Consider the following 115,343-nt stretch of genomic DNA (forward strand, 5'->3'; position numbering starts at 1 on the left):
CCACCCAAGATCAAGGTGAGCAAGGGTCACATTTATGTCGGCATGCCCAACAATATTCCCGGAGTGCGATGTGTGACGGTGACCGTGCTTGCCTTTAATGGAGCGGAGCTGTGCAGCCAGTCGAGAGAGTGTGCACCGTATAAGTTCGATCTACCGGTCCTTGACGGGGCAAAGAATCTGAGAGTGCGGATAGACTATATAAACAACGGCCTATCGGCAACGGCATATCCGCTTTAAGGGACAACAGGCAGCAGGACTTCTCCCACTGCCTGTTATTTTTCAATCGAGCTCAACAGCTATGAGTTCATACACACCCAGCTTGGGCAGCGTAAACTCAGCCCATTCGCCATGACGAGTAATGGGCAAGTCCAGTCCTGCACGCAGTGCCTTTGCATTCTTGACGGACCGGCATCTGAGACGAATGGATATGTCGGACATTGGGATTATCTGTGTAATCGGCCTCTGCATATCTCCTGTGTTGTTGACCAGATGGATGAGAATTTTGTCTTTTTGAGCATTCCAGCGCGGCTCGATCTCCACTGTAGAAGGACAGTCCGTCTCAATCATCATTGGGTCGACGTGCGCCCATCGTATAATATCTGCGATCAGATTCTCATAGTCCGGCAGTTTGAACTTGTTATAGAAGTTACCCACCAGCGACGGTATATACACTGTCTGCCCCATGCCATATGAGCCGACAATAAGCGCAGGGTTGTCGGATTCTCCCTTGAGAGGTGTATATAGCGCCCCAACTTCATTCATGAACACGGACGGCACAAATGCATCTTTAGATGCTGCGCATTTCAGGCTGTATGTAGGTCTGGCAGTCAGTTGGTTGATCGTGAATTTTTCGGTGGCTGGATGAGTCTGCTTTATGCGGACATACTCCTCCATGGATACCGGTTTCATCATGCCTTTGATGCATTCTACACCCAATAGACCGAACAGAGGGTTTGCTTTTCTGGGCTGGCCGGTCTCATCGTATGCTCCAGTCTCGAACTCTGCCACGACCGATCCACCGTTTTGCACGAACTGCTTAATGAACTCTATCTGTCCGTCCGATAAACATGCCGAGTTGGGCAAGATCAGCACTCGATATGCCGAGAGCCTCTCAGGCGAGATGTCCTTGTCCAATACCACATCGAATGGAATATGCGACCTCGTCATAGCCAGGAAATAACCCAGATATGACCCATCGAGTGCCGTCTCGCATATGCTCTTTCGCTTATTCCAGTCAACGCTCTCTTCGCCCGAACCCATATCCACCAACAGGTTTTCTTCTCTGCCGGAACCGGCTTCTCCATAGAACCCGGCGAGCCTGGATACGTAGTATGTGCTCGTCTGTGATGAGCTGAGCAGCGCAATATCCGCACATGAATGCGTGTTTGTGTAATGCTCTTCATGCCCGGCAAGAAAACTCTGCATCTCATTGATCGGTTCAATCGCGGCCTCACGGCTGTGTTCCAGCGCATAATTGACGATGGCAAACCAAGGATTGGCTCCACATGCAACGGTCTGCGCAATAGCCAGTTCGGCTTCAATTTTCGAGAGTGGGATATAGTGCCAGGAGCCGAGCATGTGATGACTGAAAACGACCGCCGGTTTATCTCCCGCAGTCATATATTTGGCCGTAGCCGCCCATGGCAGCAGCATCTGCTCATGAGGTCCGGGATGGAAAAATGCCTCAGCGCCATTAAAGTCTTCATAGTCGCCGACACTGTCGATGCTGCGCGCGAACCTCCATGTCCCGGCCTGCCAACAGCCTGCATTCAGAAAGACGACTCCTTCCGGGTTTACCGACCTTACAGCCTTTCTGCAGTCTTCAAGGAACCTTGCGAGCGAGCGCGAGCGGAACTCGACAAAGTGTATCCAGTCCAGGTCGGACCAGTCCTCCCGGGTTGGAATATCGGTCTTGTATTCGGATGCGAATTGCCGACGGCAGCTCTCGCAGTAGCAGCATCCGGGGAAAAATATGGGACCATCGAGGAAGACGCCATCTATGCCGGTAGCCATGGCTTCACGAATCATCTCAAATGCCCAGTCTCTCCAGGCGCCGTTTACGCAGAAAGTTGAGCCACTGCCATATAGAGGAAACTGTCTGCCGTATGATGCGCCGTCGGCTGTTTTCTGTTCCCAATCGGGGTGAGCATCCGCAAAATCATATGCGAACCAGTGCATATTCAGATACGCGATCAGGTTAATTCCGTATTTTTTTGCAAATGGCAGATACTCTCGGACAAAGTCAAAATCGCCGAGTGGTGGGTATTTTTCAAACTTGGGAGAATTGAATGTTGTCTGATATCCGAGACCGGGAGCCATGCCCGGTGTGCCGACAATCCACTCGCAGTTGATATGCCATTCATTCCGCCTGCTGCGAGCCAGTGCATCGAGATCTGTATTTTTGATCCGGCTCAAATCATCACCGAAATAATCCAGGCGCATCATGCGGACCGGCCGCTGATGCCATTTTAACTCATTAACCACAGTAATTCCTCCTGCTGGGTTTGAAAACAAGCATAACAGAGCCTGGCGGCGAGCGCAACCGAAAAACGTTCATATAATTCCTAAATGTACACTGTACCCATGCCGAATCCATTGCCAACATACTCCGGCTGCAGTAATATATAACTCGCTGGCCACTATATTGAAAGGGGTTGCGTTCGGATGCAAGACGACGATTTCAAACTGACTTCACTTTCGCATGGAGCGGGCTGCGCGTGTAAACTTGCCCCTCTGCAGTTGTCGCAAATACTGAAACAGATGCCGCTGGTCAGTGATCCGAATGTGCTGGTGGATGTGGGCACATCGGACGATGCCGCAGTTTATAAGATATCGGACGATATTGCAGCGGTCCTAACTCTGGACTTTTTTACGCCCATTGTCGACGACCCGTATGAGTTCGGCAGGATCGCCGCCACCAATGCCATATCGGATATATACGCCATGGGCGGCAGGCCAGTTGTTGCTCTCAACATTGTTGCGTATCCCGGCCGCACACGCGCTCTGGACAAGCTGGAGCTTATCTTGAAGGGTGGTGCTGACCAGGCGACAAAGGCGGGTGTGAGTATAGTCGGTGGTCACTCCGTCGATGACCCCGAGCCGAAGTATGGCCTTTGCGTTATGGGGCTGATACACCCTAATGAGATAATGACCAACAAGGGCGCGAAAGCCGGAGACAAACTTATCTTGACCAAGCCGATAGGTGTTGGGATCATTACTACCGCGATCAAGCATAATGCAGTCTCGGACGAGGTGATAGCGCGCGGCATAGATGTAATGACCACGTTCAACGGCCCTGCGTCTGAAGTCGCCAGGCGCATCGGCTGCCATGCTTGTACTGATGTCACCGGGTTCAGCCTACTGGGTCACCTTCACGAGATGACTGAGGCGAGCTGTGTTGGCGCAAAGCTGTATTATAGCAAGATGCCGTTGATCGAGGGTATCCAGGGTCTGCTGGATGAGGATATGGTGCCCGGCGGGACCTATAGAAACCTCGACTTTTTGGATCACTGCTCCTGCCTTGAGTGGGGTAATAATATTGATGAGCGCAAGCAGCTCACTCTGGCCGACCCTCAGACATCTGGCGGGCTGTTGATAAGCGTTTCGCCCGATAAGGCTGATGACATGCTCGGAGCATTGCATGCAGCCGATGTTTCGGATGCGGCCATTATTGGCGAAATCATACCTGATTCCGGCTGTAAGATTCATATCGTCGAATAAACGATGGAGGACTCAGCGTATGAAGGCACGCGTGATAGAAGAGGAGTGCATTGGAGACGGATCGTGCGCGGACACCTGTCCTGAGGTCTTTGAGATGCGCGATGATGGAGTCGCTCATGTCATAGCCGATCCTGTCCCACCCGAAGCGGAGGAAAAATGCCGCCAGGCGTGTGAAGACTGTCCTGTGGACGCTATTGTAGTTGAAGAATAAGGACAGAGTTTGGTGCTGCTCATGTCATAATGGGCAGCACCAAAGTGTAGGTATAATTGTTTAGCTTCTGATCTCGCCGAGCAGCTCTTTGACTTTCTCTTCCATCTGCTCTCTGGTCTTGGCTTCCAGGTTGAGCCTGATCAGAGGTTCGGTATTGGATGGTCTCACGTTGAACCACCACTCGTCAAACTCGGCTTTATATCCGTCGATCTCAGTCACCCGCTTTGCCACCGGACCATATTTGGCCTTGAGATTGGCAAGCACTGCTGGGATGTCTTTTACTTCCGAATTGATCTCTCCGCTGTGATAATATTTTCTGAGCGGGCTTACTATTTCTGACATCGGCTTGCCCTCTTCCAGCAGTAGTTTAAGCATATTGAGCATCGCCAGGTCACCGTTATCGGTGGTGTAGAAATCGCTGAAATAGTAGTGGCTTGACAGTTCTCCGGCAAAGTATCCGCCCTCTTCGCGCATCTGCTTCTTGATGAGACCATGGCCGACTCTGCACTCGGTCGCCTTACCTCCGGCTTTTTCTATCTCTTCGGGCACTATCCAACTCGACCTGAGGTCATACAAGATCTCTGCGCCGGGCTTTTTCTTAAGCATCTCACGTGCGATAAGCGCTGTGACAAAGTCGCCTGATATAATCTGGCCTTTCTCGTCAACAAACGCCACGCGGTCGCCGTCCCCGTCAAATGCGATTCCAATGTCGGCTTTTTCATCCACCACGCGGTCGCGCAGCGCAAGCAGCGTCTCAGTCTTGAGAGGGTTAGCTTCATGGTTGGGGAAGCTCCCGTCCAGTCTCCAGTAGAGTCGAATAGGGTCGCTGCCGACCTTCTTCATGATCTCGGGCAATATATAGCCGCCCATGCCGTTTGCGCAGTCGATTACCAGTTTGAGGTCGCCGAAACTGCGGATGCCGGTGTTTTCCAGCACGGCTTCCGTATATTCATTCAGGACATTTTCCTGGGCAAGGATGGTTCCTTTTTTTGCAGGCTCGGTAAAGTTGCCTTCGCATGCCAGCTTCCAAAGGTCTTCATTGCTTATGATTGCTATGCTTGGCACGGCTCCCTTGCCGGTCATTTTATAGCCGTTATATTCAGCTGGGTTATGCGATGCGGTGCACATAACTCCCGCGTCCGCATTCAGGTGATTGACCGCGAAATAATACATCGGTGTGGAAGTAAGCCCCACCGGCACAACGTCCGCTCCCTGGTCGATCAGTCCTCTGATTGTAGCGGACTCGAATGTTTCGGCAGACTCACGCATATCATGGCCTATCACGACCCTCTTGCAACGCAGAGCCGAAACAAAAGCTCTGGCAATGCGATATGCGTCTTCATCATCTATCTCCTGAGGGTAAAGTCCTCTGATGTCATATGCTTTGAAAATACCTTTCTTTATATCCTTGTGTCCAAACGTCATCTGCAGACCTCCTTGAAAAGCCAAAAGATTATACCATGCCGGCGGCTATTGTAATTAATCACATTGAATGCTAGTCTAGTTATTGACCAAATACCAAGAGGGGTTTAGTGATGAAATCTGTTCTTTTTGTATGGGGCGGATGGGCTGGCCATGAGCCGAAACAGTGTGTGGATGTCATTGCACCCATTATGGAAGCAGAAGGGTTGCATGCAGAGGTCTCCGATTCATTGGATTCGTTTCTGGATAGTGACAAGCTGCGCTCATTCAGCCTGATTGTCCCGGTTTGGACCATGGGTTCCTTGACCCGTGAGCAGGAAACTGGTCTATTGAGTGCAGTCAAGAGCGGAGTCGGCATTGCAGGCTGGCATGGCGGCATGGGCGATTCTTTCAGGAACAGTGCCGCCTATCAGTTCATGGTCGGCGGCCAGTGGGTAGCGCACCCTGGAAATACTATAGATTACACAGTCAATATTACAAACCACCGAGACCCCGTCACGGCAGGCATTCCCGACTTCAATATGCATTCAGAGCAGTATTACATGCATGTCGATCCTTGTAATGTAGTTCTCGCGACAACAACATTTTCCGGCAAGCAGGGTGATGTTCCCTGGATCAAGGGATGTGTAATGCCAGTTGTCTGGAAGAGGATGTATGGTGATGGTAGAGTTTTCTATAGTTCACTCGGGCATATCGCATCCGATTTCGATCTTCCACAGGTAAGAGATATCCAAAAGCGCGGCATGCTTTGGGCAGCGAACGAGACTTCATAGGAGATAGAGCTTATATGCAAAACCCAACAAAAATCGGCCTCATCGGCTGTGGAAATATCAGCGGCATATACTTTACCAACGGTAAGGCGCTTGAGGCGATAGATATAGCTGCATGCGCCGACCTTGCCATAGAGCGAGCTTCGGCAAAGGCTGAGGAGTTCGGCTGCACTGCCATGACAGTCGATCAGATCCTAGCTGATCCTGAGATAGAGATAATACTCAACCTGACGATTCCCAAGGCTCATGCCGATGTTGCGGTTGCCGCGCTTGAGGCCGGCAAGTCTGTATATGGCGAAAAGCCTCTGGCGATAACCCGTGAAGATGGCAAAAAAATACTCGCGCTCGCAAAAGAGAAAGAGCTGCACGTGGGTTGTGCTCCCGACACGTTTATGGGCGGAGGAATCCAGACATGTATAAAACTGATAAATGACGGTGCAATAGGTACTCCCGTTGCCGCTACTGCATTTATGACGACTCATGGCCCCGAGAGATGGCATCCCGACCCGGAGTTTTTCTATAAGACCGGTGGCGGACCTATGTTCGACATGGGACCGTATTATCTCACCGCTCTGATTGCCATGCTGGGAGGTGTGGACCGTGTGACGGGCTCGACGCAGATATCTTTTCCTGAGAGGACAATCACAAGCGAGCCGAAAAAAGGCACCAAGATCAAGGTCGATGTGCCCACTCATATCGCGGGGCTTATGGATTTCGAGTGCGGCGCAGTCGGCACGATCATGACCAGCTTTGACGTTTGGGCAGCCGAGCTTCCGCGAATAGAGATATACGGTTCGGAGGGGACTCTGAGCGTGCCCGATCCCAACAAATTCGGCGGTCCTGTGAGGTTGTTCAAACCCGGTGACGACTGGACAGAGGTTCCGCTCACTCATGGTTATGCCGAAAACAGCAGAGGCATCGGTCTGGCGGATATGGCCGGGGCAATTCGTTCGGGCGAAGCGCACAGGGCAAGCGGAGAGATGGCCTATCATGTTTTGGATATAATGCATGCGTTTAATGACAGCTCCAAGTTGGGCAAGCATATCAAGCTGGAGAGCAGATGCGCCAAGCCCAAACCTCTGCCCATAGACCTCTGATTGATAGAGTTCAGTTATCTGAAATTTTGGCTCAGCAGGAGCTTCGCCCTCCCAATATGAGCTTTCCGGGAGGGCGAGGTTCCCACCGAGCCATATTTGCTCTCGTAAAACTGAACTGTATACTCTGATATGATATACTTGACGAGTAATAATAAGGATGTTCGGAGAAGTAAATGCTCAATCTTACCGCAAAAGATATAATGACGCGAGATGTCGTCACGGTTCATAAAGGCTCTTCCATAGAAGAGGCTCTTCGTCTGATGGCCTGCAACAACATCAGCGGCCTGCCTGTAGTTGACGCCGACGGTGATCTTCAAGGGATCATTACCGAGAGCGATCTGCTGCTCAAAGGCCAGATATCTCTGCCAGATGCCGTTGCGCACAAAAACAGCCTGTTTGCGCCGCATCCCGATGGAGTGGAAGAGGCGTATCGACGTTCGCAGGCCAGGCTGGTCGAGGATGCCATGACAAAAAGGGTCCTGACTTTCCTGGAGGACTCGATAGTCAGCGATATCGCGCGTGAGATGATCGAGCATGCAGTAAACAGGGTGCCGATATTGCGAGGCCGCAGGGTAGTCGGCATAATAAGCAGAAAAGATATCATCCAGGCGCTGGCTAAAGCGTCGAACGGCTTTGACGAGTGTCCCGGCAAATCGCACAAAGGTCAGCTTATAGAGTTATGAGCGGCGAAGTAAAAACCGTCCTTGCAATCGACCCCGGCAGCATGAAATGTGGTGCGGCGGTTGTCGCCTGTAAGGACGGTTCAGCGCCCGATGTTGTCCATCACGCTGTAATTGAGACTGACCGGCTGGGCGAGTCCGTAGCCGATCTGGAGAAGCGTTTTCACCCGGATTTAATAGTTATCGGCAACGGCACGACATCATCGCAGGCCGTGTGCGTGGTCGATATGGTAAGTGATCTGCCAGTTGAGTTGGTAGACGAGAAGTTCACCTCAGAGCTTGCGCGCAAGATATATTTTAAGGACAACCCTCCTCGTGGGCTGCGCAGGCTGATCCCGATCTCACTTCAGACCCCTGCTCGTCCCTATGACGATTATGTAGCAATAATTCTTGCCGAAAGGTACTTTCGATCAGAGGGTAAAAAATAGCCCTTGCGGGTAAAGCAGTTCGCGGATATAATCCGGGTATCCAAGAGCGTTATTCACTAGGAACGTGAATAACGCTGGTTAGTATCGGCTGGGGGAGAGACTCAATGCAGACCGATTATTATCAGTTGCTTGGAGTAAACCGGCAAGTGACGCATGATGGACTCAAGCGCGCATTTCGCGCCCGCCTCCTCGACGTCCATCCAGATGTCAACCATGCCGACTGCAATGCATCGGATGTCACCCGCCAGGTAATTGAAGCATATCACGTATTAGCCGATCCTCTCAGCAGGTGCCGATACGATATGACCTTTATAAAGCCTCCGCCGCCGATTGTCGCGCTCGACGGAGTAATTGTTTCCCGGTTTGCAATGTCATTTTTGTGCACATTCAAGAAGCTCATTGCGGGCGTAATGCTCATTATCGGAGCCATGGTGCTTATGTGGGCAATCGTGCGGGACAAGCCTCCGGTATTTCGTGCAAAGCTCATAGACCAGCACATCAGCGCACCTGCGCGACCGTTCAAGGATGTAATCGAGCCTCAATCGCCCGATTATCTTGAATGGTATGGCGCACGCGAATACAGATTATTTCCCGCAAACAGGTGGGCAGCAGCCAAGGTAGTTGAGACATATTCAAAAGCAGCACGAATAGCAGCAAGCGATGGTGACAAGCAGTCCCTGGCATTTTACCGCAACTCCCTCATACAGATCCGCAGCGATGGTTTTTAGTCCTCAGGCAAAGGAATTGCAGTACGGCTCGTGGAATCCATAATCGTGAGTCAGCAAATGTTCGATTTTCTTATAAAAAACGCCACCGTGCTCGATGGCTCTGGGGGCGAGCGCTTTACCGCCGATATAGCCGTCAAGGATGGCAAGATAGCGGCGATGGGCGACATTTCCGATAGTGCCGCGCGTACGATTGATGCCGCTGGCCTGTGTGTTTCTCCTGGTTTCATAGACATCCACTCACATACGGATTCCATTCTGTTTGTCGACGGGTTTGCCGAAAGTAAAATCACTCAGGGTGTCACGACCGAGCTGTGCGGCAACTGTGGTTTTTCGGCTGCTCCATGTCTGGACGAGTCCGGGCGCGCCGAGTTGGAGAGCTGGCGCAGGAAGAATGGAATCGAGGATGACTGGCACAGCCTGGGCGAGATGCTTTCGGCTCTGGAGAAGAGGCCGATTGCTGTCAATTTCGCGACGCTTGCCGGTCATGCCAATCTTCGGTCTGCGGTAGTTGGTCTGGTGGAGCGTGAGGCTTCTCCGTATGAGATCGAGCGGATGCGCATGTTACTGCGCGCAGCGATGGAGCAGGGCGCTTTCGGCCTTTCCAGCGGTCTGATCTATCCTCCGAGCTGCTATGCCGACACATCCGAGCTTACAGAGCTTGCGAAAGTCATCGCTGATTTCGGCGGTTTTTACTCGACTCACATGCGTGATGAGGGCGACGACCTGATTGAGGCAGTCGAGGAAGCCATTTCAGTCGGCAGGGGCAGCGGTGTCGGTGTGCAGATATCCCATCACAAGGCGTGTGGGCGTCCCAATTGGGGGCGGGTCAAGACCACGCTTGCCATGATAGATGAGTGCAGGCAGTCCGGGATGGATATCAGCGTGGACCAGTATCCGTATATAGCTTCGGCCACGTCCCTGTCGGCGATGCTCCCGCAGTGGGCATTTGACGGTGGTGACGATGCTCTACTGGATCGCATTCGCAACAGACGCAGAGAACTGCTGGAATTTCTGAGCAGCAACACCAGTGGCGAGTGCAACAAAGACGAGTGGAAGAACGTATTGATAAGCAGTGTGTGCAGTGAGAACAACCGCGCATGCGAGGGGATGAGCATAGAAGACATAGCCATGCGCAGGGGATCGCGGCCTGAAGAAGTTGTGCTTGACCTGCTGGCCCAGGAGCATCTGGGTGTCTCCATGGTGCATTTTTCTCAGTGTGAGGAAGATGTTGAAACGGTGATGCGCTCCGGCTTTGCCATGGTGGGCAGTGATGCGTCCGCACGAAGAATTTCAGGCAGGCTCTCACAGGGTAAGCCTCACCCACGGGCGTTCGGCACATTTTCAAGAATACTGGGTCGATATGTGCGTGAGCGCGGCGTAATAGGTTTGGAGACTGCCGTGCAAAAGATGACTTCGGCTCCGGCGAGGAAGATGGGGCTTATGGATCGCGGCCTGCTCAAGGATGGCAACTGGGCGGACATGGTTGTTTTTGACCCCAATGAGATATCGGATGCGGCCACATACGAAAATCCACATCAGATATCCAGGGGCATAAGGTTCGTGTTCGTAAACGGCAGGCCGGCAGTGGAAGATGGCGTCATGACAGGCGAGATGGCAGGGCAGGTTCTGCGGTTTCCCGGCGCGGTGAAGTAGATGGAAACGAGTAGACAGTTACAATGAAAATTATCAAGAACCCCGAGCTTAAGGGGATTCTCACACTCTGCCTTATAATAATTCTCCTGGGCGCATTTATGGCTGGGATATCCGGCAAGCTGGAACAGTGGTTCGGGATCACGCTGTTCTCTGGTCCGCGCCTGCAGGACAAGATAGTGTTTGTATCCGGCCGCGACGGCTCGGACATATATGTGATGGACACAGACGGCTCCAATCGCAAAGCCCTCACCGATGGCGCGAAAGTCCTCTCATATCCGGCCATATCTGCAACGGGCAATCGAATTGCATTTGTCGCCATGGTCGGCAATGAGAAGCAGGTTGTTTGTGTCGGAGCCAGGGGCGGGGAATTGGATCTGTTGACCAGCGCCACAGGTCCCAAAAAGGAACCCCGCTATACCCCCGACGGCAAGCAGCTCTCATTCATAGCCAGCGGCAGGGTATATGCAGCTGACCTGAACGGTGACAAACCCGAGTGTGTGCTGCCGACCGATGCGGAGATACATGCCGCAATGTCGTCCACAACGGAGAGCCGTGAGATTCCTGCATATTACTCATATGCCTGGGCACCCGACAGCGAGAGCATCGCCGGCGTTACAAAGGATGCCGCGGACAATGACACACTGGTGTATGTTCCCCATCACGATCATGCCGGTGAGGACGCACATAAAGGCGTATGCCCGCAGCGCCAGGTATTGGCTGCTGGTCAGGTAACAGGATATTCCTGGGCAGCCGAAAAGCCGTTGCTTACCGCATCGGTGAAAATCGGGAAGAAGAACATACTGCTTATATTCGATCTGGAGCGTAATCAGGGCGGCACGGTTTGGAGTTCGGAAAAACAGGAGTTGGGCTTTCCCGCTATATCCGCCGACGAAACCGAGGTTATAGTTCCATTGAAATCCACCACCAAGACGGCTTCCAGCGGCTTGCTCAAAATAGATTTGAGATCGGGTCAGGCAGGAATTATCGCCAATGGGATATTCGAGCGCCCTGCCTTTTCACCGGACGACGGCACAATTCTGGCGACCATGGTCAGTGACAACGGCGAGAAACGGGATATTGTTTTGATAGACCCGACAAGCGGTGAACTCACCCAGTTGACGCACGACGGCAGGAGTTCCAATGCAATATGGACTCCCATGTCTGCAGAGTAGGCAAACCAAGCGGCGATGCTCAGTATATTAAGCCGTCAATATAGTATAGGCGCATTGTGATATGCCCTGTATTACAGATTTTCAAGGGAGAAAGAGATTATGAAGAAAATATTTTTCGCAATATTAATGATTTGCATTTTGAGCAGTCCTGTCCTGGCCAATAGGATATTGCTGGTTCCGAGCGGCGAAACGCTCACCACCGGTCAGTTTCGCGCCGAGGCAGCCGTAAGTCCCGGCAATGATGAAGGCAGTTATATGTGGCTTGCCGCGGGTCTGATGCAGGTAGAACTCAGCGTGCTCCGCCATGAAAACCCTGGTGGCGAGAAAGACAACGAGTATGGCGCTCAGTGGAGCTTCCTTCCCGAGACGACATTTAATCCCGCGGTGGCATTTGGGGTGCAGGACATAGCCGACGAGTCAGGCGATGGCATCACCGGCTATTTGGTTGCCACAAAGCACTTGCCCATAAGGCTGGCATTGCCGATCATTAATGATTTTTCGGTAACGGCGGGTCTTGCCGCAGGGGGTATTGAGGGTCCGTTTTTCGGCCTTGAGGCTCATCTGCCGTTGAATTTTTTCATTCAGGGTGAATATGACAGCCAGAATTTCAATGCCGCACTCGGCTGGCAGCCGATCAGCATGTTCAGATTGAAAGCCTATACTATCAAGGATGAAGCATATTTCGGGGCTGAGCTTCTGCCTTTGAATTTTTAATTGCATTACTCGTGAGGTATCATATATGGATTTTAACCCAAACGCACACTATGTGATAGGTGTCGATCTCGGCGGCACAAATGTCCGGGCAGCAGTGATGGACCGCGATGGAGCCATTGTCGGCGAGGGCAGGACGGACTCTAAGGCGATGGAGGGTCTGAACGCCACAGTCGGTCAGATCGTGATTGCTATCAGGCAGGCTGTGGAGGACTCACCCGCGCAGTTCTCCGATATTGCGGGAGTAGGGATGGGCGTTCCGGGCACGGTGAAGAGTGAGGAAGGCCTTGTGCTCTGGTCGCCGAATTTTCTCGGCTGGGACGGCGTCCAACTGGCGGCTCCGATAGTCGAACAGATCGGCATGAGCGTGCTTTTGGGCAATGATGCGAACGTCGCAGCTCTGGGCGAATGTGTTTTCGGGGCAGGCAAAGGCTCGAAGTGCATGGTAATGTTCACGCTCGGTACGGGCATCGGCAGCGGCCTTATTATAGACGGCAAGATTTGGACAGGCGTCAACGAAAGCGGTCCCGAGATGGGCCATCAGATAGTGCTAGCGAATGGTCCCAGGTGCAGTTGTGGGCGCTACGGCTGTCTGGAATCGCTTGCTCAGCGCGACGCCATAATCGACCGCGCGGCGCGTAAAGCTCATATGGGCAGGCACACGAGCCTGCTGGAAAAGTCGAATCACGATCTGCGATATATCACTCCCGCAATGATTGCCGAAGCCGCCTCTGAAGGCGATGCCGTTTCAGTCGAGACCCTACAGGAAACCGGCTATTACATCGGCATAGGTGTTGCGAATGCAATCAATATGCTCAATCCCGATAAGGTAGTGATCGGCGGCGGAGTCGCACAGGCTGGAGACTTGCTCTTCGATCCGATCAGGACGAGTGTGGAAGTCAATGCACTCTATCAACAGCTTCAAGCATGCGAGGTGGTTCCAGCCCAACTCGGTGACAATGCCGGTGTGCTGGGAGGAGCGGCATTGATTTTGCAGAGGGCTGTATGACCAGTTTGGCCGTAGAACCTTATATAATCCCTTCAGCCGATATGGGCAGGGAAAACCCGCTGCCGGTGTTTCGTAATCCCGTTCAGGATATATCGATAGACTTCGAGGCAAATAATGTTCCCCTCGAAGACCGCCCCGGCATGGGCAGCCAAAACGGTTTCAGGGCGCTGCCATATAAAATGCAAGATGGCTACAACAGGCAGCGAATATCGAGATCGTTTTCGTCACTGGTTTTGGAGAACGAGTATCTGAAGGTGACTGTGCTTCCCGAGGTCGGAGGCAAGGTCGCTTCGATTGTCTACAAGCCGCTTCAAAGAGAAATTTTGTTTCACAACCCGGTCTTCCAGCCCGCCAATCTCGCTATCAGGAACGCATGGACCGCGGGCGGCATCGAGTGGAACGTATCACATCTGGGTCACACATTTCTTACTAGTTCTCCCGTTCATGCAGCAAAGCTGACCGGTCCGAACGGAGAGCCTGTAATAAGGCTTTATGCATGGGAGCGCGTCAAGTGTTTCCCGTATTATATTGATCTGCACCTGCCGGACGACTCTCGATTTCTCTATGCGCACATAAATCTGACAAACCCGCATGACCATGCAATGCCGATGTATTGGTGGACCAACATAGGCGCGCCGGAATATCCCGGTGGTCGTGTATTGTCGCCCGGCGACACGGCTTACAAGGGCTGCACTATGCGGGACTGCCCGGTCATTGACGGTGTGGACCAAAGCTACGCGACCAACGTCAATGTGTCCTATGATCTTTTTTTCAGAATCCCCGAGGGCTGCAGACGGTGGGTTGCTCTGGTGGACAAGGACGGCAGGGGCATGGTGCATACTTCTACCGATATGCTCAAGAGCCGGAAACAGTTCGCTTGGGGGATGAGTTCGGGAGGCAGACGCTGGAACGAGTATCTATCCATGCCCGGACTGCATTATCTGGAGATACAAGCCGGTCTGTGCCCCACACAGATGCACACAGTTCCGATGCCCGCCGGAGCGCAGTGGTGCTGGACCGAAGCAATAGGCTATATGGAGATGGACGCCGACACGGCGCATTCCACCGATTGGCAGCATGCGTACAATGAGGCCGAGCGTATACTTGGCGAGATGCTTGCGCGCGAATCGGTGGACGAATTTCATGCTAATGCAAAAGAGACGGCTTCACATGCGCCCGACGAAGTTCTCTCCCGAGGTTCCGGCTGGGGCGCTCTGGAATGCAGAAGAGCATCTCTCTGTTCACAGGAGTGTGTGATTACCTGCGCCACACCTTTCTCATATGACGAGATATCGAATGAGCAAGAGCCGTGGCTTTCTTTATTGGAGAATGGCCATTTTCCAATAATCGATCCCGTCTGTGAACCTGGCTCTTACATGATTCAGGACTCCTGGCGCGAACTTCTTGAACGCAGTCTTGAAAGGGATGATGCTGACAACTGGCTTGCGTGGTATCACCTGGGAGTGATGAAAATGGAGGCCGGTGACGACCAGGGAGCCGAGCAGGCGTGGGAGAAGTCCAATAAACTGTCTCAAAATGCATGGTCTCTGCGCAATCTGGCTGTGCTCGCCGGTCGCCGTGGCGAGGCTCAGAAGGCTATCGGGCTGCTCGAATCCGCATGGCATGCCGGTCCCAAGATTCCAGCACTTGCCATCGAATTGGGAAATTCTCTGGTTGGGGCTGATCGGTGGGATGATCTGGAGAGTATGCTTGTCAATTTGCCGGATGATGTAAAGGAGCATGAACGGATTCGACTGCTGCGTGCAAGAGCCGCTGTCAGGTCGAACAGGCTGGATTTGGCTGAGCAACTGCTTGACTGGGAATTTGCCACCATAAAAGAAGGTGAGGTTTCTCTGACAGACATATGGTTTGAAGTGCAGGCAAGGAAACTGGCTCAGAATGCTGGTGTGGAGGTTACGGATGACCTGATCGAGCGGGTGAGGCGCGATCGTGTTCCACCGACACTGATTGATTTTCGGCCATCCGATGGTGACGAAAAATATATCCCACCACAATCTGCTGCAGAGAAAAAGTAAGTTGCCGGTCAAATTTTCTCTATCGCAACACTCCGAGCGCTAATTTGCCGCCATATACCACCATATGCTATAATTCGAGCGAGTGTGTATATAAGTTTGGAGGTGCGGTCTACCTAAATGGATACCAGCGATTTCAGAAACGGCTTGTCGATTATCCTCGACAATGACATATTCACGATTGTGGAGTTTCAGCATGTCAAACCCGGCAAAGGCGGTGCATTTGTGCGCAGCAAGCTCAAGAATGTGCGCACAGGTGCCGTGATCGAGAAGACCTGGCGTGCCGGTGAAAAGATGGATCAGGCGATCTTGGAGCGCTATCCAATGCAGTTCAGCTATGAGCAGGACGGCGAATATTTTTTTATGGACACCGAATCATATGAGATAAGCCCCGTGCCCAAGGAGAAGATAGGCGACGGCGTGAAATATCTCAAAGAGGGTCTTGAAGTCACTGCACTCTCGCATCAGGGTGAACTGATCAATGTCGAACTTCCCTTTACTATAGAGGCGGAAATAATCGAGACCGAGCCTGGTGAGAAGGGCAACACAGCTTCGGGCGGCAGCAAGCCCGCCACCATCGAGTCAGGCGCAGTCGTGCAAGTTCCGTTCTTTATCAACATCGGCGACAAGATAAAGGTCGACACTCGCACAAACGACTATCTTGAGCGAGTCAAAGACTAGGGCAGCGTATTATTGTAGTGTCGTCAAGTTTCCTGGCCGAAGGAGGCTCTGCAATTGGCACTTAAATCACACACCAAGAGCTGGATAGTTGCTTTTCTGGACAATATCAGTTCTTTGGGTTTGAAGCTGGGAATACCGGTTGCGACAGTGGCTGTCGCTTATCTGCTGTGGGTAATATTCGGTCCGCGTTTTGCCCATATGGACAAGCTTTCTGCGGCAGACAGCGATTATCTGATAAACAGTGCGGTCATGGCATGCAAGGGACTCACAATCGCGAGTATTGCGATAGTTGCCTCGGTGATGATCCGTCTGTTTTATGATGAGATAGTCGGTCAGACACTCTCTGTGCTGGGTCTGTTGCTGTATTTCGGCACACCCGAGGCTCTTGCTCGTTTTGTTCATGTGCAAAATGCGCGTGCTGCGTCGTTGGCCCTTGCGATTGTAAACGAGTTCTGCATTGTCGGCGCAATATGTGTGTTGCCTGGGCTGGTGCTTGTAGTCAGAGACGGCATACTGCGCATCTGGCGCGGCATATCCGTCAGGCGTGTATTGGAATCGCGCTGGGGAGATGAGAGAGAGCGCGAGAAGAAAAAGAAGCCGAAGATATACGGCAACTGCTGGGACATGGCCTATTGCCGTGATTTTGTGAGGCGGGTATGTCCAGCCTTTAAGAAGAAGCGGCCATGTTGGCGGATTAAGGTCGGCTGTTATTGCGACGAGCACACAATCCTGATGGCAATGGCCAGTCAGGGCGACGGCAACGAGAGTTACGAAGGCATACTGCACAGTCTGGGTATTGACGGGCAGAGTAAGCAGCCCAAGGTGAGCGCAAAAGTCAAGCGGATCAGGTGCCGTAGGTGCGGGATTTATGCCGAGCATCAGAGGCAGAAATATCGCCTGCTGAGCCCGATGGTCTTTCCTGCCATGATATTTGCTGTCTATCTGTTATACGGCCATATAGCACGCTATGTGTCGGTTGCATTGGAGAAGACCGATCAGTTCATTGGTTTTCTTTCATATAAATCAGTTGCAAGCGCGTCATATGCATCCGACAGTCATGTGCTGACCAATATAGCAGTGGTCTGGCTGACTATAATCCTCATCAGCTATACGCTGCGGACTCTTGAATATCTGATTTTTGATTTGCAGGTCTAATTATTATGGATGTAAAAAAGATCGAAGAACTCATAAAAGTGCTGGAGAGTTCGCGCACACAGGAGCTGTCGGTGCGCAAGGGCGCTTTCAGCGTACACATCGTCAAGGGCAGTGCTGCCAAACCTGCCGCATCTCGGAAAAAGATGCCCAAAGCGGCTCATTCGCAGACTGTGACACCGGAACCGGATAGCGCTTCATATATACTCGCGCCAATGGTCGGGATATTTCACAGCGTCGACGGAATCACCAAGACCGGCTCGAAAGTCGAGTCGGGCCAGGTAGTTGGTGCGATAGAGTCCATGAAACTGCTTAATGACGTGGTCTCGGATATCTCCGGCACGGTAGTTGAGGTCATGGTCGAGGAAGGCACACCCGTCGAATACGGCCAGCCGCTTTGCAAAGTAGAAGCAGCGTAGCTAATTTAGTATTGAGTATTTTGTATTGATTATTGTTCTTGTTGCAAAATACTAGACTTGCTACTTCTCCTGGAGGAGAATGTTGGGGTAAGGGCACAAACTAAGGATCAAGGAAATGAAGATCAACAATCGCGGGAACTGGACTCTCATAGGTATGCTTGCGGCCGTGGCTATAATTTGCGTTGTGGCTGCAATGATGTTTACGGGCGACAATATGTCCACTGTCAAGAAAGACAGCCCGCTGCTGGATAAGAGCAGTAATAAGCAGACGGTATATGGCAAAGCGCTTGACACTGCCAAGGGTGAAGACTGCCGCCAGCGCTTAAACCAGGTCAGGACGGCCATTGAAAACCAAAAGGCGGTAAGCACGACCGAGGGTAACCCGAAGTCTCTGAATGAGTTGGGTCTTGGGGCGGGCTATCTCAGGTGTCCGGTCAGCAATCAGGCATATGTCTATGACCCTGCGACCGGCGCTGTTCACTGTCCCTATCCGGCGCATGCTAATTTTTGATTGTGTATTTTATATTTGATATTTGAACGCACCAGCAATTCAGAATTTATAATTCCCGAGGGGGGTTAGCTTGTTTAAGAAGATATTAATCGCCAACCGCGGCGAGATAGCCATAAGAATAATACGGGCGTGCAAAGAGATGAAGATTGCCACTGTCGCCATCTACTCCGAGGCAGACAAAGACTCGCTGCATGTTCGCATGGCGGATGAAGCGATCTGTGTTGGTCCACCAGCCAACAAAGAGAGCTATCTGAACATGCCCAACATCATCTCTGCTGCGACCATAACCGGTGCGGAGGCGATCCATCCTGGTTACGCTTATTTTTCCGAGCAGGCGAGTTTCGCCGAGGCATGCGAGGCGTGCAATCTCAAGTTCATAGGTCCGAAAGCGAGCGCTATCGAGCTTATGGGTGACAAAGCCCGCGCCAAGGAGACTGCGGCCAAGGCCGGAGTCCCGGTCATTCCGGGCAGCAAAGGCACCATTCAGAGCGAGCAGGACGCATTCAAGACTGCCCGTAAGATGGGTTATCCGGTCAGGCTCAAGGCTACCGCGGGCGGCGGCGGACGTGGGATCCGCGTGGTCCACAGTGAGGACGAACTCGCAAGCCAGCTCAGAGTGGCGATTGCTGAGGCCGAGTCGGCATTCGGCAACGGCGAGATGTATATCGAGAAAGAGATCGAGGACCCGCGCCATGTCGAGATTCAGATCATAGGTGACGAACACGGTCATTATGTCTATCTCGGCGAGCGCGAGTGTTCCATTCAGCGCCGGAATCAGAAGCTCCTTGAGGAGGCGCCTTCGGTGGCGGTGACCCCTGCAATCCGCAGCAAGATGGGCGATGCGGCTGTCAAACTGGCCAAGGCTGTTGGTTATGCAAATGCGGGCACGGTCGAGTTCCTGCTGGACAAGAACGGCGATTTCTATTTCATGGAGATGAACACCCGTGTTCAGGTCGAGCATCCGGTGACTGAGTTTGTGACTGGTATGGACATCGTCAAGGAGCAGATCAGGGTTGCTTCCGGCGAAAAGCTCGATGTAAGCCAGAAGGATATCAAGATCAACGGCCACTCCATCGAATGCCGCATCATTGCCGAGGACCCGTCAAACAACTTCGCTCCGTCTGTGGGCACGATCCGCCACCTCGCGGTGCCTGGAGGCATCGGTGTGCGGGTCGATACACATATATACGGCGGCTACGAGATTCCGCCGTATTATGACGCCATGCTTGCCAAGCTGATAGTCTGGGGCAAGGATCGCGATGAAGCCATAGCGCGAATGATGCGCTGCCTGTCTGAATATGAGATAGAGGGGGTCAAGACCAACATTTCGTATCAGATGGAGATTCTGTCCAACGCATATTTCCGAAAAGGAGAGCTTTCGACTAGCTTCATTCCGAGAAGGATGAATGTAGCATAGGTAAACACGGAGGCTTGATATGAATTATTCCTGTATCAAAAGTTGTCCTCAGTGCAAATGCTCTTTAGAACAAGGCTTCGCAGCGAAAGCCGCTGGTCTTTCATTCGTTGCGCCAGAAAAGTTTGAGCATTACATCTTTCTTGATGAGGATATTTCTAAAGCGGGACTCAAGAAATTTTTACCGTCCAACGCGGAATATTATCGTTCATTCCTATGTCGATCTTGCAAGCTCTATATCATCGACTATAGCAGAACTTATTCTCGGAGTGATGCAGAAGATCTTGTTCAGAAATTACAGGAGCCTTAGTCTTTCAGCTATCAAAGGGAGTGAATGACATTCTATAATTATGAAAAAGACCAGACGAGCGGCGAGGGAACTCGCCCTTAATATTTTATATCAAGCCGGTTCCTGCGGTGTGCCATTTGATGAGGCACTTGAGACAGCCAAGGAGTTTGTTGACCTGACCGGACTCAGGGCGAAGAATGCCGAGAAAGCGGATGATGTGCGAGCATATGCCGACCTGCTTGCCAGGGGTGTCTATGAGCACCAGGCTGAGCTAGACTCGCATATCTCAAGATTGGCACAGGACTGGCCGGTGGACCGTCAGCCTGCTGTGGACCGCAACATACTTCGCATGGCAATTTTTGAGATAGACCATGTAGATTCGGTTCCTCCGATTGTGGCGGTGGATGAGGCAGTAGAGATGGCAAAGAAGTTCTCTACGGCTGAGTCGGGCAAGTTCGTAAACGGCGTATTGGCGGCGTATCTGAAAGAGAAGGCCGCCGGGGAGGAAGAGATTGGCTAAGATTCTTGACGGCAGCGCAACTGCAAAAGAGATTCGCACAGAGCTTGCCGGGCGTGTCGAGAAGCTCAAGAGCGAAAAGGACATCACTCCCAGGCTGTCTGTGATCCTTGTCGGCAATGACCCTGCTTCGGTCACATACACCCGCATGAAGAAGAAAGCATGCGAGGCCACAGGCATGATTTCAGACCTGATCGAGCTTCCCGCCGAGAGCACTCAGCAGCAGGTAAAAGACATCATAAAAAAACTAAATGATGATCCTTCCGTGCACGGGATCATGGTTCAACACCCTGTCCCGTCCCATCTTGATGAGTTGGACATTCTTGCGACTGTATCGGTTGATAAGGATGTGGACGGGATCAGCGCGTTGAGCCTCGGTAGACTGGTTCTGGGCACTGCCGACTTTGTGTCATGCACTCCTTTGGGAATCGTCACACTGCTCGAGCGATATGGCATTGAGATCAAGGGCAAGGAAGCTGTTGTCGTGGGACGAAGTATTATACTCGGCAAGCCGGTTGCATTAGCCCTGATTGAGAGGCATGCTACGGTGACAATCTGCCACTCCCGGACGCAGAACCTTGCGGATGTAGTCGGCAGGGCTGATATCTTGGTTGCTGCGATAGGCAAGCCTGAGTTTATTAAGGGCAGTTGGATCAAAGAAGGTGCGGTAGTGGTCGATGCGGGTTATAACAAGGTCGAGGGCACTTCCCACGACGTCGGAGACGTAGAATTCGATGAAGCGGCGAAGAGGGCGAGTTATATCACGCCGGTCCCCGGCGGTGTCGGTCCGATGACTATAGCCATGCTGCTTTCTCAGACCGTAAAGTCGGCGGAAAAATGCTAAAGTGCGAAGACTGTAACATAATCCTGGACGAAGGCACACACTTTTGCCCGAAGTGCGGAAAAGACCTGACTTCAACAGATGGGACGAGCCGGATGCCCAAGCTCGAAGTGGGCGCGTATCTCACATCTGCCAATCTTCATCGCATCCGAAAAGAGTGGGATGAAGCCGTAGCCGATGCCACCGAAGCTCTGCGCATCGATCAGAACAATGCGGACATTGCATCGCTTCTGGGTGTGATATACCAGGAGCGGGGCATGCTTGATGATGCGGTGATATGGTTCCAGATGGCTCTCGAGATGAACCCCAACAGCGCTTATGATCGCGCGCGGCTCAAGCAGGTGAAGGATTTGATTGCTCAGGGCGGCAAGGCAAGTGGGTCGCAGGATCGCCTCAGGACGTTTGAGAATCGAACTCGCATCTGGGCAATAGGTATGGCGGCTGTTTTTATTATCGTGCTGATACTTGCCTTGATTATCACCGGCAGACACAAGACTGATAATTATGGCTCACAGTCAAGCATCGATCCAAATGCCCAAACGGCTGCCCAAGACATAGACCAAACAAATCCGCCCATCCGCACACCGGCAAAGGCCATGACCACCAAATCAGCACGTTCCTCATCGGGCTCTTTGTCCGGTTCATCTGCCGGTTCAACCAGGACTCCAGCCGAGGTAAAGATCAATCATGATGTGTCCGCGGCAGATAGCATAGGTTCTGCCAAGGTAGATGATGTCATTGCCGATCCACGCCAGTCCATCGTGATCGTTACGTATACCATTCCCGCCGCCTCGGCAAACAAAGGCTCCATTATGATCACGTCCGCAGCCATTGCACGAGCTGCATTTGCAGCCAATGCGGAGGTCAAGACGGTCACCGCGCGCTGTGTCATCAGTCCTGGCGGGCAGTCTTCCACACAGATTGCGTTCATGGGCGACATAACCCGCCGAGCATTGGAAGCGCTGGGGGCAAATTCAACCTCCGATCAGATTGAGGCGTCCTTCACCGGTATTTGGTGGAACCCTCAAATCAAGTAATAACCGGCAAACTTCGTGTTTATGTTCTCTCCTGTCCAGGTATTATATTCCCGATATCTCAGGCCAAAGGAGGCGCTCGTCATGCCCAAAGACCCGGTATGCGGACAGTATGTATCTGCTGATACTCCATACAAGAGCGAGTATGAAGGAGAAATATATTACTTTTGCAGCGCAGTGTGCGAAGAGGAGTTCGACTGTAATTCTGAGGAGTATATTTTCATCGAGGAGCCTCGAGCTGAGCGTGCCGAAGCAGAGGACTGATTCGATCAAATGTGTGTTTGGCATGTAAAGCGGGCGGGTATAAAGGCCTTGCCTACGGGACGGTGCCGACCTGGCAAGATAGCCGTCCTCTATTGCCCCAAGCAGGTGGTATCCTGACCATGCCACCTGCTCATTTTGTATTCTCTATTCCAACTGATAATTAGGTTACGTCGGCACTCTCCTATGCGTATGGTTGACACATTAGCAATCCGGCGAGATAATTGTGTCAAATAAACCTCTACTATATTACCGGGTGGTATCATGAATGCACTTACTCTCCTTATCATCGCCATGTGCGTGTTTGCGCTTGCCTATCGCTATTACGGGGCATTTCTTGCTGCCAAGGTAGCGGTCTGTGACGCAAAGAAAAAGACCCCTGCTTATGAGTTCAGGGACGGCAAGGACTATCATCCCACGAACAAATACGTTCTGTTCGGCCATCACTTTGCTGCGATTGCCGGCGCCGGGCCCCTAATTGGTCCTGTTTTGGCTGCTCAATACGGCTATCTGCCGGGAGCGATCTGGATACTTATCGGTTCCGTATTCGCAGGCGCAGTCCAGGATTACATCATCCTGTATGCATCCGTCAGGAACAAAGGCGAGTCGATCTCGAAGATTGCGCACAAGTTCCTGGGTCCTGTGGCCGGGTGGTGCACGGCGTTTGCGGTACTGTTCATAATCATTGTGGCGCTCGCGGGTTTGGCGGGAGCGGTGGTGAATGCTCTTCAGGAGAGTTCATGGGGTGTATTCACGATTGCTTGCAGCATACCGATAGCATTTTTGATGGGTCAGTGGATGTATAAGATCAGGCCTGGCAAGGTAACTGAAGCAACGATCATTGGTGTCGTGTTACTGATCGCAGGTGTGATCGGCGGCGGATGGCTGCCCAAGAGCTTTGCGCATTGGCTCGTACTTTCTCCCGACGCCATAAAGATTGCTCTTCCCACCTATGGCTTTATAGCCGCGGTCCTGCCTGTATGGATGCTGCTTTGCCCAAGGGACTATCTGTCCACATATATGAAGCTCGGCACCATAGCCCTTCTGGCGATAGGAATCTTTTTCGTGCATCCCCAACTCGTAATGCCTGCGACCACGCATTTCGTTCATGGCGGCGGTCCGGTAGTGCCGGGTCCTGTATGGCCGTATGTATGTCTGACCATCGCCTGCGGAGCCATATCCGGTTTTCATGCTCTGATCGGTTCGGGGACTACCCCCAAGATGATAAGCAGCGAGGCGGATATCAAGCCCATAGGCTATGGCGGTATGTTGGTTGAAGGGTTTGTAGGACTGCTCGCTCTTATTGCCGCATGCACACTGTTCCAGGGCGACTACTTTGCGATCAACGCTAATGCCGCCAAATTTCCCGATTTTGCCAATCACACCGTGCAGTTGACCGAACTCACAAGAATGGTTGGTGAGAAGAGCCTTGTAGGCCGAACAGGCGGTGCAGTCACTCTTGCTGTGGGCATGGCGCGTATATTTTCCAAACTGCCGGGCATGACGAGCCTGATGTCTTACTGGTATCACTTCGCGATCATGTTCGAGGCGCTGTTCATATTGACCACAATCGATACCGGCACACGTGTAGCCCGCTTTATTGTTCAGGAGATGCTCGGCTCCGTATATAAGCCGTTCGGCAAAGGGACATGGCTGCCGGGTGTAATCTTTACCAGCTTTCTGGTCACATACGCCTGGTATTACCTGCTCAAGGGCGGCACCATCAGCACCATCTGGCCGATGTTCGGCATCGCGAACCAACTATTGAGTGTAATTGCTCTTGCGATCGGCACCACATGCATCCTGCAGCGCTCGGCCAAGCGAGTATATGCCCTCACTACGTTCATTCCGTTTGCGTATATGGCGGTTACGGTTCTGACCTCTGGCGTGCAGTATTCTATAGACATTTTGAGCGGACCCGAGGCCGATGGGGTCAAAGGAAGCCTGACGATAATTATGATGGCTCTTGCCGTGATAGTCTCGGTCGACTGCATCATAAAGTGGATTCGGATCCTCAAGTGCCCGAAGTGCCCAACAGGTTCGGATTCGGGTAGAGACCTGATGGGTCTTGCTCAGGGTATTGACATTCAGGACTAGGGATAGAATATAGTGTATGAAGTTACGCTGATATCCATTGCAAAATAAGCATTTTCCTCCCATGATGCGATTGCTGGGAGGGCGAGGCTCCAGCCGAGCCTTTATTGGGCGGTTTTTGACTAGACTGCCTGTTTGACGGGCTAGTATAATGTGGCATATATTGATAGGTTTTAACCTCAAGGAGATAGATATGCCTGATATGACCAAAGTTTCCTGGGATTTGCGCGATCTCTATCAGGGGATCGATGATCCCAAAATTGATGAAACTCTCGACAAATCTCTTGCCCGCGCGAAGCGGTTCGCCGGCACCTATCGCGGCAAGATAGACAGTGACGACCTGACCGCCAAGATTCTGTTCGAGTCGATTAAAGATTACGAGGACATGGTTCAGGAGATGGCCAAGCCGATGAACTATGCCTCGCTGGTCTTTTCGGCCGACACGAGCAATCCCGAGCATGGCGCTCTGCTCCAGCACATCCAGGAGCGCCAGACCGAGATAGCGCTGGAGTTGCTGTTCTTCGATCTGGAGCTTATGGCCGCCAAGCCCGAGATAATCGACCGACTGATGCAGGATGATATATTGGCTTGCTATCGACATTTTATATGGGCTATGCGCCTCTTCCGGGAGCACAGGCTTTCCGAGCCTGAGGAGAAGATTCTTGAAGAGAAGGCCAACACCGGTGGCCGTGCCTTCGAGCGTCTCTTCGAGGAGATGGTTTCGGACATAGCGTTCAAGGTCACGGTCAACGGTGAGGAGAAGACAATGACCGAACCAGAAGTCCTTGCCCTTTTGCGCGACCCGAACCGTGAAACTCGCAAAGCCGCTGCAGCATCTCTATCGGAGGGTCTGACCGCCAATGGCCATCTTCTGACGTTCATATTCAACACACTGGTATATGATAAAGCAGTCAACGACCGCCTCCGCCGCTACGAATATCCCGAGCAGGCGCGAAACATGTCCAACGAACTCGACGCCCAGACAGTCGAGACTGTGATCTCAACTTGTGTCGACAACTATGGTCTTGTCGCCAGATATTATAGGACCAAGCGCGAGATTTTGGGTCTCGACAAACTCATGCACTACGACCGATACGCGCCCCTCTTTGAGTCCAAGAAAGAATTTTCTTTCGATGAGGCAAAGGAAACGGTGCTCACCTCCTTTGGCAGGTTCTCGCAGACTATGGCGGAGACGGCAGAGAAATTCTTTGATAACAACTGGATAGACGCCGAGCCGCGCAAAGGCAAGCGGGGTGGGGCGTTTTGTTCTTATGTCACTGCCGACCTGCATCCATATGTGCTGCTGAGCTATCTCAACCGTCAGGACGATATTATGACCCTGGGTCATGAACTGGGTCATGGCGTTCATGCATATCTGGCTCGTCCACTGGGTTATTTGAATATGCACAGCGTGCTGCCGGTGGCTGAGCTTGCAAGCACATTCGGCGAGATGCTGGTGTTTGAAAGCATAGTCTCCAAGGCCGATCTTGAGGACAAACTCGCTTTATATGCCGAGAAGATAGAGGGCAACTTTGCGACAATCTTCCGCCAGGCAGCCATGTATCGGTTCGAGCAGGAGCTTCACAAATCGCGCCGAGAGATGGGCGAGCTGACCACGGACGAGATCAGCGATATGTGGCAGCGAAATATCCAGGCTATGTTTTTGGATTCGGTAGAGATGGGCGAGGAGCACAAAATCTGGTGGATGTATGTGAACCACTTCATAGGTTCACCGTTTTATGTCTACGCCTATTCCTTCGGCGAACTGCTGGTGCTTGCGCTCTATTCCATGTATCGCGAGCAGGGTGAGTCATTTGTTCCCAAGTTCATCTCTCTGCTTGAGGCAGGCGGTTCATGTTCACCGGAGGAACTGCTGGGACGAGTCGATATCGACATCAAGAGCCCTGAGTTCTGGCGCGGAGGCATGAATGTGATGGAGCGGCTAATAGCCGACTTCGAGGGCATATATTCTCAGTGGAAGGCAAAGCGAGCTTAATCACTGAGTTAGCCCGCATTATTCACGAGAAACGTGAATAATGCTCTCTGAGACCCGAATTATGAAGTAAGCGCATAATCCGGGTTAGTTAAGCATGCAGTTAAAGATCGTCCGGGGCAGGAATGCCCCGGACTTATCTTTCTGAAGCTTTCTACTACGGCTATGATTGGATCAGTGATGAAACAGCCTAATCCCGTTAAAGACCATAGCCATCTCATAATCGTCAGCAGCCGCAATCACATCATCATCCCTGTTCGATCCGCCCGGCTGAGCAATATATTTCACGCCGCTACGGGCGGCACGGTCTATGCTGTCTCGGAACGGAAAGTATGCATCCGAGCCCAACGAGACATCAGTTAGTCCGTCCAACCAATCGATTTTATCGCTTTTGCTGAGCCTTGCGGTATCTTCTTGCAAACCGGCTTTTAATAACTCTTCTTCGGGCAGAGTTATATCTTCAGAGAGGAACAGATCGATCACATTATTCTTTTCCGCCCGTGACAACCCTTCAGCAAATTGCAATCCCAGCACTCTCGGGTGCTGCCTCAGCCACCACATATCAGCCTTGCCGCCTGCAAGACGCGTGCAGTGTACCCTTGACTGTTGTCCTGCGCCAACGCCGATTGTCTGGCCATCTTTTGCGTAGCAGACGGAATTAGACTGAGTATATTTGAGAGTAATTAGCGCGACAATAAGGTCTCTGGCAGCTTCCGCAGTAATATCTTTTTGCCTTGTGACTACGTTTGCCAAAGCGGACTGATTGATACTGATTTCGTTGCGCTTCTGTTCAAGAACGACCCCGAATATCTCTCGCCTTTCCATTGCCGGCGGTTCATAATTTGGGTCGATTTGCAGTATCAGGTATGATCCGCCGAGCTTCTTTTTGAGAATAGGAAGCGCCTCATTATCATAACCTGGAGCAATAATGCCATTGGATACTTCGCGCCCGATCAATTTTGCAGTCGATACATCGCATATATCGCTCAAGGCAACAAAGTCGCCGAATGATGAAACTCTGTCTGCGCCTCTTGCGCGAGCATAAGCTGTGGCTAGAGGAGACAGTTCGCCCATGTCGTCTACGAAATAGGTTTTCCGTAACGCATCACTCAATGGGATTGCAACAGCCGCGCCTGCAGGGCTCACGTGCTTAAACGAAGCTGCTGCAGGCATGTTTAGGGCAGTCTTGAGTTCACGTACTAATTGCCACCCATTGAGCGCATCAAGGATATTGATATAACCTGGCTCACCGTTAATGATGTCGATTGCTGGGCTGCTTTTGGTAAAGATAAGTTGAGATGGTTTCTGGTTTGGGTTAATGCCATATCTGAGAGGAATATTGTTTTGATTCATTCATGCACCTCCGCGTAAGCCCGGCCAAAATATACGACTGGGTGATATGCCCAGGCGATCGGCATGAATGTTCTGACGCTCCCTTGCGGTTATATCCGCCATGTTCGCCAGTTGCGTCATGAGAATCATAGCCATCAAGGCGCTTTGTGTCAATAAGTTTTGAGAAGCGTATGCGCAAATTGCATATAAAAGAGCCAATGATCGTCCGGGGCATTCCTGCACCGGACGATCTTTATTTTTAGCACAACGGCTCAAGAATAGCAATAGCCTTCTTGATATCTTCAATCTGCTTATCACCGGTGATCTCGCGCTCGATTGTGATAGGACCTGTGTATCCCAGCGATTTCAGCTTAGGAATCAGGACAGGGAAGTTGACCCGTCCCTCGCCGAGAGCTTTTTCCATGCCCAGGCTGTCGGGTTCGGTCGGATATTCACCGTCTTTGGCATGAACACCCTTCACGTAGGTTCCGATGATATCCAGCGCATCAACAGGGTTGGCCTTTCCGTACAGCAGCAAGTTGGCCGGGTCGAGGTTCACCCCGACGTTGCCGGTCCCGATATCCTTCATCACGCGCAGCAATGTGATCGGTGTTTCCTGGCCAGTCTCGAAATAAAACCCGATTCCGAGTTCTTTACATCTGCGTGCGACCTTTGTCAACGCCTCGACCGTTCCCTCATATAGCGCGTCTTTGGGGTTTTCAGGTATAAAGCCTGCGTGTGTGGTTATTGACGCAATGCCGAGTCCGGCTGCAAATTCAGCGCCCGCGATCAGGTCCAAGACACGCTGGTCACGATATTCCGGCGGTGTAAGGCCGATGGTTGATGGCCCCTCGGTGAAATTCCAATGTGCGGGACCCGAATAGCCCGTCCACAGCGTTGATATCTCGACGCCATACTCTTTTCGTGCCTGATCGACTGCTTTTGCATTATCTGTGGTATACTTTTCCGGGTCCCAACACGCCATTTGAGTGCTTTGGAGTCCAAAGTTCTTGACTGTTTTAAGTTCGGCGTCCACATCCGGGCGCAGGGATGTCATTACGCCAATTTTGAGTTTGTCTGCCATTGCTGCATTCTCCATTTTCTAATTTCATGAGAGTCATGCAACACTTATATACCAAAACTCAATCTCCTTCGTTGGGAACAACCAAGCTAATGATTTAAGTAGATAATTCGGAGGAGAATATTATTGGATACATCTGTAAATGCAAGAATCGCCATGGCAATCATTCTCTTTGGCGTGGTTTGGATAATTGCATACGAGAATTTGCGAACCATCTGCCTTGTAATTCTCAGGCGCAAAGTCAACCGTTTTGCCAGAATATTATGGCTCATCGCAGCTCTGGCGGTCGTCTTTTGTGCAGTAGACGCATTTCGCATAGAGCCGAACCGGGTTCAGGTAACCCATCACACCATTCAAACAAGAAAACTTCCATCAGGGGCAAGGCTGCGAATCGTTCAGTTGTCAGACCTGCACATGTGCTGCATAGGCAAGCGTGAACGCGAGATGATACGCTTGACGGCAGGCTGCAAGCCCGACATAATAGTGATGACGGGCGATTATCTTAACATAAAAGACCCTGCCGGTTTTGCCGGGCTTACACGTATCGGCAGGCAGCTTTCAAAGATTGCTCCCACATATGCCGTTGAGGGAAATTGGGACAATTACAAGCATATCCAAGCCCTTGAAGACGGTGGGGTGAAGTCAATTACCGGATGGGATATCATTCCAATCCGAAAGGGCGGCAAGGTTGCATTAGGACACTTATGGTGGTCTATGCCGGTGTCTGCGGTCTATGTGCCGCCGAATGTCGAGCCGCTCTATAAAGTTCTGCTCTGCCACAAGCCCGATACCTTTAATCAGGCGTCAAAAAAGGGCATCGATATGATGCTCTCAGGTCACACTCACGGTGGTCAGGTCAGGCTGCCCATATTTGGAGCAATTTTGCCAGATCGTAATATGATAGGCAGATACCAGGCCGGTCTATATAGGAGAGGTAGAAGCACACTATACGTGAATCGTGGGCTGGGAATGGAATCGGTGGCGCCGCAAGTGAGGTTCTGCTGTCGACCGGAAGTCAGCGCCATTGATTTAGTATCTAGTAATTGATATTGATTATTAAGGAGATTGCATGCTTCGAGCGTTTTGGACATGGGATCCGGTATCGTGCATTAAGTACAATGCCTATTGTGAGCCGGCGGCATATCAGGACAACAAGTGGTTCTTCGATAAGAGCGTCTGGCAGAGAATGCTTCGCACTATGGCCGAGTGCGGTTTTGACTCTTTGATACTGGCAAACACTCACCCATTTCCATTCATGATAGACCTTTCTGCACAATACCCCGAGTCCGCGGTAATCGATGAGACTGGGCTTTCTCGATATCAGAACATGCACCACTGGATATTTGAAAATGCCCTGGATTATGACATCGCTCCTCACTTGTTCTTCTCTCCAGGCTGTTTGCCGGACAGCTTCACAAGCATGCATAAGCTGGAGCCGGATACCAAACAACTGCCTGATGTCGCGACAGAGTACACTCATATGTGTGTCCGCACTCTGCTGGAAAATTACCCGGAGCTTTCAGGGCTGTTTGTGTCAGTGGACAGAGCGGATGCTGGGTTCGTGCAGCAGACAGTTGTCGATGCAATAGATGCGATCAGACCCGACGCCCCGCTCTATGTGTGTGTCGATCAAGCTGCGCCTGATGCCATCCTCGACAAAATATCACGCCGGGCAGATAGGCCAATCCGCTATTCGGTCAAATATACGGCGGATCACCTGGTCGATGCTGATCCCGACACCTCGTTCGTACGATGGATCGAGGCTGCAGGGTCAGAAAATACCATTGCCGAGTTTCACATGTCCAACTTCGAGCCGTGGACAAGTTTCTCATTCGACACTGTCGAGGGTGTGCTCTCCAATTTGAACCAGATCGGCTGCGGCGGGCTTTCGGTCATGCCGCTTTCGGTCAGTGACTGGCCGCGCACATCGGACGCATACTTCAAATACCAGTTCCAACGCGATTTCGTCTGGTACAGCGTATGGGCGGGCAGCAGTGTATCGCAGCTGCTCCGTGAAGGACAGCCCAAATGGCTCCTGAGGAACAAGCGTATTATTGACGGGTTCCAGGCAGGCTCGCGCATACTCGAGCTTTTGAGCCTGTATATCGCTGGCGATAAGACTGACGCATGGCGGCCTCAATTCTGCTGTATGTTCGATCACGATACGAACAAGCCCCATCTGCTTTCAATCGAGGATATACTCCATATCGATGATGATCCTGCCTTCTCCGGCAGGCGCTGGTGGACAGAGGTGACGGGCGATAAAGTAGTCCATCCGGCGGAGTATGTGGGTTCCGGCACACCGGAGAACGCCTATGGTCCTGATGAGCTGATCGAGGAGTTGGCCGATCTCTCCGAACAGGCTGTTGCATCCGGCGAGAAGGGGATGCGCAACAATTCCGGCGAAAAAGAGCTTCCCGGTCTGACCAGAGATGCATTTTGTATGGGCAGACTGGGCGAGTTTTATGTGGAACGGCTGAAGGCGGCCCTGGCACATGCGCGCGGCGAGGACAAAGAATCCCTGGAACATATGGCGCGGGCGCTTGGGCTGTACCGTGAGATCAGGGGAGTAGACTCATTCCACAGAGGCGATATTATGATAGTCGTGGGTCGTGAGTGCGTGCAGATGAGCTGGACATCTGTGACAAAGGCTCTGGAGGCCGAATATGCGGATGCATCGCATGGCGACTACAGATCCGGCAATAATTATCCCATAGGGTGATGGCACGCTTTATTGCGGCGCAGGACGGGTGTATAATAATTTTTAGTCAGCCTGAAATTGCGGAACGAGATGATCCAAGAAGCCAAATCAAAGAAGCCTGAGTTTCCGTATGCGGTGGTTACTATTATCGCGGTCAACGTGATACTGGCCATCATATTCAGCCGCGACTTCGACAATGCTGCGCGTGACTTCGGCCTTATCCCCAATACGTTCAGAGTGGGCAGGCTGATTACGTCCTGCTTTCTGCATGATGGTCCCATCCACCTCATCATCAATATGGCTCTGCTCTACATATTCGGGGCGGATATAGAGCGTGCCATCGGCAAGCTGGAGTTTGTGCTGTTTTACATCGGGGCTTGCCTTGCGTCGTCCATCCTGCATATAGCGATTGTGCTGGCGTCTTTGGACCCATATTACGCAAGCAGAGCAGTGGTCGGCGCATCGGGAGCGATTGCAGGCGTGATGGGCCTGTATGCGGTCAGGTTCCACAGGCGAATCTTCAAACTTGATGGCATAGAGGTATCGGCGCTGTTTCTGATCATGTGCTGGCTGGTTATTCAGCTCGGGCTGGGGCTTGTGGCGCTGTATCGTGATGATCTATTCGGCCTTCGGCTAAAATATGTGGCATATTGGAGTCACCTTGGCGGTTTCACATTCGGCATAGTGACCGCCATGATCGCCAATATGGCTCTGCAGGGCGAAAGAGAGTATCTGACCAAGAAAGGAAAACAGGATTACGACCAGGGCAACATGCTCGAAGCTGCCCAGGACTATGACTCCCTGATAAAATATGACCCGGATAACGCATTTGCCCATGCCCAGCTCGGCAGGCTCTGGGCGATTATGGATGAGGAAACACAGTCTCTGCCATACTATCGAAGCGCTATTGAGCTGTATATCCATCAGGGCAAGGAAGAGGAAGCCATCACGACGGCCGCGGAGATGAAGCAGTATTGGCCGGAGGTGCACCTGGACGCTGGTTGGAGGTTCAGGCTGGCATCTTTCCAGGAGGAGAACGGACAGTATGAAAGTGCTGTCGCGGCATTTCATGAGATTGCCCATCAGGAGCCGGAGAGCGCCGAAGCTCAGATGTCGCTGCTGAAGATTGCGCACCTGCAGCTCAGCTCATTGCAAGCCCCATCTGCGTCAATAGCCACAATAAATACATTCCTGGAACGCTACCCCAAGAGCGAATGGCGCAGCTTTGCTGAAAAGACCCTCAGACAAGCAAAAGATATGGCATTCCAGAAACGGATGATTTTTCCCCGCAGCGCTGCAGAATAGACTTTTGTCAAAACGAACTGAGCGTAAAACCTAAAAAATTGAGCGTGGGGAGTTCGTTTTGGCGGCTTTTTTATGTGTTGTTTACCTCTTCCTCTCAAGAGCCGCGATTGCACGATATAAATGGACATCGATGGAGCGTTCATAGCGGGCGATGCGCTCATACGATGTGGTCGGGCGAAGGGGGTCCATCTGGCGGCACATTACACGGTTCTCCATTGCACGCGCTCGCTCCAACCTGCACAGGCAGTCGGCTATACGCTTGACCAGTTCCTCCTCCAGCGCGTCCTCCGGCTGATAATGGTCCCGCATGCACTCGTGAATCTGGCGGGAGTTGACGTAAAGCTCCTCGGCAAGCCTTTCCAGGGCATGCGGAGCCTTGGCTGTGAGGCCGTGTTTCATGGCATTGAGAGAACTGCGCTTCTTTCCCTCTTCTGTTTTGGGTCCTGTGGCCATTTTAGTCCTCCTCATCGTCCATTTGTGCGCGTTTGATAATTTCGGCAAGAGCTTCAGACGGGTCGACCTGGGGCGCGGGCATAGTGATCTGAGTCTTGATGATACCGGCTACGATCTCGGCGGCGACCTCCACCTCTGACTGGGCAAGCAGGGCCGGGAAATCGTCGATCACCTGGGCAAGGACACGAGTGCACTTGCGCGCTATCTTCTGGTGCTGGGTTGGGTTTAGCATAATTTCTCCTCCTTAAATTTATTGGCAGATGACGGTCGTTTGTCGTCAGTCGGCTTGTTATGGTGGTGGAATATGGATGACCGGCAATGCAGTTGGGAAAATGCCTTCCACAATTATAAGACAACAACTCGGAGAGGCTCTTAGAATAAGTTTAGTATGTTTTCATCAAATCCCCATATTTCGACAAGTGATTGCATTATAAACCAGAATAAATGCTAATATTTTCCAATTTGTAAGAGGTTATAGAGCATATGGTGGCTAATACGCATGTAGTGTAAACAACCTCGGCCGTAATAATAGGTCTGCCCGTATATACTTGAATCTAGTTGGATTATTGTATAGGAGGTCCTACTTTATGAGGTCTATTTGTGTATTGCTCCTGCTATTGTTCTGTGCAGTAATTCTCTCAATGACCACCATTGTTGTCCAGGCTCAAACCCAGTCGTGGGACGATAGATCGGATTTTTCGTTGGATAAAAACCCGAATGGTGTTTGGACCTACGGCTATCTGGACAAAGATGGCTGTTTTGCTCCTTACAACAGCATCTTTAATCTTGGTGACGGCATAGTCGGTTGGGCAATGAATGATGATCCAGACTTTGCGGGCAATGTTACGATAAACACATCCGCTAAAACTGTCGAGAAATTCGGCATCGTGTGGGAGCCTGGTCAGATATGCCTGCATCCGGGTCTGTTTGGTTGTAAAGTGGTGTTCAGATGGACCTCTCCAGTCTCGGGGACAATAAGTCTCAATGCTAATATCGCAGGACAATCCAAGCATGGTGCACCCGCTAATGTCGAGATCAAGTATAAGGATGAATCTGTTACTGAGGCAGTCGTAGAGGGTTTTGCCGGTGTAGGCGAATATAAGAGTGGTCGTTTCGGAGATGAACCTGAACAAGACTTTTCGTCTGCCATTTATGTAAATAAAGGCGAGACAATCGACATAGTAGTCTCTGACACTCAAATAGGTGTGGTCGGTCATATAGCAATAAACGCTGCGATAATAGTGACGGAGAAAGGATAGCCACAGATGAGACGTATAACCATACTGCTTATTGCATCTTCTTTTGCGTGGTTGATCTTTATTCAGTCTGCATTTTCCGATGTTCACTACGTTGTGCCAAACGGAAGCGGTGATGGGTCCAGCTGGACCAATGCCAGATCGTCTATACAGACGGCAATTGACAATGCCACAAGTGGCGATGAGGTCTGGGTTGCGGCGGGCACGTATGAAGAACAGCTAACATTGCAAGAGGGAGTTTGCATCTACGGTGGCTTTGCAGGCGATGAGACGAGCCGGACTCCTCGAGGCGCTTGTCCGCCGTCAGGGTCAATTTCCAATGAGACAATTATCAGCAGCAATACCGGTGGTCCCGTTGTATATTCATTGTCTGGGATCACGAATGCGACTGTGATCGATGGCTTCACCATTAAGAACAAACCAAACCTCGGGAGTGGCATAGTATGCACTTCGTCTTCTCCGATAATAAGCCACAATCGTATAGAGCGTAACAATTCGTATGGTGTATACGCATCAACCGGAAGCCCCATTATCGAATACAATGTGATAATTAACAACACAGGTGGCGGTGTTTTCTGTGGCACGTATGCCGCAGCTAGTGTAAAGAACAACATCATACGCGGCAACAAAGGGCCTGGTGTCTATTGCTGCAGTGACTCGACTGTAAGAGGCAATTTCATCTGTGGCAATGGCGGATATGGTAATGGCGGCGGCATCTATTGCAGCGGTAGTGCGACAATTGTAAACAATACAGTTGTGTCGAACTTTTCCTGCTTGGATGGCGGCGGTATATACATCTACGGTTCTCCAATACTGTCCAATAACATAGTTGCATACAACTCGTCAGGGATAATAGCCGTTTCCGGCACACCCTCACTCAGTTGCAATTGCGTCTATGGGAATGTCGCCTATGCTTACTCGGGGCTATCTGCAGGCACTGGCGACATTGATGATGATCCAGAGCTTATTGATTTCGAATATGGCAATCTCCATATATCCGGCATTTCGCCATGCATCGATGGTGGTGATGACAATGCCGGCACATCCGGCTATGACATCGATGGCGAGGCAAGGAAGACTGGCAATTATGTCGATATCGGCGCTGACGAGTACTATTCGAATGCATATTCCCAGACGGGTCCTGAGGTCATTGCCATGGTGGATGCAAACGGCAGCGACAACAATGACGGACTGTCATGGACTACTCCAAAAGCTACTATCCAGGCTGCAATCGATGTGGCGGCGCGGCAGGGCGGTGAAGTATGGGTCAAGGATGAGACATATGATGAGAACCTGACACTGTATGCCTATGTGTATCTGTATGGCGGTTTTCACAATAGTGAGACACAGCTATCTCAGCGAGACTGGCAAAGTTACACTACGACAATAGATGGATCGTATGGCAGCGATCCGGTTGTATGCGCAGACTTTGTGGGTCATATGGTCAATTGTATTGATGGGTTTTCGGTAGTAAATGGTGACAATGACCTTGGTGCGGGCATTCGATGTAAATTTGCCTCCACACGCATATCGAACAATATCATCGAATACAATGACTCTCACATCTGTGGCGGCGGAATATATTGCGGTCAGGGTTCATTTACTGATATATCCAATAATATCATACGGCACAACACTTGTGATTATGACACAGAAAAGGATCCGTTCGGCGGCGGTGGCATAGGCTGCAGACTTGCTTATCCGACCATTACGAATAACCTGATATATCAAAACACCAATGGCGGCGGTGTGTATATTTCCAGAAACGGCGTTTCAACAAGCCTTGCACCTGCGCTGACGAACAATACGATAGTCAATAATTCGGATATCTACAGCAAGGCTGGGATATATTGCTATTACTGCCCGGCATCCATCAATAATAATATTATTGCAAGCAACACCGGCTATGGCGTATATTGCGACGGTTCCGGTTCCTCGCTGCCGACGCTGTATAATAACGACTTCTACGGCAACACTACGGCTTGTTATCCCACCGGCATCTGGAATACGACTAACATTACCAGCGTCCCGGGGTTCGTCAACACTTCAGCAGGCAACTATCATCTTTCGTCCACTTCAAATTGCATCAACAACGGCTTGAATACCGCGGCGGGAATACCAAGTATAGAATTTGATGGCGGGCCACGTATAGTGCCTACTAATGGAACAGTTGACATTGGTGCAGATGAATATAGTGACTCCGTACCAACAGGAAGTATACTAGTCAATTCTGGTGATGAAACGACCAGCAGCATAAATGTTGTGCTCAGTTTGTCGGCAACCGATGGTGGAAGCGGTATAGATCAAATGCAAATCAGCAATGATGGTGTATTTGACACTGAACCTTGGGAGGCATACACAAGAACAAAACAATGGGCACTGGCAGAAGGACCAAATGGTATTCGGACAGTGTATGCAAGATTTAAGAACTATATTAGCAATATCTCAAGTACGTATTCCGACACTATTTTACTCGGTAATGGCGAGCAAGTGTATTGTGTCAGCAATTCCGGTGATAACACATCTGGTATCGGTTGGGATCATGCTCTACATAATATCCAGGATGCGATAGATACTGCGCAGTCTGGTGATGAGGTATGGGTAGATAGTGACAGCTATTGTGAATGCATTATACTCACTTCTGGTGTGAAATTGTATGGTGGTTTTTCGTATGGAGACACTTCAAAAGAAGATAGATACACACATGAATATTTGATACCGACTTATCTCTCCCCAGGTCAAGGCAGCACAATAACAGTTGAATCTGGCGCAACTAGTACGACTGTCATAGATGGATTCAGTATATCAAGGGGAATAGGTACATACAACGGAGGAGCATATTACGGCGGCGCTATATTTTGTAATCAGGCTTCTCCCACGATATCACATAATTACATCTATAATAGTGGTTCCTTTCAGGATGCATGCTATGGTGGTGGGATTTATTGCAGCTATGCGTCACCCGTGATTACAAACAATCTCATACTCAGCAATGATTCTACAATAGACGCTGTGGCGGTTTGGTGTTCAAATACAGAACTGACTTTTGTAAACAATACAGTTGCAGCCAATCGGACGAGCATGTATGGTGGTGGTTTGTACCTCGACCATTGTACAGGACTTGTGGCGAATAACATAATTAGTGATAACTTACTATCCGGCATTCATACTGTTGGCACCACATTCCCAACATTTGAAAATAACTGTGTTTCTCGAAATGGCGATTATTGGGTAGTGGCAGATAACTACACAGGTGATATGGCAGAGCCTACTGGTAATGGGAATATCTCCCTTGACCCACTGTTCGATAATTATGGTTATTACAACCTCACTGTTCTGTCTCCATGTATTGATGCTGGTGACGATACCGCAGCTGGCTCCATCCTGGTCGATATATTCTGGCAGACAAGGAAGTTTGATACAAAGCGGGGAAGCGATCTTGTAGATATGGGAGCAGTAGAATACGTTGATACAGTTCCCCCAACAGTAGCCTCAGTTCATCCAGAAGGTGTATCATCAAACTCTTGCACCTGCTCCACGTCTCAGCTATATGCAACGTGGAGTGTATATAATACGGATGCTGCTACCGAATGCCAATATGCCATAGGTGAATCGGCTTCATATCCTCCAAGCACCTATATAGTCGACTGGACTTCGGATGGAGTAACTTGCGATGAGGACCATTACAGTTATTGTGTCAGAAAGACAGGCTTGAATCTTCAGTCTGGGCATACTTATTACTTCTACATCAAAGCTATTGATGGTGCAGGAAATGAAAGCGATGTGGCTGTTGCAGAAGTTACCGTAGGATGCTCCACTCCAACCATAGAGGATGCGCTCAGGTGTGCAGATGGTGAGATTGTAAGCTGCACACTAAACAATCTGATCGTGACCGCTGGTACTTCGCAGTTCAATGCCAACGGCGAATACCACATGTATGTATATGATAGCAGTCCGGGAAGAGTAAATACTACTAAATATTATGGTCTTCGTGTTGATTTTGAAAACGGTACACCTGCATCTTGCCAGCCTGAAGATTATGTGTCGATCAAAGGCAGAATGACCACCATTGGCGGCGAGCGCGTAATGGTGATTGACCTTAGCGATCAGTATGACTATTACTATGCCGTTACGAGTGCCAGCAATCAGTTTTCTGTTGAGCGTGTTACAGATCTCTTCCATATTGCTCCCAACTCCTATCTGGTTATAAATGGAATCACGATGCCGGGAGTAACCCGTCCTGTTGGTGGTAGTGCATTAAAGGGTAAGCTCGTATCTCCATCAGACATCAATTTAGGTGGCTGGTACTATTTCGTAACGTACAAAGATACGGTAAATAAATTCCTTTATGTAGATGATACGAGTGTGAGAGGTCTTGGTCTAGATTCTGAAGGGAATTCATGCCCTACGGACGGTAACGGCCTCAATAACGGAGTATGCGCTGAAGGTATAAGAGTAGACTACAGTTGGATGGCTGATAGTTTGCCCGTCTGTGATGTGGGAAGCGGCGTAAAGATTACCGGATTGTGCGCAAGCACCGAAATTGAAACTTATGACCAAGAGAATGAAGACGTAAGGCTCGTAAGGCTGCGCCAGAATGCAGACCTCCAAGTTGGCCCAACAATCACTTCACCAACACTAAACCAGATCGTGCAATCGGCATATCCAATAATTGTGTTTACTGATCCTATCAATCTTAAAAACGAAGTAAATGGTTCTGTCCAGAGCAGTCACCAGTTCATACAACTTTCAATCGGAACGGAAGACAATCCTGATGGGACATGTCCAATACTGCAGAATTCGACTAATACAGTGCAGTGGCCGGAGACAGACGATGAGTGGATGACTCTACAAGCCGGGATAGATTACTATGCTTTTGTAAGAGTCACCAATGATGAGAATTACGAGTCCAATCCGGATTCATGGAGTCCGTGGAGTCCTCATGGGCTTAAGTTCAGAGTGGCACCGACCAGAATCATTACGCCTGTCGATGAGTCCACAATCTGGGATGTGACACCGCTGATAAGTTGGAGATATGACAGTGCTTCGGAGTCGGGTGACACATTCCAGGCTAAGGTGACATCAGAAAATGGCCAAACTCAGTATTGGAGCGGAAGCGTTACGGGTGACGATCATTTGACATGCACCACGGAGCTTTCGTCCGGCACGTATCATGCCTACCTGAAGAAGTCATCTGAGACCGAATGGGAAATACATACATTCACAGTCCATACGAACGCATCAGATGCGGGTCAGACCGAAACAGGCACTGCGGAGTATACGTATGATCGATATGGAAACCTTGAGACTATGGTCGATTGGCGTGGAACGACAACATACTATTACGATGGGTTGAACAGGCTAATTAAGACGCACCTGACATCCGCCATGCAAGAGTGGGATGGTCAGGAAGTAATCTACAAACATGGGTCAAATGGCGATAAGAGTGGTTATGACTTGAAGGGTAACCGCACCAGGATGGTTACAGTGAGTCTTTCTCCGTCATTCACTCATCCGACTAAATATGACTATACGGACCTCGGGCAGCTTGCGAAGGTAACTGACCAGCTTGACGGCGAGACGAAATATACCTATAACAATATGGGGTTGGTATCGGGCATTACATATCCGAACAACACGTATAGTGTTTATACATACGATGATGCCAGGTACTGGCTCACCAATATCACTCATATGAAATCGGACGATGTAACCATAATCGGCAGCTTCACATATGGCTATGATACGGCCAGTGTCGGTAACAATGGAACGCGGACGTCTGTTACGGAAAATATTCTGAAGCCTGACGACAGCCGCATACAGTCAGCGGTGACATATTCTTATGATGATCTGTATCGCCTCACAAGCGAGGTTCGGACCGGCAGTGAAGCTTACAGCAAGTCCTACTATTACGATCTTGCGGGCAACCGCACTTCGATGGTGGATGGCGCGACAACGACCACCTACTTCTACGATGCTGCGAATAAATTGACCTCATCAGTTACCGGTTCCAGCACGACGTTGTATAAATATGATGGCGCGGGAAACATAAGAACAGCCACGACAGATTTTACTGATGTCACCACCTATACCTGGGGATTCAGGAATATGATGACCAAGTGGGAGAAGACTGGCGAGACGACTGTTGAGTATGGATATGATGGATATGGGATGAGAGTAATAGTAGTCCCAGACGGCGGTACGGCTACACGATTCTTGCTTGATCGAAAGGAAATTGCTGAAGAGATTACCGGATCAACTTCTACAACCTACGTAGGACCAGGATTGATTAGCCAGATATCCGGTGAAACTCGAACAATCTATCATGCCGATGGTCTGGGCAGCACAAGGGCTATAACTAATGGAACTCAGACTGTAATCGAAGCTGGAGTCTATAGCGCTTATGGCAATCTGGAGGCAGAATACGGTGCTTATTCTAGTGATGGTTTTGGATTTGCAGGACAATACAGATATTATTCCGATGCCACGGGTCTATATTATATCAAGGCCAGGTACTATAACACCATTCATGGTTCGTTCACAGCACGTGACACAATTGGTGACGTTGCTGGATATAATCTGTACATATACTGTGACGGCAATCCAGCAAATAACGTTGATCCAACTGGAAATATATATATACCTTTACCTGGCTGGGGTGAAACGACGTTTGAATGGTTGCATTTTATGAAATGCATTAATAAAATCATAGAAGAGGCGACTGAAATGCATCGCACAAACGACAAGTTGGCGCATTGTTATTCTGCATGTTCAATCTTACAAAGATGCGTACCGCCAATAGGTAAATCAATAAAAGATATTCTTGCTCTAATAGGCGAAATATATAGTTGGGATAATGATATGTATGACAATATAGCCAACAGTATAGGAGCAGGCCTCGGTGCATCTGGAATGCCATGTTCTTGTGCATGTGAAATTGCAACATCCACTTTGCCCAACAACCCAGGATAAAGGAGAATTATTCCGTGTTGAATACTAAACAAATTGGTCTTCTCTTATTGTGTTTTTTTATCGGACTTACAGTTGGACTATTGCCAAGTCAGCCTGTTGCGTGGAAAACCCATGAAATGGAACGCCAGCGCCACGAAGCAGTGCTATTACTTACTATGACAGGTGTAGGACAGGCACAAGAAGATGTCCACAGGTGGCTAGGAAAACCAAACGATATCTACAGAAACAACTTGGAACTCACACTCAGCAATCCAGGAGTATTTGTTCCAACCCGCCCAGTTCAGAATTCAACTGTTTGGTTTTTTTCTAAAGATGCTTTTGTGGTTTATGTTTATATGTCTCCATCGGGAACAGTACAGACCTCTTATGTGGTGCCGCGTGAGAATTGGAGAAGCAGATGAAGTTGATAGGCTTATATGCATTGTTCACGTTAGTTTTGGTTGGCATCCTATATGAGTGTTATCTTGTTTATGGCCAATACCTTCTTTTGGAAGTGTATCCTTCAAGACAAGAAATGGCGTATAGAACAATACCAATGATTAGACCCGGCATTATGGACGATGATCTAGTAAAGCTGGCGGGGTCTCCAACTGCCAAAACAATAGGGCGTTCACGCACTTCTAAAGATGCGGCTTACATATGGGAATATCGCCAGTGGCCAAGTTGTGCTGCATATGTGTATATCGACACACATGGACTTGTGGTTGCTGTCAGATATGTGCCGACTTAATAAGGATGATAGCAAGCATACGTCTTAGCGACCGTGGTTGTGGTGTATGTTAATAAAAGTATGGAATCACCTCGGCGCATCTCTTGGACAAGACATCTGTGTAGACTGTGATGAAGCGTGTGTTGAGGCAGTCAGCATATAAGGTGAATATTATGGTCAATATTATTATGCCGTTAGTTTTGTTGGTGGCTTTCTTCGGTGTGCTGGCATTATATCTTGCTAAGTTACTCGATTTGATCAAGATGTCAGGATGCGTTCTGCTTGTAACCGTACCCATTGCCATGTTGCTATACATAGGTCTAATTTTGGGACCATTGAATGAACTTAAATGGTACGCGCCGTACATTTCAGTGAGTGGATTGCACCGTCATGATGTTGTTACGCAATTAGGAGAGCCAGACAAAGTAATGCCGGCTGGGACATCATTTTGTCCTGTTTATAAGCAGGAAGAAGTATGGTTGTATAACGACGGTCCAAGAATTGCGTCGCGTACATTTTGCATATTTATATCTAAGAAAGGTAATGTGAGCGCAGTGTTTTCTGCGCGCTATTTCAACGATAATGACCAACACATCAATTCTAGATAGACCATTGTCAGACAGGAAATTACGTATTGTCATTTTAGCTATAATAATGCTCATTATAATTATACAGTGGGCTTGGATAGCAACGCTGTCTGAATTATATGAGCTGATGTCAGGTGGTTCTGTGGGGCTTAGGGAGAAGGATGTGCGTAATAAACTTGGTGCTCCTGTGGATGTGGCGCATGATTCTGTTCCACATTTGCCGGGATTTTATCCTATTCCATCACAAAAAGCGGAACACCAAGGGAAAATCCTAATCTATAAACGCTTTCGTTATTGCGCATACATTTACATAAGCAAATCTGATCGAGTGACTGCAAATTTTATTGCGCATAGATTCTGACTATATGTTTTTCAGTTACCGGTTCCAGCACGACGTTGTATAAATATGATGGCGCGGGAAACATAAGAACAGCCACGACAGATTTTACTGATGTCACCACCTATACCTGGGGATTCAGGAATATGATGACCAAGTGGCAGAAGACTGGCGAGACAACTGTTGAGTATGGATATGATGGATATGGGATGCGAGTGAGGAAAACACCTAGTGGTGGTACACCGACTGATTATTTACTGGATGTTAGTGAAGTTGTCGAAGAGATATCGACAACAAATGTGACTTCGTACGCAAGACCATGGTTACCTATTAAGATTTCAGGGACAGCCTATATGGTTTTCTATGCTGATTGCCTTGGTAGCACACGGATTATTGCAAATGCAAACTCGATTGTTCAAATGGCGGCTGCATATGATGCATTCGGCAATCCGATTAATGGCATTGCGGAAAGTTTTGGTTTTGCGGGACAGTACCGCTATAGCTTGGATTCGATCAACATATATTACCTGAAAGCAAGATATTATAACCCAGAGGTTGGCCGATTCACAAGTAGAGACCCATTAGGTTATAGGGGTGGAATAAACCTCTATGAATATGCTGGAAACAATCCAGTTATGCGCATTGATCCAACTGGACTTGTGAAGTGGTGGGTACCTTTTGTACCGGCGTGGATAATGACCTTGATTGATTCACCGTGTTTTGCAAATGCAATTGGTACAGGGCAAGGGTGGAGAGATGGCCATAACAATAATATGGCTCATTGCACTCTGACTTGTGAATTGGCAAGGTGTCCTGGATTATCATATGGTGATTCTCAAATACTGGAAGGACTATTCGAGGAATTACAATGGCTATTTGGTCCTTTTAATAATCCGTGGTGGGATGCTGCAGCTTTTTATGATGCTGTTGGTGATGGATTAGGTAGTTATGGCGATCCTTGTAAATCATGCACGGATCTTTGCCAGCAAGCTTGGGGTGATGGGATGTTGGACTATACGCCTGCGAACTAACATGTTTGTTTAGTGAGGATCAGTAAATTGATGTTTATAGCTGCTGTAGTTATCATTTGTTGCACGATGCTGCTTATAGCAATTAGCATTGCACATGTGTTTTCTGTAGTGCGGTTGCCTAAATATTTATTGGTACTTTGCGCTACATTAGGTGTTGCCTTGTACATTATACTTGGTCCGTTACAACTCCAGAAACTCAGTGCATATGCTTCTTATTTAGGTGTTGTTGGATTAAATACTCGTGATACACGTGCGCTTCTCGGCGCCCCCAGTCATGTTATTGCTGGATTTCAAGAAACAACTTGGCCGGAACTACACCTGCAGCAGGCAGGGAAGATATGGATATATGATTCTGATTTGATGTATGGTTATTCTGTTTACGTTGTATTCAATAAAAGTAATTGCCAGGTAGACACAGTCGCATTAATACGAGAAATATGAGGAAGGGACTTGGTAGAGAAAATGCCGGTTTGGAAAATGCTAACTTCTAGTCGTTCATTGCGTTTTGCCTTTTTTGTGATTATTGTTCTTGCAATAGCTGTACAAATTATATGGTCAGCTTCATTAAGCGAGCTATACAATTTACTTTCAGGAAGTACAGTTGGTCTTAATGAAAAAGATGTGCGTTTTTATTTGGGTAAACCAACATTGATTGAGGAGCGTGGTGCAGTTTTCGTTTTCAAAGATTATCATCCAATTCCTACAGATAAGATTAATGCTGGCGAGAAAGTATTGATTTACAAAAAAATACGATATTGTGCCTATGTATATATCGACCGTAATGACCATGTCAGATGTAATTTTATTGCGCGTAGATTTTAATCATGACATTTCGGTATTTTGAGAACTTGGAAGCCATCTCACAAGTATCAAAGGACCAGTTTTTAGCAAATTTTGACATACCCAAAATGCCTTGTAAATGCTGCGAGGCAGATTCCTGGTCAATCTCGCTTTGCTAGTTTCTTAACGATTGGGCTAATCTAGTTTTGAAACAGCTTCCTTGTTCCCGAAACGGGGAGGCATAATGCCGAAGAAGAAAGCCTATCAATACAACCCGATATAACGCAATGAAATGGAAGAACTGCGATGCCGGGGTTACACCCCATCAAGATATAGCTATATAAAAAAAGAGAGGAGAATGAAATGAATCTCAGGTCATTGGTTTTTGTGCTTATTGTATCATGTGCATTTATTTTGCAGTCTGCTGGCTCTTTGTTGGCAGTGGATGAAAAGATCACTCCCACAAACAATAGGGTCATTGACAGGGAAGACAAAGAGTTCAATAACGCTATGCGGGTGTGGTATCAGCATCGTTATGAAGAAGGCGCAAATCTCCTCCAGAAGTTTGTGCAGGACTACCCGGACAGCCGCTGGGCTGCCGAAGCAGTGATGCACATCGGTTGTCTGTGCGTATATCAAAAAAAATACGATGAGGCAAAAACGATTTTCAATAACTTGCTTGCAGAGCATCCAAATGATGAGATCGGAGTCAAGTGCAATCTGCGGCTCGGTAATATTGCCGAGGCAACGGCCGATTACAGCGAAGCTGTCAATATGTATAATGCTGCTTTGCGTTGCCCAATGACTTGGGATCAATACAAATATCTTAATGAAAAACTCAAATATTCTGTTAGCGAAAAAGAGACCAGACTAATGCGGATCAATTGCGGGTCTGTGGCCCTGGCCGCATGCTTGGAAGCAATGGGTAAAGATAATGAAGCTGCAAAGGCAAAAGCTTTCGTTCCTGACCCGGAGGGTGATTCATTTTATAAGCTGCAATATGAATCGGCGTCGCTTGGAGTTGATGCCAAAGCTGTTGAGATGACAATAGACCAGCTCAAACAGGCAAAGCTGCCTGTAATAGGCCATGTAAATACAAATCACTTTATTGCCGTGCTAAGCATAAAAAATGGCATGGTTCGAGTTAAGGATTCTATAAAGGGCGAATATCTTATTTCGCTGTCTGATCTTAGTGTCAAATGGACAGGTAAGGCTCTCACATTCGATACATCGTCTGACCTACAGTCCCTTGACCTGGCAACATCACTTGAAACACTGGGAGGCTGCTGTGGTGTTCCAAGTGGCAGAGGTGGTTGTGCTACCTGTCCAGGTGGCGCAAGCCAGGGTGGTAGTAGTGATGGTGGTAGTAGCGCTTGCGGTCCTTCGGGCTGTGGTGAAATTGTCTCGAGGGGTAGACCTACCCATGATGTCTGGCTGCTTCAGCAGGTGATAAAAGTAACTGATACACCGATATGGTATAATCCGGGGCGCGGCCCATCGCCGAGCTTTACGATAAATTATGACAACGACTATTCAAGCTCGGGCATCTTCGGCAGCGGCAGCAAAAGCATATTTGATTCAAAAGTATACTTTTTGCCAAGCTCAAATGGAGTAAGCACAAAGCTTTCAGCTTCAATCACTTCTTCATCACCTGCCAATAATGGTAGTCTGAGTGTTATGTCGATCTCCGGCTTTCCGACGAGCGGAGCTGTGGTTGTGACTGACGGCACTAACGCCGAGGTAATTAAATACACCTCAACATCAGAAAACTCTTTCAACAATATCACTCGCGGTGCAAATCCTATAAGCGTTGATATGAATAGCCAAGATCAGAGTGTCTATTATTCTATAAACGATTTGCAGGTACATCGTGAAGATACAAGAGAACTGGATTATCAGTGGAATACATCCAGCCTTAAGTATGTCACCAGTTCAGGTATCTATGGCGAGCTTATAGATGTTGATATGAGACAGCCCATGGATGATACAATCATGGGCAGAATTGTTGTTATTACACTAAGGAACGGAACCAAATACTATTATCTGTCTGCCAACGAGCCGATAACCACTCAGCAGGGGCGACTACAGATCATTGAGGATCCTATCGGGCCGCCTGTGACAACCCTTGGTTCAAGTATCAGTACATCGCAGCCGATAGATGGTGGTTCGATAGCTCTGACAAGCGCATCTCAACTTGCATCCAAGGGTGCAATAATGATTACAAACAGCTCCGACGAAAGTGAGATAATCACATACACGGCAATATCCGGCAATTCGATTATGAATATTACAAGAGGCGCTCAGGGTACGAGCAAGATAGCTGCAGTTGCAACTGATCCTGTAACACGACTTCTTCGCCTGACTATGAATTACAATCAAAGCACTGGTGTAATTGAATCCATTACGGATGCCAACGGTCAAGACACTATCATAGGGACCCAAGGGCAAGACAGCAGTGAGCGAGTGACAAGCATTACACTTCCGGATGATCCTCAGAGTCCCACCCAGGCTACTTTTACATATAGTCCTGAAGGTTTTTTGATAGAAAGCACAGATGCTGCAGGCGTTACATCAAGAATTGATCCTTATGGCGTGGTACATGGCACAAACGCCAGAACAACACTATCAGACGCAATATCGGCGCAAAGCCCAAGCAGTGGGGGGAATTTACAGGTTGCATCTACCGAGGGACTTCCATACACCGGCTGGGTCAAGATCGGCGGAGTTTTCGGTGAGGTCGTGAAATATAATAGCATTGATTATCAAGCGAATACACTTAATCAAATTACGAGAATAAATCCGAGTGCACATGTTGCTGGGACATATGTTGAATATGCTATACCGTCCATCGGTGCGATCGAGACACCATCTATGAAGACATTCTTTGCATATCATACTATGGGATGGAATGACTACGGTGCTACTCCGGGCACAGAACTCTGGGCTACCTATGAACGTGGCCCTGGTGAGAGTTGGCCTGACATTTATAGTTCAGATGATAAGCCGACCTGGGGATACGCAATCAATAGTGAGCTGGAAGAATGGCTGTATCATTATCCGACTACTTATGATATCAACGCACAGGTGTGGACCGGTGGAATTGCCAAACAATACTGGTTTAATAGCTCTGGTGGAAGTAGCGGGTATAATTTTGTCGCCTCAATGACAGATGCAGAAGGAAATTCAGTTGGATACACCTATGATGAACACCAAAACAGGACTGCAACAGCCGGAACTGGAGATGGTTCTACATACGAGTTTGATGATCATAGAATAGTGTCGAAATACGACACACGGGGTAACAAGTGGGTCAATACATATGATCCCAACACGAAGGACCTCACTGAAGTCAAATGTTACGACAGCAACACTTTGAGTCTTCTCAAGTATGTGCATAAAATGGACTATTCTTATGGCCTTGTTACCAAAACGGAGATTACAGATCCTGACAATCCGACAATGACGCTGCCTCAGAGCGAGACTTCCTATTTGTTCGACAGAAAGCCCGCATATACAGATACATACATTATGCATAACACTCTTGCCACTGCACCGATCAGCACTGAGATATACCTAAATGATGTGTCAGGCTTTCCAACAAGCGGATTGGTTCGCGTCGGCACAGAAATCATTGCCTATAGCAACAAGGATGCGACCTACAATAAGCTTACTGGTCTGACACGAGCGGTTCTGAACTCGACAACATATAATGCCAGCGTTGATGACCGCGTTTCTGCATTCAACCGCCAGGCTTTTCACTATGATGAAACATATAACCAGGAAACGGAGAATCGAGGTTTCTTAACCTCGATAGAGCAGTTAACCGTTGATTCTACCGGCTCCATAGATTCAATATTTACTCGCTACAGATACGATGGGAAAGGGCGTCGGGTAAAGGTTATAGATGCTAATGACAATGAAACCGACTATGAATATGATGATCTCGACCGGGTTACCCAAGTAACCAATCCTGACAGCACGACGAAGAAAACAGAATACACATGTTGCCATAAAATATGGGAAGAAGATGAGAATGGACATCGAGTATATTATGTCTATGATGCAAAAGGACGTCTAGTAAAAGAAGTGCAGTCAGGCGCATCAACTATTCTGCTATATCCCATAGATGATACACAGACGAATGTTACTGTAAACGATGGAAGCGTTCTGTCCAGCAGTGGAGCTGTTGTGATAGATAATGAGATTGTTGAGTATTCCAGTAATGTTAACAATATCCTTACTGTAAGCCAAAGAGGTGCTCAGAACTCAATTGCTGCCAGCCATGACTCGGCAAACGCGGTCGGAAAAGTTTCTGCAGCTGTATCATATGTATACGATCCAATCATACAAAATCGAAAAACAGGGCTCATAGATCCCGAAAACCATGAGACTACATACGACTACTACGTTAATAACAAGCTCAAGAAAATCAATTATCCCGATGGTACTTGGGAGCAGTATACATATGACGGCTCAGGAAACATGATTCGTAAGCTCTCAAGTAGTGGTATTGTCATTAATTACACCTATGATTCTGATGGGAAACTGCATAAGGAATCATCTATGTGATGTCAACTGATCGGAGCAATAAATAACACTGATTGCACAGCAGGAGAAATGTTTGATGGCTCAGGCATATGGTGACAGCTTTCGGAAGCTAGTGCCTGAGCTACCTGTAATTAACTCGAAATTATAGCGTTGTCATAATTTGCTCAGCATAGATAATCATTACACAAGGTGAAAACCCTCTGTAAAAAAACTTACAGAATCTGACCTATAAAAAGCACTCTTCTTCGAGCCTGATGCCTTAGTCCTATATTTCGAAGAAGAAGCAGCCAAGAGTGCCGGTAAGACAAGCAGAGTTAAGGGCTACAAGGTCAAGCTAAAATATGTGCCGCTCCAAGAAGAAGAGAAGAAGCTCAAGCGGCAGGCTATAGTACAGATTGTTCTCAAGGCTTTCCGACGTGACAAGCGGAAGTAAACAGACTTTGAAGCTGTTTTTGGTTACTCTTTGTAGGAACGACTTTGCCGTTTTCCCAGAGTGAAATAGTCGCAGAGGTAACACCTAAATGCTTTGCAGCTTCCTTTGTATTAAGCCCCAGGAGTTTTCGGCACATCCTTATTTTCTCCTCGTTATCCAAGGCAGAACAGTCGCCAAATGGGTTATAACCAAGGAACTCAATTACATTTGGCATCACTTTTATTGTTGGGAAGAACTTGCCTTTCTCCCAATCTGATACTGAGCGATATGATACATCGAGCAGCCTTTCGACGTCTTTTAGGGTCAATCTCAAATCCAACCGCCGTTTTCTTATGTGCTCCCCAAGTGTCTTTGGATTGTGTGGATAGCACAATTGATGCGGTTTTTGAGCTTGAATGACTATATGGCAAAATGGCAACACAACCAGGGCAAAATGTGGTGAAATTGCCGGTATGTTTCAGCTAAATGTTGTTCAATAATAGCGAACACGCAAATGGTGTCAGGTGTTGGGGTTGCGCGTTCGGAGGCTTCGGCAGGGGGGTTGGCGGAGATTGGAATGATGTGCAAAATTTGCTGCTGGCCGAAGCAATGAAAACTACTTATTTACGAGTTGGTTCAATACCAAATAAACAAATTTCAGTTTTCTATTTGTTATGCGGCCAGGGATAGGTATTGTCTTTGACAAGATTGTAATTGGCATCCAGCTTGGTTTCCAAGAGAAGTATGGCAGCTATGCGGCGGGCTATGTTGGTCACTTCCAGCGCTTCTTCGGGCTTTAGAGGGCGTTTGAGCAAGCCGAACTCGCGATAGCTGAGCCATTTTTTGATGACTTGATATCCGCCGATATGATAGTCCCAGACCCTGGCGGGAATGTTTTTCCAGTATGCCTTATTGTTGAGATAGACATCAAAAGTAGACTCGCCGAAACCGCATTTATCGCAGACTCCCCTAGATTCGAGCTTGCCTTTGCCGGGCATAGTCACTCCGTCTTTGCCAGAGTGCCCCCAACCTACCGTAAGAGCCAAGTCTCCGGCGTCCGGGTTCAGAGAATCTCCACAGGACGCCGTAAGCACGGCTATACTTTGAAGCTCGGGCATGATCGAACCGGAAGTTACGCCTGGAACATCCTTTTCAGTATCCAGCAGTGCGGCAATCTTTGTGCCGAGTTCGGCTGAGGCGAAAAGCAAGTTTTTTGAGTTTGGCAGAGGTATACGCGGCCAGTCCTGACGGATGCCGTCTGCATTCTCGCTGAGATACAGAGGCGAGTAACCTATGGCAAGAACATGCATCCAAATCAAACCGGCAATTTGAACATCCGAATCGGGATTGGAGATGCCGAGGCTACTGAGATAAGTACGCGCTTGTGGCGAAAGGTTTGCAGTTGAATTTTTACATTCTGACAAAATTCCAGGAAGATCCATATTTGTGGTTGATGGGCAAGAAGAATTAGCAATAAAAACAGGGAAAGCTCCTGGATTGCGGCTAATGGTTTGCTTATCGAATAGACCAGACGATATAAATATCGGCACGCCTTCAGGTGATGATTGAACATTAGATCGGCTTATTATAAAAGTGTTGTTTCGCTTGCACTGTTCATATAGTGAAGGGCGAGGCCTGTTCCAAAGTGGAGGAATAGCTGAGTAATAGCAATATCTTGTCTCGAATGGACGGACAAGATAAGGCATAATATGTTCGCATGAAAAGCTCTCGGTGCTTAGTAGCTTTTGCCTTGCAGACTTTGCATTGAATGAGCGTGTACTTATAGTCAATTTAGTCTCATAGGCAGCGAGTGAATTCCAGTCAACACTTGGATCATAGTAGTCACGCATTCTATCAGCCAGTCGATCCTTGTCAATATCAATCAATGCACCGCCGCGACATTCCTCAAGACCAACAAAAGCAGATTTACCTGCAAAAGCAGGCATGCTTGGCCACGCTCGATAATGCGACGCCACAACCCCCGGCCTGAATGAATATCTGTTTTCGGGCTTAGGCTCGGCTAATTGGTAGTATGCATTAAGGTCTGCATTTGCAAGGCTGTCTTTGACATCTTGGCGTTTGGTAACTCCCCAAAACTGCCGAAATCGGACAGCCTGATTATTAACTTCTGCACCTTTGCGGACCATCAAACCAATAGTGGTACCTAAGCGTATGCCTTCGCGATTATACTGCGTAGAAAAAACGCTTGGGTCCGGTTTGCCATCAGGGGTCAGCTTTCCGGTCTCCCGACTATCACCGTTCATACAATCAAACCATAATGAATCAAATCCATTGAGAAAGCGCTGACGCATAACCACGTATGATGCATCACTCAGATAAGAGTAATTTGATATGTAGCAGACTATCCCTTTTCCGGTTTTCTCCGCAATTCTCCTTTCGGCCAAGCGGAAGAAACGGATATACAAGTCATCCATATTGAACTTTTTAATGCCCCACTCAGAGATCAGACCCTCCTTGTACGGCTCGACAAGACCCTGCTCCTCTTTCGGACTTGTGCCCGCAAATGCGTTATACGGCGGATTCCCCAGAATCACTAAAATTGGCTTATCACGTTTAACCTCATCAGCGGCGTCACGCTCCTGTTCGAGTTCTGGCCAAAGCAGTTGGGTCTTGGGTTCCTGTGGAGGTTCCCAACCAGTGAGGGCATTGGTGAGATATACCCCGGCACGCTCGGAACCATCTTCTTTGAGCGGTGCGGACAAGCCTTGCAAAAACAAGCCAAGCTGCATGTGCGCAATAACAAACGGCGCGGGGAGAATCTCGAAACCAAAAACACGGGTGGTAGCGGCTTTCTTTATATCGTGGCCTATCAGGGCATCATTGCGCTTACTTTTAAGAGTCTTTTCTATGCGCTTGAGGACTTCCACCAGATATGCACCTGTGCCGCAGCAGGGGTCGAGTATATAGACACTCGGATCGGCAAGGCCGTCGGCAATATCCAACTCCTCGCGGAGAACGGTATCGACTCGCTCAACCATATATTCAATGATTTCAGGAGGGGTATACCATACGCCCATTTCTTTACGGAGTTCGGGATCGAATGCCTCAAGGAACGGCTCATAGAAATATTGAACAGCATGCTCCTCCTGGAAACGATCAAAAAATACGGCACGGTCAACACGGTTAAGTGTCTCACCCGCCCAGGTCATGATGTCTTCCAATTGAAGCGGCCCGAGCTTTGACGGTGCGGATATCTGCTCAAAAAGTACCCGGATCATTGGGACATGCAGTGACCACTGAGCCATACGCCAGTCAAATCGGGCGGACGCGTTATCTTTGTTTTGTTTGCACCACAGCACCCATGCAGAAAAGAGGCCATAAAAGAGTGTCTGAACCAGGGTCGAACGGAAGAAATGCTCACCCTTTTCATCCTTGAACTGAAGACCTAGCGCCTCTTCCAACGCAGCACGAATTGACTTAAGCGCATCCATGTCTTTTGCTGATTCGATCCGCGCCTTGGCGTCACGAGCATATGAAGCAAGAAACCATGCAAGGTCTTTGGGGTCGGCAAGAGGGGCATTGCGCTGCATGACGCGCTTGAGATATTCTATGAACTGTTCGCCATACCGTTCTGCCATACTCCGCGGATGAGCTGCTTCACGCCAGAATTGCTCATGCGAATCAGCTATAGTGCAGCGCTCAAGATTTGTATGAATGCCGTTATCGCCGCGCTGAATGAGCAGGAAATCTCTGTAATTGGTAACCAACACAAGGCCATAACGCTCCACGTAATCTTTGACCTGTTTGGTCTGTGAGATATGCAGCACATCCTCTGATGTGCCCTTTACTTCGATTGCACCGCGGGAAGGAATTTGATCAAAAACAGTATCTATGTCTGAATTCTTGCGCAATTGATCGGGTGTAAAAAGTCCGCCATCCGGCAAGCCTGCACCCTGATTGCGCAAGTTTATTACACAATTGACCTTGGGTTTGAGTGTCTTGCCGATTTCGTTTGAGAGATTGGCAAGAGCGCCGTAATACGAAGTCTCTGCAACATTTGCACCAGTTGCGTGTGCTGTGTAGAGTTCTCGAATATAGGTCTCAAATGGATTCATCGACTCCCCCGGCGACAAACAAGCGCCGATGATATGTTCGACTTGGAATCAAAAAATCCCTTTGTAAAGATATGTATTCGGAAATCGCCATAGGTAAAATAGAAAAAGCCCCTCGCAACAGCAAGGGGCTTGAATAGACTATATCAGGCCACGCCGGGTTCCAGCCTGGGTTTGGTCTCTTTCTTGCACTCCACTTTTTCTTCTGAAGTGCCGTCGGATTCATGCGGCGTGGCGGCAGTGGGTGTTTGGCCTGCCGAATCCTCCGCAAGGCTGGCGCCTTCCATCAAAGCCTCGAACTCCTCGCGCTCCAGGGTCTCTTTCTCCAGAAGAACCTTTACTATCATATCCATCTTCTCGCGGTTTTCTAGGAGTATGCTGCGTGCACGTTCGTATGCCGCATCCATTATCGATCTTATTTCTTTGTCGATCTGCTGCGCAATCTCATCGCTGTAGTTGCGGTCCTCCATGACATCACGACCCAGGAACGGGTTGCCATGACGTTTGCCGACCGTGAGTGGACCGATGGTGTCGCTCATGCCGTATTCACAGACCATCGCGCGGACGGTCTCAGTGGCACGCTCAAGATCATTGTGCGCGCCGGTCGATGCTTCGTTGAAGATGATCTCCTCGGCAACACGTCCGCCAAGTAGTCCCGCGACATCGTCCAGCAGCTCACTCTTCGTGGTCAGATATTTATCCTGAGCAGGGAGCATAATGGTATAACCGAGAGCCATTCCCCTTGGCAGGATCGAGACCTTGTGCACAGGGTCGGCATTAGGCAAAAGCTCACCGACTATGGCGTGGCCGACCTCATGATAGGCAACCATTTCCTTTTCTTTGTCGCTGATCAGGCGGCTTTTGCGCTCGGGACCGGCGATTACGCGGTCTATGGAGTCTTCAAAATCGGCCATGAATATCTTGGTCTGCTCCCGTCGTGCAGCAAGCAGGGCAGCCTCATTGACCAGGTTGGCAAGGTCGGCGCCGGAAAAACCGGGCGTCCTGCGCGCAAGAGAATTGACATTCACGTCATCTGCAAGCGGCTTGCCCTTTATGTGTACATTAAGAATTGCTTCACGGCCCGTTGCATCCGGGTTGTCGACAACCACGCGGCGGTCGAACCTGCCGGGTCTGAGCAGAGCCGGGTCGAGCACGTCTGGGCGGTTTGTCGCGGCGATCATAATTACACCGGAGTTTGGATCGAAACCGTCCATCTCGACCAACAGTTGGTTAAGGGTCTGTTCACGTTCATCATGGCCTCCGCCAAGACCAGCGCCCCGCTGGCGGCCTACCGCGTCGATCTCGTCTATAAAGATCAAGCTCGGGCGATTGGCCTTTGCAGTGTCGAAGAGGTCCCTTACACGTGAAGCGCCCACGCCGACGAACATCTCAACAAAGTCTGAGCCGCTGATATGGAAGAACGGCACTCCTGCCTCGCCTGCAATTGCGCGTGCGAGCAGGGTCTTGCCGCAGCCGGGAGGTCCCAGAAGCAGGACACCTTTTGGGATCTTTGCGCCCAGAGCCTGGAATTTCTTGGCGTTTTTGAGGAACTCGACAACTTCCTCGAGTTCCTGTTTGGCTTCTTCAACTCCGGCCACGTCCTCGAAAGTGATCTTCGGGACGTTTTCATTGACCTTCTTTGCGCGGCTGCGACCGAACGACATCGCCTGATTGCCGCCCGCCTGAGCCTGTCTCATAAACAGCATCCACAACACTATAATGAAGCCCAGCGGCAATAGAGTGTATAGGAGAGACATGATGCCGTCGGATATCCACGGCCTCTCGATGCTGAACGTGACGTTGTGTTCGCGCAAATGATCCTGGAACTTGGAACGCTCCTGCGGAGCGCTCGGGTCGAGATTGGTCAGATACTTCTTTTTGTCTTTTGTCTGATAACTAAACTGATCCTTGTTAAATTTGCCCTCTTTGACTTTATCCTCGGCAACCTGTTTCCAGGCGGTCGAATAGGCGACCGTTTTTGTCGGGGCGATAGAGCGAGTCAACTGATCGCGTCCCATCAGGAACATAATTATGAGTGCAATGAATATAAATGCAGCTATGTTTTTAATATATCGGTTCACTTACCCATTTCCTCCGGTGCGCATCGATTGCACTATTCGATTATACCACTACCAATATTCGCCCGCAAATCAGCAGGTGAGCAGTGTTGACATGGGTGTGTACAGGGGAACGGCGCCGGAGCAGCCATCCCCGGCGCCGAAAACTTAGAGGAGCCTTCCATACAATCAGCCAAGACGCATAGCGAAGTCCCTGTCAGCGGAGATACAAACCACATAACGCTCAAATTGCGGCTCACTGTAATCTCCGTCAACATGGAACGCTTGGAGTTTCGGCAGCCAGACCACCATAGCCACTAAGGCCGTAGGCTCAAGGCTTTGCGTCCCTGCCTTTCGACAGGTTTGCCAGTATCGGTCTCCTCCAGCTTAACCACAATAGTTTTGCCACGTGTTCGATGCAGGTGCTACTGATTCAATTACGGGTTTTTGCAGCTAATCGAGTTTTCCGATGCCGCCCAGCAGTTTTCTCAATCGCGCAAACGGCTTTGAACTGTATGCTGAGCACTCTCCGTTTATGATAGCTTCTCTGACCGCTTCCAGGGTCGGCTCGGGCAGTTTCATCACTGTGTAACACGTGCCGACACCGTTTACGTAGTGAGTGTCGCTGGAACCGAACTTGGTTACCGACTTTAGTTTTGGACTATGTGCAAGAGTATGGTTGCACCTAATCAACCCTTCCTTGAAAACTGCTCCACACTCTATTTCCACTGCGTCGAAAGGAGCATCGAATACTCTTTCACCAACACCCGTGGAATGATATGGATGAACAGCCACCGCCAGCCCGCCGCAGTCATGGATAATATCCACTGTCTGCTTAATGCTTTGAGACATGGGCAGAGTTTCGTCTACAAACAGAGCGCCTATATGGCCATGATCGCTGCTTACCTCGACACCGGGAATGACAAGAAAATCGTCAGGTATAAGCCCTCGTCTCTTGAGATCGTATGAGCACTCAACCGTATTTCGCGAACCCTCTATATTGTTGTGGTCCATTACGCATATGGCGCTAATACCGAGCTTAACCGCTCTGAGAATTATCGCTTCCGGCTGCGATATGGAACAGTGAGAAAACAGGCTGTGAATATGGGGGTCCATCGCAATTTCATCGCGGCCTACTACAATGCGTGGTTCTCCAGCACATTTCAGCGCACCATTCACAATGTGGTCCCACATATCAAACCACCAATATTTGCATTCACGTACGGATTTGTCGGGAGTACGGTAAACCAGAGCCAACGATTGCACCTCGCAATGTATCGCTGCTAGTATACCAGCTTGCGAGTGCTGTTGTCACGGCGCAATACTCAATATATGCCTAAAGGCTCACCTATTATTCTTGCGCGCTCATCGGGAAAATGATCGCGCAGGCGCATTGGGGTGATTCGTCCCGGTTTATTCATTACGTAGTTTCGAGTATATTCATCCGGCGATGTGAGCTGAACACCGGTCAGATTATTCTTTCTGATAAATTCGGCAACCCGATCGGTTACCAGCAATGTGAAAGCAAAAGGCCATGCTATGAAGAAATCACAGCCGTCCCATATATCCCAATCCACCACGCGACTCCAGTCCGGGAAGCCCTCCCAGAAATTTGTGTTTGCTACCCTGGTCACACCAGATTCTTCTTTAGCCATGCCGCCCCATCCGGTTACCAATATCTCCCAGAACATTGGCGAGTCGTCATCAGATGAGAGTTCCGGCAGTTCGCGATCGCCATCATAATCCGAATCGGCTGCAGATGTGTCCCACCTGACAATCGCACGCCTGGCTTCAAAACCCGTAAATCTCTCCTTGGTCATCATCTCAAGTGTCTGGTTGCGAGCCAGGCAGTCGGTGAGCGTCCAGATGAAGTCGGGAATGCCGGGACACTGCAAGATGACCCTCAATTCAGAAATGCGGTTCGCCGGACCTCCAAAGGAGATATATTTGCCGCCATGAGTATGGTTGAGATAGTCGCTTTTACGCCATATGTTGCCCTTGTCCCATCTCGCAGTCCTTTTTTCGGGTGATTCCAGTATCCAGAATTTTTCAGCCATCTGTGTCTCCCAGTATAATATAGCAACAACAATAGTGGTGGTATTATTATATATTGCAGCCTGGCTGTTTGTCAACAATAATATAGATGCAAGTTCGCGGACAAAATTTGCATAGACAGGCTTTGGAGCATATAATAATCCGGTAGAACGAATGCTGCAGTGGTGAAAATGACTGATAATTTGCGAGGCAGACGACAAACCAGATACGAGCCCGAATTAGCGCAATCAGCCACCAAAATGCTGGAAGCGTCTGGGCTTACACGCGAGGAAGTTGCCAGGCGAAGCAACATTAGTCCCGAGTGGCTTCGTCAACTGCTCAATCTTGGGCGGGTGATATCCGATGACCTGCTGGCAGATTTTGCGGAAGTAGTCGGTGGTGATGTCGATGAGCTTCTTGTGGCAGCGGGCCGCAAACAGCCGCCATCCGGGGATTTGGTTAAGACTGTCGAGCTTGCCCTGCGCAGTGTTTCCGGCCTCTCAAAGGAAGACACTGATGATATTATGAAGATCGTGGTCGAGGTCTCCCGCAGAGACCGTGGTCAGCCATAATGAGGGGCGCAATGGAGATACCGTTCGGTATTCGCCTGATACCCAGACACATAGAACCTCCGCTCGACCTGAACTGGCTGGCTGAGTGGTTCGGCGTGGAGATCGAGATAAGGCCGCTGCCGAAAAACGTCGCAGGCATGTATCTGCGCACCGAGGAATACGCGCATATAATCCTCAATTCAAACGATTCCCCCGAACGCCAGAGATGGACGACCGCCCATGAGCTTGCTCACCACGTTTTATGCATAGGTCGGCAGTCACCTGAAGACGCATTTCGGATAAAGACTGATGGAGCTGATAAAGACGAAAGCCTGTGTGATCGGTTCGCATCTGAAATTCTGATGCCTGCGGCGCTGGTCAGAAGAAAAGCAGCCGAGGTAAAGCATGGGCGCTTCGACAAAAGCGCGCTGCTTGCCAATATGTTCGAGGTCAGCACCACCGCAATGCGCATCAGGCTCAGAGAACTCGGCCTGCGCATGAACTAAGCAATTTGCGGTCAGCAAATTGCACGATTGTATGTGGTTTTACTGGTGTGAAACACTATAGTGGTATGCAAGCGACCAACCGTGATTTACTTAGCGTTCATTTGGAGCTGTTCTTGATCGCGGGAACGACAATCTCCTTTATCAGCACCTGCAGCGCCGCAGCGATTGGAATTGCAAGCAGTGCTCCCACTATACCGAGCAGTGTTGCGCCGGCAAGCAGCGCGATTATGGTCATAAGGGGGCTGAGTCCGACATGTTTTTGCATGATCTTCGGAGCCAGGAAATTGTTTTCTGTCTGGGTCAGCAAAAAGAAGAAGACTATCACGGATGGAAGCTGCCAGTGCCAGTTCGGGCTGAACAGTGAAATTATAACTGCGGGCACTGCTGCGGCGACCGGTCCGACCATCGGGATGACCTCGCCAACCGCGCCCACAACGCCTATTACCGCTGCGTAAGGCACACGCAGCGCCCACATGGCCAGCGATACGGACAAGCCGATTATAATTGCCAGGGTGATCTGTCCACGCAGCCATCCGCCCATTGCCATACCCATATGGCTGAAAGTCGCGCCGATCTTTTTCGCATGTTTGGCGGGAAAGAGCGATAGGAATGAATCACGTATATTTTCTCGTGTGAGGAGGATGTAAAATGTCATTACCGCCACGGACAAAAACGCAATCACGCTGCCGAAGAACCCGAATACTGCCGGTGCGGAGCTGATTACGTAATTACCTGCAGCGTCCACCTGAGACTTTGCCTTGTCGACCAGCCCGGCGTAGTCCGGTATGTATGAGTATTGATGGTGCATATCGGCAAGCCATGTCTTTGCGCCGTCCATATATTCCGGCAGATGGTTGGAAAACCTGATGCTCTCCTTTACCAGAGGGACGGCGATAAGCCCGATGGCGGTCAACAATATCGCGAGCGCCGCAATGTACACGAGGAGTATTGCCAGGCCTCTGGGCATCTTTCGACCGCGAGGCATGCGCCGTCTTTCAAGCCATGCGACAGCCGGAGCCAGGCCGCATGCAAAGACGATGGATATAACAACCAGCACGACGATCGGCTTGAGCTTTACGATCAGCCAAAGCCCCAGTATGATTCCCAGAATTGAGATAAATGTCACTATATACCGGCCAATCGAGCTTTGCTGTGTCGGCTTGGCGAGTTGATCGGGATTCTCTTTTATCTGTTTAGCAGGCATACACTAATCTTCGACATGTCATGGCAAATTCCTTGTCGGCCCATGTAATAACAATAGCTCAGTGTGTGCGATAGTGTAGTTTTTGGGCACTTTAAGGGAGTTATAGCGTCTTATAAACGTATGCAGTTTTTCTATGATTCCTCTTGTGAGCTATACTATAGCTTGTAAATGTATTTTGATCGGAGGACGGATCGAATAATGAGAGCGGCAAGCAGCACCCGAAGCATTATATGGACATTGGCATTACTGGTCATCACCTGCGCTTTTGTCACTGCACCGGTGAGCGCGACTACTCTGGAAGAAGAGATAGACCTCGGCAAGAAGCTGGACGTCGAGATCCTCAGAGAGTATGAACAGGTCAAAGATGAAGCCTCGATCAAGGAGATCGATGAATACGGCCAGCAGTTGGTAAAAGGCAGCAGCATCAACAGACCGGAGATCAAATACACATTCAGGATATTGAAGCAGGATGATTTGAATGCATTTTCCACCCCTGGCGGATATGTATATTTTTCGAGCCATCTGTGGGATGTGCTCAGGCCGAATGAACGAAAAGGTGTCATTGCGCACGAGATAGTCCATATCGACAGGCGGCATGCCATAGACGCAGCATCCAAAGCCAACCGGCAATCTATGTGGATCGGAGCGATTTTGACGGTGCTTGGCGCGAACCGCAGTGTGGGTGATCTGATCGGCATGGCTCATAACTTCGCCGTGCTCAACTATTCGCGTGGTGATGAGAAGCAGGCTGATGAGGTAGGCGTCCAGCTGCTTCATGAGGCCGGCTATAACCCTGCGGGTCTGCTTTTGGCTATGCGCAAGATCAACAGGTTTCAGATTGAAGCGGGTGGAGAGGGCCCAAAATATCTAAGCAACCATCCCCTTACAAAAGAAAGGCTCGCCTACCTGACTGCTGATCTAGAGAAAATGGGGGTGCCGGTCCCGGCTGAAGACGTCAATGAGATACCCAACCCAAATACGATCGGCAGTGTTACTTCCGTCTCAGGCATGACCGTGCAATTCAGCTCGTCAAAGAAACTGCGCCCTGGAGACATAGTGTGGCTGATGGGTCAAGGCTGGGACTATCGTTATGAGAACCATATCGCAGTGCCGGTCGCCAGGGGTTCGGTGACGGATGCAGGCAGCTCATACTCTGCGCAAATAGCCTTGATGTCGGGTGTAAAGGCCGACAAGATCGCAGTCGGCACGGATGTATGTGCTCTTCCTGCGCCCGAAGCGGCCAGCGGAATAGCAACTATGGAGAATGGGAAAGTAATATCAAAGTCGCAGATGAAGAAGTTCGACAGACTGGTTGCGCTGCAGCAGGTGTGGAACGATACTTCGGACAAGGTGGTCAACGATAATGCGGGCTATGTGATCATCACCGATCCAAAGAATCCAACTGGTTATGTTGCCGCCACGCGCTCTGAGTATTCATATGCGCCTGTTGAGAGGGGATCGGTGCTCGTCAAGTTGAACGATCCCGATGAAAAGCGTTGGGCCGGGACAATAATCTCGATAGGTCGGGGCGGCCAGACGATAGAGGTATTGCCGGATAAGGGTTTGAACACGGATACCACGTATGAGGTCACTTATCCTGCATGGAACAGCAAAGCCAAGTATGATGATCGAGTGATCGGGACCGCGAAGCTCTCATCTGCGAGCGGCAAGATTGTGATGAAGATGAGGATGTTCATGCCGGGCAGGAGTATGGCAGACATTCAAAACGGCTTCGACGTATACGAAGAAAAAAATCGGCCTGAAACAAAGTGAATGAACTATCGTTTATCGTTAATCATTGGATAGCGATAATACGATACGATAAATTGCGGGGGAAGTCTTGGGGCGATATTTGCTTGCAGGAATGATGATAGCAGCCCTGCTGACTATGTGTGTCGGCGCGACGGCGTTCTCGATCGAGGATGAGAATAAACTCGGGGAAAAGGCGTCCAAAGAAGTCGAGAAGGAGATGCCGCCCTCCGAAAACCAGACGTGGCAGCAGGATATTGCTCAGATGGGCGCAAGGCTTGTGCCGTTCGTCGGGCGTAAACAGATCAATTACCACTTTACGATCATTCAGAACAAAGACGAAATCAATGCATTCGCTCTGCCCGGCGGATATGTCTACTTCACCGAGCGGATGTGGCAGATCATGACCCCCGATGAGCGCGGCGCCATACTCGCGCACGAAATGACCCACTGCGACCGGCGCCACGGCGTGGATATGATGCTCAAGAGCCAGCAGCGTGCTTTGTGGTTGCTGCCTGTCATAATTCTTGGAGGAGGCGCGCTTGGCAATATTGCTGTCTGGGGAAATGCAGCCATCACTCAGCGATATTCGCGGATTATGGAGCGCGAAGCCGACGAGATGGGCATCAAGATGGCCGCCAAAGCCGGATTCAACCCGACGGGCGCAGTGACATCCATGAAGAAGCTCCTTAATATCGAGAGCAACCTTAACCGATATGAGGTCTCTGCGATATTTGCCAGCCACCCGGACACCCAAAAGCGCATCGACTATTTGACCACCGAGGCAATTGCGCTTGGAGCCAAAGACAAAGATATGGAACTCAAAGCGATCGACGATCCGCGCAGGCTTGGCAATATCATTCGCCGCATGCCGGAGGTCAACACTATATATGCCCGCACGACCACTCCTCTCAACTATGGCACAGCCGTCAGCATAAAGAAGATGCTATGGGATGATGAAACACAGTCCTTGAGGCCAAAGACAGTCGCCACGGCAACAGTCCTCACACCAGGCATCCATCCAATTCTGCTGCTCAAGACAAATAAAGATGATGCTCTTGCCGAGATCATGGAGGGTGACGGAGTGTATCCGGTCGAAGACTAGGAAAGCCTCTACAAATCCATTACCATTTCTGTATCGAGCGGCTTGAAACCCAGCCGCTCATAAACTGATCTGCCCATCTCAGATGCATGAAGAGAGATACGCTTTGCGGGAGTGGTTTTTACATAATCAATAATGTGTTTCATCAGCATTGTCGCCACTCCCTTTCCGCGCCATTCGGGTATCGTATACATGTTGAGTATATAGGGATGGCGTTCGTAAGGACGAGTGTATAGTGGCGGCCTGATAAAAAAGATTAGGCCGCCGGTCCCGATGACGCGTCCTTCTTCCTCTGCTAGCCAGACCATGAACTCGCCTTTGGGCAATTTATCGGCGATATATCGGCGAGTCAAGTCCACGAAATCAGGAGACTCAGGCGCTTTTTGAAACTCTCGAACAAAAGCCATCCGCAGCGCAACAATTTGTTCTATATCATCGATATCGGCAAGGCGAATTTTGAGCATGTAATATTCTCCCATAGCCCATCCGGCACGCTGCATTATATCATTATGAGGCGATCACAACAATGGTATTTCATCGCCTGCCCAGGGCAAACGCACGAGTGTTCTTTGTGTGACTGCAAATGAACAACAAGCGACGTGTTGATCGGGCGTTATATCCGATGACGCCCGAAACAGAACTTTAGGGATTTGAAATCCCGAGATTCCGTTTCGCACGCGATCAGATATCGCGCGCGATCAAGTTGGCGACATGCACGTTCACAATTCTATTATTGATGCGTTCGCCCTGATCGCCTGCCGGTGCGACTTCTATGTATTTTCTCGAGCCGATCTTGCTGCCGCTTAAGCTTTATATAGGCGCCTTTGACCAGCTTTTGCTTTTCTGGTGAAACCCTCTCTGAATAGCATGAAAATATCGACAGCCATTGATCGAATGACAGGTCAATGAGTCCGGCTGCCGTTGAAAACCGCAGTTGGTCGCCCAAACGCCTTAGTTGGGTTTTCGTAAATATCGATCTCGTCCTTTCTCCAATGGTTTTGCCCCGCTGTGAAAACACATAACACAGGAAGTCTTTGTATCTCCGATAATCATTATCCATCAACAATGGAGCCGGTCTTTTGTGCAGGTGCACAAATACGACGCGAACGCTGGGTGCGGGTGAAAAGTCTGTGCTGCGAAAGTTGTGTATTATTGAAAGCTCAAAGCGCGGCTTGATGAGGAGCGATTTTAGCGACTCCGTGGAATAAGGCAGTCCCAAGTACTTCTTGGCTGCTTCTTTTTGCATTATAAGATAGGCATCTGTTGGCTGATGAATGCTATTTGTGATATGAGCTACAATGGCGGACGTAATATTGAACGGTATGCTGGCAAATATTTTGAACTTCCGGCTTGAAAGATCGAATGCAAGGAAGTCGCCATGGTGGATCGCGACATTATTGATGGACCTGAAGTCTTGCACAAGATTGTTATATAAGTCGGTGTCATACTCAACAGCTATCACCTGTGAGCAGACCCGGGCGAGCTGCCGGGTAATGATCCCTTTGCCAGGGCCGATTTCAACGATGATATCGGCTTGCTTGATATTTGCTAAGTTTATGAGCTCCATTACCAGCGTGCGACTGTGCAGGAAATTTTGTGAATGCGATAACTCGGGATGGTACATGTTCGCCTCCAAAATAGGTGTGTCGGAGGCGACATTCCGGGCGAAGTCAAGATGACGACCAGCCGCGCGAATGCGGGATTATATGGTGATTATAAGCGTGGTTAAGTGCCACCTCGGAATGCAGGAATGAACGCCCCGACAGGCGACCGTGCATAATGCGCACGGCAACCTGAATGAGAACCGTTTATGGTTCATATCAGATTGTTCATATCCTCTGCTTCAATCCCGTGGCTCCTTTGTTGTAGTGGCGACCGGCAGCAAGGATTTTGCGGGGTCACATTATGATATAGCCAAGCCGACAGATGTTACTAAATGACATATGATATTTTGTCCGGAGTCACTCAGTTGTCGGTCGAGCTACAGTTGAAATGTCCTCAGTCGACCTGACTACGGTGGCTGTTTCGGAGTCGGACATCTCCCTGCAGACTATTCCCGTCACGATTACATAGTCACCGGTCTCGAACTGGCTTGTGTCTTCATCTGTTCTGATCTCTATTCCCGATGCGCTGCGTTCGGATACTGATTTCGACCCGTCGGATATGACTAAATACCCTTCACCGGAGTCTGTCACCATGCCGCATACTCTGACCAGCAGACCGGTCGGGTCGAGGTATGGCAGAGTAATGAAGCTGCTGCGCATATAAAACGGTTTGATCTCACTTTGGAGAGTCGTATCCGTCAACACAGCCGAATCGATCATCTTCTCACCATAGCGCTCGCTCATCACGCCGGATACATTGACCAGTGCGCCGGGCTCAAGACTGCTGACGGTTGCGCATCTGATCCCGGATGTTCTGTTGAGTTCCTCGACATATACGCAGTTATCAAACACAGCCGAGACGACTTTTCCCTTTAATAGGATCGAACCGCTTGAGCCTTGCTTAGCCTGGCCGATTGAGTTTTCAGCAGTGTCGAGAATGATGGTAAAAGGCTCTGAAGAACCGGCGCTGCTCGTAAGCGACGCCCAATTTGTCGCTTTGATGCAGACGTAATATACGGCTCCAGCTTCGATTGGCTGTGTAGAAATCGCCGCCGATACTGATCTGCCTGCGGTCTTCCAGCCGATAACGTCACTGCAGCCCGGCTGAGTCCCAATGGCATATGAATAGTATTGTATGCCGGATTCAGGATCGGAGGCCGACCATGAACAATCGAGAGTCTGCCCGCTGGTCAGTATCTGATCGTCAATCGTGACCGCCGGTGTTGCCGGAGCGGTGGTATCACCCGATGCGCTGTCCCTGAAGCAGTAGACGCAGCCGTCATCCGAACCGATGATGACGGACCCGTCCGGTCCGAGAGCAGGTGAAGACATGATCGACTGCGAGACCTTATGCTTCCATATCTGTGTGCCGTCGGGGTCAACCGCATACATCGAGCCGTCCGCGCAGCCGAAGTATATAATGCCGTCATGAGCAATCGCCGGTGAAGATTTTACTGCACCCGACAGGCTCATATGCCAAAGCGTTGTTCCGTTTGAATCAAGAGCATAAAACACGCCCGTGCTGCCGACGATTCCCGCTCCGAAATAGATATTGCCATCTGAGTCTATGGCGGCTGATGAGTCCGGTATAAAGCCGATATATTTGCTCCACTTCTTCGTGCCGTCTGAGTTGAGTGCATAGAAAACGGAGTCGCCCGAGCCTATGTATACAACTCCGTTTGCATCCACTGCCGGTGATGAATCGATGGCGCTGCCAGTCTGATATGTCCACTTCGTAGAGCCGCTGGAGGTCAGAGCATAGACTTTGCTGTCACTACAGCCGAAGTATATGGAGCCGTCAGTCCCTATAGCGGGCGATGACCATACCGCGCCGCCAGCCGTATATTTCCATTTTACGGTCCCGTCGGCTTTGACGGCGTATATGCGGCCATCCTGACAGCCGAATATGATCGTGCCGTCGGATGCAAGGTTTGGCGATGACCAGATCATGCCGCCGGCCTGATATTTCCATCTCAACTCGCCGGTCGAGCTGATGCAGTAGAGACAGCCGTCATATGAGCCCACATAGATATTGCCGCAGGAGTCGATGGCGGGCGATGAGTCTATGCAGCCGCCTGTCTGATACGACCAGCGCAGTGTTCCCAATGAATTGAAAGCATAGAGCACACCGTCGCTGGAGCCGATATATATCGTGCCATCAGCCGCGATTGCGGCGGACGATTCGACATATCCCTGAGTCTGATGATACCAGAGTATGTTGCCGGTCAGGCTTGCGGAGACGACTGAGCAGCCGGTATTTGCCGAGTCACAGCGATATTTCGGCCATACTGTGACCCCATGTTGATATTCTATCCCGTCACTGTATCCCGGCTCGCTGGTCAGCCCGGCATTGTTTTTTGCCTTGACTGTGAAATAATACTGCATATCGGTTTGAAGGCTCAGACCCGAGACTGTCGCACCGGCTTGTGAACCGCTCGATTGCCAGCAGGCAATATCGGATGCGCCGGCAGTGGTTCCCACACAGAAGAGATACTCATATATGCCGGACTCATTGTCGGTCGATGTCCATGCCGCGTGCAGGCTGTCGGAAGAGTATGTAAAGTCTCCGTCATCAGTGACAACCGGAGTCGATGGCGCAGTCGTATCTATCGTAATGCCGTCGGATGAGCCGTTCTCGCTCTCCAGTCCTGCGCCATTCGTGGCTCGGATGGTAAAGTAGTATGCGCCGCCATTTGAGAGAGCCAAGCCGGTAAGGGTTACGGAATTTTGAGTCGTGATCATCCAGGCAACTGTGTCGCTCGAACCGGCGGACGTGCCCACACAGTAGGCATATTGTTTGATCCCGGATTCAGCATCTTGTGAGCTCCAGCTTGCATGCAGGCTGGTTGCATCCGTCGAGTATGCGCCGTCATCCGTCACGATAGGCGTCGAAGGCGCGGTATCATCGACTTGTATCGGGTCACTGACTTCCGCATCGCTCCATACTCCCACGCTGTTTTGTGCACGCGCTGCCAAATAATAAGTCGTATTCCAGTCGAACGAGCCGTTTATCACGAACTCCTGGCCTGATACTGCGGACTGCCAGTCAGGTGAAGACGGCACGTCGGGTGAGGTCAACAGAGCGTATTGAGTCTCTGATATCCCTGACTCAGGATCGGATGCGCTTATTGTCGCTTTGAGCTGAGTGGAGGTCGCGCTCGTCGTGATATTGTCTATGACAGGCTTGGTCAAGTCAGGCTTGATGCCGCCGGAGTGCCCCTCACTCATCAACCCGGCATGGTTGTATGCTCGCACGCTGGCATAATATGAGACTCCATGGCTGAGAGCGAGGCCGGTTATGGTCCGCTCTTTGGTCGTGCCGGAATCCGTCCAACCGAAAATGTCGCTTAGCCCGGCTGCTGTTCCAATGGAATATTCATATCGCTCTATTCCGGATTCCGTGTCACCTGAACCGAATACGATATGCAGTTGACCCGAAGAACTCGTCCAGTCGCCGTCATCTATTACCAGGGGTGTCGTCGGAGGCGTATAGTCGACCCTGATCCCATCCGAAGTCCCGACATCACCGACCAGTCCCACTCTGTTTGTGGCGCGAACGCTGAAGTAGTAATCGGCTCCGTTTACCAGGGCAATATCTGCGCAGGTTATCTCAGTCGCCGTGCCGACACTAGTGAACGCCACGAGGTCATCCTCGCCAGGTGCGGTCCCTATGGCATATTCATATTGCTTTATACCGGACTCGGGGTCGTCACATGCCCATGATGCGTGCAGTGTGGTTGGCAGCGTGGAGTATACTCCGTCATCAGTCACGGTTGGCGCAGGCGGCGGAGTGGTATCGCTGCCGAACGCGCTTAGAGTTCCATCATAGCTTAGGACATACAGCGTGCCCTGGTCGCCTATGGCGGGTGATGAAGTCACACCGGTACCCATAGACGCCGACCAGATCAGCGAACCCGATTCGTCCAGCGCATATACGGACCCGCCACTCGAACCGAAGTAGACATTGCCGACAGAATCTATCGCGGCAGATGAATCGACATAGCTGCCCACGTAGTATTTCCATTGTTGTGAGCCGCTCGTATTCAAACAATACAGCGAGCCGTCCCTGCTGCCGAAGATGATAGAACCATCTGATGCTATTGCGGGCGATGATACTATCGCTCCCGATGACGCAAACCTCCAGATTTGCGTGCCTGCTGGGCGGACCGCATACATGTGCCCGGCCATGGTGCCGAAATAGATTCTACCATCCGAACCGATAGCCGGAGAACTTTTAATAGCGGCGCTTGAGGCTGCTGCAAACTTCCATTTCAGTGATCCGTTTGAGTATAGCGCATAAAGATAGCCGTCTTCGCAGCCGAAATAAATTGTGCCGTCGGACGCAATTGCAGCAGAAGACGAGATCACGCCCCCTGACGTATAGCAGAACTTTTGAGTCCCGCTGGCATAAAATGCAAGGAGCTTTTTTGCGCTCCCGCCGACATAGATCGTGCCGTCAGTGCCGATAGTCGGTGAGCAATCCGATGCGCCCTGCAGACTCTTTTTCCAGACGAGTGAGCCGCTTGATGAGACGGCATACAGGTAGCCGTTACTCGACGCCACATAGACCGTGCCGTTCGAGGCAATCGCGGGGGACGAAGAGCCTGTGCTGCCGCAGTCATATGACCAGAGCACTTCCCCGCTGAAGCTGACGGCGATAAGCAGCCCGCTGGAGACGACATATATGCGGTCGTCACCCACGGCAGGGGAAGCCAACCCAGTGCCGCCGACCTGGTTTGTCCAGGTCAGGACCCCGCTTGTAGGACCTGTATATTCACTTCTTGCGCTGTGGAACTGGTCATGCCTGAAGCATGGCCATGGCGAGTCGGCCAGTTGTGCACATGTCTGTCCGCAGCAAACGAGAAGTGCTGCAATAAATGGTAATATTGTAGGAAAAGCTCTGCCGCGCATTGTCAAACCCCCTATAGCAGGCATACACAAGATCGTAAAGCTGATACCCTGCCAACCGGGCGTTCAAACATGTCACAAGCTCAACAAACAAACTGCTGAGATACAGCAAAGGCCGGGGTTTTGAACCTCGGCCCAGTAAGTAGACTAATTTGAATGTCGGAAACTATTGAGTTTTGTAGTGCCTGAGTACGTTATTGGCGACATCCGGGCGGTTTGTGGTGATCCCATTCACACCCGCGTCAATCATGCGCTTCATTTCGAGTGGATTGTCCACAGTCCAGACATAGGTCTTCAGACCTGCAGATCTTATCGCGTCGACAAGAGGCTTATCCACTGCCTTGAACCCGAGGTCCACACCGTCGAGACAATGCTCTTTGACCAGCTTTATGATGGCGGCGCTGTCATATTGCGGCTTGGAGCAGAGCCAATAAACCGGGATGGTCGGTATAATCTTCTTGAAGGCGGTTATGACATCGATATCGAAACCTATGATATGCACAATGTCCTGCTTGCCGCTGGACTTGATTGCATCACACAGGACCGGCAGCACATCCTGGCCGCACTTGATCTCAATAAAGATAATCCGGTCTTTGGGCTGAGCAGCGAGCACTTCTTCAACAAACGGGATTTTCTCACCGGCAAATTTTTTGTCCTTGTGGCTGCCGACATCCACTGTGCGCAGAACCGCGGAATCAGTGGATGGAATTGAGTAATCTTTGTCTGAGACTCTGGCTGTGTCGGCATCATGAATGACCATTGCCCTGCCATCTTTTGATCGCTGGATATCCAGCTCTATACCGTCCGCCCAATTCCAGCCGAGCTCAAATGAAGCCATAGTGTTTTCAGGCGCAGCATATGAAGCGCCTCTGTGCGCAATTATTGTAATTGGATTTGCAGACACATCAATGCCTCCCAGGCTCAAAATAAACACGACAACATATGCAGCGAATCCGCGCATAAATTGAGGTCCTTTCTTTGGGGTATAAAGTTATTACTTTTCTGAACTAATCTCAGTTGCGGTATGCCAGCGGCTTAACTGCTGCAGTCTTGCTTCGAGGTGATCGGTTCCCCTGACGCGTGAGGCATGCCCATCTGCAAAGAGAGTATTGGAGTAAGCAACACAGTTATCAGGCGTCTGGTCGCCGAGATGCCAGAGGCATAAGTCCCCGATAACTGCTTTTTTTGTCGGATATGTAATGCACTTATATGGCGCTCCCACCCGCTGCTTGCCGGAGGTGCCTGCCAGCAACGGCGAGAGTGATGTCCACGGCACCGCTACATTTGAATGGGTCCAATCTTCTTGCACGGACGCGTAGTATTCATAGCTGCTGCCGGTCGATCTCCAGACGGGCATACCTTTCTGGATGCCGTAAGCACATATGTTATTGTCCGTCACACCTGTGTCGCTGGGACAGCGGAAAACGCCCGCATTGGCGTAGACCTTCTTCCCGTTGACTTTTTCCCAGAACATTCCGCTGGTCACATAAGGTTGAAGAAGTTCCTGCAGAGTGTGGCGATTTCTAGTTTGCCAGTAATCAGGGGACCCAAAGCTTACAGCGGAGGGGAAGCGATCTCCGTAATCGTCCATGTACATGCGCAGACCCGCGCCGATCTGCCTCATGTTCGACAGACACTCAGAGATTTTCGCAGTTTCTTTCGACTTAGTTAAGACGGGAAACAGGATTGTCCCGAGGACGGCGACAACCATCATTACCACAAGCAGTTCCACAAGCGTAAAACCGCGTGCAGTTCTTTTTAATAATTCTTTGCTATTCACACTTCCCACTTGCATTGTCTAGCCTTTCGCATGCCGGTGCCCACCCGCACTGCGACAAGCATGACCTGCCTATATACGCATATTACATTACTTTTTGCCAGCAGTCAACGGGTATTACTGCCCATAGTGAAAAAAATAATTGCAATAGCGTTATAGCAGTAAGTCTGTCCTGTTCTTTATTCGCAAGTCGCAGTGTGCAGCCGCCTAACCCGCATTATTCACGAAGATCGTGAATGATGCTCTCGGAGCCCCGGATTATGCGGGAAACGCATAATCCTGACTAAGCGGGATTTTTCAAAGATCAGCGAATTACACCCATATTATCAGCAAAATGCAGGCTGTTCTTTATGTGATGTTGAGCTTGACACTGACTTAACCTATTCATATAATGGACTCAACTACTTAAATTTGAAATTCAGTTGTAAATCGAATGTCCACGCGAACTGATCCCACGAAGGCCGATAATGAGGTTGTGTTGAGTTGGAATGTGCATCTTGCCAGGCAATATCCCACGAAGCTGGCGATTCTGGCAGGACTGACCGCATTCGTGTCGATTGCCGCATATTGGTGGATCGGGGCTTTGGCGGTCGCGGCGGTGGCGGTTGTGATGATCGCAGGATTTGCGGACTTTGTCTTCCCCATAAACTACGTTCTCACGCATGAGAGCGCTTTATGCCGCACCAAGTTCAAGCAGAGTGAGATAAAGTGGGAAAATGTCCGGCACTGTTATCTCGATAATCTGGGCGTTAAGCTCAGTCCACTGGACCGGCAATCGCGCTTGGAGGCGTTCAGAGGAGTATATCTACGGTTCGCTGATAATAGAAATGACGTGATCGACGCTGTGAAGGCTTTACGGGTGAAAGATGCCGCTTGAAATAAGTTTGCCTCTCAGCGAGGAAGAACGTGACTCGCTGATTAACTCCATATCGGAAAAGATCGTCTCAAGGCGGTTGGAGGCTCCGGCTGTGCTCTTTCTGGAGACACACAAGCCGCTCTCGTTTATCGCCAGCCAGGCTGCGCTTGTGGCGATGCCTTTTCTGGGACCGCTGGTCGGAGCAAAAGGAATGGCGGATCTGAGCAGACTGCTTGCGGACCGGCATAATGTTGACCTGCTTATCGATCGCATCGAGGAGATGAGTCTGGAAGCCGGGCAGTCACAAAGTCAAGAGGTTGAAGAGTCAAAAAGTTAGAAAACAGGGTCAATAAACCAAAGAGTTGCCGATGCTGTCCACTCTTGGATAGGAAATACAATGGGCGATTACGCAAACAAAGCGGTATATGTCGTCGAAGGGTTACTCTGCTTCTTTATACTATATAAGATTTTCTCAGCGCGGCTGGGACGTGAACTGTATATAAGACGAATAGCGGGCTTATCGGCGCTGGACGAAGCCGTCGGGCGCGCGACCGAGATGGGTAAGCCGATGCTTTTCGTGCCTGGGTTGAGCGGGCTGGACATAATAGGCCTGCAGGCAATGTCGGTCCTCTCGCATGTCACAAAGCATGCGGCAAAATACGGCACGCGGGTGATTGTTCCACTTGCGGATGCAGTGCTATATACCGTTGCCGAAGAGGTGGTAAAGGATGCCTATGCTGATGCAGGCAGACCTGAGATGTTCGACATCGATGACATCAGATACCTCTCGGGACGGCAGTTTGCCTGGGCATCGGGAGTAATTGGAATAATCTACCGCGAACAGATCGCCACAGTTTTCTACTTCGGGTACTTTGCCGCCGAAGCCCTGGTTTTAACCGAAAACGGCCAGCAGGCCGGAGCGATTCAGATAGCGGGCACGACCGAGACGACACAGGTGCCGTTTTTGCTGGCTTCATGTGATTACACGATCATCGGTGACGAGTATTACGCCACAAGCGCATATCTTTCGAGGGAACCGACACTGTTGGGCAGCCTTGTGGGTCAGGACTGGGGCAAAATACTCATTATTGCGATAATAATACTTGGCTCAATCACAGCCACACTCGCTCTCACCATGCCGGGCAACGCGATTGCACACTTCCTGCAATGCCACTTCTTCAAATTCTTTGGCGGAGGGCTCTAAAATAAAAAATTCCCTGTTTGCAAGGAAGTACGAGCCGGGCTCACTAATTTCATACTTAATGGTCGGGATAATACACACCCGATCTAGACGTATACACAAGTGTTGCAATTGATAATGGATACGCAACCTATGAAGTGAAGTAAGGATTATACATGGGCGATTATGCAAATGGAGCGGTCTATATAGTCGAAGGACTGCTCACGTTCTTCATTCTGTTCAAAATACTCTCCGCTCGGCGCGGACGGGAGCTTTTTATCAGGCGAATACCGGGATTGTCTGTTCTGGATGAAGCGGTTGGGCGAGCAACTGAGATGGGACGTCCAATGCTGTATGTGCCCGGCCTATGCGGGCTGGATATAGTGGGGCTTCAATCCATGGCGGTCCTTTCGCATGTCACCAAGCATGCCGCCAAATACGGCACGCGGGTAATCGTTCCGCTTTATGACGCGGTGCTCTATACTGTTGCGGAAGAAGTCTCCAAAGATGCATATACGGCAGAAGGCAAGCCGGAACAGTTTAACCCGGACGACGTCAGATATCTCTCGGGGCGACAGTTTGCATATGCATCTGGAGTTATAGGGACGATGTATCGTGAGAAAGTCGCCACGATCTTCTATTGCGGGAGTTTTGCCGCAGAAGCCCTGGTAATGTCGGAAAACGGCCATAATGCGGGCGCAATCCAGATAGCGAGCCTGGCCGGGACCGTTCAAATCCCATTTTTCCTTGCCTCTTGTGATTACACGATATTCGGCGAAGAATATTATGCTGCAAGCGCATACCTCTCAAGAGAACCTACTCTGCTGGGTTCTCTGGTCGGCCAGGACTGGGGCAAGCTCGTTATAGTAGGCATAATCATACTCGGTGCAATCACCGTCACGGTTTCTCAAGTTGTTCCGGGCAATCCGGTGGTCGAGTTTTTGCAACACAATTTCTTTAGGTTTTTCTGCAAAGGACTATAGATAGATGCATGGCAGTTTGATGACATTTTTAACTATGCCGCGCCACGGTTGGCAATTGGTGGCATTCATTATGGGGGTGCTGGTAGTCGGCGCAATGGCACTGTGGTTTCTGACCATGGTCCCGGCACGCCACCGCAAGAACCTGGTCGCCGTGATCACGTTTATTGGCGGTCTGTACTATTCGCTGGAATTCTTGATTCCGCCTGCAGCCTGGCACCTGCACCCCACAAGAAACCCACTCACCGATATGCGGCCTCTGGTTGGACAGATAGTGCAGATCATATGGAGCTTTGCGCTGTTTCTGGGCATTTGGAACCTCTTCCAGTTGCACGGCAGAGCCGTAGGCAAAAGGGGGCCGGGTTGGTATAACAGTGCAGCTTTCTTCGTGGCGTTTTTCGGCATCCTCATTTCGGGGCTTATGAAGAACGCAAATAACCATGCCGCAGACAGCATGTTCACGATACTTTTCACCGGTTTCCTCACGTCCCTTGATGCGACAATGTTCTCGTTGATCGCGTTCTATATAGTGTCGGCGGCATTCCGCGCGTTCAGAATACGCTCCACCGAATCGGTGCTGATGATGGCGGCCGCCGCAATCATTATGCTGGCTCTGGTTCCGGTAGGCGTAGTGCTGACAAATTGGCTTCCCGATACTGGTTTTCTTTCCATCTTCAGACTGGAGAAGATCGGCTATTGGCTGCTGATATGGCCGAACATGGCTGTTCAGCGAGCGATAGCCTTTGGAGTGGCAGTCGGCGCGCTGGCGATGGGACTTAGAATATGGCTGAACCTTGAGAGAGGCAGTTACTTCGACAGGCAGTTGTAAATGAATATATTTGCGAAACTACAAAACATAGACAGACGTATTTTGTATCTGCTGGTGGCGCTAGTGATAATAATTCCGCTTGTGCGCAAACCTGCAAGACACCCCCGCACCATTTTCAAAGAGGTGCAGAGTGCTTATGACACGATCCAGGCAGTGCCGAACGATAAGCTCGTAATATTGTCCAGTTACTTCGATGCTGGCACGGTTGCCGAAAACGGCCCTCAGGTGGAGGCGATGATGCGGCATCTATTCAGGAAAGGCACCAAGTTTGCCACTGTCACCTGGGACCCGGTGGGAGCGGAGCTTGTCAGCAAAATCGGCAAGCAAGTGTCCGGGCAGATGCATAAGCAATATGGCCGTGACTGGGTCGATCTCGGTTACAACCCCGGCCCAATGTATGTGATCGTCAGCGGAATGGCCAAAGATTTCCAGAAGGTTATCAAGCAGGACAAATACGGCACAAAGCTTGCCGACATCTCTGCCACGAAAGATGTCAAAAGCGCCAAGCAGATCGGGACGGTTATCGAGGTGACTGCAAGCGGGACGGTGCCGGTTTGGATCGCATACTTCAATATGCCTAATAACATCCCTCTGGTCTATTGTCCGACGGCAGTTATGGCAGCTGAGGCATATCCATATCTTGATTCCGGGCAGCTCAACGGAATGCTCAATGGAGTGATTGGTTCGGCGCAGTATGAGACGCTGTTGGGTATGGGAAATGAGGCGACATATTCATCGGCGGCATCTTGGGCGCTGTCGACGGCTCATATATTCATTATAGTGCTCCTGATTATCGGAAATATCGGCTACTTCGCCGCAAATCGGGCACGAGGAGGTCGGCGACATGGCTAATTGGATTATTGCGCATGCAAATGCGATAACGATATGGTGCGCCGCAATATCGACTTTTGCCATCTACAGTGTGCTCTATGCTGAGAATAAATTCTACAGGTTCTTCGAGCATGTGTTCATCGGGCTTGCTTCCGGTTACAGTATGTATATTACATGGAACGAGGTCATCTACCCGAAATGGTGGAAGCTGATGGTCAATGACGGCCAGTGGTATTGGGCATTCGCTGCGGTCCTGGGAAGCATGTTCTACTTTATGTACAGCCGCAAACACGCCTGGGTAAGCCGGGTGATCTTCGGGTTGTTTATGGGGCTCGGCGCGGGAGGCGCATTCAGAGAGTTCTATCAGATCTACTTCCCGCAGATCGGCGCATCCATGAAGCCGGTTGTCGGCGGAGGCATGTCTGTTTGGGACACTCTGAATATAGTGATATTCTATGTGATACTCTTTGCCTCTATGTCATACTTCTTCTTCAGCTTCGACCACAAGAGCGCTGCGATCAAGCATACGGCCATGGCCGGCAGATGGTTTCTCATGATCGGTTTCGGCGCAATGTTTGGCGCGACGGTCATGGGCAGGATGACACTCTTTATCGGACGGTTCAACTTCTTGGTCAATGACTGGTTTCCGCAGGCAAAAAGCGACTGGTCCAGCGGAATATTCAGAGCGCTTGTCAGCCTGTTTGCTCTCGCGCTGATTGTAATGATCGTTCGAGCCATCCGCAGGCCGAAGGTCAAACACGAATAGCCCATGTCCATTTTCGCGATATCCGACCTGCATCTGTCTCTGGGCAAAGAGAAGCCTATGGACATCTTCGGCGATGCCTGGAGGGACCATGCAGCCAAGATCGCGGACAACTGGGACATGGCAGTCAGCAGTGACGATACAGTGCTGCTGGCGGGTGACCTGTCATGGGCGCTGAAGTTTGAAGAGGCGACTCCCGATATCGAGTATATTACCGCTCGGCCCGGCAGGAAAATATTGATTCGCGGAAACCATGATTACTGGTGGAGGCGCGAATCCACAAATCGCATTCAAAAGATGCTGCCCGAATCAATCACTCTGTTGCTCGGCAGAGGGATTGTGGTGGGCGATATCGGTATAACCGGCACCCGTGGATGGAGGGTGGAAGAAGGTCAGACTGGCATAGAAGCAGGCGACCAGCGTGTGATGAAACGGGAACTGGCCTACCTGGAGCGTGGGCTGAGCGAAATACCTGACAATGTATCCAAAAAGATTGTCATGCTCCATTATCCTCCGTTCGACGCAGACCTCCAACCCAATACTTTTGCACAGGTCATAAAAGATCATGGTGTGGACATAGTCATATACGGTCATATACATTCAGGCGCGTTTATAGAAGGTGATGTGGACGGGGTGGCATATCATCTTGCGGCTGTGGACCACACCGGTTTTAGACCACTGTTAATCATATGAACGGGCAATTATCGGCATGCTGCTCAACGTTGTTATCATTGACGTCGCTGCGCTCTGCCTTGCCTGTGTTCGGGAGGTGAATACACTCAGATGCCTTCGCATATCATACAGTCTCACCGTGGAGCAGGCGACCTGGCTCCTGAAAATACACTTCCCTCATTTGAGCTGGCATGGCGGATCGGCACAATTCCCGAGGCTGATGTGCGGTCCACAAGCGACGGAGTGATCGTGGCGTTTCACGACGAGAACCTTGAACGGCTTGCCCCGTCTGCAGACCCTGAAATCCGGTCAAAGAGTGTCAATGATCTTGACTGGGACGTGGTCTCAAAACTTGATGTGGGTTCATATAAAGGTGAAGAGTATAAGGGTCAGCATATTCCGCGCATAAGCGAAGTGCTGGATTGTATGCAAGGCCGCAAAGACCGCATGCTGTATATGGATGTCAAGAAGGTTCCGCTGGATAAACTCGCAGCTCTTGTGCGAGAAAGAGGCGTGGACGAACAGGTAATTTTGGCTACCCCGCACTATGACGAAATACATGAATGGAAAAGACTGCTCCCCAAGTCACAGACGCTCCTGTGGAATGGCAGAGAAGAGACCCGCCTCCGCGAGCAGATGACGGAATTGAAAAAAGCAGATTTTGCCGATATAACTCAGCTTCAGATACACGTCCATGTCCTTGACCTGAACGCATCGGAGCCATTTGATCCATCAAGTGATTTCCTGCGTGAGGTTAGACAAGAGATACAGCCCAGGGGCATTTTGTTCCAAGTGCTTGTGATAGGCTCGGATAATCCTGAAGCATACAAAAAGCTGATGGACATCGGCATAATGTCGTTTGCGACTGATAACCCGATGGTGGCATTGAAGGTTATGAGCGAGTATAATAGTAGGTAAGCACATCCGCAGCCCATCCTCGATATTGAATGTGTTCAAACACAGCCTTAGGTGTTGATTTGAAAGGATTTACTATGCGTGCTCTCAGACTCCATGGTCCTAGAGACCTTAGAATGCACGATGAACCTGTGCCGCAGCCTGGTCCGGGAGAGGTGCAGATACAGATCAAATCAGTTGGAATTTGTGCGTCCGATCTGCACTATTATCGTGATGGACGGATCGGCTCCACAGCCATTACTGCACCGATAGTAATGGGGCATGAAGCATCCGGTGTCATTACGGCGCTTGGGGCGGGAGTCGATTCGCTGAGGGTCGGTGACAGGGTCGCCATCGAACCTGCTAAGCCATGCGGCAAGTGCGTTTACTGCAAGTCAGGCCACTTCAATGTCTGTCGTGACGTTCAGTTTTTCGGGACTCCACCGGTTGACGGTTGCCTTCGCGACTATATTGCCTGGCCTGCAAAACTGGCTCTCAAGGTCCCGGACGCTCTGACTTTTGATGAGGCTGCCATGGTGGAGCCTCTCGCGGTGGGTGTTTATGCAGTTGAACTGGCCTCTCCGGTTGCCGGCAACACGATCATGATCCTTGGCAGTGGCGCCATAGGGTTATCGGTTTTGCAGGCGGCGAAGGTGGCTGGAGTCGGAAAAATAATTGTGACGGACCCTGTGCCGGAAAGACGAAAACTTGCGCTCGAGTTGGGAGCCGATGCTGCGCTCGACCCCGGCACAATTGATATAGAACAAGAGGTAGAGCGGCTGACCGATTGCCGTGGTGTGGATACAGCCTTTGAGTGCGCCGGTGTGCCGGAGACACTGATTGATGCCGGCAGGGTGGTGCACCCATTGGGGAAGGTAGTGGTAGTAGGAATACCGGACGAAGATAAATATTTTTTTGAGGCTTCCAACGCCAGGCGCAAGCAACTTTTTGTTATTTTTGTTCGGCGCAGCAACTTGACCGCTGAAAGATCAATCGAGCTGATTGCCGGTGGGAAGGTAGACGTAAAGTGCTACGGTGCACACAATTTTACACTGGAGAGCACAGCGGATGCTATGGAATCTGCAATCACAAAAGCAGATGGTATCATAAGAGCAATTGTGAAAAGTAACCGAAACGCACACAAAAATAACACGATCTAACATATCGTTGCTAAGTTTGCTATTGACAAAAAGTAAATTTGAAGCAATAATACATAATAGTGCATATAATAATGGTGGCAATTGATGAATAATACAACTGAACAGGTTATTGAAAACAAGCAGACAACTTCTGAATATGCCTATATTAGGCTTCGTAATATGATAGAATCCGGCGAACTAAAGCCGGGAATGAGATTAATACATCGCGAGCTTGCAAAAAGACTGGATACGAGCAATATACCGATAATTTTAGCAATAAGCAGATTGGAACATGATGGTTTAGTGGTATCAGTGCCGAACCATGGTGCTCAGGTGGTTGATTGGACATACGAAGAAATGGAATGTGCAATACTGATTCGTTCGCATCTTGAGCAGATGGCTGCGAAGTGCTGCGCCGAGCGAGCAAGCGAGGAACAGCGCACCAAGATTAAAGATCTGGCAAGCAAATACAAAGACTATTCAATAGCAAATAATGTTGCAGGCTGTCTGGAAACCGATGATGCTCTGCATACTCTGGTCGTAAAGTGTTCAGGTATAGATCTGCTCATTCGGATGCTCAACAATTCTCGTGTCATCACGAATACAATACGAAACATATGCTGGCTTTCCACTGATGTAAGCCGTTCTGATATTCATGATGGTCTTGTTGAAGCCATAGTTACTGGTGACCAGGAACTTGCAAAAGCAAAAGCAAAAGAGCACATCGACGACCTGCTTGCAAAGTTTGTTTCGCGATGCAAGCGTTGATATGAGTTTTCTCCTCGATCAAAACCGCTTTTAGATGTGTGATCACCCTTTACGGTTGGCACAAGGCCTATCCTCAGCCGCAGTTGGCGGTGCTTTGGATCTTGTCATGGAAATAGTTATCATATGCTCCCAGGTCCAGGAAACCATGGCCGCTTAAATTGAAGAGGATCACTGTCTGTTTAGCGGCTTCCTTTGCCCGTTTTGCTTCATTTATGGCTTCGCATATGGCATGAGCAGATTCAGGCGCTGGAATAATGCCCTCGGTCCTGGCGAAGAGCACGGCTGCCTCGAACACATCCACCTGATCGAGCGCCACGGCATCGATCAAGCCTTTGTCCTTCAGCAGGCTCACCAAGGGAGCCATGCCATGATATCTGAGTCCTCCGGCATGGATTGCGGGCGGGATAAAGTCCGCGCCCAGCGAGTGCATCTTCAGTAGAGGCGTCATTTGAGCTGTGTCGCCGAAATCATATTTGTATGGTCCCTCGGTAAGGGTGGGACATGCTTTCGGTTCGACTGCAGTCGCTCTTATGTTTTTGCCTGCGATCTTATCGGCCATAAACGGAACCACGATCCCACCGAAATTGCTCCCGCCGCCCACGCATCCGATTACGACATCGGGATATACCCCAGCCAGTTCCATCTGTTTCTTTGATTCGAGCCCGATCACGCTCTGATGCAGGACTACATGGTTCAAAACACTGCCAAGTGAATACTTCACATCATCATGCGACAGAGTATCCTCAAGTGCCTCACTGATCGCGATACCGAGGCTGCCCGGGCAGTCCGGGTCCTTGACCAGGATTTGCCTGCCGAAACCGGTGTGCTCACTCGGACTGGGATATACATCGGCACCATAAACTTGCATCAGCGACTTGCGATACGGCTTTTGCATGAAGCTGCAGCGGACCATATACACAGTGCAGCCTATTCCGAAGAAGCTGCACGCCATAGAAAGTGCGCTTCCCCATTGCCCGGCTCCCGTCTCTGTGGCGATACGTTTTGTGCCTTCGAGTTTGTTGTAGTAAGCCTGAGCAATTGCCGTGTTGAGTTTATGGCTTCCGGCTGGGCTTGCTCCTTCATATTTATAGTATATCTTTGCCGGAGTGTCGAGTGCTTCTTCAAGAAATGTCGCTCTATAAATAGGCGACGGACGCCATAGAGCCAGCTTCTCAAGCACAGGTTTTGGGATGTCGATCCATCTTTGCGCACTCATCTCCTGTTCGATCACGCCCATTGGAAATATGGGAGCCAAGTCCTCAGGTTTACAGGGCTGGTTTGTGGCGGGATGCAGCGGCGGTGGAGTCTGATCAAGGTCTGCGGCGATATTATACCACTGCGTCGGCATATCTTTTTGCGAAAGGACGAACTGACGTTGCTCCATGATGGACCTCCGGTTCCAGAAGCTGGTAGGCATTCTTAATGCAAGATATGTAACTGCCAATCTACATTATATCCTGCAAATTATCCTTAAGCAAGTGTGAATATTTGTGAATATGAGTAATCTATGCATAATATTCACTTAATGTAATAAGCACGGCAGTGATATATTGCGCCAACTGAGGATTTTCGATAAGATCGCCGATAATGGATATGGAGGTTTACCGGCATGTGGATTGCAGTTCTTTCAGGATGGATAATCGGTAGTGTGGCACTATATGTGTATCTGGTCTCGACCGCGAAAGAGCCGGAGAATGAAGAGTGTTTTGACTGTTCGCTCACCGACTGCAGCCAGTGCCCGCATAAAGCTCAGTCCAATGAGCAGCTCAAACGTGCTGCTTGATAATTACCTCATAAAAAAACGCCCGCATCCTCACACGGATTGGCGGGCGATTTGTGTTTTTATGTAATAAATATCACTTAACTACATACATAACTATTGCGCTCAACACCATAAAACTTATAGCAGCCCACTTGGTGAGTTCTTCAAGTTTTTCTTCCATTCCCGGCTTTCCATGAAATGCAGATTCGGTCTTACCACCGATCGTGCCGCTCAGACCCTCGCTTTTTGTTGCCTGAGACATTACAATAGCTATAAGCGCGACAGCGCTGATTACTTGCAGAGCGATAAATATACCTTTCAACATTATGTTGATCCACCTCGGTTTTGTGGGTCGGACAAAAAATCCTCACCTTAACATTCAAAATCATATCAGATTGGAACGCAATGGTCAAGAGGGGAAGTATTTTTGAGAACCTCTTGGGATCAAACATCGTGCGCAATGCTGCGACTGAAAATATTTGTCTGCATGACAATGAAATCCACAATACAGGCAGCATCATTAATGATGGAACTTCAACAGGAGAGCCTGGATGATTGCTGATGAACAACTAATAGCCAGAGCACGGCGAGCGGACAGATCGGCTTTTGATGAATTGGTTCGTCGCCATTTTTCAATGGTCAGGCGCATCGCTCAAGGTTTTGCATCGATTGAAGAGGATGTCAATGACCTGGTCCAGGAAACATTCATCACAGCATATGATCGACTTCACCAACTGGATTCACCAGAGAAGTTTGTCGGTTGGCTTGCTGCAATTGCGCGCAATGAATGCCGGATGTGGCTGAGAAGACGTGTTTCACAGCCAATCATACTGGGGCTTGGTGAAGGAGATGAGGCAAACCATCCATATACGTCGGCTGCGGCCAGGCAGTCGCGTGAACTGATGCGGCGAAATGCAATCCGGGAGGCCATATTCGATGCCCTTGCGGTTCTCAATGATCAGCAGCAAAGCGTAGTCAGAATGCATTACCTCGAGGGATATGACTATCGCGAGACTGCCGAACTGTTGAGTGTTCCTATATCCGTGGTGCGGGGCCGGTTGGACCGCGCCAGAAATACTCTGAGAAAGGAACTCAAGGATATGATGGTTTCAGCCAACTCATGGAAACTGCAAAAGAAAGACATGGATACGATACGGCTTGCGGCGTCGTTTGTTCGTTTGGATCCGCCAAGTCCGATAAGCGCATTTTATTTTACGGGTGAAGGTAGCATTGTCTGCACTGACGGCTGCAGACTGCTGCACTATGGTTCTTCATCTATCGATATGACGCCAAATGTGCTGATGAATGCCGATCTGGCAAGAACACTTCGAGACAAGTATGCTGACGTGAATAAAGGCACGCTTTCATTTGGGGATGGTAAGGCCGGACTTCGGCTGTCCGATGGTGATGTGATAGAGACGCAATTACTTGACGGAGAATTTCCAAACTGGCGTCTCATAATTCCTCCAGAATGGCAACTGAGGATTCGCGCAAAGTCAGGGCACTGGCTCCAAGCGCTCGATCTGCTGAAGAAACAAAGAGATGGTGGTCTTATCGAGACGGATCCGGCATGGCCAAGCAGGCTGCTGATGGTGTTGTGTCCAGAGGACAGGAGGATCGTTTTACGACAGGGACAGGATCCGGTAGATTCCCAAAGCCTCGCAAGAGAGATAAGCGTATGGTTTCCGGCGGATTATTCTGCAGGTGGACCGGATACGATAATCGCCTTCAATGCGGACTATTTGCAGGAGGCCATTGCAATTTTGGGACTTGAGACTGAGCAGATTGTGGAGCTGTATATCAACCCACCCAATCCTATGCCCGGCCCAATATTGACGAAGCCTCTCGACTCAGAAGATGTATGGGTAATGACAATGCCTATGGCCGGGACAACTCATCGCTGTCCTGTGCCTGAGAAGACTGCAAGCTAGTCCGGATTATGCGCTTACCGCATAATTCGAGTCTCCAAGAACATTATTCACGTTTCTCGTGATAGGTATGCTGAAGTAAAAAGCCGGAGGTCATTGTGCCTCCGGCTGATCAAGAAAAACTTACTGATATTTCAGCATCTATTGCCGTTTCTTTAACATGAAACCGACAAGACCGATAAGCCCGGTCGAGAGCGCCAGCATGCTGGCAGGCTCCGGCACGACCGGCGACGGCCACATCATCAAGCCAAAGTTTGCCTGGCTTGCTGTGTTATCGGTGTAGACGGAAAAGGTCGCAACTTCTCCCGGAGCCAAAGGGTCCGAGTAAAAGTATAGGCTCATCTCAGCGCCTACAACGGTATTGTCGATGGTCCATGTTGTTGAACTCTGAGTGCTGATGGGATCATATCCCCAAACGCCCAGCGAGTCCTGCATACTCGAGTCAAGAAAACTCACCTGCGAGATATCACTGGAACCGCCGGGATATGCGAATATCTTGAAGTGAAAATCACCCCAAGCTTCGCTGCCCGTGTTCTTGACCGTTACAAACGCCCAACCCTTGAATGGTGCTGCATCTGCATGTTCAGCTTCGTAGCTTGCGCCAAGACCGTTCAATTCGATTGGGTTTTCTGCACTTCCGATTGTTACATCATCAGCCAGAACGGGGCCAACACACGCGACGAGGATCAGGCACATTGCCAACAAACCAAGTATCCTCATCATAAAATCTCCTTCCATCCATAACTACGTTACTTCATTGTTGGAAGAAAACACCACATCCGTGCCGCCGTCGCCAGTTGCTAAACGCAGCGGTCACTTTTTTGCAAATTACCACATGAGTTTATGTTTGTCAATGTCATTTTTGCCTGCCTCATAAAATCCGCTAAACCCGATGATGTGGACTGTCGATACGTCAATTGGAGAGAAAAATGATAAGAGCACTTTACACAGCAGCAAGCGGCCTGGTTGCTCAGGCGAACAAGCAGGATGTAATAGCAAACAATATCGCTAACGCCCAAAGCCCGGGTTTCAAACGCGAAAAGGTGGTCTCGTCGTCGTTTGCGCAGGAGCTTGGCAGCCAAATTGCCATGGCGGTTGATCGCGAACGCCCACCTTATCCTAACTCCAAAGTCGATTCGGTGATCGTGAGCACCACTTCCGCGCGTGATAACAGTCAGGGTCCGATCCGCGAGACCGGCAATTCATTCGACTTTGCGATAGATGGACCGGGTGCATTTGAAGTGAGCACGTCAAACGGGACAATGCTCACACGCGCCGGCAACTTCCGTCTGGACTCTGAGGGCGAACTATGCACTGCCGATGGGGCGAAAGTCCTTGGCGAAAACGGCACGATCGAGATACCTGACGGCAAACTGAGTGTGGCAGCCGACGGTGAAGTGAGTGTCGATGGGATGCCTATAGACAAGATAAAGATAGTCGGCGCGCAGGAAGACCAGACAAAACTGATGCAGGGCTGCATAGAGGGCGCAAATGTGAACATAGTCCGGGAAATGGTGGACATGATCACCAATGTCCGGGCTTTTGAAGCAAATCAGAAGGTGGTCTCCGCTGTTGACGGCACACTCAATAAGCTGATAAACAGCGCTGGGCAGACATAGTTCGCAGAAACAGAAACTGATTATTTGAAACATATGGAGGCATTTGAATGATCCGAGCTTTATATACAGCCGCCACCGGAATGGCTGCTCAACAGACCAATCTGGATATCACGGCGAACAATCTGGCCAACGTCAATACGACCGGTTTCAAGAAGACCAGGGCAGATTTTCAGGATTTATTATATCAGACTATCCGGACCGCCGGTGCGTCGCAGGCACAGGGTGTGCAGGTTCCCACAGGAATTCAAGTGGGCTTGGGAACACGGCTGGCTGCCACAGAGAAAATCTTCACCCAGGGTGACTATAAGGAGACCGATAACGATCTGGACGTCATGATCGAAGGTGACGGTTTCTTCCAAGTGATGCTGCCGTCTGGTGAGACTGCATATACCAGAGACGGCTCGTTTAAGATGGACAGCGACGGTAAGCTGGTCACATCCGACGGCTATGCTGTTCAGCCCGAGATCACGATTCCTTCTGAGGCGGAAGATATCACCATCGGTGAGGACGGAACAGTCACAGTCACGGTTACCGGCCAGACGGACCCGCAGCAGATAGGCCAGATTCAGATTGCCAAGTTTTTGAACCCTGCCGGCTTAAGCAGCATAGGTAAGAACCTGTATTCTGCGACGGACGCATCAGGTGAAGCAGCAACAGCCACGCCCGGAGAGGACGGCACGGGTACACTCAGCCAGGGAATGGTGGAGGTGTCCAATGTCAGCGTCGTCGACGAGATGGTCAATATGATCGAGGCTCAGAGAGCCTATGAGGTCAATTCCAAGAGCATACAGACATCTGATGACATGCTCAGCATCGCGAACAATCTGAAGGGATAATTGCAATGAAGCGCGCGGCTATAGCCTTCCTGACAATATATATGATTTTGGGCATGTGTGCAGCGGCTGATTCCGCTGTGGCTAAAGTGATATTGCAGCCCGAGTCACAGGTGCAGCCCGCACGTTCGGTCAAGATCGGGGACATTGCGCGCATAGAGGCTCCGCAAAAACTTGCGAAGCGCATAGGCGAGATAGTCGTGGCTACAGGTCCTTTGCCGGGCAAGAGCAAGAGTATCGATGCGAAGTATATAAAGCTGAGACTCAAGTCGGCTAACCTGAAGAGTGAGGTTGATCTGGTCGGTCCAGATACTGTTGATATCGTCGGCAAATGCGTCAGGATCAGCTCTGAGGATCTAGCCGAGCAGGCGAAAGCATATGTTATGGAGCGGCTCTGCACGGATGATATTACATACGATGTCATCGTGGAGCGCGCACCGAGGCAGATCGTGATCGCCCAGGCTGAGAATGTCGAGGTCAGGCCGAGGTTGATGAGCAGCAGTCTTCGACCGGGAGCAAACACGGTTGTGCTCGAAATCATGTCAAATGGCAAGACTGCAGCCACCACAAGCGTTGCGCTTACGGTGAAGGCCGTTGCCGAGGTGCTGATAGCGACAAAGTTGATAAGTCAGGGTGAGGCGCTCATGCCATCAAATACATCCTGGGAGAAGAGAGACATAACAACAGTTCGGGATGCAGTCATACGTGACGGCGATCATGAAAGCAAGGAATGGATCGCCCGGCGCACCATTCAACTCGGCTGCGTCATTACATCGCAGTCGATCGAGCTTCCGCCGGATGTGAAGCGGGGCGATACTGTGAACCTGACCGTGAAATGCGGCAATGTGATGCTTCACACTACCGCACAGGTCAAAGAAGACGGCAGGAAGGGCGACACCATACGGGTAATGTCGGCTGTCTCGCAGGGCGAGGTTCGGGCGCAGGTTGTGGAGCCGGGTCTGGTGGAGATAGTCAGATAGTCTGCATTATTCACGAGGGGCGTGAATAATGCTCGTGGAGCCCCGGATTTATGCAGAAAGCGCATAATCCGGGAAAGAGAGGTTATTATGAGCAGATATATAACAGTTCTTGCACTTATATTGGTTTTGGGAGCGTCGGCATGCGCCGAGTCATTGTGGCAGCCGGAGTCGGCAAAATCGCAATATGCGGACAAGCGCGCATCCAAGGTTGGGGATATCGTGACCGTGCTCATCGTGGAGACAGCCACATCCAGCCAGTCGGCTTCCACTAATGCAAAAAAGGATTCATCTCTGAGCACTGACGGCGGTACTGGCACTCTGCTCAAGAACATACCTGCCATCAGCTACAGCGGCGGTGACAGTGTGAAGGCTTCCGGCAACACCACTCGGACAAGTACGTTCACCACAACTATGACTGCCACGATCACCAAAATACTGGATAACGGCAATTTTCAGATAGAGGGCAGCCGGTTTGTGCAGACGAACGCCGAGAAGGAAGAGGTAAAGCTGTCGGGAGTGATTAGGCAGCAGGACATAACAACCGACAATACGGTATCTTCCACGTGCATTGCCGATGCGAAGATTACCCATGTCGGCAGCGGCGCCATCAGCAGCAGGCAAAGAGAAGGCATTATCAGCAAGATTTTCAAGATACTTTTTTAGTCGAGAGTTGAGGGTTGAGAGTTGAGAGTCAATTTGAGACAAATCATAATATCGATGCTTCTGCTCGCCGTTGCAGCCGGTTCGGCGCAGGCACAGGTCAGGTTGAAAGATATCGCGAGCGTCGAAGGTGTGCGAGGCAACCAGCTTGTCGGATACGGCATAGTTGTCGGCCTTGAGGGCACCGGTGACAGCCAGCAGTCCAAGTTTACGATTCAGACAGTGGCAAATATGCTTGAGAGTTACGGGATAACCGTGTCAGCGGACAAGCTGAAGCTAAAGAACGTGGCGGCGGTGATGATAACAGCCGAGCTTCCCGCTTTTGCGAGGGAAGGCAGCACTATTGACGTGGTTGTGTCATCGCTGGGCGATGCGCGTTCTCTGCAGGGCGGCACACTCCTCCAGGCTCCTCTCAAGGCTGCCAATGGCGAAGTGTATGCCGTTGCCCAGGGACCCGTGTCGATTGGTGGGTTCAATGCAGGCGGAGGTGGAGACTCGGTCTCCAAAAACCATGCCACAGTCGGCAGGATTCCCAGCGGCGCGATTGTTGAAGAGGAGACAAAAACGCAGCTGACTGAGCAGGATAAGCTCAATGTAATGCTCAACCAGAATGATTTCACCACGGCTTGCCGAGCAGCCAGCGCAATAAATGACTGCATAGGCGGTCTTTATGCGGAAGCGGTGGACGGCAATGTGATATCAGTCAAGCTGCCGGTGGAGTATAGAGACAACCCCGTGCCGCTGATCGCCAAGCTGGAGTCGGTCGAGTTGACTACGGATACGTCGGCCAAGGTGATAGTAAATGAGCGCACCGGGACCATCATAATCGGCGGACAGGTTAGACTTTTGCCTGTAGCGATATCTCATGGCGCGCTGACGGTGAAGATTTCGTCCGACGTGACCGTTTCCCAGCCGAATCCTATGGCAAAGGGCAAGACTGTCGTGACCAAAAACAAGGATATCGACGTCAGTGAACCGCCGAGCCATCTGGTCGAGATCGATGGATCGAGCATAGAGGAACTGGTCAGGGCACTTAACGCTTTGAAGGTGACTCCCAGGGACCTGATAGCTATTCTTCAGGCGGTTAAAGAAGCAGGCGCTCTGCAGGCACAGTTGGAGGTCATATGATGACTGTTCAAGGCGTAGCCAGCAGTCTGCAGGAGTTATGCGGTTCTGAAACTGCATCCGCGAAGACGAGCAGTGCTCAGAGTGCTGGCAGTTCCGAGGATAAGAAACTCAGGAAAGCATGTAAGGATTTCGAGTCGATATTTCTTGGCTATATGCTCAAATCGATGCGCAAGACGGTTGAAAAGAGCGAACTGTTTGGTTCGAGCCAGGAAGAAGAGATCTATCAGGGCATGATGGACGAAGAAATTTGTAAATCTGCCGCCGAGAGCAACTCGATAGGGATCGCGGATACTCTCTATAGTCAATTGAGTTCGCAAATCAATATATCAAATAATAATGCATCACGAGGTGAGGACCATGATACTGCCAATCAACAGCGCTGACAGCGCGCTGGGCGTTCACCTGAACAAGATATACAAAACACAGTCGACCGAGGCTGCAGCAAAGGCGGGCGCATGTGATGTCGTGACGATATCACAGTTCTCGTCGCTGGTGGAACAGGCAAGGTCTGCCGCTATGAGTGGACCGGACATCAGAGCAGATATCGTCGAGCAAGCGAAAGCCGCACTTACCGAAGGAAATCTCGCTGACAGTGAGGACATAGCTTCTTCGCTGATCAACCGTGCGGTGGAAGGACAGGTGTAGATATGTCATCCGGCAAAGAACTTGGCGAAGCGTTGGCAGGCTGCCTGAAAGAGGTAAGCTCACTGCTTGGCCATGCAAATATGATAGCACTCAAACAGCGCGATGCGCTGACTGCAAATAATGCTGAGGACATAGTTCTCACATGCACAGCAAATGAAGAGATACTCCGCAGGATAAGCGAAGCGGATCGAAGGGCTGCTGCGGTGGCTGCCGAGCTTGCCGTGTCAGCAGGGCTGGACCCGGACAATTCCGATCAAAAGTCACTTGCTATGGCTGCAGGCATAACATATTGCACTGCAATAGAGGCTGAGATGCAGTCGATATCTGCTCTTGCCGGCAAGCTGAGAAGAGCAAATGAGGTAAATAACAAGCTGCTCAGAAACGGCATGGAAATAATCACCGAGTGTCTGCGGACGATTGCGGACGACCGTGGACCTGCTCCATATTCAAAAGATGCGCATTTCCAACCCTGTCAGCCGCTCACTCTCAGTCTGGACTTGCGTGTATAGGACAAGCATATGGCTAGCACTTTTTTCGGTATCAGCGTAGCTCAATCAGGCCTGACTGCGCAAAAACGCGCGATGGAGGTCTTGTCGTATAACATCGCCAATGCAAACGACCCTACCTATAAACGTCAAAAGGTCGTTATGGTGGAAGGCCAGGTTCTGGCGACATCTCAGGAGGCCTCTTCCGTCGGCAGTTCCGGGATCGGAAGCGGCACACAGACCGGCGATGTCGAACGCGTTGTGGATGCGCTGGTCGAAAACCGACTCAGAGAAACAACCACAAACAGCGCGGAATGGGACTATATGGCGAGCACTTTGAGTGGGTTGGAGTCGATAATGAACGAGCCAAGCGACTCCTCCCTGGAGACCGATCTCGACACGTTTTGGAATTCCTGGTCTACTGTCGCCAACAGCGCCGACGATACTTCCGTCAGGAGCGCACTGCTTGAAGATGCGACATCGTTGTGTGAAAGGATTCAGTACGTATACGGTCAGATGTCCGATATGGTCGACGACTTGAACCTGGAGGCGGAGGACATAGTCGATCAGATCAATCTGATGGCGAAGGAGATCGGAGCGCTGAACAACCAGATCGGCGCCATGTCATCCAATAATGAGCCGGTCAATGACCTTTTGAATACTCGTGACGCGCTGGTAAGCGAGTTGGCCGGATACGTAGATGTCACTGTCAGCGGCGAAGGCAGCGGAGACCTTGTGATATCAATCGCCGGCAGAGTGCTTGTGCAGGGTAGTGAAGTCAACACGCTTACCACCGTGACCGGGTCGAATGGGGAATCGAGCATCGTTTGGGAAGACGGACTTGATCCGGTGGCAGTAACGGGTGGTGAACTTAAGGCCGTTACAGACTTGCGAGACACTGTTATTCCTGGGTATATGTCGCAGTTGGATGACATAGCAGCCGAACTGGTTTCATCGGTCAATGCGCTGCATCAGACAGGACTCACTCTGGATGGCAGCGCAGGGGGAGATTTCTTTAAGGCCGGCACGACGGCGGCAAATATATGTCTTGACGAGAGTATTGTAGGCAAGCCGGATCTCATTGCAGCCAGTTCCAGCACAAATTTCGGTAAAAGCAATGGTAACATCGCGCAGGCAATAGCTGATCTTAAGGATGCTGAAGGTACTTCGATCAATGAGATGTATGAAACGTTGGTCGGAAATATCGGCAGCGCATCGGCGGCAGCCCAGACTCAATCGGAAGCATACGCTTTGTCACTCGAACAGCTTACAACACAACAGCAGTCTGTATCGGGTGTTTCGCTTGATGAGGAGCTTACGAACATGATCAAGTTCCAGCAGGCATACAATGCCGCTTCCAGAGTGCTTACGGTTATGAATGATATGCTTGACGTGCTGATGCAGACCGGCTAACCCGGATTATGCGCTTACCGCATAATCCGGCTCTCTGAGAGCATTATTCATTTTTCTCGTGAATAATGCGCGCTAGACATGCAATTCACTTTGGAGCTTAATCCGGAGGTAAAACTATGAGGACATCACTGAGTCAACAGATACAAAATGCTCTTATTTATACAAACGATGCCAGTCAGGCTTTGATCGAGGCTCAGAGGCAGGCCGTCAGTGGAAAGCGCATAAATAGCCCTTCCGACGACGTTCCTGGAACAAGTAAAGCAATGAGTTTGCGATCTGCTATAAGTACAACGGAACAATATGCCGATAATGTCAGCGTAAACCAACCGCTGTTGGAAACAACGGACAGTACATTGCAGTCGTTGGTGGACATTGTCCAGTCTATAAGAGATATTGCCGTTGATGCCGCAGAGACGGACATGGCAGACACTGAAAGCACATTCATATCTGAGTTGGAGAGTTCTCTGAGCCAACTGGTGGACCTGGCGAATACGAAGCATGCCGATCAATATATATTCAGCGGAACTGCCAGCGATACACAGACCATAACCCAGGCAGCTGATGGGACGTATGTGTATGACGGAAACGACGGCATCAGAACGACAAAGGTGCAGTCCTGGGTTAGTCTGCAGGTAAATATACCGGGCAGCACAGTCTTCAATTTTGACGGCAGCGCCGGAGCAGGCTCGACCGATTTGTTTACGATGGTCACTCAGCTTGAAGATGCAATAAAGTCGGGCAATGTTACCAGCATCAGTGATCAGCTGGACAATATTGATGCAAACCTGAACAACCTGCTTTCCTGTGAAGCGCAAGTCGGTTCTTGGGAAGCCAGAATTGAGAATGCATCGTCGACATTGGAGGAGACTCAGGATAGGCTTGAGACAATGTTATCGGATGTGGAAGACATAGACCTTGCGGAAGCGGTAGTCAATCTAAAGACTCAAGAAAACGTTTACCAGACGGCTCTGTCTGTCACATCACAGATTATGGATATATCTTTGGCAAGTCTAAATTACCTGTCTTAGGGAGGATGGTAACAGATGAAAGTTGATACGACCAGATTCGGAATACTTGATGTTGATGAAAGTTCCGTAATCAACATGCCGCGAGGTCCTCTGGGTTTTGAGGAGATGACCAGGTTCATTACGATCCAGCATCGTCCAGACACGGAGTTTCGATGGCTGCAGTGTGTTGATGAACCGTCACTGGCATTTGTGGTAGTCGACCCATCGGTGTTTGTGGAGAACTATGACATCGAGATATCGGATGCAGAAGCCGAAATGCTCCATCTTACTAATGAAGGGGACGCATTTGTTCTTGCGATCGTGACAATAAGCAACGGCGGCCGCATGATTACATTGAATCTTGCAGCACCGGTAGTTGTGAACTCAAAGACAATGACGGGTATGCAGGTTATCTTGCAGGACAACCGCTATTCCGTCAGACACCAGCTCACGGAAGTTGTGTCGGAGACGAAAGCTACTGTCAAGGCGGCATAGTTTTCCAGCGAGTGAAAGGATGCACTCATCATGCTTGTACTGGCAAGAAAAATCGGTCAATCGATCGTTATCAATGATAATGTTGAAGTCCTGGTAATTGAGGTGCGTGGAGACCAGGTGCGTCTGGGCATTGACGCTCCCAGGGCTATTCCTGTACACCGCAAGGAACTGCTGGAGCAGATCAAGGCGGAGAACGTACAAGCTTCCTCCATCAATCCGGAAGCTGTGTCCAAAGCCATAGGCGAATTGGATTAGCATTAGCTTCATCAGATCCAGGTGTCTGTTTCCATTTTTGCCCTACCAAAGTGCAGGGTGGTTGTTGGTGCGTACCTAAGCAATTTAGGCTGGGTAAGCTGCAAGATTGTTTGTGGTTATAGTGGTGTAAACCCATAGTGTTATACAAGCGACTTACCGTGAATTACATGCTCTGATAGTTTATGCTGCGGCAGCGTTTCCATATGTTGGTCCAAACCACCCCAACTTTTTTAAAATTCCTCAAAAAATCGCTAAACCTCTCTAATGTGCCTGTCGATACGTCATATGGATCAAACCCGATGCCGACTCAAAAAATGAGTGTCCAATCCAAGGAAGGAGCGGCCAGGCTGTGTTTGAATCACAAGACTATGGACAAGGCCTGCATAATAATACTGTATAAGCAGGCGGCACATGTTCAAGGAGGAAAATAACAGCGATGTCTATGAGAATAAATCTGAATACGACCGCCCTTACTGCGCAGCGGATGCTGTCTCAGACGGACTCCAAACTGTCAAAGAGCATAGAGCGGTTGTCGTCGGGCTATAGAATAAATTCAGCCGCAGACGATCCAGCCGGGCTTGTTATATCCGAGAAGCTGTCGGCTCAAGTAGGCGGTCTTAACCAGGCTATTGCAAATGCCGGTGATGCCATCAACATGGTAAAGACTGCTGAAGGTGCTTTGACCGAGGTCAGCAGCCTGCTGAGTTCCATGAGAGACCTTGCGGTTGCTGCAGCCAATACCGGCGCAAGTGATGAAGAGTCCGTAGCGGCGGATCAACAGCAGATAATAAACGCCATTAACTCCATAAATAACATCGCCAACGAGACTCAGTTCGGCAACAAAAACCTGCTGGACGGCTCCGCAGGCGTAAAATCAAGTATAACGGGCACAGCCGTCGATGGCGCGAATTTGAATAATGGCGGCCTCAACCTTTCTTCAACGGATTCGCTGAGTATCAGGATCACTCAAGCCGCAGAACAAGCGACACTCGGCACAAAGGCATTCGGTTCAAGTACCACAGCTATCGGCGCAGACGGCAACATTGAGCTGACCGGAGGCAACGGGACAACGGTAATTATTGATTACACATCAGATATGACCGTAAGCGATTTTGCCGATGCCATAAACGCACAATCGGATGATACCGGTGTCACAGCCACTGTCGATACTACAACCGGCACGATCACGTTCACCAGCGATGAATACGGCAGCAACACGACCATTTCCATCGCAGACAGCGAGGGAAACATACTTGCCGGTGGCCTGACGTCCGATTCCGACAGCGGCGTTGATGTCGAAGCGGTCGTAACGAATTCAGCAGGCGAGTTGGTATCGGATGTGACCTGGGACTGCGGAAGCGGCACTGTTTTAAAAGACAGTAATGGTAATGTTATATACCTTACCACAGCCGCTGCGACCACAGATGTCTCAGGCGGTCCGGTTTCATATGACGATCAGTTCAGTATAGTAGACAACTCGTTGATATTCCAAATCGGCGCATACGCGGGTCAGACAAGAAGCATCAGCATCGGAACATGCTCGGCCAGTGGTCTTGGCCTTGGCGCATCATCTCTATTTACCAGCTTGGCAGATATCGACGTCACCACGTCTGAGGGCGCTCAAGAGGCGATCAAGGTATTGGATCAGGCAATCAGCGATGTCTCGACTCTGCGTGCAAATTTGGGCGCAACACAGACGAACGTGCTTGAAAGTAGTTCAAACAGCCTTACAGTTGCTGAAGAAAACATTGCGGCTTCCGAGTCAACGATCAAGGATACCGATATGGCATCGGAGATTTCAAATATGACTCAGCTTCAAATCTTGGAGCAGGCGGGTGTGTCGATGCTTTCTCAGGCGAATCAGATACCGCAAAACATCCTCAAGCTACTTCAATAACCAATTGTGGTGGATAGGTTTCCGGTTAGTGCGCCGGAAACCTGTCCACCAGCAAATGTTTTTATTTTTTCCTCAAAATCTACATTGAGATTCCATGTTCTTTCGTGGAACAAGTCTGTTGGAAGTAAATTCTGGCTACTTCCGAATCGCCAATGGATTGGCGGAATTGTTCAGGGAGGAAGTATAGAACATGGGTTTCTCAGTAAACACAAACAGCACTGCATCGAACACCTATCTGTCTTTGTCTAAGACAGACAGCAAACTGTCGAAGAGCATTCAGCGATTATCTTCGGGTTACAAAATCAACACCGCAGCCGATGATCCGGCAGGGTTGGTTATTTCCGAGAAACTGAAGGCTCAGGTCGGTGGCGTCAATCAGGCTATCACCAATGCGTCAAACGCAACCAACTTGGTAAAGACTGCTGAAGGCGCTCTGACCGAAGTCAACTCTCTTCTCTCATCGATAAGAGACCTTGCCGTAGCGGCGTCAAACGCTGGCGCCAGTGACGAAGAGACGGTCGCGGCCTATCAGACCCAGATCGATAACGCTCTTGAGTCCATTGACAAGATTTCACAGGAGACCCAGTATGGCACAAAGAACCTGCTGGACGGCTCCGCTGGTGTAAAGTCATCCATTACCGGCGAAGCGGTCACGGGTTCCAACCTCAACAGCGGTGGTCTCAACCTTGATACGGATGACTATACGGATATCACCGTCACTCAGGTCGCTCAGCAGGCTACAGTCAGCTCAGCGGCTATCGGCACTGCCACAGAAACGACAGTGGCTCTGACCGGCGAAGGCACATTCGAGCTGACAGGCAGCACGGGTGCCAGCGTTGAGATCGATTACGATACGTCGATGACGATTGGCGACCTTATGGACGCCATCAATGCCAAGACTGATACGACTGGTGTTGCCGCCACATTCGACACAACCACACACGCAGTTGTCTTCACGACCGAAGACTACGGCAGTAATGCTTCGATTGCAATAGCGGACGCCACTGGGAATCTGATGGGTTCCACATCAGTGACCGATGAAGGTCAGAATGTTGAAGCGACCGTAAAGAACAGTGACGGTGAGCTTGTCTCTGACGTTGTGTGGGCATCTGGCAACGGTCTCACACTTAAGGACAGCAATGGCAATACAATCGACATGACCGAGACCGGAGCAACAACAGCTACCGCATATACCACGCAGGTCACGACGAAAGACAATTCACTGACATTCCAGGTCGGTGCATATTCCGGCCAGAGCAGAACAGTCAGTGTGGCTTCGGTATCTTCCAAGGACCTCGGATCAGGTGTGGTCAGCGGTTCCACTCTTGCTGACATCAATGTGACAACTGCCAGTGGTGCGCAGAATGCTCTTGACATCGTTGACAAGGCTATCTCGCAGGTCTCGTCAATCAGAGCAAACCTTGGTGCATTCCAGACCAACACCCTGGATACCACGACAAACAGCTTGTCTGTTGCAGCAGAGAACCTGTCTTCATCGGTGTCTACAATTACCGATACGGACATGGCGACTGAGATCACCAACATGACTCAGTATCAGATATTGGAGCAAGCCGGCATTTCGATGCTTTCTCAGGCGAATTCAGTATCTCAGAACCTGTTGTCCCTGCTTCAATAAACCGATAATATTTGGAGGAGAGCGGTGTTAGCTGCTCTCTTCCAAATATTGCAGAAAAAGCCTGGCGACCGCAAACAAAACCATTTCGTCGCTCGCGGTCGCCGAGCTTTTCAATATAAGTCTGCGAAAAAAGCGAGGGATATTGCCATGTCAAGTAGTATGTCCATATCCGGCCTGATATCGGGGCTTGACACTGACTCCATTATCGAAAAAATGATGGAGTATTATTCGGCCAACAAAACGTCTCTTGAGGCCGAACAGGCCGAAACGGAGAATGAGTTATCTGCCTGGCAGAGCATCAATAGCAGCATATTGTCTGTGCAGACCGCGCTTGAGGCGATCAAAGACGCATCCGATTTCCAGACAAACACCTGCACTTCCAGTGACGATGACATACTCACAGCAAGCGCAGACACGGATGCTGTTCCGGGCACTTACTATATCACTGTAAGCAAGTTGGCCCAGGCGCATCAGGTATCGTCCAATAGCACTTATTCCAGTGTCAATGATGTCGTCGGCACCGGCACAGTATCATTTACATTTGCAGACAGCACGAAGGATTTCAGTATAACGCTGGATGCGAACAATAATACTTTGACCGGTTTGGCAAAGGCGATTAATAAAGCTGATGCAGGTATTGACGCGTCAATTATCAACACCGGCACAAGCGATGATCCCTCCTATCAATTGGTCCTGACTAGTTCGGATACTGGTGCAAGTTCGGTATTTACGGTCAACAGCACTCTTACAGGAGGCACCGACCCCGACCTATCTAATATTGTCCAGACAGGCCAGGACGCCGAACTGAAATATGGATCCGGTGATAATGCTCTTACGGTTATAAAAAGCTCCAACGAGATCGATGACCTCATCAGCGGTGTAAAACTCAACCTAGAGGAAGCCGATGAAAATACCACGGTCAAGGTCAAAGTCACGCGCGATACCAGTACGGTTAAATCGGCCATCGAGAATTTCGTGAGCGTATATAACAGTTTTGTGGACGGTATAAACACTCAGTTAAGCTACGATGCCGACACCGAAACAAGCGGCACTCTTTTGGGTGATTATAAACTGCAGGTAATCCAGAGTCAATTGACCTCTGCCGTCAGCGGAATCGTATCCGGTCTGGATTCCGACATCAAGTCGCTTGCGTCCATTGGCATCACTCATAATACCGACGGAGAGCTTGAGATCGATGACAGTGCTCTCGAAAAAGCTCTCAAGAACAATCTTGATGATGTAACCAAGCTGTTTTCAACAAATGTCGAGTCGGACAGTGCATATGTGACGTATGTCACATCCACGTCGGACACCAAGGCTACGAACAAAGCATGGCAGGTAAATATCACACAGGCTGCCACGCAATCGACCCTCACCTGTGGTTCGGCCATGGGTGATACACTTGAGGTCGATGAAACAATAACAATAGGCGATACCGACATTGATCTGACTGCCGGCATGACGATAGACGAAGTCATCAACGCAATCAACAAATATTCCGAGGATACAGGCGTCACCGTATCAGCGACCGGTTCAGGTGGTACTGGTGAAGGCAGTTACCTGACTTTCAAGAGTGTCAGATATGGTTCATTGAGCAATTTTTCTGTCATAAGCGATACTTCTTGCTCGACCACGGGCAGCACAGGTATAGGGAAAACTCTAATGACTCCGGGCGATGCGGATGGTGAAAGTGGTTCTGGCACCGGCACCGAGGGTGTCGATGTGGAAGGGACCATCAATGGCGCCACCTGCACCGGCAAAGGCAGAGTGCTCACTTGTAAAGATGAGAATAATGATGCTTGTGGTCTTTCGATTCTGGCGACGTCTTCGACAACAATGACGACCAATATAACTTTCTCAAATGGTGTCGGCTCCAAGCTCTATGATCTGATAGAGGATATGACGTCTTCGACCGGCATTATTACCACAGCGCAGGATTCTCTGCAGGACAAGATTGATGAATATGATGATTTAATAGATGACGAGGAAGACAAGATTGAGGCCAAGCAAGAGTCTCTGTATGCTAAATTCACCGCCATGGAGTCGGCGCTTTCAGAGTTGGAGTCTCAGTCGAGTTGGTTGGAGGCTGCATTCAGCAGCAGTAGTGACGATTGATAACATACCTTGAGTAAAAAACGTTAGTGGATCAGGTGTAGTATAAAATGTCCCAAAACGGTTATGCACAATATCAACGCAGTCAGCTTCTTACTGCGTCTCCGGCAAAGCTTCTTTTGGCGTCGTATGATGGCGCCATAAGATTTGCGCGTATAGCATCCGAAAGGATGAAAGAAAAAAACCTCTACGAACAGAACAAGTATATAAATAAAACATTGGCTATCGTGTCGGAGCTTATGTCTACTCTACGCGATGACCTGGACCCTGTTTTCAGCAGCAGGTTGAGGTCGTTGTATTTATATTCGATAAAGAAACTCGCGCAAGCCAATCTGGAGGGTGACCAGGAGGCGCTTGCCGAGGTCATTAAGATATTATCTGATCTACGTGAAGCCTGGGGAAAAGCCGAACAGACTTTGCAGCAGCAGGCGATTGAGGAGGCGGCAGCATGATGGGGCACTCAACATCAAACGAATCCTTAATCTCGCAGTTCAAGGAGTATAAGGCTCTCATAGATGCCAAGAATGAGGGGCTGGACGCGCTGTCGCAGTCGAACAAGTCTCTGCTTCTCGCACTAAAAAATGATCTCACAGACTCCATAAATGTCATTCTCAAGCGGCGCAGCAAGCAGTGCGAGAACATGCATACTTTATGCCGCCGACTGGATGATGATGGCTCTGTCCTGAAATTGGCTCGCGATATTGCCTCCAGTGACGGCGGCGATTTAGGTTGTCTGGCTCGTGATTTGCTGGCTGAGAAGGAAAAGACCGATTTGGCTGCCGAGAAGATCCTTTCGGATCAAATGGCTTGCATTTCGCTTATGAAATCTCGCCTCGAAGCAACCTCAGTGGCGCTCAAGCGGTCCGTGCAAAAGAGAAAACTCATTGCGGCCTATGGCCCTACCAGCGGCCAATCAACCCCCACTTTTCTGGACAAACAGAGATGATTCGCTGGGCGATAACAGCGGTTCTGCTGCTGCTTGCAAGCAGTGTGTCAGCCAATCCCTACGAAGAAGCGATGCACACGGTCCGGGTACTCTCGGACTCTTCGTGCGTCAGGCTGCTGAAGTTCGGAAAGTCTCACTGCGAACGCGATATTCCCGCATTTGTTATATCAAACTTCACCACCTCTGCGCAGGACAAAGCACGAATATTGATATGCTCCGGCCAGCATGGTGACGAGACGGACCCGGTGAAGTCGGTGCTGTCTTTGTGCAAAAACCTTTCCGCAGGCAGTGAGCCTGATCTGCTTAAACGATGCGCGATAATCGTGGTGCCGATGGTCAATCCCGATGGCGTGGCGAACGGCAGGCGTGTTAATGGTGTGGACGCGGACACAAATCGCGACTGGTCCGCCATGACCACACGTGAGACTCTTTATGTGAACAGCATAATTAAGGCTTGGAAGCCGAATCTGCTCATTGACGTTCATAACTGGAACGAACCATCTTCAATTCCCGGAAATGCCATTGAAGTGCCCAGTACAGGTGATGGCGACCGTGATAGCGCAATGGTTGCCATAGCAAGGCAGGCGGGGCATTCAAGTGGTCTGGCTCTTGTCGAATGCCATCCTTATAGTGATAAGAGGCTTTTTCACAGGCATTATTGCTCGTTGGGGTATGCGGCGTATCTTCTTGAGACAAAGGGCGCCGAGCCATATGAGACCAGAGACCGCATCTACAAAACTGCGATCAAGAGCCTGATTACATCCATCGTGCAGAACCGGAGCGGACGATATGTTATGTCTCCGGCTTCGATGCAGTTTCGGCCTGATTACGTAAGCGCATATATTGATCCAATACAAAACAAATCGACCGGCGCCTCATCTATTATGAGTGCATTCATGCTGACAATTGCATGCGTGATCGTCGCTTTTTTGATGAGACCATTTGCCCGCGGCGAACAAGGCGCGTGGTCCAGACGATATACTATGTGTGCGGTCGACCCTGAGATCGGGTCAGAACGTATTTTGCATCGCCATGCCCCTTGCCCAATTACAGCCAGAAGCTGGGTGAACCGACGCCTGCGCTCTCGATATACTCCTGCCGACCCCGAAGACGACAAAGATGCCCCCAACGCCGCCGCCGCTCCGCAGACTGCAGGATATGCTCGCGCATCATAACTGCGCTGTGCATCAGTGCCGTCATATGGTATAATATGCAGGCGGCTGAGCAATGACTGCGGCCGCTTTCAATGCGGAAAATGGAGCTTGCCATTGGCGGAAATATCACCATTCAAAGGAATTCGTTATAACAAGAAATCAGTAGACCTGAACAAAGTCACCTGTCCTCCTTATGATGTCATTTCACCCGAGGAAAAACAGCGATATCTCAATCTTGATCCATATAATTTCGTGCGCCTGATCCTTGGTGAGGATCACAACACCGACAACGATGTGGATAACCGGTTCATTCGTGCCCGAAGCTATCTCGAAGATTGGCTCGAAAAAGGTGTCCTGGTTCAGGATAATGAGCCGTCGATCTATATATATAAACAGGAATTTGAGCGTGGCGGCAGGCTTTGCACAGTATGCGGGCTCACTCTGGCCGTAAAACTGCACGATTATGAGGACGGTGTGATCCTACCTCACGAAAACACGCTTGCAAAGCCCAAGAGTCATCTGGTCCCATTGTTGAGTACAACACGCACGAACCTTGACAGTGTCTATGGTCTTTATGCCGATGAGCATGGTCTGCTGGATGATATGATGAAGTCCGTAATGAGCAGTGAGCCTGACGAAGATGTGCGCGATATCGATGGAGTCCGCCACCTGCTTTGGGTGATGTCCGATCCGACTGAGATACGCAAAGTCGCGGATTTTATAAAGGATCAACCGATTGCGATAGCCGATGGACACCACCGATATGAGACTGCTCTGGCTTATTCAAAAGAATCGCGCAAAGGCAGTTGCTGCTGCGCTGGAAAGTGTGAGCTCGCCTCTGATTATGTTCTGATGACCATCGCAAACGTCTATCAAAAGGACATGACCATTTTTCCGACACACAGAGTGGTCGATAATCTGTCTGATGATTTTCTCACAGGCTTGGATAATCGGCTCACTGAGCTTTTCGATGTCGAGGAGTCGACGAAATCCCGGTTAATAGATGATATGAGCAGCCGTGGAGCCATTGGTATATATCGACCAGGCAGGGCAGTTACCATAAAACTCAAAGGCAATACTGGAACACTGCTTGAGGGCAGTGATGCGAGCCGAAACCTTGAGTTGAACGTGCTTCACAAACTCGTGCTTGAGCGCATGCTCGGGATCGACAAAGACAAGCTGCGAGACCAGACACACATCGTCTATACACGCGATGCCGATGAGGCTATAGACATGGTCGATTCCGGTCGAAAGCAGATGGCATTTCTGCTGAATAACATAGATGTCAGGGCCGTACTGGATATCGCGTCCGCGGGTGAGAAGATGCCCCAGAAAGCGACCTATTTTTATCCCAAACTGCTAAGCGGTCTTGTGCTGCGAAAGATGGACTAGCGAGATGACTATCAGCCGACTGAGCACTGGCAACGAGTATATTTCCATACCTGAGATTCACACCACAAACGGTGGCGTAGGGTGCATCGGTTTCATGCTGCGGGCATACAGAGCGTCCATCGAACTTCACGGCTCCGAAGAAGTTCCCCTTCTCAAACCCGTGATCGAACTTGATGGCGAAGACCTCTTTGAAGAGAACATACAGCATGATTTGTCGTCGTTCTGGATACCCAGGTTCGAAGTATCTTCTCCCCGTTTGAAAGCTTCATCGGTGATATTCGCGCCGCTCGAGCGCAGAGGTTTTGTATGCGTGCTCACACTGCAAAACACATCCGGCGCTGATTTAGATGTAAGGGCTGGATGGAAAGGGTGTTGGAAGTCGAGTTATCACACGGCCAACCTCTCGAAGCTGATGTCGGGTACGAAATATGCCAATATCAGCTCGTGGAAACCCGGAGTGCCGATAGTTGAGTATCGAGGGCACACGCCATTATTTGCGATGGCTTTTGTTTCTGGGAATTGTGTCCCGGCAGTGATTAGCGACCTAGAAAAGCACAAGCAGATCACACAATGGACCGGCGAAAGTCTGACTGCAGCAGCAGGTGTGCCGGTGTGCTATGATCTGATGGACGATTATAAGCTAAAACCGGGCCAATCCTTGGATATTCCGGTCTATATAGGTGTGGGACTGGAAGAGGTATCTGCAATCGCTTCGGCGGAAGAGATGAAAGTACAGAGATGGGACCGGATGCTGCCCAGGCTTATGGCATGGCTCGACAAGCATGTCATTGAGTGTAATGATCCATATTTCCGGCGCATGATGAACGTCAACTCGTTCTATAACTACTTCTATTCACAGGCTATAACGCTGGATACTGAAGAGTTGATCCTGATGACCTCGCGCAGCAGCAGAAACGACACGTGCGCATCGTATCGGGACCGCGATGCCATGCGCTGGTCGCTGCCCGCTGTATTGCAGATCGACTGGCCTCGCGCCCGCAATATGCTGATTTATGCTTTTACAACACAGCTTTCCAACGTGGGGGCACATTCTCGGTTTATCGACGGAATAGTCCTGGAGCCGGGGCTTCAACTGGACCAGTTGTGTTCACCCATTCGTGCGCTCGCTATGTATGTGGAAGTAACCTCCGATATGTCGATCCTTTTTGACAGACGTGTGCAGGCGGGCGTGAATACCATTCAACAGATTCTTGCTGCACAGAGGCACACGGAGGCGGCGCTTTTTGAGACTCTGCTTTTGCCTTCGGGTGATGCTTCAGAGTATCCATATGTCTGTTTTTCCAATGTGCTTGTGTGGCGTTCTCTGTTGGATATCAGCCACATTTATAACCTGATTCGAGACATTGACCGGGCAGAAGAAGCAAAGCTCCTTGCAATGAGTATCAAAGCGGCAATACAGGCAAATTTCATTGTGGATGGCCCGTATGGGAAGATGTATGCCAGCGAAATTGATCTGAAGGGCAATTATCTGCTTGACGATGATGCGACGGGGAGTTTGCAATTGCTCAGCTATCTGGGTTTTTGTTCCCAAGGCGACCAGATATACAAAAATACTGTGAAATGGATTCACTCAGAGCACAATACACTCTCAGGTAAGGGCAATACGTTTGAAGCTCAACTGGCACGTAATGGTCTAGGTCCATCTATTGTCGGTGTGGTTATGGACTTGTTGTCGGGTCGTGAGAGTGAGGGGCTTGATTTTTTGAGGCGCACCACACTTGATGATGAGATAGCATGCAGCGTGGCAGATCCCAAGACTGGTCATGCTCTCAGTGGAATGGCGAACGCAAGTTGTGCAGGTTACCTGGCATTCGGACTGCGCACAGCCCTCAAGGCGACGAGTCCGCAGACGTCGCTGATGGAGCAGAAACGTCGTCCCAGTGAGGCTTTATATCATCCTCCTCCCGAGACGCGTCACGATACCAAAAAGGCCAGGATGTGATTGCGCTAAGCGCAAATAAATGAGGCTGCCTCTTTTGAGACAGCCTCGTTTTAGCAACTGATTGTTCGGTTTACTCAATCTCCAGGTTCTACAAGATAGATAGAAGAGTCCACCGCCTGCCAAGTCATCTTAGCCTGAATGACGCTTCTGTATAGCGCATCTTCCGGCGCACCGTCATTCACGCCTGTGTAGTTGATCTTTTTGTTCAGATCACCGCTTGCCATAATCACTATGCCATAACTTCTCGATATCAGTTTTAGGGCATCATAGATGCTCATATTGTCAATCGACAGCTCCAAGCTTTTCGCAGAAGCGTTTTGGTCAAAGTGTGATGGCAGAAACACATACTCATTATAGTCGTGATGGTTATAGCTCCATCCAACTTTCACAACCCGAGCGCCTATCGATTCGTCCACGCCGATGCGAGTGGTGGAGCACTCGTCCTGCCTGACGTATCCTGTCTGCCATGTACTAATGGCTGCATCTGCATCCGAAACATCATCCGGCATCATATACATACAAAAATATATTGGCCGCTCTTGCTTAGCGGTAAGGCCGAGTTGATATGTGCCGCTATCATCAGGCTTGACGCTTATCGATATTCCTGACTGAGCCACATGATAGCCGGCTTTGGCCTGGCTTATTTTCGGCCCATCACTTCCGTCTCCAACAGTATGATTAACGGCCCTCGGAACACCCAGCCAATCCGCCACTACGGTGGTGGCAGGTGTAAGTCTGAAGACCATCACCATTAAAAGCAGTGCGGCGAAACCCATGGCCGCTGCACGGACCGGCACTCGAATTGTGAGGGCTCTCTGCCAATCCAACTTCCACCATCTTACAGGTGATGGGGTGCGCATTCTCTCACGTTCCACTCGTGCCATAACGGCTGCATGGAAGCCATGCGGGACTTCGACTGCAGGAAGTTCTTCCAACATTACAATTGATGCATGGAATTTCTCATAATTCGCTTTGCACTTGGGGCACTGTGCAAGATGCTGCTCAAAAACCACCCGCAGCGGTGGGTCCATGGTATTTTCCATGTATGCCGAAAAAAGTTCCTGGGCTTTAGTGCATTTCATAACCAGCTTGCTCCGATCAGTAAATATCTCCTGGCAACTATGCAATACTTCCCAAATTTGCATGCGTGCATGCCCAAATGCGTACTCTCCTGCGCAAAAATAAATGCGTACTCTCCTGCGCAAAAATATATGTACGCAAATGCGCACTCCTATCCGCTAAGGCTTGCTCATGATCATTATCAGCCCTCGATCGACAAAATCTGCAGGGATGACACTCCCAGATCAAACAACACGCCTACGCGCTTTGCTATCTACAGTTTCTAGACTTAATAACTATCCGAAAAGTTCCGGCTTGGATTCCAATATTTCTTTGAGTGCGCCTCTGGCACGGTTGAGCCTGGATTTGACCGTCCCGATCGGCAAGTGCAAAATATCTGCAATCTCTTCATAACTGCGGTCATGAAGGTGATAAAGCGTCATTATTATCCGCTGGTAATCGGGCAATGAGTCAATCGCTGCGCGCACAGCTTTGTTGCGTTCCTTGGATTCGGCTATTTCATCCGGCAAGGGGCTTTCATCCTCTATCTGTCGGGAAACGGATGTTTCGTCGAGTTCGATTATTTCGTCGAGCGACACCTGGCGATGGTTTTTAGCTTTTTTGCGTTCATCGAGGTAGACATTGGTGACGATGCGGTAGATCCAAGTGGTGAAATTGGCGTCGCCGCGAAATGTTGAGATCGAGTTGAAGACTCGAACGAAGGCTTCCTGTGCGATATCGTTGGCGTCGTCATAGTTGCCGGCAATACCGTAAGCGAAATTATAGACGCGCTTTTGGAAGTGAGTAACAAGCTCATCGAATGCATTGATGTCGCCGTTCTTGCAGCGGCTGATCAGAGCCTGCTCTTCCGTGCGGCTTACACTCTTTTTGGTTCCGGACGTGTTAAAGAGCACTCCACAACCTCATCAAGCAACCGTGGTCTTTTTTGGACGAACACCGATTGCTCGTTGTTCCTCTTCGGATAATGCGCGTTCACCTTCGCCGTTCGTAACACTCTTAACATACAACCGCGAGTCTTGGCGTCCATACAGACTGCTTATGATTATTCCGGTGTTGTTTGCATCCAGCAAAGAGAGCGCGAAGCTCTGTTCTCCACCCACATCTTCAAACGCATTGAACCTGATAATGTTGGTATTTTGAATGCACTTTTCAATGGCCTGGCCGAGTTCCATCTGCCTGACGTGCACCTCATCCATTTTGTTTCGCAGATCATAGATCAAGGCAGATTGTTCCGATATAGCCTCTGCCAATTCCTCTGCGTTGGCGCCGGAGAGCGTAACGCTTTTGCGCTTAGCCAACCTGGATGTCCGCGAAGACAAGACAATCATATAGCCAAACAAAATCAAGCTGAAAACCAGTAAGCCTATTGACAGATAGGCGTTATATTCCTTTACAAACCCCACGATAACGTGCATCGTGTCCCCCACATTAGTTATTTTCTAAATTATAGCACAGATAGCCGAAAAAAGTGGAAAGCCGGAGTATGCAGCTTTCCACTTCAGTCTTCCCATCAGTTCAGTTTACAGCTCCACAGCTTTGAAAAAATCTTTGGAATTTCAGTGTTGTCATGGACTCCGGCGAAGTATTGCGATCCGGGTCCGTATGCAAATATCGGGACCATATTTGCGGTATGCCCGCCGTAAACCCAACCTGCCATAAACTTGGGATGATCGCCGTCAGGGTTAAGCACGCCCATTCCGCCGGTCTCATGGTCTGCAGTCACAACAACCAGAGTATCTTTATGCGTGCGCGCATAATCCAGCGCCATTTGCACGGTATTATCGAATTCCAGTGTCTGTTTGACGGCATCAGTTGCATTATTAGCATGCTCAAACGAGTCAATCGTGCCGCCCTCGCTCATCAGGAAAAAGCCCTTTTTGTTGTTGTCAAGGCAATCAATGGCGCAAGTCGTCATCTCGCGAAAAGTCGGTTCCGGGCTAAATGCCGTCATGATATCCGGCACGAACAGCCCAAGCACCTTTCCTGAAGAGATGCCCAACAATTCGTCTCTGGTGGTTATGACTTGAAATCCACTTTTTGCTGCTTCAGCCATCAAGTCGCGCCCATCAGTTCTGCCATCACTGGTGTCTGTTTTAAGTGTAAAGTCTTTGCGTCCTCCGCCCATAATAACATCAGCTCCAGAGCTGAGCATCTGAACAGCTATATCGGTTCGCTGGCCGCGGCTGGTCACATGTGATACGAAAGCAGCCGGAGTGGCATCGGTGATGAATTTGGTGCTTACAATTCCGGTAGCCTTACCCGTATCATGTGCGGCTTCAAGTATTGTTCTGAGTCTTTTGCCAGCCGGATCTATGGAAAGCTCACCGTTGTTGGTCTTGACTCCCGTGGCATAAGCTGTTGCGGCTGCCGCTGAATCTGTGACCAGCGCATTTGCTGAGTGAGTTTTGATGAGTCCGATGACTGGCATGGTGTCCATGGCAAGTTGACCATCCTGACCCGGTCCTGCGCAGCGTGCCGCTGTAATGATGCCTATTCCCATCCCGTCGCCGATGAGAAAAACGATGTTCTTTGGCGTATCTGCTGCGTAGCATGAGAGAGAAAAGAGTGCGAGGATGACTACCAACAGTAGTCTGCCGCTGAATGCGGTCTTTGTGCGGTGCATTACTACCTCCAGAGTGATATGCTCTTCGATGGCGGAGCACAAAGCGATCGCGACCCCAAGGGCTCAAGATTATCTTGCCATTCGCCTTGCGGCATGGTAGGATACAAAAGTCATGGACGAACGAAACAAACCCAAAGACAAACGTGCCGCATTCGGCCGGCTTTTAGGTTATCTAAAGCCATATAAAGGTCCTGTAACGATAGGCATTGTCTCGAACATAGGCATTGGGCTGATCGGCCTGATTCCCCCGCTCATCTATGGAAAGCTTATCACCGATCGGGTCATCATGGCAACCGGTCAACCTTTTGGCGGACGAATTCGTCTGTTGATTTTTTCTGTCGCGGCTCTATTGATAATTTACATCAGCAGCGCGATGTTATCGTTTACGCGCGGCTATGTAATGCACGTTTTGGGTGAAAAGATCATCCGTGACTTGCGAAAACAGATGTTTGCGCGGCTGCAGATGCTCTCGGTTTCATATTTCGACTCCCGGCAGACCGGCGAGATTATGTCCCGTGTCACAAATGATACGCAGATGGTCGAAGAGTTCGTAAACCATGCCGCCGACACTCTGGTCTCGGATATCTTCCGACTGCTGGCTATGTGTGCGGTGATGTTTTATCTGTCGAGCCGACTGGCGGTGGTCGCGCTGCTGCCGGTCCCGGTGCTTTTCTTTCTAGCATACAGGTTTGCGCGCCGAATCAGGGGTACCTATCGAGCAGTTCGTGAGAGACTGGCGGAGATAAGCGCGAATGTGCAGGAGAGGATAGGCGGTGTGCGGGTAGTCAAGGCCTTTGCGCGCGAGGATTATGAATATGACAACTTCACGGCGGATGTTAATTCCTATTACGATCAGCGTGTGAAGGCCGTGCGGATGTGGACGAGTTTCTTTCCAAGCGTGGACCTGCTCATTCAGTTCGGCAACCTTGGAATATGGATAGTCGGCGCACTCATGGTAATGCACGGCGGTCTGACACTCGGTTCGATGGTCATCTTCACGTTTTACCTGAGCATGCTCTACCAGCCTGTGGGCAATCTCGCCAGGATCAACGACACCATACAGCGGTCTCTTGCAGCTGCCGAGCGCATATTCGAGGTGATAGACGAGGAGCCTGCAATTGCCGATCCAGATGACTCTATTGATATGCCGCGAATAGAGGGTCGGGTGGAGTTTGACCATGTCGATTTCAGATACGAAGACGGCGAGTACGTGCTCAAGGATATATGCATCAAGGCCGAGCCGGGTCAGATCGTGGCGCTGGTCGGCAGGAGCGGTGCGGGCAAGACGAGTATCGTGAACCTCATCCCGCGTTTTTACGACCCGAGCGCAGGCCGTGTGCTGATCGACGGCATTGATGTCAAAAGTGTCAAACAGACCTCCATCAGGCGCCAGGTCGCGATGGTGCTGCAGGATACGTTTTTGTTCAACGGCACTGTCCGCGAGAACATCCGCTACGGCAAGCTCGATGCGACCAATGAGGAGATTGCCGACGCGGCCAAGGCTGCCAATGCTCATGAGTTTATTGAGGTCATGCCTCAGGGATATGACACGGAAATCGGCGAGCGCGGGATCAAGCTCTCCGGCGGTCAGAAACAGAGACTGGCCATCGCACGTGCTATTCTGGCCGACCCCAGGATTCTAATACTCGACGAAGCGACCAGTTCAGTCGATTCGGAGAGTGAATATCTGATTCATCGAGCTATGGACCGTCTTATGGAGGGGCGCACAACATTCGTCATTGCCCACCGACTTTCGACAGTCAAGCACGCCGATCAGATAATCACGCTCGAACATGGCTGTGTGACCGAGGTTGGCGATCATAAATCGCTTTTGGATCACGATGGCGTCTACTCACAGATGTATGCGATGCAGTTCAGGCTTAACGAGGAGCTGAGCTAGATATGGGCAGCGCTAAAAAAAACAAGTCAAACAAATCCAAATCACCGACAGGTAGATATTGGGGCTGGATAGCCATATCGCTGATTGTTTTGTTCATAGCGATAATACGGATCCGTCTGCTTGCGACTCCACTCGAACGCGACGAAGGCGAATACGCGTATATGGGTCAATTGATGCTTCAGGGCATAGCTCCGTACAAACTGGCCTGCAATATGAAATTCCCCGGCACGTATGCAGCTTACGCAATAATTATGGCTATATTCGGCCAGAGTATATCCGGTGTGCATCTGGGTCTTTTGCTTGCCAATGCTGCAACAATCATTCTGATGTTTCTGCTTGGGTGGCGGCTTTTTGGTCAACTGGCTGGGGTAGTTGCCGGAGCGACATATGGGATTCTATCCCTAAGTTCTTCTTTTCTTGGTCAGGCGGGTCATGCCACTCATTTCGTGGTTTTGGCTGCATTAGGTGGGACGCTGCTGCTGCTTAAAGCTATAGACTCGGGCAAGCGGAGCCATTTGTTTTTGAGCGGGCTGCTCTTCGGCTTGGCGATCCTGATGAAACAGTCCGGTGTTTTCTTTTGCGTGTTTGCAGTAGTTTACCTGTTCTTTACATGGAGAAAGAATGGCTCTGCAAACAGGCGCATTCGATTATTAAATCTTGGGATATTGCTGCTTGGAATAATACTGCCTGTAGGCATTACTTTCTTGATCCTATGGTGCACGGGGGTTTTCGACAAATTCTGGTTTTGGACATTTACCTACGCTCGCGAATACTCTTCACAAATTCCTTCCTCAGCGGCTCCAGGTGTCTTTTGGAGCGCGATTACCAGAGCAATCGGACCCGGAGGTGTGCTCTGGATCATCTCGGGATTTGGTCTGATTGCTCTCCTGTTGGATAGGAATGCGCGTTCAAAGGCAGGGTTTGTAGTCTTATTCTTGGTTTGCGCGTTTCTGACAGTATGCCCCGGTTTTTATTTCCGTAATCATTATTTCATACAGTTTATCCCTGCTCTATCCCTGCTTGCCGGAGTTGCAGTGAGTTCATGCAGGAGAATGCTCTATACTTCAAAGGTTCCAAAGGTCATATCCGTGCTGCCGGTAGTAATATTTATTGCGGCTTTTGCGTATACTGTGGATTGTCAGAAAGATGTTTTTTTTACGCTGAGTCCCGATCAGGTATGCAGTAAAACCTATACCATTAATCCATTTCCTGAAGCGGTGAAGATTGCTGACTATATAAAGCGTCACACGGACAAGAATGACACAATCGCAGTCATCGGTTCCGAGCCTGAGATATATTTTTACTCAGGCAGGCATTCGGCCACGAGCTATATCTATACCTACAGTCTGATGGAGGAACAGAAATACGCTTCGGATATGCAGCGCGATATGATCGGGGAAATTGATGAAGCAAAGCCCAAATTCATTGTGTTGGTGAAGATCCCTACCTCTTGGCTTGCCAGTGCTGAGTCGGACAGACTGATTTTTGACTGGTCGAGTCGATATGTCTACGATCACTATGATCCTGTCGGGGTGGCTGATATAACACCCGAGGATACTGAATATGTCTGGGGTGCCGATTTATTGAATTACTCATTGAAGTCTTCATATAATGTGGTAGTGTTCAAGCGAAAGGGCACTACTTATTAAAATCCACCGATACTGAAAATTTCACCTCACCTGTCTGAGCATCTATCATTCTTGCATTAATTACAGCAAAAACTCCCCTGTCGGATATGCTCCCGCAGAGGATGTAATCGGCAGAGACCATTTTCCCAAGCTCTTTAGCTGTCTTTGGGTCGATAATATCGCTCTGATCGAGCCTGGCGCTGGATAGGGCTTTCTTGAGTTGACCTCGTTCGACAAGTTTGACGTTCTTTATCTCACTCATGGATGTCGACAGGTCTTCACTCAAATCACGTGCTATTACCTTATCTATCTTCTGGTTGTCCTTCTCAGGTATAAGCTCAAAATCGAGTATAGCCACAGTCTTTGGCGACGACCATGTCTGGTCGGCTGTGATCTTGTCGCTGAGTTTTTTAGTGAGTTCGGTGACAGTTTTTGGGCTAATGACTATAGGATAGTCCTCAGCCAGCGCCGATACGCTAAATATAGCTGATATTGCGAATATGAAAGCTGCGAGTTTATACATATGATCATTCCCCCTGCTGGTTATCCGCTTCTTTTCAGCTTACCCGTTTTCTTGCAATATACCTCCGCCTTTCCGAAAACAAACAGCCCGAGCGGCACCAGCACTGCGCCTATTACGATCAAGGGCAGTATTACGCTCCAGAGTTGAGCCACGCTGTCTCCATTGAGCAGGGCGCTGCGCATACCCTGGAGCGCGTATGTTGCAGGCGAGAGTTTTGACACCGACTGCATCCAGCCCGGCAGCACGCTCACGTCATAATACACGCCCGACACCAGCAGCAGCACACCTTCGACTATCCCGGTCATCTGCGCTCCCTTCTCCGGTGAGATAAGCGGCAGCACCGCCACCACCGTTCCCAACCCTATGAATGAGAAGTTCGCCACGGTAAGGACCACGAAAGCCCCCCAAAGGTTTGCGCGGGTCAGGTCCAGATGGAAAAAGACCGCCACCATCGCAAGCATAATGATGGTTCTGAGCAGGCTGTATATGACGGCGTATGTGCAGACACCGAATATATGTGTGGCACGCGAGACCGGCGCCATGAACGTATACTCTATGGTCCCTTCCCATCTCTCCCATGAGATGATGTTGGATATCTCCCAGAATATCACAGCCAGATATCCCCACAGCAGCGAGCCTGTCAGCAGATAGAGGATGAGACGTTTTGTGTCTACGCCGGGGCCGGTCATGCCCTGTATTCCCTCACCCATATATCCAATAGCAAGCACATTGGCAAGGGAATATATCACGTAGACTATCTCCCAAAACATATATCGTTTTGTGAGTATGAACTGCCGGTTGGCGAACGCATATACAGCGGCTCCCCGGCGCATTACCATCGACATCATGACTGGTCTTCCTCCATCTCCTCGATGCTCTTGCCTGCCAGCGTAAAAAATACCGATTCGAGCGTGCCGCTTTGTCCTCCATACTGCTCTTTCAACTCATCGGGTGTGCCTATGGCGACAATCTTGCCGCTGTTAAGTACGGCTATCCTGTCGCAGAGCACCTCTGCCTCTTCCATGTCATGAGTGGTGAGCAGCACGGTCGATCCGTCACTGTCTTTTAGTTCATGGACGAACCTCTGCACCTCACGTTTGGACTTCGGGTCGAGTCCTGTTGTCGGCTCGTCGAGCAGAAGCAGGTTCGGCAATGTGATAAATGCCCTGGTGATCGCCACTTTCTGCTGCATCCCCCGTGAGAGGTGCAGCATAGGGGTTTCCAGTTTCTCACCGTTCATTTCCAGCCTTGAAAGCATATCTTTGATCCTCTCGGATGCGAGCTTGACTGGGATGGAATAGAGCCTTGCGGTATGGATCAAATTTTCCATAGCCGAAAGCCTGCGAAAGAATGCCGCATCGGCTGACACACGGCTGATCATCCGCCGCACCGTATCGGATTCACTCATAACATCATGGCCGAACACTTGCACATTGCCCTCGTCCGGCAGCAGCAGGGTCGAGATGATCCTGATAAGTGTCGATTTGCCCGAGCCATTCGGCCCAAGCACGCCGAAGACCTCGCCCGGCTTTACGGTGAAGCTCACCGAGTCCACTACGCGGCTGAGTGTCTTCGCGCGCGGAAGCAATCGACGCAGACCGCGCGGCTTGTCTTTGCCGTTTTTTGATTTATCTGCGTCCTTACGAAATGTTTTTGTAAGATTCTCTATCTCAAGGGCCGCAATATGATTTTCACAGGTTCCAATATCATTGATTACGCTTGTAGATGGTTTGCTCATTATTGTTACCACACGTCTGATATGATTGGCGCACTAGTTCATTGTAGACGCAAGTGGGTGTGATAGTAAACGTGAAAATGACGGATTTCTAAGTAATATACTACCTTGAACTTGTATTAGCCCTGATTATGCGCTTGCCGCATAATCAGGGTCTGCGAGAGCATTATTCATGTTGCTCGTGAATAATTTGGGCTAGAGATATGAAGAACAAGGCGTGCGATTTACTTAGTGTAAATTGCTTAGGTGCGATAAGATGTCTGTGCACGATTTGTGCTATCTATTTGTTCAGATAGTTCTACGTAGCCCTTTTGTATATGATATCCAGTCCGCAACTTGATATTCAAGAAAAGCCGAGTCCTCTTCATTAAGCAGACTGAACGTTGCAGTAATTCTATTTATACGTTCTGCCTGAACATCCTGCTGTGGCTCCGCTAGTAATTAATACCGATGGTTTGGTGCTTAATGTTTTTGACAAGCTGACAATCGCGTCAAGGGCCTTTCAATTTGACAAAAAGTGCCGCTTTTGATACTTTTGATGAGCCTTGCAATCGCGGGCGAATTCCCCGAAGACGTAATTACATTCGCTACCTATAGGGGGCCGACTATGCCGCCAAGCAAGATTGACGCCGAGATAAGCACACTTATTCGAGCGCGTTATCCTATCATATATGTCGTTTCGTGGGAGGAGCGGCGGGTGGAGGATGCTCTGCGCCGGATCGC

The 115,343-nt window shown here is 50.0% G+C and carries 103 protein-coding genes and 1 riboswitch (2 of these 104 running past the window's edge); of the genes, 76 read left to right on the forward strand and 27 right to left on the reverse strand.

Annotation, left to right across the window (positions count from 1 at the left end; all coding sequences use genetic code 11):
* A protein-coding gene (locus LLG46_06955) for a hypothetical protein (GenBank protein ID MCE5323037.1) crosses the window boundary here: on the forward strand, positions 1–237 show its 3' portion. The gene continues 345 nt to the left of window position 1, outside the view; only the last 237 of its 582 coding nucleotides appear in the window; its start codon lies off the left edge, out of view; the stop codon is at positions 235–237.
* A gap of 42 nt (positions 238–279) precedes the next feature.
* Here LLG46_06955 and LLG46_06960 read toward each other — a convergent pair whose 3' ends face one another.
* Complete coding sequence (locus tag LLG46_06960; GenBank protein MCE5323038.1) at positions 280–2,484, reverse strand: beta-galactosidase trimerization domain-containing protein; 2,205 nt, start codon at positions 2,482–2,484, stop codon at positions 280–282.
* Between the two features lie 180 nt (positions 2,485–2,664).
* On the opposite strand from LLG46_06960, the gene selD reads away from it, so the two are divergent.
* Positions 2,665–3,720, forward strand: coding sequence for a selenide, water dikinase SelD (gene selD, locus LLG46_06965; GenBank protein MCE5323039.1), 1,056 nt, complete (start codon positions 2,665–2,667; stop codon positions 3,718–3,720).
* Positions 3,721–3,739: 19 nt separating this feature from the next.
* Positions 3,740–3,931, forward strand: coding sequence for a ferredoxin (locus LLG46_06970; protein MCE5323040.1), 192 nt, complete (start codon positions 3,740–3,742; stop codon positions 3,929–3,931).
* 60 nt (positions 3,932–3,991) lie between these two features.
* On the opposite strand, the gene LLG46_06975 is transcribed toward LLG46_06970, so the two are convergent.
* Positions 3,992–5,356, reverse strand: a complete 1,365-nt coding sequence (locus LLG46_06975) for a phosphomannomutase/phosphoglucomutase (protein ID MCE5323041.1) — start codon at positions 5,354–5,356, stop codon at positions 3,992–3,994.
* A gap of 110 nt (positions 5,357–5,466) precedes the next feature.
* Between LLG46_06975 and LLG46_06980 the strand changes: the two genes are divergently transcribed.
* From LLG46_06980 to LLG46_07080, 21 genes are all read left to right on the forward strand, one after another.
* Entirely contained in the window at positions 5,467–6,126 is a 660-nt protein-coding gene (locus LLG46_06980) for a ThuA domain-containing protein (GenBank protein ID MCE5323042.1), read from the forward strand.
* Positions 6,127–6,140: 14 nt separating this feature from the next.
* A complete protein-coding gene (locus tag LLG46_06985) occupies positions 6,141–7,220 on the forward strand; it encodes a Gfo/Idh/MocA family oxidoreductase (GenBank protein MCE5323043.1) in 1,080 nt (359 codons plus the stop codon).
* Between the two features lie 173 nt (positions 7,221–7,393).
* Positions 7,394–7,903, forward strand: a complete 510-nt coding sequence (locus tag LLG46_06990) for a CBS domain-containing protein (protein ID MCE5323044.1) — start codon at positions 7,394–7,396, stop codon at positions 7,901–7,903.
* Positions 7,900–8,328 (forward strand): pre-16S rRNA-processing nuclease YqgF, encoded by a 429-nt coding sequence (locus LLG46_06995; GenBank protein ID MCE5323045.1) that lies wholly within the window; start codon positions 7,900–7,902, stop codon positions 8,326–8,328. Before LLG46_06990 ends, LLG46_06995 begins: the two co-directional genes overlap by 4 nt.
* A gap of 104 nt (positions 8,329–8,432) precedes the next feature.
* Entirely contained in the window at positions 8,433–9,056 is a 624-nt protein-coding gene (locus tag LLG46_07000; protein ID MCE5323046.1) for a DnaJ domain-containing protein, read from the forward strand.
* A 57-nt stretch (positions 9,057–9,113) separates the two neighbouring features.
* Positions 9,114–10,709, forward strand: a complete 1,596-nt coding sequence (locus LLG46_07005; GenBank protein ID MCE5323047.1) for a D-aminoacylase — start codon at positions 9,114–9,116, stop codon at positions 10,707–10,709.
* A 23-nt stretch (positions 10,710–10,732) separates the two neighbouring features.
* On the forward strand, positions 10,733–11,881 hold the full coding sequence (locus tag LLG46_07010; protein ID MCE5323048.1) for a hypothetical protein: 1,149 nt from the start codon (positions 10,733–10,735) through the stop codon (positions 11,879–11,881).
* A 99-nt stretch (positions 11,882–11,980) separates the two neighbouring features.
* The gene (locus tag LLG46_07015; GenBank protein ID MCE5323049.1) at positions 11,981–12,595 is read left to right on the forward strand and encodes a YjbH domain-containing protein; all 615 of its coding nucleotides are present in this window, start codon (positions 11,981–11,983) and stop codon (positions 12,593–12,595) included.
* Between the two features lie 25 nt (positions 12,596–12,620).
* Entirely contained in the window at positions 12,621–13,601 is a 981-nt protein-coding gene (locus LLG46_07020) for an ROK family protein (GenBank protein ID MCE5323050.1), read from the forward strand.
* Positions 13,598–15,637, forward strand: a complete 2,040-nt coding sequence (locus LLG46_07025) for a DUF5107 domain-containing protein (GenBank protein ID MCE5323051.1) — start codon at positions 13,598–13,600, stop codon at positions 15,635–15,637. Before LLG46_07020 ends, LLG46_07025 begins: the two co-directional genes overlap by 4 nt.
* A gap of 117 nt (positions 15,638–15,754) precedes the next feature.
* Entirely contained in the window at positions 15,755–16,315 is a 561-nt protein-coding gene (gene efp / locus LLG46_07030; protein MCE5323052.1) for an elongation factor P, read from the forward strand.
* Between the two features lie 54 nt (positions 16,316–16,369).
* Complete coding sequence (locus tag LLG46_07035; protein ID MCE5323053.1) at positions 16,370–17,470, forward strand: hypothetical protein; 1,101 nt, start codon at positions 16,370–16,372, stop codon at positions 17,468–17,470.
* A gap of 5 nt (positions 17,471–17,475) precedes the next feature.
* Positions 17,476–17,886 carry an acetyl-CoA carboxylase, biotin carboxyl carrier protein gene (locus tag LLG46_07040; GenBank protein MCE5323054.1) on the forward strand — a complete coding sequence of 137 codons (411 nt, stop codon included), beginning with the start codon at positions 17,476–17,478 and terminating at the stop codon, positions 17,884–17,886.
* Between the two features lie 115 nt (positions 17,887–18,001).
* Positions 18,002–18,397 (forward strand): hypothetical protein, encoded by a 396-nt coding sequence (locus tag LLG46_07045; protein MCE5323055.1) that lies wholly within the window; start codon positions 18,002–18,004, stop codon positions 18,395–18,397.
* A gap of 70 nt (positions 18,398–18,467) precedes the next feature.
* Positions 18,468–19,814 carry an acetyl-CoA carboxylase biotin carboxylase subunit gene (gene accC / locus LLG46_07050; GenBank protein ID MCE5323056.1) on the forward strand — a complete coding sequence of 449 codons (1,347 nt, stop codon included), beginning with the start codon at positions 18,468–18,470 and terminating at the stop codon, positions 19,812–19,814.
* 347 nt (positions 19,815–20,161) lie between these two features.
* Entirely contained in the window at positions 20,162–20,620 is a 459-nt protein-coding gene (nusB, locus tag LLG46_07055; GenBank protein MCE5323057.1) for a transcription antitermination factor NusB, read from the forward strand.
* Positions 20,613–21,461: a bifunctional 5,10-methylenetetrahydrofolate dehydrogenase/5,10-methenyltetrahydrofolate cyclohydrolase gene (locus LLG46_07060; GenBank protein MCE5323058.1), complete on the forward strand. Its 849-nt coding sequence runs from the start codon at positions 20,613–20,615 to the stop codon at positions 21,459–21,461. The genes nusB and LLG46_07060 overlap by 8 nt, the downstream gene beginning before the upstream one ends.
* Positions 21,455–22,495 (forward strand): tetratricopeptide repeat protein, encoded by a 1,041-nt coding sequence (locus LLG46_07065; GenBank protein ID MCE5323059.1) that lies wholly within the window; start codon positions 21,455–21,457, stop codon positions 22,493–22,495. Before LLG46_07060 ends, LLG46_07065 begins: the two co-directional genes overlap by 7 nt.
* 81 nt (positions 22,496–22,576) lie before the next feature.
* On the forward strand, positions 22,577–22,756 hold the full coding sequence (locus tag LLG46_07070) for a YHS domain-containing protein (GenBank protein MCE5323060.1): 180 nt from the start codon (positions 22,577–22,579) through the stop codon (positions 22,754–22,756).
* Positions 22,757–23,017: 261 nt separating this feature from the next.
* On the forward strand, positions 23,018–24,850 hold the full coding sequence (locus LLG46_07075) for a carbon starvation protein A (protein ID MCE5323061.1): 1,833 nt from the start codon (positions 23,018–23,020) through the stop codon (positions 24,848–24,850).
* A gap of 190 nt (positions 24,851–25,040) precedes the next feature.
* Complete coding sequence (locus tag LLG46_07080; GenBank protein MCE5323062.1) at positions 25,041–26,843, forward strand: M3 family oligoendopeptidase; 1,803 nt, start codon at positions 25,041–25,043, stop codon at positions 26,841–26,843.
* A 171-nt stretch (positions 26,844–27,014) separates the two neighbouring features.
* On the opposite strand, the gene LLG46_07085 is transcribed toward LLG46_07080, so the two are convergent.
* Entirely contained in the window at positions 27,015–28,193 is a 1,179-nt protein-coding gene (locus LLG46_07085) for a phosphoribosylaminoimidazolecarboxamide formyltransferase (protein ID MCE5323063.1), read from the reverse strand.
* 238 nt (positions 28,194–28,431) lie between these two features.
* Complete coding sequence (locus LLG46_07090; protein ID MCE5323064.1) at positions 28,432–29,256, reverse strand: sugar phosphate isomerase/epimerase; 825 nt, start codon at positions 29,254–29,256, stop codon at positions 28,432–28,434.
* A gap of 123 nt (positions 29,257–29,379) precedes the next feature.
* Between LLG46_07090 and LLG46_07095 the strand changes: the two genes are divergently transcribed.
* The 3 genes from LLG46_07095 (at position 29,380) to LLG46_07105 (ending at position 33,259) form a co-directional block, all read left to right on the forward strand.
* On the forward strand, positions 29,380–30,300 hold the full coding sequence (locus LLG46_07095) for a metallophosphoesterase family protein (protein MCE5323065.1): 921 nt from the start codon (positions 29,380–29,382) through the stop codon (positions 30,298–30,300).
* A 22-nt stretch (positions 30,301–30,322) separates the two neighbouring features.
* Complete coding sequence (locus LLG46_07100; GenBank protein MCE5323066.1) at positions 30,323–31,975, forward strand: hypothetical protein; 1,653 nt, start codon at positions 30,323–30,325, stop codon at positions 31,973–31,975.
* A 69-nt stretch (positions 31,976–32,044) separates the two neighbouring features.
* Positions 32,045–33,259 carry a rhomboid family intramembrane serine protease gene (locus tag LLG46_07105; GenBank protein MCE5323067.1) on the forward strand — a complete coding sequence of 405 codons (1,215 nt, stop codon included), beginning with the start codon at positions 32,045–32,047 and terminating at the stop codon, positions 33,257–33,259.
* An 81-nt stretch (positions 33,260–33,340) separates the two neighbouring features.
* Here LLG46_07105 and LLG46_07110 read toward each other — a convergent pair whose 3' ends face one another.
* On the reverse strand, positions 33,341–33,712 hold the full coding sequence (locus tag LLG46_07110) for a hypothetical protein (protein ID MCE5323068.1): 372 nt from the start codon (positions 33,710–33,712) through the stop codon (positions 33,341–33,343).
* Between the two features lies 1 nt (position 33,713).
* The gene (locus tag LLG46_07115) at positions 33,714–33,944 is read right to left on the reverse strand and encodes a hypothetical protein (protein ID MCE5323069.1); all 231 of its coding nucleotides are present in this window, start codon (positions 33,942–33,944) and stop codon (positions 33,714–33,716) included.
* Between the two features lie 355 nt (positions 33,945–34,299).
* Here LLG46_07115 and LLG46_07120 point away from each other — a divergent pair, with 355 nt between their 5' ends.
* From LLG46_07120 to LLG46_07160, 9 genes are all read left to right on the forward strand, one after another.
* A complete protein-coding gene (locus tag LLG46_07120) occupies positions 34,300–34,971 on the forward strand; it encodes a hypothetical protein (GenBank protein ID MCE5323070.1) in 672 nt (223 codons plus the stop codon).
* A 6-nt stretch (positions 34,972–34,977) separates the two neighbouring features.
* Positions 34,978–41,940, forward strand: coding sequence for a right-handed parallel beta-helix repeat-containing protein (locus LLG46_07125; GenBank protein ID MCE5323071.1), 6,963 nt, complete (start codon positions 34,978–34,980; stop codon positions 41,938–41,940).
* Between the two features lie 17 nt (positions 41,941–41,957).
* Complete coding sequence (locus LLG46_07130; protein ID MCE5323072.1) at positions 41,958–42,341, forward strand: hypothetical protein; 384 nt, start codon at positions 41,958–41,960, stop codon at positions 42,339–42,341.
* 134 nt (positions 42,342–42,475) lie between these two features.
* Positions 42,476–42,670: a hypothetical protein gene (locus LLG46_07135; protein MCE5323073.1), complete on the forward strand. Its 195-nt coding sequence runs from the start codon at positions 42,476–42,478 to the stop codon at positions 42,668–42,670.
* A 152-nt stretch (positions 42,671–42,822) separates the two neighbouring features.
* On the forward strand, positions 42,823–43,257 hold the full coding sequence (locus tag LLG46_07140; GenBank protein ID MCE5323074.1) for a hypothetical protein: 435 nt from the start codon (positions 42,823–42,825) through the stop codon (positions 43,255–43,257).
* A 462-nt stretch (positions 43,258–43,719) separates the two neighbouring features.
* Positions 43,720–44,604, forward strand: a complete 885-nt coding sequence (locus tag LLG46_07145) for an RHS repeat-associated core domain-containing protein (GenBank protein ID MCE5323075.1) — start codon at positions 43,720–43,722, stop codon at positions 44,602–44,604.
* 30 nt (positions 44,605–44,634) lie between these two features.
* The gene (locus LLG46_07150; GenBank protein ID MCE5323076.1) at positions 44,635–45,045 is read left to right on the forward strand and encodes a hypothetical protein; all 411 of its coding nucleotides are present in this window, start codon (positions 44,635–44,637) and stop codon (positions 45,043–45,045) included.
* A 9-nt stretch (positions 45,046–45,054) separates the two neighbouring features.
* Positions 45,055–45,426, forward strand: a complete 372-nt coding sequence (locus LLG46_07155; GenBank protein ID MCE5323077.1) for a hypothetical protein — start codon at positions 45,055–45,057, stop codon at positions 45,424–45,426.
* 321 nt (positions 45,427–45,747) lie between these two features.
* Complete coding sequence (locus tag LLG46_07160; GenBank protein ID MCE5323078.1) at positions 45,748–49,953, forward strand: tetratricopeptide repeat protein; 4,206 nt, start codon at positions 45,748–45,750, stop codon at positions 49,951–49,953.
* A gap of 380 nt (positions 49,954–50,333) precedes the next feature.
* On the opposite strand, the gene LLG46_07165 is transcribed toward LLG46_07160, so the two are convergent.
* The 5 genes from LLG46_07165 to LLG46_07185 form a co-directional block, all read right to left on the reverse strand.
* Entirely contained in the window at positions 50,334–50,786 is a 453-nt protein-coding gene (locus LLG46_07165) for a helix-turn-helix domain-containing protein (GenBank protein MCE5323079.1), read from the reverse strand.
* Between the two features lie 223 nt (positions 50,787–51,009).
* Positions 51,010–54,420, reverse strand: a complete 3,411-nt coding sequence (locus tag LLG46_07170) for an N-6 DNA methylase (protein MCE5323080.1) — start codon at positions 54,418–54,420, stop codon at positions 51,010–51,012.
* Between the two features lie 143 nt (positions 54,421–54,563).
* Positions 54,564–56,444, reverse strand: a complete 1,881-nt coding sequence (gene ftsH, locus LLG46_07175) for an ATP-dependent zinc metalloprotease FtsH (GenBank protein ID MCE5323081.1) — start codon at positions 56,442–56,444, stop codon at positions 54,564–54,566.
* 322 nt (positions 56,445–56,766) lie between these two features.
* A riboswitch (cyclic di-GMP riboswitch) is annotated at positions 56,767–56,852 on the reverse strand.
* Positions 56,853–56,927: 75 nt separating this feature from the next.
* A complete protein-coding gene (locus tag LLG46_07180; protein MCE5323082.1) occupies positions 56,928–57,668 on the reverse strand; it encodes a PHP domain-containing protein in 741 nt (246 codons plus the stop codon).
* Between the two features lie 131 nt (positions 57,669–57,799).
* Complete coding sequence (locus LLG46_07185; GenBank protein ID MCE5323083.1) at positions 57,800–58,531, reverse strand: hypothetical protein; 732 nt, start codon at positions 58,529–58,531, stop codon at positions 57,800–57,802.
* 168 nt (positions 58,532–58,699) lie between these two features.
* On the opposite strand from LLG46_07185, the gene LLG46_07190 reads away from it, so the two are divergent.
* Positions 58,700–59,080 carry a helix-turn-helix transcriptional regulator gene (locus tag LLG46_07190; protein MCE5323084.1) on the forward strand — a complete coding sequence of 127 codons (381 nt, stop codon included), beginning with the start codon at positions 58,700–58,702 and terminating at the stop codon, positions 59,078–59,080.
* Between the two features lie 11 nt (positions 59,081–59,091).
* Positions 59,092–59,565: an ImmA/IrrE family metallo-endopeptidase gene (locus LLG46_07195; protein ID MCE5323085.1), complete on the forward strand. Its 474-nt coding sequence runs from the start codon at positions 59,092–59,094 to the stop codon at positions 59,563–59,565.
* Between the two features lie 97 nt (positions 59,566–59,662).
* Here the strand turns inward: LLG46_07195 and LLG46_07200 are convergent, their stop codons facing one another.
* Positions 59,663–60,769 (reverse strand): AI-2E family transporter, encoded by a 1,107-nt coding sequence (locus LLG46_07200; GenBank protein MCE5323086.1) that lies wholly within the window; start codon positions 60,767–60,769, stop codon positions 59,663–59,665.
* Positions 60,770–60,967: 198 nt separating this feature from the next.
* On the opposite strand from LLG46_07200, the gene LLG46_07205 reads away from it, so the two are divergent.
* Both LLG46_07205 and LLG46_07210 read left to right on the forward strand, forming a co-directional pair.
* Complete coding sequence (locus tag LLG46_07205) at positions 60,968–62,542, forward strand: M48 family metalloprotease (protein MCE5323087.1); 1,575 nt, start codon at positions 60,968–60,970, stop codon at positions 62,540–62,542.
* Between the two features lie 67 nt (positions 62,543–62,609).
* Positions 62,610–63,623 (forward strand): M48 family metalloprotease, encoded by a 1,014-nt coding sequence (locus LLG46_07210; GenBank protein MCE5323088.1) that lies wholly within the window; start codon positions 62,610–62,612, stop codon positions 63,621–63,623.
* Positions 63,624–63,631: 8 nt separating this feature from the next.
* Here the strand turns inward: LLG46_07210 and LLG46_07215 are convergent, their stop codons facing one another.
* The 5 genes from LLG46_07215 to LLG46_07235 all read right to left on the reverse strand — a co-directional run bounded on the left by LLG46_07215 (position 63,632) and on the right by LLG46_07235 (position 71,912).
* Positions 63,632–64,084: a GNAT family N-acetyltransferase gene (locus LLG46_07215; GenBank protein ID MCE5323089.1), complete on the reverse strand. Its 453-nt coding sequence runs from the start codon at positions 64,082–64,084 to the stop codon at positions 63,632–63,634.
* A 266-nt stretch (positions 64,085–64,350) separates the two neighbouring features.
* Complete coding sequence (gene erm / locus LLG46_07220; GenBank protein MCE5323090.1) at positions 64,351–65,244, reverse strand: 23S ribosomal RNA methyltransferase Erm; 894 nt, start codon at positions 65,242–65,244, stop codon at positions 64,351–64,353.
* A gap of 337 nt (positions 65,245–65,581) precedes the next feature.
* Positions 65,582–70,135, reverse strand: a complete 4,554-nt coding sequence (locus LLG46_07225) for a PQQ-binding-like beta-propeller repeat protein (GenBank protein ID MCE5323091.1) — start codon at positions 70,133–70,135, stop codon at positions 65,582–65,584.
* A gap of 163 nt (positions 70,136–70,298) precedes the next feature.
* A complete protein-coding gene (locus LLG46_07230; GenBank protein ID MCE5323092.1) occupies positions 70,299–71,093 on the reverse strand; it encodes a glycerophosphodiester phosphodiesterase in 795 nt (264 codons plus the stop codon).
* Between the two features lie 33 nt (positions 71,094–71,126).
* A complete protein-coding gene (locus tag LLG46_07235; GenBank protein MCE5323093.1) occupies positions 71,127–71,912 on the reverse strand; it encodes a DUF1559 domain-containing protein in 786 nt (261 codons plus the stop codon).
* A 430-nt stretch (positions 71,913–72,342) separates the two neighbouring features.
* Between LLG46_07235 and LLG46_07240 the strand changes: the two genes are divergently transcribed.
* The 11 genes from LLG46_07240 to LLG46_07290 all read left to right on the forward strand — a co-directional run bounded on the left by LLG46_07240 (position 72,343) and on the right by LLG46_07290 (position 80,821).
* Positions 72,343–72,786, forward strand: coding sequence for a hypothetical protein (locus LLG46_07240; GenBank protein MCE5323094.1), 444 nt, complete (start codon positions 72,343–72,345; stop codon positions 72,784–72,786).
* Positions 72,776–73,102 carry a hypothetical protein gene (locus LLG46_07245; protein ID MCE5323095.1) on the forward strand — a complete coding sequence of 109 codons (327 nt, stop codon included), beginning with the start codon at positions 72,776–72,778 and terminating at the stop codon, positions 73,100–73,102. Before LLG46_07240 ends, LLG46_07245 begins: the two co-directional genes overlap by 11 nt.
* 60 nt (positions 73,103–73,162) lie before the next feature.
* Positions 73,163–73,969, forward strand: coding sequence for a hypothetical protein (locus tag LLG46_07250; protein MCE5323096.1), 807 nt, complete (start codon positions 73,163–73,165; stop codon positions 73,967–73,969).
* 152 nt (positions 73,970–74,121) lie between these two features.
* A complete protein-coding gene (locus LLG46_07255) occupies positions 74,122–74,928 on the forward strand; it encodes a hypothetical protein (GenBank protein ID MCE5323097.1) in 807 nt (268 codons plus the stop codon).
* Positions 74,929–74,947: 19 nt separating this feature from the next.
* The gene (locus tag LLG46_07260) at positions 74,948–75,754 is read left to right on the forward strand and encodes a hypothetical protein (protein ID MCE5323098.1); all 807 of its coding nucleotides are present in this window, start codon (positions 74,948–74,950) and stop codon (positions 75,752–75,754) included.
* A complete protein-coding gene (locus LLG46_07265) occupies positions 75,755–76,606 on the forward strand; it encodes a hypothetical protein (protein MCE5323099.1) in 852 nt (283 codons plus the stop codon). It begins immediately after the preceding gene.
* Entirely contained in the window at positions 76,599–77,351 is a 753-nt protein-coding gene (locus tag LLG46_07270) for a hypothetical protein (GenBank protein MCE5323100.1), read from the forward strand. The genes LLG46_07265 and LLG46_07270 overlap by 8 nt, the downstream gene beginning before the upstream one ends.
* 3 nt (positions 77,352–77,354) lie before the next feature.
* Positions 77,355–78,041, forward strand: a complete 687-nt coding sequence (locus tag LLG46_07275; protein ID MCE5323101.1) for a metallophosphoesterase — start codon at positions 77,355–77,357, stop codon at positions 78,039–78,041.
* 90 nt (positions 78,042–78,131) lie between these two features.
* Positions 78,132–78,938, forward strand: a complete 807-nt coding sequence (locus LLG46_07280; protein MCE5323102.1) for a glycerophosphodiester phosphodiesterase family protein — start codon at positions 78,132–78,134, stop codon at positions 78,936–78,938.
* A 113-nt stretch (positions 78,939–79,051) separates the two neighbouring features.
* On the forward strand, positions 79,052–80,074 hold the full coding sequence (locus LLG46_07285; GenBank protein ID MCE5323103.1) for an alcohol dehydrogenase catalytic domain-containing protein: 1,023 nt from the start codon (positions 79,052–79,054) through the stop codon (positions 80,072–80,074).
* Positions 80,075–80,158: 84 nt separating this feature from the next.
* Complete coding sequence (locus tag LLG46_07290; protein MCE5323104.1) at positions 80,159–80,821, forward strand: GntR family transcriptional regulator; 663 nt, start codon at positions 80,159–80,161, stop codon at positions 80,819–80,821.
* Between the two features lie 73 nt (positions 80,822–80,894).
* Here LLG46_07290 and LLG46_07295 read toward each other — a convergent pair whose 3' ends face one another.
* Positions 80,895–82,205 (reverse strand): TrpB-like pyridoxal phosphate-dependent enzyme, encoded by a 1,311-nt coding sequence (locus LLG46_07295; GenBank protein ID MCE5323105.1) that lies wholly within the window; start codon positions 82,203–82,205, stop codon positions 80,895–80,897.
* A gap of 225 nt (positions 82,206–82,430) precedes the next feature.
* Between LLG46_07295 and LLG46_07300 the strand changes: the two genes are divergently transcribed.
* A complete protein-coding gene (locus tag LLG46_07300; GenBank protein ID MCE5323106.1) occupies positions 82,431–82,604 on the forward strand; it encodes a hypothetical protein in 174 nt (57 codons plus the stop codon).
* Positions 82,605–82,677: 73 nt separating this feature from the next.
* Here the strand turns inward: LLG46_07300 and secG are convergent, their stop codons facing one another.
* The gene (gene secG, locus LLG46_07305; protein ID MCE5323107.1) at positions 82,678–82,908 is read right to left on the reverse strand and encodes a preprotein translocase subunit SecG; all 231 of its coding nucleotides are present in this window, start codon (positions 82,906–82,908) and stop codon (positions 82,678–82,680) included.
* Between the two features lie 226 nt (positions 82,909–83,134).
* On the opposite strand from secG, the gene LLG46_07310 reads away from it, so the two are divergent.
* Positions 83,135–84,514 carry a sigma-70 family RNA polymerase sigma factor gene (locus tag LLG46_07310; protein ID MCE5323108.1) on the forward strand — a complete coding sequence of 460 codons (1,380 nt, stop codon included), beginning with the start codon at positions 83,135–83,137 and terminating at the stop codon, positions 84,512–84,514.
* 138 nt (positions 84,515–84,652) lie between these two features.
* Here the strand turns inward: LLG46_07310 and LLG46_07315 are convergent, their stop codons facing one another.
* Complete coding sequence (locus tag LLG46_07315; protein MCE5323109.1) at positions 84,653–85,234, reverse strand: PEP-CTERM sorting domain-containing protein; 582 nt, start codon at positions 85,232–85,234, stop codon at positions 84,653–84,655.
* A 206-nt stretch (positions 85,235–85,440) separates the two neighbouring features.
* Here LLG46_07315 and LLG46_07320 point away from each other — a divergent pair, with 206 nt between their 5' ends.
* The 20 genes from LLG46_07320 (at position 85,441) to LLG46_07415 (ending at position 105,131) form a co-directional block, all read left to right on the forward strand.
* A complete protein-coding gene (locus tag LLG46_07320) occupies positions 85,441–86,130 on the forward strand; it encodes a flagellar hook-basal body protein (GenBank protein MCE5323110.1) in 690 nt (229 codons plus the stop codon).
* Positions 86,131–86,177: 47 nt separating this feature from the next.
* The gene (flgG, locus tag LLG46_07325) at positions 86,178–86,966 is read left to right on the forward strand and encodes a flagellar basal-body rod protein FlgG (GenBank protein MCE5323111.1); all 789 of its coding nucleotides are present in this window, start codon (positions 86,178–86,180) and stop codon (positions 86,964–86,966) included.
* A gap of 5 nt (positions 86,967–86,971) precedes the next feature.
* Positions 86,972–87,943, forward strand: a complete 972-nt coding sequence (flgA, locus tag LLG46_07330) for a flagellar basal body P-ring formation chaperone FlgA (GenBank protein MCE5323112.1) — start codon at positions 86,972–86,974, stop codon at positions 87,941–87,943.
* Positions 87,944–88,030: 87 nt separating this feature from the next.
* Positions 88,031–88,606 carry a flagellar basal body L-ring protein FlgH gene (locus tag LLG46_07335; GenBank protein MCE5323113.1) on the forward strand — a complete coding sequence of 192 codons (576 nt, stop codon included), beginning with the start codon at positions 88,031–88,033 and terminating at the stop codon, positions 88,604–88,606.
* A gap of 33 nt (positions 88,607–88,639) precedes the next feature.
* A complete protein-coding gene (locus LLG46_07340; protein MCE5323114.1) occupies positions 88,640–89,731 on the forward strand; it encodes a flagellar basal body P-ring protein FlgI in 1,092 nt (363 codons plus the stop codon).
* Positions 89,728–90,114 carry a rod-binding protein gene (locus tag LLG46_07345; GenBank protein ID MCE5323115.1) on the forward strand — a complete coding sequence of 129 codons (387 nt, stop codon included), beginning with the start codon at positions 89,728–89,730 and terminating at the stop codon, positions 90,112–90,114. Before LLG46_07340 ends, LLG46_07345 begins: the two co-directional genes overlap by 4 nt.
* Positions 90,089–90,376, forward strand: a complete 288-nt coding sequence (locus LLG46_07350; GenBank protein MCE5323116.1) for a flagellar biosynthesis anti-sigma factor FlgM — start codon at positions 90,089–90,091, stop codon at positions 90,374–90,376. Before LLG46_07345 ends, LLG46_07350 begins: the two co-directional genes overlap by 26 nt.
* Before the next feature lie 2 nt (positions 90,377–90,378).
* Complete coding sequence (flgN, locus tag LLG46_07355; protein MCE5323117.1) at positions 90,379–90,885, forward strand: flagellar export chaperone FlgN; 507 nt, start codon at positions 90,379–90,381, stop codon at positions 90,883–90,885.
* 9 nt (positions 90,886–90,894) lie between these two features.
* Positions 90,895–92,274 carry a flagellar hook-associated protein FlgK gene (gene flgK, locus LLG46_07360; protein ID MCE5323118.1) on the forward strand — a complete coding sequence of 460 codons (1,380 nt, stop codon included), beginning with the start codon at positions 90,895–90,897 and terminating at the stop codon, positions 92,272–92,274.
* Between the two features lie 116 nt (positions 92,275–92,390).
* Positions 92,391–93,302 carry a flagellar hook-associated protein FlgL gene (gene flgL / locus LLG46_07365; GenBank protein ID MCE5323119.1) on the forward strand — a complete coding sequence of 304 codons (912 nt, stop codon included), beginning with the start codon at positions 92,391–92,393 and terminating at the stop codon, positions 93,300–93,302.
* A gap of 15 nt (positions 93,303–93,317) precedes the next feature.
* The gene (locus LLG46_07370; protein MCE5323120.1) at positions 93,318–93,776 is read left to right on the forward strand and encodes a flagellar assembly protein FliW; all 459 of its coding nucleotides are present in this window, start codon (positions 93,318–93,320) and stop codon (positions 93,774–93,776) included.
* Between the two features lie 30 nt (positions 93,777–93,806).
* Positions 93,807–94,031, forward strand: coding sequence for a carbon storage regulator CsrA (csrA, locus tag LLG46_07375; GenBank protein MCE5323121.1), 225 nt, complete (start codon positions 93,807–93,809; stop codon positions 94,029–94,031).
* Between the two features lie 436 nt (positions 94,032–94,467).
* The gene (locus LLG46_07380; GenBank protein ID MCE5323122.1) at positions 94,468–95,928 is read left to right on the forward strand and encodes a hypothetical protein; all 1,461 of its coding nucleotides are present in this window, start codon (positions 94,468–94,470) and stop codon (positions 95,926–95,928) included.
* Between the two features lie 190 nt (positions 95,929–96,118).
* Positions 96,119–97,564, forward strand: a complete 1,446-nt coding sequence (locus tag LLG46_07385; GenBank protein ID MCE5323123.1) for a hypothetical protein — start codon at positions 96,119–96,121, stop codon at positions 97,562–97,564.
* Between the two features lie 147 nt (positions 97,565–97,711).
* Positions 97,712–99,679, forward strand: coding sequence for a flagellar filament capping protein FliD (fliD, locus tag LLG46_07390; protein MCE5323124.1), 1,968 nt, complete (start codon positions 97,712–97,714; stop codon positions 99,677–99,679).
* A gap of 47 nt (positions 99,680–99,726) precedes the next feature.
* Positions 99,727–100,128, forward strand: coding sequence for a flagellar export chaperone FliS (gene fliS / locus LLG46_07395; protein ID MCE5323125.1), 402 nt, complete (start codon positions 99,727–99,729; stop codon positions 100,126–100,128).
* Entirely contained in the window at positions 100,125–100,622 is a 498-nt protein-coding gene (locus LLG46_07400; GenBank protein MCE5323126.1) for a hypothetical protein, read from the forward strand. The genes fliS and LLG46_07400 overlap by 4 nt, the downstream gene beginning before the upstream one ends.
* Positions 100,619–101,797 (forward strand): DUF2817 domain-containing protein, encoded by a 1,179-nt coding sequence (locus LLG46_07405; GenBank protein MCE5323127.1) that lies wholly within the window; start codon positions 100,619–100,621, stop codon positions 101,795–101,797. The genes LLG46_07400 and LLG46_07405 overlap by 4 nt, the downstream gene beginning before the upstream one ends.
* A 93-nt stretch (positions 101,798–101,890) precedes the next feature.
* The gene (locus LLG46_07410; protein MCE5323128.1) at positions 101,891–103,168 is read left to right on the forward strand and encodes a DUF1015 domain-containing protein; all 1,278 of its coding nucleotides are present in this window, start codon (positions 101,891–101,893) and stop codon (positions 103,166–103,168) included.
* A 4-nt stretch (positions 103,169–103,172) separates the two neighbouring features.
* On the forward strand, positions 103,173–105,131 hold the full coding sequence (locus LLG46_07415) for a glycoside hydrolase family 125 protein (protein MCE5323129.1): 1,959 nt from the start codon (positions 103,173–103,175) through the stop codon (positions 105,129–105,131).
* 74 nt (positions 105,132–105,205) lie between these two features.
* On the opposite strand, the gene LLG46_07420 is transcribed toward LLG46_07415, so the two are convergent.
* From LLG46_07420 to LLG46_07435, 4 genes are all read right to left on the reverse strand, one after another.
* Positions 105,206–106,213: a zf-HC2 domain-containing protein gene (locus LLG46_07420; GenBank protein MCE5323130.1), complete on the reverse strand. Its 1,008-nt coding sequence runs from the start codon at positions 106,211–106,213 to the stop codon at positions 105,206–105,208.
* A 273-nt stretch (positions 106,214–106,486) separates the two neighbouring features.
* A complete protein-coding gene (locus LLG46_07425) occupies positions 106,487–107,104 on the reverse strand; it encodes a sigma-70 family RNA polymerase sigma factor (GenBank protein MCE5323131.1) in 618 nt (205 codons plus the stop codon).
* 12 nt (positions 107,105–107,116) lie between these two features.
* A complete protein-coding gene (locus LLG46_07430; GenBank protein ID MCE5323132.1) occupies positions 107,117–107,626 on the reverse strand; it encodes a DUF4446 family protein in 510 nt (169 codons plus the stop codon).
* Between the two features lie 95 nt (positions 107,627–107,721).
* Entirely contained in the window at positions 107,722–108,834 is a 1,113-nt protein-coding gene (locus tag LLG46_07435; GenBank protein MCE5323133.1) for an alkaline phosphatase, read from the reverse strand.
* 112 nt (positions 108,835–108,946) lie between these two features.
* Between LLG46_07435 and LLG46_07440 the strand changes: the two genes are divergently transcribed.
* Positions 108,947–110,734 carry an ABC transporter ATP-binding protein/permease gene (locus LLG46_07440; protein MCE5323134.1) on the forward strand — a complete coding sequence of 596 codons (1,788 nt, stop codon included), beginning with the start codon at positions 108,947–108,949 and terminating at the stop codon, positions 110,732–110,734.
* Positions 110,735–110,736: 2 nt separating this feature from the next.
* Positions 110,737–112,383: a glycosyltransferase family 39 protein gene (locus tag LLG46_07445; protein ID MCE5323135.1), complete on the forward strand. Its 1,647-nt coding sequence runs from the start codon at positions 110,737–110,739 to the stop codon at positions 112,381–112,383.
* On the opposite strand, the gene LLG46_07450 is transcribed toward LLG46_07445, so the two are convergent.
* From LLG46_07450 to LLG46_07460, 3 genes are read right to left on the reverse strand one after another with little or no spacing between them, the layout of a single operon-like run.
* Complete coding sequence (locus tag LLG46_07450; protein MCE5323136.1) at positions 112,373–112,885, reverse strand: CsgG/HfaB family protein; 513 nt, start codon at positions 112,883–112,885, stop codon at positions 112,373–112,375. The genes LLG46_07445 and LLG46_07450 overlap by 11 nt on opposite strands.
* A gap of 20 nt (positions 112,886–112,905) precedes the next feature.
* Positions 112,906–113,730 (reverse strand): ABC transporter permease, encoded by an 825-nt coding sequence (locus LLG46_07455; protein MCE5323137.1) that lies wholly within the window; start codon positions 113,728–113,730, stop codon positions 112,906–112,908.
* Positions 113,730–114,623, reverse strand: coding sequence for an ABC transporter ATP-binding protein (locus LLG46_07460; GenBank protein ID MCE5323138.1), 894 nt, complete (start codon positions 114,621–114,623; stop codon positions 113,730–113,732). Before LLG46_07460 ends, LLG46_07455 begins: the two co-directional genes overlap by 1 nt.
* Before the next feature lie 604 nt (positions 114,624–115,227).
* On the opposite strand from LLG46_07460, the gene LLG46_07465 reads away from it, so the two are divergent.
* A protein-coding gene (locus LLG46_07465) for an AAA family ATPase (protein ID MCE5323139.1) crosses the window boundary here: on the forward strand, positions 115,228–115,343 show its start. The gene runs 1,363 nt beyond the window's last position; only the first 116 of its 1,479 coding nucleotides appear in the window; it begins with the start codon at positions 115,228–115,230; its stop codon lies off the right edge, out of view.

It is taken from the genome of bacterium, assembly GCA_021371935.1.
In the GTDB taxonomy this organism is placed as follows: domain Bacteria; phylum Armatimonadota; class UBA5829; order UBA5829; family UBA5829; genus UBA5829.

Excerpts from the sequence above, each read along its gene's own strand:
- erm (MCE5323090.1), bottom strand. The coding sequence starts at position 65,244 with ATGTACCATCCCGAGTTATCGCATTCACAAAATTTCCTGCACAGTCGC.
- ftsH (MCE5323081.1), bottom strand. The coding sequence starts at position 56,444 with ATGTTCCTGATGGGACGCGATCAGTTGACTCGCTCTATCGCCCCGACA.
- LLG46_07320 (MCE5323110.1), top strand. The coding sequence starts at position 85,441 with ATGATAAGAGCACTTTACACAGCAGCAAGCGGCCTGGTTGCTCAGGCG.
- nusB (MCE5323057.1), top strand. The coding sequence starts at position 20,162 with ATGAAAAAGACCAGACGAGCGGCGAGGGAACTCGCCCTTAATATTTTA.
- LLG46_06980 (MCE5323042.1), top strand. The coding sequence starts at position 5,467 with ATGAAATCTGTTCTTTTTGTATGGGGCGGATGGGCTGGCCATGAGCCG.
- LLG46_07290 (MCE5323104.1), top strand. The coding sequence starts at position 80,159 with ATGAATAATACAACTGAACAGGTTATTGAAAACAAGCAGACAACTTCT.
- LLG46_07345 (MCE5323115.1), top strand. The coding sequence starts at position 89,728 with ATGATGACTGTTCAAGGCGTAGCCAGCAGTCTGCAGGAGTTATGCGGT.
- LLG46_07115 (MCE5323069.1), bottom strand. The coding sequence starts at position 33,944 with ATGCTAAACCCAACCCAGCACCAGAAGATAGCGCGCAAGTGCACTCGT.
- LLG46_07225 (MCE5323091.1), bottom strand. The coding sequence starts at position 70,135 with ATGCGCGGCAGAGCTTTTCCTACAATATTACCATTTATTGCAGCACTT.
- LLG46_07455 (MCE5323137.1), bottom strand. The coding sequence starts at position 113,730 with ATGTCGATGGTAATGCGCCGGGGAGCCGCTGTATATGCGTTCGCCAAC.
- LLG46_06975 (MCE5323041.1), bottom strand. The coding sequence starts at position 5,356 with ATGACGTTTGGACACAAGGATATAAAGAAAGGTATTTTCAAAGCATAT.
- LLG46_07385 (MCE5323123.1), top strand. The coding sequence starts at position 96,119 with ATGGGTTTCTCAGTAAACACAAACAGCACTGCATCGAACACCTATCTG.
- LLG46_07205 (MCE5323087.1), top strand. The coding sequence starts at position 60,968 with ATGAGAGCGGCAAGCAGCACCCGAAGCATTATATGGACATTGGCATTA.
- LLG46_07215 (MCE5323089.1), bottom strand. The coding sequence starts at position 64,084 with ATGCTCAAAATTCGCCTTGCCGATATCGATGATATAGAACAAATTGTT.
- LLG46_07145 (MCE5323075.1), top strand. The coding sequence starts at position 43,720 with ATGATGACCAAGTGGCAGAAGACTGGCGAGACAACTGTTGAGTATGGA.
- LLG46_07040 (MCE5323054.1), top strand. The coding sequence starts at position 17,476 with ATGGATGTAAAAAAGATCGAAGAACTCATAAAAGTGCTGGAGAGTTCG.
- LLG46_07170 (MCE5323080.1), bottom strand. The coding sequence starts at position 54,420 with ATGAATCCATTTGAGACCTATATTCGAGAACTCTACACAGCACACGCA.
- LLG46_07275 (MCE5323101.1), top strand. The coding sequence starts at position 77,355 with ATGTCCATTTTCGCGATATCCGACCTGCATCTGTCTCTGGGCAAAGAG.
- LLG46_07190 (MCE5323084.1), top strand. The coding sequence starts at position 58,700 with ATGACTGATAATTTGCGAGGCAGACGACAAACCAGATACGAGCCCGAA.
- LLG46_07280 (MCE5323102.1), top strand. The coding sequence starts at position 78,132 with ATGCCTTCGCATATCATACAGTCTCACCGTGGAGCAGGCGACCTGGCT.
- fliS (MCE5323125.1), top strand. The coding sequence starts at position 99,727 with ATGTCCCAAAACGGTTATGCACAATATCAACGCAGTCAGCTTCTTACT.
- flgN (MCE5323117.1), top strand. The coding sequence starts at position 90,379 with ATGTCATCCGGCAAAGAACTTGGCGAAGCGTTGGCAGGCTGCCTGAAA.
- LLG46_07255 (MCE5323097.1), top strand. The coding sequence starts at position 74,122 with ATGGGCGATTATGCAAATGGAGCGGTCTATATAGTCGAAGGACTGCTC.
- LLG46_07010 (MCE5323048.1), top strand. The coding sequence starts at position 10,733 with ATGAAAATTATCAAGAACCCCGAGCTTAAGGGGATTCTCACACTCTGC.
- LLG46_07415 (MCE5323129.1), top strand. The coding sequence starts at position 103,173 with ATGACTATCAGCCGACTGAGCACTGGCAACGAGTATATTTCCATACCT.
- LLG46_07120 (MCE5323070.1), top strand. The coding sequence starts at position 34,300 with ATGAGGTCTATTTGTGTATTGCTCCTGCTATTGTTCTGTGCAGTAATT.
- LLG46_07180 (MCE5323082.1), bottom strand. The coding sequence starts at position 57,668 with ATGTGGGACCACATTGTGAATGGTGCGCTGAAATGTGCTGGAGAACCA.
- LLG46_07075 (MCE5323061.1), top strand. The coding sequence starts at position 23,018 with ATGAATGCACTTACTCTCCTTATCATCGCCATGTGCGTGTTTGCGCTT.
- LLG46_07000 (MCE5323046.1), top strand. The coding sequence starts at position 8,433 with ATGCAGACCGATTATTATCAGTTGCTTGGAGTAAACCGGCAAGTGACG.
- flgA (MCE5323112.1), top strand. The coding sequence starts at position 86,972 with ATGAAGCGCGCGGCTATAGCCTTCCTGACAATATATATGATTTTGGGC.
- LLG46_07045 (MCE5323055.1), top strand. The coding sequence starts at position 18,002 with ATGAAGATCAACAATCGCGGGAACTGGACTCTCATAGGTATGCTTGCG.
- csrA (MCE5323121.1), top strand. The coding sequence starts at position 93,807 with ATGCTTGTACTGGCAAGAAAAATCGGTCAATCGATCGTTATCAATGAT.
- LLG46_07025 (MCE5323051.1), top strand. The coding sequence starts at position 13,598 with ATGACCAGTTTGGCCGTAGAACCTTATATAATCCCTTCAGCCGATATG.
- LLG46_06985 (MCE5323043.1), top strand. The coding sequence starts at position 6,141 with ATGCAAAACCCAACAAAAATCGGCCTCATCGGCTGTGGAAATATCAGC.
- LLG46_07370 (MCE5323120.1), top strand. The coding sequence starts at position 93,318 with ATGAAAGTTGATACGACCAGATTCGGAATACTTGATGTTGATGAAAGT.
- LLG46_07265 (MCE5323099.1), top strand. The coding sequence starts at position 75,755 with ATGAATATATTTGCGAAACTACAAAACATAGACAGACGTATTTTGTAT.
- flgK (MCE5323118.1), top strand. The coding sequence starts at position 90,895 with ATGGCTAGCACTTTTTTCGGTATCAGCGTAGCTCAATCAGGCCTGACT.
- LLG46_07430 (MCE5323132.1), bottom strand. The coding sequence starts at position 107,626 with ATGCACGTTATCGTGGGGTTTGTAAAGGAATATAACGCCTATCTGTCA.
- LLG46_07335 (MCE5323113.1), top strand. The coding sequence starts at position 88,031 with ATGAGCAGATATATAACAGTTCTTGCACTTATATTGGTTTTGGGAGCG.
- LLG46_07020 (MCE5323050.1), top strand. The coding sequence starts at position 12,621 with ATGGATTTTAACCCAAACGCACACTATGTGATAGGTGTCGATCTCGGC.
- flgL (MCE5323119.1), top strand. The coding sequence starts at position 92,391 with ATGAGGACATCACTGAGTCAACAGATACAAAATGCTCTTATTTATACA.
- flgG (MCE5323111.1), top strand. The coding sequence starts at position 86,178 with ATGATCCGAGCTTTATATACAGCCGCCACCGGAATGGCTGCTCAACAG.
- LLG46_07005 (MCE5323047.1), top strand. The coding sequence starts at position 9,114 with ATGTTCGATTTTCTTATAAAAAACGCCACCGTGCTCGATGGCTCTGGG.
- fliD (MCE5323124.1), top strand. The coding sequence starts at position 97,712 with ATGTCAAGTAGTATGTCCATATCCGGCCTGATATCGGGGCTTGACACT.
- LLG46_07160 (MCE5323078.1), top strand. The coding sequence starts at position 45,748 with ATGAATCTCAGGTCATTGGTTTTTGTGCTTATTGTATCATGTGCATTT.
- LLG46_07405 (MCE5323127.1), top strand. The coding sequence starts at position 100,619 with ATGATTCGCTGGGCGATAACAGCGGTTCTGCTGCTGCTTGCAAGCAGT.
- LLG46_06995 (MCE5323045.1), top strand. The coding sequence starts at position 7,900 with ATGAGCGGCGAAGTAAAAACCGTCCTTGCAATCGACCCCGGCAGCATG.
- LLG46_07260 (MCE5323098.1), top strand. The coding sequence starts at position 74,948 with ATGACATTTTTAACTATGCCGCGCCACGGTTGGCAATTGGTGGCATTC.
- LLG46_07420 (MCE5323130.1), bottom strand. The coding sequence starts at position 106,213 with ATGAAATGCACTAAAGCCCAGGAACTTTTTTCGGCATACATGGAAAAT.
- LLG46_07450 (MCE5323136.1), bottom strand. The coding sequence starts at position 112,885 with ATGTATAAACTCGCAGCTTTCATATTCGCAATATCAGCTATATTTAGC.
- LLG46_07440 (MCE5323134.1), top strand. The coding sequence starts at position 108,947 with ATGGACGAACGAAACAAACCCAAAGACAAACGTGCCGCATTCGGCCGG.
- LLG46_06990 (MCE5323044.1), top strand. The coding sequence starts at position 7,394 with ATGCTCAATCTTACCGCAAAAGATATAATGACGCGAGATGTCGTCACG.
- LLG46_07435 (MCE5323133.1), bottom strand. The coding sequence starts at position 108,834 with ATGCACCGCACAAAGACCGCATTCAGCGGCAGACTACTGTTGGTAGTC.
- LLG46_07080 (MCE5323062.1), top strand. The coding sequence starts at position 25,041 with ATGCCTGATATGACCAAAGTTTCCTGGGATTTGCGCGATCTCTATCAG.
- LLG46_07270 (MCE5323100.1), top strand. The coding sequence starts at position 76,599 with ATGGCTAATTGGATTATTGCGCATGCAAATGCGATAACGATATGGTGC.
- LLG46_07015 (MCE5323049.1), top strand. The coding sequence starts at position 11,981 with ATGAAGAAAATATTTTTCGCAATATTAATGATTTGCATTTTGAGCAGT.
- LLG46_07185 (MCE5323083.1), bottom strand. The coding sequence starts at position 58,531 with ATGGCTGAAAAATTCTGGATACTGGAATCACCCGAAAAAAGGACTGCG.
- LLG46_07310 (MCE5323108.1), top strand. The coding sequence starts at position 83,135 with ATGATTGCTGATGAACAACTAATAGCCAGAGCACGGCGAGCGGACAGA.
- LLG46_07085 (MCE5323063.1), bottom strand. The coding sequence starts at position 28,193 with ATGAATCAAAACAATATTCCTCTCAGATATGGCATTAACCCAAACCAG.
- selD (MCE5323039.1), top strand. The coding sequence starts at position 2,665 with ATGCAAGACGACGATTTCAAACTGACTTCACTTTCGCATGGAGCGGGC.
- LLG46_07250 (MCE5323096.1), top strand. The coding sequence starts at position 73,163 with ATGGGCGATTACGCAAACAAAGCGGTATATGTCGTCGAAGGGTTACTC.
- LLG46_07090 (MCE5323064.1), bottom strand. The coding sequence starts at position 29,256 with ATGGCAGACAAACTCAAAATTGGCGTAATGACATCCCTGCGCCCGGAT.
- LLG46_07230 (MCE5323092.1), bottom strand. The coding sequence starts at position 71,093 with ATGCGCGGATTCGCTGCATATGTTGTCGTGTTTATTTTGAGCCTGGGA.
- LLG46_07445 (MCE5323135.1), top strand. The coding sequence starts at position 110,737 with ATGGGCAGCGCTAAAAAAAACAAGTCAAACAAATCCAAATCACCGACA.
- LLG46_07295 (MCE5323105.1), bottom strand. The coding sequence starts at position 82,205 with ATGGAGCAACGTCAGTTCGTCCTTTCGCAAAAAGATATGCCGACGCAG.
- LLG46_07150 (MCE5323076.1), top strand. The coding sequence starts at position 44,635 with ATGTTTATAGCTGCTGTAGTTATCATTTGTTGCACGATGCTGCTTATA.
- LLG46_07285 (MCE5323103.1), top strand. The coding sequence starts at position 79,052 with ATGCACGATGAACCTGTGCCGCAGCCTGGTCCGGGAGAGGTGCAGATA.
- LLG46_07245 (MCE5323095.1), top strand. The coding sequence starts at position 72,776 with ATGCCGCTTGAAATAAGTTTGCCTCTCAGCGAGGAAGAACGTGACTCG.
- LLG46_07125 (MCE5323071.1), top strand. The coding sequence starts at position 34,978 with ATGAGACGTATAACCATACTGCTTATTGCATCTTCTTTTGCGTGGTTG.
- LLG46_07240 (MCE5323094.1), top strand. The coding sequence starts at position 72,343 with ATGTCCACGCGAACTGATCCCACGAAGGCCGATAATGAGGTTGTGTTG.
- efp (MCE5323052.1), top strand. The coding sequence starts at position 15,755 with ATGGATACCAGCGATTTCAGAAACGGCTTGTCGATTATCCTCGACAAT.
- LLG46_07380 (MCE5323122.1), top strand. The coding sequence starts at position 94,468 with ATGTCTATGAGAATAAATCTGAATACGACCGCCCTTACTGCGCAGCGG.
- LLG46_07315 (MCE5323109.1), bottom strand. The coding sequence starts at position 85,234 with ATGATGAGGATACTTGGTTTGTTGGCAATGTGCCTGATCCTCGTCGCG.
- LLG46_07105 (MCE5323067.1), top strand. The coding sequence starts at position 32,045 with ATGATCCAAGAAGCCAAATCAAAGAAGCCTGAGTTTCCGTATGCGGTG.
- LLG46_07195 (MCE5323085.1), top strand. The coding sequence starts at position 59,092 with ATGGAGATACCGTTCGGTATTCGCCTGATACCCAGACACATAGAACCT.
- LLG46_07300 (MCE5323106.1), top strand. The coding sequence starts at position 82,431 with ATGTGGATTGCAGTTCTTTCAGGATGGATAATCGGTAGTGTGGCACTA.
- LLG46_07100 (MCE5323066.1), top strand. The coding sequence starts at position 30,323 with ATGCTTCGAGCGTTTTGGACATGGGATCCGGTATCGTGCATTAAGTAC.
- LLG46_07110 (MCE5323068.1), bottom strand. The coding sequence starts at position 33,712 with ATGGCCACAGGACCCAAAACAGAAGAGGGAAAGAAGCGCAGTTCTCTC.
- LLG46_07135 (MCE5323073.1), top strand. The coding sequence starts at position 42,476 with ATGATTAGACCCGGCATTATGGACGATGATCTAGTAAAGCTGGCGGGG.
- LLG46_07070 (MCE5323060.1), top strand. The coding sequence starts at position 22,577 with ATGCCCAAAGACCCGGTATGCGGACAGTATGTATCTGCTGATACTCCA.
- secG (MCE5323107.1), bottom strand. The coding sequence starts at position 82,908 with ATGTTGAAAGGTATATTTATCGCTCTGCAAGTAATCAGCGCTGTCGCG.
- LLG46_07350 (MCE5323116.1), top strand. The coding sequence starts at position 90,089 with ATGATACTGCCAATCAACAGCGCTGACAGCGCGCTGGGCGTTCACCTG.
- LLG46_06970 (MCE5323040.1), top strand. The coding sequence starts at position 3,740 with ATGAAGGCACGCGTGATAGAAGAGGAGTGCATTGGAGACGGATCGTGC.
- LLG46_07200 (MCE5323086.1), bottom strand. The coding sequence starts at position 60,769 with ATGCCTGCTAAACAGATAAAAGAGAATCCCGATCAACTCGCCAAGCCG.
- LLG46_07400 (MCE5323126.1), top strand. The coding sequence starts at position 100,125 with ATGATGGGGCACTCAACATCAAACGAATCCTTAATCTCGCAGTTCAAG.
- LLG46_07460 (MCE5323138.1), bottom strand. The coding sequence starts at position 114,623 with ATGAGCAAACCATCTACAAGCGTAATCAATGATATTGGAACCTGTGAA.
- LLG46_07140 (MCE5323074.1), top strand. The coding sequence starts at position 42,823 with ATGGTCAATATTATTATGCCGTTAGTTTTGTTGGTGGCTTTCTTCGGT.
- LLG46_07065 (MCE5323059.1), top strand. The coding sequence starts at position 21,455 with ATGCTAAAGTGCGAAGACTGTAACATAATCCTGGACGAAGGCACACAC.